Origin of the sequence: Flavobacterium piscis (genome assembly GCF_001686925.1) — a bacterium.
Lineage (GTDB): Bacteria > Bacteroidota > Bacteroidia > Flavobacteriales > Flavobacteriaceae > Flavobacterium > Flavobacterium piscis.
On the sequence record NZ_LVEN01000035.1, the window covers coordinates 346,027 to 441,114 of the forward strand.

The 95,088-nt window shown below is 35.1% G+C and carries 66 protein-coding genes (1 of these 66 only partly in view); 41 read left to right on the top strand and 25 right to left on the bottom strand.

Annotation, left to right across the window (positions count from 1 at the left end):
- On the bottom strand, nt 1-518 hold the beginning of the coding sequence (locus FLP_RS16320; RefSeq protein WP_065450586.1) for a hypothetical protein. The gene continues 2,500 nt to the left of window position 1, outside the view; 518 of the gene's 3,018 nt are visible here — the first part of the coding sequence; the start codon lies at nt 516-518; the stop codon falls past the left edge of the window.
- A gap of 504 nt (nt 519-1,022) precedes the next feature.
- On the opposite strand from FLP_RS16320, the gene FLP_RS16330 reads away from it, so the two are divergent.
- From FLP_RS16330 to FLP_RS16385, 13 genes are all read left to right on the top strand, one after another.
- Nucleotides 1,023-3,227, top strand: a complete 2,205-nt coding sequence (locus tag FLP_RS16330) for a hypothetical protein (RefSeq protein WP_065450588.1) — start codon at nt 1,023-1,025, stop codon at nt 3,225-3,227.
- A 2-nt stretch (nt 3,228-3,229) separates the two neighbouring features.
- Complete coding sequence (locus FLP_RS25550) at nt 3,230-3,400, top strand: hypothetical protein (protein WP_165606687.1); 171 nt, start codon at nt 3,230-3,232, stop codon at nt 3,398-3,400.
- 37 nt (nt 3,401-3,437) lie between these two features.
- Nucleotides 3,438-3,659 (top strand): hypothetical protein, encoded by a 222-nt coding sequence (locus tag FLP_RS16335; RefSeq protein ID WP_065450589.1) that lies wholly within the window; start codon nt 3,438-3,440, stop codon nt 3,657-3,659.
- A gap of 663 nt (nt 3,660-4,322) precedes the next feature.
- Nucleotides 4,323-7,508, top strand: a complete 3,186-nt coding sequence (locus tag FLP_RS16340) for a beta strand repeat-containing protein (protein ID WP_065450590.1) — start codon at nt 4,323-4,325, stop codon at nt 7,506-7,508.
- 21 nt (nt 7,509-7,529) lie between these two features.
- Nucleotides 7,530-7,721, top strand: coding sequence for a hypothetical protein (locus FLP_RS16345; RefSeq protein ID WP_065450591.1), 192 nt, complete (start codon nt 7,530-7,532; stop codon nt 7,719-7,721).
- A 108-nt stretch (nt 7,722-7,829) separates the two neighbouring features.
- Nucleotides 7,830-10,412 carry a beta strand repeat-containing protein gene (locus FLP_RS16350; protein WP_065450592.1) on the top strand — a complete coding sequence of 861 codons (2,583 nt, stop codon included), beginning with the start codon at nt 7,830-7,832 and terminating at the stop codon, nt 10,410-10,412.
- Nucleotides 10,412-12,382 carry a BspA family leucine-rich repeat surface protein gene (locus FLP_RS16355; RefSeq protein WP_065450593.1) on the top strand — a complete coding sequence of 657 codons (1,971 nt, stop codon included), beginning with the start codon at nt 10,412-10,414 and terminating at the stop codon, nt 12,380-12,382. The genes FLP_RS16350 and FLP_RS16355 overlap by 1 nt, the downstream gene beginning before the upstream one ends.
- A gap of 462 nt (nt 12,383-12,844) precedes the next feature.
- Nucleotides 12,845-12,991, top strand: a complete 147-nt coding sequence (locus tag FLP_RS16360) for a hypothetical protein (protein WP_243397549.1) — start codon at nt 12,845-12,847, stop codon at nt 12,989-12,991.
- Nucleotides 12,992-13,054: 63 nt separating this feature from the next.
- A complete protein-coding gene (locus tag FLP_RS16365) occupies nt 13,055-13,525 on the top strand; it encodes a hypothetical protein (RefSeq protein WP_065450595.1) in 471 nt (156 codons plus the stop codon).
- 20 nt (nt 13,526-13,545) lie between these two features.
- Nucleotides 13,546-14,103, top strand: coding sequence for a DUF6046 domain-containing protein (locus FLP_RS16370; protein WP_065450596.1), 558 nt, complete (start codon nt 13,546-13,548; stop codon nt 14,101-14,103).
- Complete coding sequence (locus FLP_RS16375) at nt 14,096-15,397, top strand: hypothetical protein (protein WP_065450597.1); 1,302 nt, start codon at nt 14,096-14,098, stop codon at nt 15,395-15,397. Before FLP_RS16370 ends, FLP_RS16375 begins: the two co-directional genes overlap by 8 nt.
- A gap of 9 nt (nt 15,398-15,406) precedes the next feature.
- Nucleotides 15,407-16,420: a hypothetical protein gene (locus FLP_RS25290; protein WP_243397550.1), complete on the top strand. Its 1,014-nt coding sequence runs from the start codon at nt 15,407-15,409 to the stop codon at nt 16,418-16,420.
- Between the two features lie 7 nt (nt 16,421-16,427).
- Complete coding sequence (locus FLP_RS16385; protein ID WP_065450598.1) at nt 16,428-16,643, top strand: hypothetical protein; 216 nt, start codon at nt 16,428-16,430, stop codon at nt 16,641-16,643.
- 82 nt (nt 16,644-16,725) lie between these two features.
- On the opposite strand, the gene FLP_RS16390 is transcribed toward FLP_RS16385, so the two are convergent.
- The gene (locus FLP_RS16390) at nt 16,726-17,526 is read right to left on the bottom strand and encodes an XRE family transcriptional regulator (protein ID WP_065450599.1); all 801 of its coding nucleotides are present in this window, start codon (nt 17,524-17,526) and stop codon (nt 16,726-16,728) included.
- A 281-nt stretch (nt 17,527-17,807) separates the two neighbouring features.
- Here FLP_RS16390 and FLP_RS16395 point away from each other — a divergent pair, with 281 nt between their 5' ends.
- From FLP_RS16395 to FLP_RS16465, 14 genes are all read left to right on the top strand, one after another.
- The gene (locus FLP_RS16395; protein WP_065450600.1) at nt 17,808-18,383 is read left to right on the top strand and encodes a hypothetical protein; all 576 of its coding nucleotides are present in this window, start codon (nt 17,808-17,810) and stop codon (nt 18,381-18,383) included.
- 620 nt (nt 18,384-19,003) lie between these two features.
- The gene (locus FLP_RS16405; RefSeq protein WP_065450602.1) at nt 19,004-20,320 is read left to right on the top strand and encodes a DUF2586 domain-containing protein; all 1,317 of its coding nucleotides are present in this window, start codon (nt 19,004-19,006) and stop codon (nt 20,318-20,320) included.
- A 138-nt stretch (nt 20,321-20,458) separates the two neighbouring features.
- Nucleotides 20,459-20,884, top strand: a complete 426-nt coding sequence (locus FLP_RS16410) for a hypothetical protein (RefSeq protein WP_035684757.1) — start codon at nt 20,459-20,461, stop codon at nt 20,882-20,884.
- Nucleotides 20,885-21,225: 341 nt separating this feature from the next.
- A complete protein-coding gene (locus FLP_RS16415; RefSeq protein WP_065450603.1) occupies nt 21,226-21,570 on the top strand; it encodes a hypothetical protein in 345 nt (114 codons plus the stop codon).
- 37 nt (nt 21,571-21,607) lie between these two features.
- Complete coding sequence (locus FLP_RS16420) at nt 21,608-22,489, top strand: hypothetical protein (protein ID WP_065450604.1); 882 nt, start codon at nt 21,608-21,610, stop codon at nt 22,487-22,489.
- Nucleotides 22,490-23,104: 615 nt separating this feature from the next.
- A complete protein-coding gene (locus FLP_RS16425; RefSeq protein ID WP_065450605.1) occupies nt 23,105-23,587 on the top strand; it encodes a M15 family metallopeptidase in 483 nt (160 codons plus the stop codon).
- A 4-nt stretch (nt 23,588-23,591) separates the two neighbouring features.
- Nucleotides 23,592-24,062, top strand: a complete 471-nt coding sequence (locus tag FLP_RS16430) for a hypothetical protein (protein WP_065450606.1) — start codon at nt 23,592-23,594, stop codon at nt 24,060-24,062.
- Between the two features lie 4 nt (nt 24,063-24,066).
- Entirely contained in the window at nt 24,067-24,399 is a 333-nt protein-coding gene (locus FLP_RS16435; protein ID WP_065450607.1) for a hypothetical protein, read from the top strand.
- 209 nt (nt 24,400-24,608) lie between these two features.
- Nucleotides 24,609-24,896: a hypothetical protein gene (locus FLP_RS16440; RefSeq protein WP_056252824.1), complete on the top strand. Its 288-nt coding sequence runs from the start codon at nt 24,609-24,611 to the stop codon at nt 24,894-24,896.
- Nucleotides 24,883-25,185 (top strand): hypothetical protein, encoded by a 303-nt coding sequence (locus tag FLP_RS16445; protein ID WP_065450608.1) that lies wholly within the window; start codon nt 24,883-24,885, stop codon nt 25,183-25,185. Before FLP_RS16440 ends, FLP_RS16445 begins: the two co-directional genes overlap by 14 nt.
- A gap of 167 nt (nt 25,186-25,352) precedes the next feature.
- On the top strand, nt 25,353-26,459 hold the full coding sequence (locus FLP_RS16450; RefSeq protein ID WP_065450609.1) for a hypothetical protein: 1,107 nt from the start codon (nt 25,353-25,355) through the stop codon (nt 26,457-26,459).
- Nucleotides 26,460-26,474: 15 nt separating this feature from the next.
- Entirely contained in the window at nt 26,475-27,137 is a 663-nt protein-coding gene (locus FLP_RS16455) for a hypothetical protein (protein WP_065450610.1), read from the top strand.
- A gap of 80 nt (nt 27,138-27,217) precedes the next feature.
- Nucleotides 27,218-28,942: a fibronectin type III domain-containing protein gene (locus FLP_RS16460; RefSeq protein ID WP_065450611.1), complete on the top strand. Its 1,725-nt coding sequence runs from the start codon at nt 27,218-27,220 to the stop codon at nt 28,940-28,942.
- 89 nt (nt 28,943-29,031) lie between these two features.
- Nucleotides 29,032-29,499: a phage holin family protein gene (locus FLP_RS16465; protein ID WP_065450612.1), complete on the top strand. Its 468-nt coding sequence runs from the start codon at nt 29,032-29,034 to the stop codon at nt 29,497-29,499.
- A gap of 162 nt (nt 29,500-29,661) precedes the next feature.
- On the opposite strand, the gene FLP_RS16470 is transcribed toward FLP_RS16465, so the two are convergent.
- The 9 genes from FLP_RS16470 to FLP_RS16510 all read right to left on the bottom strand — a co-directional run bounded on the left by FLP_RS16470 (nt 29,662) and on the right by FLP_RS16510 (nt 46,001).
- Nucleotides 29,662-30,810, bottom strand: a complete 1,149-nt coding sequence (locus FLP_RS16470; RefSeq protein ID WP_065450613.1) for an exo-beta-N-acetylmuramidase NamZ family protein — start codon at nt 30,808-30,810, stop codon at nt 29,662-29,664.
- Between the two features lie 248 nt (nt 30,811-31,058).
- Entirely contained in the window at nt 31,059-32,363 is a 1,305-nt protein-coding gene (locus FLP_RS16475; protein WP_065450614.1) for a serine hydrolase domain-containing protein, read from the bottom strand.
- Between the two features lie 5 nt (nt 32,364-32,368).
- The gene (locus FLP_RS16480; protein WP_065450615.1) at nt 32,369-34,873 is read right to left on the bottom strand and encodes a beta-N-acetylhexosaminidase; all 2,505 of its coding nucleotides are present in this window, start codon (nt 34,871-34,873) and stop codon (nt 32,369-32,371) included.
- 21 nt (nt 34,874-34,894) lie between these two features.
- Complete coding sequence (locus FLP_RS16485; protein WP_065450616.1) at nt 34,895-36,367, bottom strand: glycoside hydrolase family 10-like protein; 1,473 nt, start codon at nt 36,365-36,367, stop codon at nt 34,895-34,897.
- 412 nt (nt 36,368-36,779) lie between these two features.
- The gene (locus tag FLP_RS16490; protein ID WP_065450617.1) at nt 36,780-38,615 is read right to left on the bottom strand and encodes an outer membrane protein assembly factor BamB family protein; all 1,836 of its coding nucleotides are present in this window, start codon (nt 38,613-38,615) and stop codon (nt 36,780-36,782) included.
- Nucleotides 38,616-39,086: 471 nt separating this feature from the next.
- A complete protein-coding gene (locus FLP_RS16495) occupies nt 39,087-39,911 on the bottom strand; it encodes an alpha/beta hydrolase (RefSeq protein ID WP_065450618.1) in 825 nt (274 codons plus the stop codon).
- A 134-nt stretch (nt 39,912-40,045) separates the two neighbouring features.
- Nucleotides 40,046-42,961, bottom strand: a complete 2,916-nt coding sequence (locus tag FLP_RS16500) for an FAD-binding and (Fe-S)-binding domain-containing protein (protein ID WP_065450619.1) — start codon at nt 42,959-42,961, stop codon at nt 40,046-40,048.
- A 227-nt stretch (nt 42,962-43,188) separates the two neighbouring features.
- Complete coding sequence (gene nagB, locus FLP_RS16505; RefSeq protein WP_065450620.1) at nt 43,189-45,114, bottom strand: glucosamine-6-phosphate deaminase; 1,926 nt, start codon at nt 45,112-45,114, stop codon at nt 43,189-43,191.
- Nucleotides 45,115-45,251: 137 nt separating this feature from the next.
- Complete coding sequence (locus FLP_RS16510; protein WP_065450621.1) at nt 45,252-46,001, bottom strand: DeoR/GlpR family DNA-binding transcription regulator; 750 nt, start codon at nt 45,999-46,001, stop codon at nt 45,252-45,254.
- Nucleotides 46,002-46,247: 246 nt separating this feature from the next.
- Here FLP_RS16510 and FLP_RS16515 point away from each other — a divergent pair, with 246 nt between their 5' ends.
- From FLP_RS16515 to FLP_RS16555, 9 genes are all read left to right on the top strand, one after another.
- Nucleotides 46,248-49,535 carry a SusC/RagA family TonB-linked outer membrane protein gene (locus tag FLP_RS16515; RefSeq protein WP_065450622.1) on the top strand — a complete coding sequence of 1,096 codons (3,288 nt, stop codon included), beginning with the start codon at nt 46,248-46,250 and terminating at the stop codon, nt 49,533-49,535.
- 24 nt (nt 49,536-49,559) lie between these two features.
- Nucleotides 49,560-51,293 (top strand): RagB/SusD family nutrient uptake outer membrane protein, encoded by a 1,734-nt coding sequence (locus tag FLP_RS16520; protein ID WP_065450623.1) that lies wholly within the window; start codon nt 49,560-49,562, stop codon nt 51,291-51,293.
- Between the two features lie 254 nt (nt 51,294-51,547).
- Complete coding sequence (locus tag FLP_RS16525; protein ID WP_065450624.1) at nt 51,548-52,747, top strand: exo-beta-N-acetylmuramidase NamZ family protein; 1,200 nt, start codon at nt 51,548-51,550, stop codon at nt 52,745-52,747.
- 192 nt (nt 52,748-52,939) lie between these two features.
- Complete coding sequence (murQ, locus tag FLP_RS16530) at nt 52,940-53,767, top strand: N-acetylmuramic acid 6-phosphate etherase (RefSeq protein WP_065450625.1); 828 nt, start codon at nt 52,940-52,942, stop codon at nt 53,765-53,767.
- Nucleotides 53,768-53,893: 126 nt separating this feature from the next.
- Nucleotides 53,894-55,399 carry a sodium:solute symporter gene (locus FLP_RS16535; RefSeq protein ID WP_065450626.1) on the top strand — a complete coding sequence of 502 codons (1,506 nt, stop codon included), beginning with the start codon at nt 53,894-53,896 and terminating at the stop codon, nt 55,397-55,399.
- Between the two features lie 86 nt (nt 55,400-55,485).
- Nucleotides 55,486-58,485, top strand: coding sequence for a serine hydrolase domain-containing protein (locus FLP_RS16540; protein ID WP_065450627.1), 3,000 nt, complete (start codon nt 55,486-55,488; stop codon nt 58,483-58,485).
- A gap of 225 nt (nt 58,486-58,710) precedes the next feature.
- The gene (locus FLP_RS16545) at nt 58,711-59,919 is read left to right on the top strand and encodes an anhydro-N-acetylmuramic acid kinase (protein WP_065450628.1); all 1,209 of its coding nucleotides are present in this window, start codon (nt 58,711-58,713) and stop codon (nt 59,917-59,919) included.
- 63 nt (nt 59,920-59,982) lie between these two features.
- Complete coding sequence (locus FLP_RS16550) at nt 59,983-61,254, top strand: acyltransferase family protein (protein WP_065450629.1); 1,272 nt, start codon at nt 59,983-59,985, stop codon at nt 61,252-61,254.
- Nucleotides 61,255-61,426: 172 nt separating this feature from the next.
- On the top strand, nt 61,427-62,281 hold the full coding sequence (locus tag FLP_RS16555; protein WP_065450630.1) for a penicillin-binding transpeptidase domain-containing protein: 855 nt from the start codon (nt 61,427-61,429) through the stop codon (nt 62,279-62,281).
- Between the two features lie 572 nt (nt 62,282-62,853).
- Here FLP_RS16555 and FLP_RS16560 read toward each other — a convergent pair.
- Nucleotides 62,854-63,282: an SRPBCC family protein gene (locus FLP_RS16560; RefSeq protein ID WP_065450631.1), complete on the bottom strand. Its 429-nt coding sequence runs from the start codon at nt 63,280-63,282 to the stop codon at nt 62,854-62,856.
- A gap of 256 nt (nt 63,283-63,538) precedes the next feature.
- Between FLP_RS16560 and FLP_RS16565 the strand changes: the two genes are divergently transcribed.
- Entirely contained in the window at nt 63,539-64,933 is a 1,395-nt protein-coding gene (locus FLP_RS16565; RefSeq protein ID WP_207797822.1) for an aldehyde dehydrogenase family protein, read from the top strand.
- 68 nt (nt 64,934-65,001) lie between these two features.
- Nucleotides 65,002-66,411 (top strand): MFS transporter, encoded by a 1,410-nt coding sequence (locus tag FLP_RS16570; protein WP_065450632.1) that lies wholly within the window; start codon nt 65,002-65,004, stop codon nt 66,409-66,411.
- Nucleotides 66,412-66,474: 63 nt separating this feature from the next.
- Here FLP_RS16570 and FLP_RS16575 read toward each other — a convergent pair whose 3' ends face one another.
- The 4 genes from FLP_RS16575 to FLP_RS16590 all read right to left on the bottom strand — a co-directional run bounded on the left by FLP_RS16575 (nt 66,475) and on the right by FLP_RS16590 (nt 73,035).
- Complete coding sequence (locus FLP_RS16575; RefSeq protein WP_065450633.1) at nt 66,475-67,860, bottom strand: efflux transporter outer membrane subunit; 1,386 nt, start codon at nt 67,858-67,860, stop codon at nt 66,475-66,477.
- A gap of 400 nt (nt 67,861-68,260) precedes the next feature.
- Nucleotides 68,261-71,410, bottom strand: a complete 3,150-nt coding sequence (locus FLP_RS16580) for an efflux RND transporter permease subunit (protein WP_065450634.1) — start codon at nt 71,408-71,410, stop codon at nt 68,261-68,263.
- 6 nt (nt 71,411-71,416) lie between these two features.
- Nucleotides 71,417-72,538, bottom strand: coding sequence for an efflux RND transporter periplasmic adaptor subunit (locus FLP_RS16585; RefSeq protein WP_065450635.1), 1,122 nt, complete (start codon nt 72,536-72,538; stop codon nt 71,417-71,419).
- Nucleotides 72,538-73,035 carry a DUF2480 family protein gene (locus tag FLP_RS16590; RefSeq protein ID WP_065450636.1) on the bottom strand — a complete coding sequence of 166 codons (498 nt, stop codon included), beginning with the start codon at nt 73,033-73,035 and terminating at the stop codon, nt 72,538-72,540. Before FLP_RS16590 ends, FLP_RS16585 begins: the two co-directional genes overlap by 1 nt.
- Before the next feature lie 434 nt (nt 73,036-73,469).
- Here FLP_RS16590 and FLP_RS16595 point away from each other — a divergent pair, with 434 nt between their 5' ends.
- A complete protein-coding gene (locus FLP_RS16595) occupies nt 73,470-74,081 on the top strand; it encodes a helix-turn-helix transcriptional regulator (protein WP_065450637.1) in 612 nt (203 codons plus the stop codon).
- A gap of 92 nt (nt 74,082-74,173) precedes the next feature.
- Here FLP_RS16595 and FLP_RS16600 read toward each other — a convergent pair whose 3' ends face one another.
- The 9 genes from FLP_RS16600 to FLP_RS16640 all read right to left on the bottom strand — a co-directional run bounded on the left by FLP_RS16600 (nt 74,174) and on the right by FLP_RS16640 (nt 88,709).
- On the bottom strand, nt 74,174-75,592 hold the full coding sequence (locus FLP_RS16600) for a TolC family protein (protein WP_065450662.1): 1,419 nt from the start codon (nt 75,590-75,592) through the stop codon (nt 74,174-74,176).
- Nucleotides 75,573-76,928, bottom strand: a complete 1,356-nt coding sequence (locus FLP_RS16605; RefSeq protein WP_065450638.1) for an HlyD family secretion protein — start codon at nt 76,926-76,928, stop codon at nt 75,573-75,575. The genes FLP_RS16600 and FLP_RS16605 overlap by 20 nt, the downstream gene beginning before the upstream one ends.
- A 2-nt stretch (nt 76,929-76,930) precedes the next feature.
- Complete coding sequence (locus FLP_RS16610; RefSeq protein WP_065450639.1) at nt 76,931-78,586, bottom strand: peptidase domain-containing ABC transporter; 1,656 nt, start codon at nt 78,584-78,586, stop codon at nt 76,931-76,933.
- A 107-nt stretch (nt 78,587-78,693) separates the two neighbouring features.
- Nucleotides 78,694-79,029, bottom strand: a complete 336-nt coding sequence (locus FLP_RS16615) for a hypothetical protein (protein WP_243397551.1) — start codon at nt 79,027-79,029, stop codon at nt 78,694-78,696.
- Nucleotides 79,030-79,402: 373 nt separating this feature from the next.
- Nucleotides 79,403-81,226, bottom strand: a complete 1,824-nt coding sequence (locus tag FLP_RS16620) for an alkaline phosphatase (RefSeq protein ID WP_065450663.1) — start codon at nt 81,224-81,226, stop codon at nt 79,403-79,405.
- Between the two features lie 619 nt (nt 81,227-81,845).
- Nucleotides 81,846-83,381, bottom strand: a complete 1,536-nt coding sequence (locus tag FLP_RS16625) for a RagB/SusD family nutrient uptake outer membrane protein (RefSeq protein WP_065450664.1) — start codon at nt 83,379-83,381, stop codon at nt 81,846-81,848.
- A 19-nt stretch (nt 83,382-83,400) separates the two neighbouring features.
- A complete protein-coding gene (locus FLP_RS16630) occupies nt 83,401-86,790 on the bottom strand; it encodes a SusC/RagA family TonB-linked outer membrane protein (protein ID WP_065450641.1) in 3,390 nt (1,129 codons plus the stop codon).
- Nucleotides 86,791-87,116: 326 nt separating this feature from the next.
- Complete coding sequence (locus FLP_RS16635; RefSeq protein ID WP_065450642.1) at nt 87,117-88,037, bottom strand: FecR family protein; 921 nt, start codon at nt 88,035-88,037, stop codon at nt 87,117-87,119.
- Nucleotides 88,038-88,151: 114 nt separating this feature from the next.
- Nucleotides 88,152-88,709, bottom strand: a complete 558-nt coding sequence (locus FLP_RS16640) for an RNA polymerase sigma-70 factor (protein ID WP_065450643.1) — start codon at nt 88,707-88,709, stop codon at nt 88,152-88,154.
- A gap of 895 nt (nt 88,710-89,604) precedes the next feature.
- On the opposite strand from FLP_RS16640, the gene FLP_RS16645 reads away from it, so the two are divergent.
- Nucleotides 89,605-94,875, top strand: a complete 5,271-nt coding sequence (locus FLP_RS16645; RefSeq protein ID WP_065450644.1) for an HYR-like domain-containing protein — start codon at nt 89,605-89,607, stop codon at nt 94,873-94,875.
- Nucleotides 94,872-95,054: an HYR-like domain-containing protein gene (locus FLP_RS25295; RefSeq protein WP_123921678.1), complete on the top strand. Its 183-nt coding sequence runs from the start codon at nt 94,872-94,874 to the stop codon at nt 95,052-95,054. The genes FLP_RS16645 and FLP_RS25295 overlap by 4 nt, the downstream gene beginning before the upstream one ends.
- Nucleotides 95,055-95,088: the final 34 nt, after the last annotated feature.

Sequence of the window (95,088 nt, forward strand, 5' to 3'; positions counted from 1 at the left end):
GGCACTTTGAGAGTTTGTTGTGTTGCAACATTCGCATAGGTTTGGGTTGTTATGCCATTAGTCAGGTTTATAGTACTATTTTCTGCTCCTGCTGTTGGAGGAGTAGTGTTGTCTGATTTAGTAGAATTAATTATTGTTTTACTAATGTTATCAGCAACGCCTCCTCCGACTAGAGCGCTTGAAGTTGATGTGGTTAAACCTGTTGAAAGATTAAAGTTTGCCATTGTATCCCCAGAAACCGAAGAAGTATTGCTAATCGATTCCATCGGATTTTGCATTGTTACGGCAGTAGTATCGATCGCGCTTCCTTCGGCTGAGGCAATAGAATTATTTAAAATAGCAGTTGCATTTTGATTTTTTTGCTCCTGCCATAATTGTACGATATCTTTTTGCTGGCTCATTTCTTTTGAAACTTTAGCCAGCTCTTTTATTATGGTTTCGGTTAAATGTTCTGAACTTTTTATATCAGTACTATTTTGTATGGAAAGATTGAAATTATGCATTACATTTTTACTCATCGCTTGGTGTTTTTCTGGGTGTAAAAGTAGTATCATCGTTTTTGATTTCTAAATTTCAAACCACTTGTATTCAGTAGTTTCAGCAAGTTATCTTTCTACTGAAACTACTGAATAGAGCAAGCTGAATTTTATTAAAAACATATTCCTTTTCCTACTTTTGCTTTCTCCAAAACAAAAAATAATACCTATTGATTTTTAAACAATCATATTTGTATTCCGCTCTTATTTTTCAAAAAAAAAAAAAAAAATACCACTCGCCTTTATTATTAATCACTTTAAAATAGCCGTTATGGATTTTTTATTATCTGGAGGCATCCGAAAAATGCCCAAAATTCCCGACAAGAGTACTTTTTATTCTTTTCTGTCAAAGATAAATTCCGCTAAAGAAATTTGTCTCAACTCTAATAAATGGACATTTATTAAAACCTTCAATTGTATTGATCATCATCTCAATACTAAAAGAGTTGACTTTATCGCAATCTCTAATTATATAATTAAAAAAATATGGCAATTCAAACATTAAACACTATAAAAAATTGGTTTAAAACAGGTTCAAAACCTTCTCAGGATCAATTCTGGGATACTTGGGATTCTTTTCGACACAAATATGAAAAAGTACCTATAAAAGATATTGAAGAACTTGAAACTACGCTGGATACAAAAGCTGAAAAATCGCAGTTAGACGATCATAAAAACGATCAAATTGCCCATGCTGGTTTATTTTCAGGTAAAGAAGATAAATATCAAAAAGGTGTGGCGGGCGGTTATGTTCCGTTAGACGAGTTTTCAAAAATTGCTCATCAGTATCTAAATTTAGTCAACAACTTAACAGCGGGAGGTGAAAACTCAATACTATCAGCTGAACAAGGTGTTGTTTTGCAAAACCAAATAGACAATATTAATAGATTCTTAAAATGTGATAATGTTGATCTCGATACAGTTCAGAAAATTGTAGATGCTGTTACACAAATTCAAACGTCAATAGATACTATTTTAGTAAATGACCTTACTTTGGGAGGTGTTACAAAAGCTTTGACAGCAGAGATGGGGAAAATTTTAGACCTGAATAAAGAAGATAAATCGCAAAAAGGTTTGGCTAATGGTTATGCTCCTCTTGATTCATTAACCAAATTAGCGAGTCAATATTTATACATAGTAAACGATTTGATTACTGGAGGCGCAACATCTATTTTAAGCGCCGAACAGGGTAAGCTGTTACAAAATCAAATAAACGGAATCAATACATTATTGTCGTCTGATAATATTGATTTGGATACCATTCAGGAGATAGTTGATGCAATTGAAAACGTTGAATCTTACTTGTCAACTATCTTGGTCAACGACCTTAAAACAGGAGGAGTTGCTAAAGCATTGACAGCCGAAATGGGTAAGCAGTTGGATCAAATTAAATTGACAGCAACACTTGCAACGGATGCCGAAACGCAAACTACTGTATCTGTTGCAGAAGATAACAAAGTCGTTAGTCGATCTAAATTGTTCAATTGGTGGGAAAGTATGAAATCGCAAGCTCAAACAATTAAAGCAGTTTGGAATTTTTCTCAAGGTTTAAAGGTTAATAATAGTACAGGAAATTATGTCTACACAACTCAAATATTAGAAGATGTGTTTATTTCACAATTAGTGAGTGCTGGGTTAGGTACGTATAAAGTGCAATATAACTGGGAATCAATAAAATGGTTTTTGCCAAATGGCTTTTATACACAACTTATTCCTAATGCCAGTCCAACACAAAATAACCAAATTAAATTGCCTAATAAAGCAGGGACAGTTGCTTTGATAAATGATTTTGTTACTACTGCATCTGGTACAACAACAACTCCTGCTGTTATTGTGCCTAACGGATTATTAACAACAGTTCCTCAAAATGGAGCAATTGAACGTGATTCAAATGGTATCTTATGGGAAACACATGGAAATGTTAGAACTAAAATAACTTCTACCATTCAAAACAATCTAACAACGACCAATACAAATGATGTTCTTGATGCAAAACAAGGCAGTGTTATTATGGGGTATATTAGTGTTTTAGGGTCATTAATGGAGGGATTTAGAAATTCAACTCAAGGTCGTTCAGAATATAAGATTTTAAACTTATCGACAATTACAAGCGATTCAGCCGAGCAGAACATATTGCACCCTTATTTGCTAAAAACCATTGGAGCAATTAACTTGATAAATGCAACTTTTAGATTTTACAATCCGGGCAGTTTAGCACTATATAATAATCCTGCAAATAGAGATATTGATCCGAGTTCAGTGAATACAAATGATAAATTAATGTCAGATATGGATTTTATAATTCAAACAAAACCATTCTGTGGCGCAAATTTATTAAAACTTAAAATCAATTTGCAAGGATGGGGCAAAATGTTAATATTTAGAAGGTCTAATGCAAATACAGCGGCATATGCAAGGCCTTTTACCTTAATTGCGAGTATTGATTTTGGAAATTCTTCAGAGCCAGGTACTGGTGTGATAATAAATCAAGCAATTAAGACATCATTTTCAGATGGTATTCTAGGCTTTATACTCGTGCACGGAACTAATACTTATTATAACTCCTGCTACACAATAAATTATTTGAGTTTTGCTCCTGATATGGCCACTCTTAATGGAGGAAGTGTAACACCAGTTATAAACTCTGCTTTCGAAACTCAAACAACAGATATTTCAAATATAAATTTATAAAGATGCAAAATCAAGTGATTACACAAAAAATTTCAAACAGCAAAATTTTTCCAGATGTCCAAAGAACAATTGAAATTGCGGGTATTCAAATGAACTTAGATATTTCAACTTTTGATCTAAATTATAGAATAATCTATGAAAAAGATGGCCAAGATGTAACTTTCAATGTTTAATCAGCAAGTACCAGATTGACACGTTGATAATTCCATTATGATGATCGTTCGGGATGAAAATTTTAAACCAATCTTAAACCGAAATTTCATTGAAGAAAAAGATGGTGACGGTACAATTTTAAACGAAAGCGAGCGATATTTTACAATGCCAGCATTTGACTATTTGATAAAACTCATTTTAAAAACACCTGTCAAATTAGAAGACATCTTAAAAGGTTACATCATTTCTGAAGACGAGGATGGAAGATTTAATTTTTAAAAACAATCAGCCGTCGGCTACTGAATGAGTAATAAAAGAAACTTAACTCTTAAGACAAAAATTTAAAGCCACCTATTGTTCTAAAATAAACTCTTTTTTATTTTCAAATACACCCAAAATCATGAAGAACACTTGTTTCTAATGATCTTGGGTGTTTTTTGTTAGCAAATATCAGATGACAAAAATTAGCTTTATTCTTACACAAATCAACATCTATAAATCGAGACAAAAACATAAAATAATTATATAACTAAACTTTACCTCTACTTACATTCCACTGAAACTACCGAAAAACTGAGTTTAAATTTTTCATTTTTTGTATTCTTCTAAACTACTTTTACACCCACAAAATTTAAATAGTAACACTATTTATAACAATCAGAATTACTCCTGCTATTCTTCAAAGAACAATTATCTCATTAATATAAATCAATTAAACAAATACCACCATGAATTCTTTATCATCAGAAGGCAGAAGAAAAATGCCTAAAATTCCCAACAAAAATAATTTTCGCTTTTTCTTAATCGAATACTTAAAAAAAGATTTCAATCTGAGAATATAATTCTCCTGTAAATTGACAATCATAAAAAATATACAGGACGATTTTCTTTTGTCCTAACATCTTAAAAGTTCGATAATCAAATAAATTTAAAAGAAAAAACATGGCAATACAAACATTAAATACCATAAAAAATTGGTTTAAAACTGGTCTTAAACCATCGCAGGCACAATTCTGGGATACCTGGGATTCCTTCCGACATAAATTTGAAAAAGTTCCCATAAAAGATATCGATGGAATTGAAGAATTGCTTTTAAACAAAGCAGATAAAACAATTTTAGATAATCACTTAGCTGATAAAATTGCCCACGCCCCACAAGTAAATACGGACTGGAATAGCGAATCTGGTTTTAGTCAATTACTTAATAAACCTGAATTTAAAACAATTAATGGAGAAGCAATAGTTGGAGACGGAGATATTACTATTAGTTCAGCAATTCCTACATTGGATCAGGTATTAAATTCAGACAATAAATCCCTTACTCAACCAATTGTGTTTTTAGACGAAGAATATAGTGCTACAATAGATTCTAAAAACTTATCAATTGATGGTCCACTAGGAGAAGGAATTCAATACAATGGTGATAACATAAACTGGAGCAAAGGAGATAAAAATTTAAAATTACTTTTTGATGGAGAATCAGCAGGACAAAATACTTTTAGTTTTCCAGAAATGCCAGATAGCAGTACTCCTTATAAATTAGCTACAGATCAGGTAGTTTCAGCAACTCAATCAGGTATAGTCGATAATACTTCTTTGCAAGAATTGGGAGGAGTTGATAAGCTTATAAATGGGGTAAGAATAGGTAGAGGTGGTGGTAATGATCCAGAAAATAGTTCTTTAGGGTTATCAGCATTAAATGCTAATACCACCGGAACAGGAAATACAGCTATTGGATCTGAAGCATTATTAAGCAATATATCTGCGAATAACAATACTGGTATTGGAAATTGGGCATTAAGATTAAATGAAACATCTCCCGGCAATACAGCATTAGGAGTAAATACATTAACAAAGTTAGTAAGTGGGATAGGTTTTAATACTGCTGTAGGAACATCTGCTTTAACAACAGCTACTACAGCTAGTTATAGTACTGCTGTAGGAACATCTGCTTTAAGATTGTCAACAACAGGTACTCAAAACGTAGCTATTGGTGGATCAGCTTTAAGAAATTTAACCACAGGTAATTATAATTTAGGAATTGGAACTAATGCTTTATTGAATACTATAATTGGGAGTCGAAACACAGCAATTGGAGTAGCTACAGGACTAGGTATAACAGGTAATGATAATCTTGCTTTAGGATATCTTGCTATGGGTTTTAATGGAGTTACATCTACAGGGAATTTTAATATAGCAATAGGATCACAAGCTGGTGGAGAAATTACAGCGGGGTCAGGAAATATTTTAATTGAAAATCAACAGACAACTAATTCTGCAATTACAACAGGGTCTAATAATGTAATATTGAAGCAAGGACTAACAAGTATAGGAGTTAGAACTGGAAATAATAATACAATTATTGGAAATATTACAGGATTGCCTACAGATGCTTCAAACTTAGCTATATTATCTGATGGTAGTGGAAATATAGCAATAAGAAAAGAAACAGATAATAGATTATTAGCACCTGGTTTAACAAATGCCTTAATTGATTCAGGAGGAGCTAAATCTTTAGTGACTAAAGAGTATTTAGATGCACACTCAGGAGGTTCGTCGCAAAACTTACAACAAACTTTAGAAAATGGTGGTTCAGCTGAATTTAGCTATAATGGTGGAATCCAAGAATTGAGTATGTTTGATGGTAATGGTGCAATAGAGTTTTACACATCAGGAGAAGATGTAGAATCTGGCGAATCAAAAACATCTGATGGAGTTATTAATAAAAATAATATACTACTTAGACATACATACCAAAATACTGGAATCAGTAGAAATGCTTATTTAGATATTTCTTCTGGTAAGGTTAGACTACAAGAACAAAATAACGGAAGTGATGCCTTATTGGAGTTTGAAGATCAGACGGGATCAAGAAGTACATTTCAGATACCTAATAAAAACCCATCTGTAGATACTACTTATAAATTAGCAACCACAGACGATATACCTACAATTTTACCAGCATCAGCAACTCAATCAGGTATAGTTGATAATACTTCTTTACAAGAATTAGGAGGAACAGATAAATTAATCAATGGTATTAGGATTGGTAGAGGTAATAATTCTACTTCAAACAATAGCGTTGCTTTAGGATCTAATGCTTTAACATCTGCTACAACTGGTACTTTAAATACAGCAGTAGGAAGATCTTCTATGGCATTATTAACTACTGGAGCGGCAAATACAGCCGTTGGATCTACTACACTTGCAAATTTAACTACAGGTACTCAAAACGTAGCTGTTGGGGGTTCAGCTTTAAGGAATTTAACTACAGGAAATTATAATCTGGCAATTGGTACAAATACTTTATTTAATAATTTAATTGGTGAAAATAATACTTCTATAGGAACTGCATCAGGTATGGGAATTCTAGGTAGTCATAATACTTCATTAGGATGGAGGAGTTATGGGGGAAGTACTGGAGGAACTACTACTGGTTCAGGAGAATTTAATATTGTAGTGGGTGCTCAATCAGGGTATAATTTGACTAATGGAAATAGAAATGTATTAATAGAATCTCCTGCCAGCCCCTCTAGTTCATATACTACAGGTAGTGATAATATTGCAATTAATACCGGTACTAGAAATAATGGTATATCTACAGGAAGTGGTAACACTCTTGTAGGAGGTATTACAGGATTAAATGGCAATGATTCCAATTTAGCAATTTTTGCTAATGGTGTGGGAGATATTGCAATCAGAAAAGAAGCTGACAACAGATTATTAGCTCCGACATTAACAAATGCTCTAATTGATTCAGGGGGAGTTAAATCTTTAGTGACTAAAGAATATTTAAGTGCTTATGTGGATAATCTAAAACCAAAAATAAATGTCGCAAATGTAAATTTTACAATACCTGATGGAGGATATACTAGGTTTGTAACTGCTACAGGAGCCAACGCGGAAATTACTTTACCTGCTCTAGCTAACTCTATAGGCGCCATATATTACATAACCGCAGAAAATATTGGAGGTTTAACAATAAAATGTAATGCTGGGGATTTTGATATTTTGAACAGAGGCGTTACATATGATACTTTTACCATAGATGATGGTAGTGATGATGGTGCAGCGGTACAAATTATAAATAATGGTATTAATTATATACTTTTTCAATTAACGCCTTAATAACTAAAAACTTTAAAAAATATGAATAAATCAAAAATTGCAGTTATCGTTAGTATTTTAATCGTTCTAACAGGAATGATCGATACTAAATTTGAACTTTTACAAGAAGTGGGTTTTTCCTTGGTAAACATTAACAGAATCAAATTAATCGGTTTGGTTCTGTCGGCATTATTATCCAGTATTTCTCCGTTATTTTCTACTGAAAAAAATTAAAAATAAATTCCAAATAAAGGAAATAAAAAAAGTCTCAAAATCAGAAATAAATCTTTACCAACAATTAAAACAGTTGATTTTTTTAAAATCTATAACTAAATAAAAAACATGGCTATACAAACATTAAATACCATAAAAAATTGGTTTAAAACTGGTCTTAAACCATCGCAGGCACAATTCTGGGATACCTGGGATTCCTTCCGACATAAATTTGAAAAAGTTCCCGTAAAAGATATCGATGGAATTGACGAATTGCTTTTAACCAAAGCAGATAGAACAATTTTAGATAATCACTTAGCTGATAAAATTGCACATGCACCGCAAATAAATACGGACTGGAATAGTGAATCTGGTTTTAGTCAATTGATTAATAAACCAGAATTTAAAACTATTAATGGAGAAGCAATAGTTGGAGATGGAGATATTACTATTAGTTCGGCAATTCCTACATTAGATCAGGTATTAAATTCCGACAATAAATCCCTTACTCAGCCAATTGTATTTTTAGACGAAGAATATAGTGCTACAATAGATTCTAAAAACTTATCAATTGATGGTCCACTAGGAGAAAGAATTCAGTACAATGGTGATAACATAAACTGGAGCAAAGGAGATAAAAATTTAAAATTGCTTTTTGATAGAGAATCTACAGGACAAAATACTTTTAGCTTTCCTGAAATGCCAGATAGCAGTACTCCTTATAAATTAGCTACAGATCAGGTAGTTTCAGCAACTCAATCAGGTATAGTTGATACTACTTCTTTGCAAGAATTGGGAGGAGTTGATAAGCTTATAAATGGAATAAGGATAGGTAGAGGTAATAATACCACTAATAATGCTAATACAGCATTAGGATCAAATGCTTTAACGTCAGCCACTACATCTATTAGTAATACTGCTATAGGTAGATCTACATTAGCTCTTGCTACAACTGGAAGTTTTAATACCGCAGTAGGAGCTGTATCCCTTGCTAATTTAACTACAGGAACTCAAAATGTTACAGTAGGTGGGGCAGCTCTAAGACATTTAACCACCGGAAGTTATAATTTAGGTATAGGTACTAATGCTTTACTTAACACTATAACTGGAAGTAGAAATACAGCAATTGGAGTAGCATCAGGGGTATCTGTTACAAGTGATGATAATATTGCTATAGGTTATTTAGCAATGGGCAACACAGGTGTTTTAAATACAGGTACATATAATACTGTTATAGGAGTAACTTCGGGTGGAGCAATTACTTCAGGATCAGGAAATACATTAATTGAAAGTACTAATACCACTTCAGGATCAGTTACTACTGGGTCAAATAACATTATACTAAAACAAGGACTAACCCCTATAGGTATTACTACTGGAAATAATAATACAGTTATTGGTAATGTTACAGGATTACCTACAGATGCTTCAAACTTAGCCTTGTTATCAGATGGTAGTGGGAACATTGCAATTAGAAAAGAAGCTGACAACACATTACTAGCACCTACATTAACAAATGCCTTAATCGATTCAGGAGGAGCTAAATCTTTAGTGACTAAAGAATATTTAGAGGCTGTTATTTTACCAACCTCAGCAACTCAATCAGGTATAGTTAATAATACTTCTTTGCAAGAATTAGGAGGAGTTGATAAGCTTATAAATGGGGTAAGAGTTGGCGTAGGTAATCTTTTAACAACTTCAAATACCGTTTTTGGTTCAAATGCTTTGGGTTCAACAACAACAGGGGGTACAGGTAATACAGCAATTGGAAGAAATGTATTATCTGTAGCTACTACTGCTAATTTTAACACTGGAGTAGGAAATGGTGCTTTAAGATATACAACGACAGGAACACAAAATGTAGCTATTGGAGGTAACGCTTTAAATAAACTAACTACTGGTCAATTTAATTTAGGTATTGGTACAAATGCGTTAATGAATAATATATCAGGTGTTAGAAATACTGCTATTGGAGCAGCGGCAGGAGCAGGAATTACGGGTAATTATAATACCGCTCTAGGATGCATAAGTTTTGGGGGAGGTAGTAACAGCGACATCACTGGTACAGGTGAATTTAATATCACAATTGGATTCCAATCGGGTTCTTACTTAACAAACGGATCAAGAAATGTATTAATTGAAGCCCCTGCTACAGGGAATAGGTATACTACAGGAAATGATAATATTTCAATTAATACTGGAACAAGATCAAATGGCATATCTACAGGTAATGGAAATACTATTATTGGTGGTATATCAGGATTAAATCAAGATGATTCTAATTTAGCAATTTTTGCTAATGGTGTAGGAGATATTGCAATTAGAAAAGAAGCTGATAACAGATTATTAGCTCCGACATTAACAAATGCTTTAATTACGTCTGGTGGTGCAAAATCCTTAATTACAAAAGAATATGTTGATGATTCGAAACAAATAAAAGACAAACAAATCATTATAAATGGAGATATTGATGTCCAGGAAAATTGGAATGGCCAAACTATCATTTTTAAAAGTAGTGGTATCGTAAGAATGCCTATGATCACCACAGAAGAATTTTCATTTAATGCGATCACACTAGAAGGTGTAAATCTAACCTGGCAGTGGGCAAATCAGATTGAATGGGTATTTGGAGAACCTGAAATTACTCCAGAGAAAAAATATTTCAATCTGACAAAATTGGAAAATACCAACCAAATAATACTAAGTGTATAATGGGTATAAAAAAATATGTATTTGGGAAACGAGAAGCAGAAAAAGAATTTGTTTCAACTTGGAAAACGGATAATATTTCAACTGGATCAAGTGCAGAAAATCAGATAAAATTACCCCTTCAAAATGGAGGGGTATATAATTTCATTGTAGACTGGGGTGACGGAACAAAAGATACTATAACATCCTGGAATCAGGCACAAGTTACACATACTTATAGTTCAGTAGGAACTTATAAGATAACTATCGTAGGGATTTGTTATAATTGGACATTTTACGGAAGTGGAGACAAACTCAAAATTTTAAATGTATTGAGTTGGGGCAATCTTAAATTAGGTACAAATAGTGGTAGTTATTTCCTAGGGTGTTCAAACTTAGATTTATCAGATGTTAGTGATGTGCTGGATACAAAAGATGTGATTAATATGTCTAACGCTTTTTCTCAATGCAATGTCCTGACCACTGTAAATAAAATGAATGATTGGAATGTTTCAAATGTTATTAACATGGAGAGAATGTTTAATAATTCACCTGAATTTAATCAATCAATTGGAAATTGGAATGTTTCAAAAGTTACCAACATGTCTAATATGTTTTCAAATGCTGGAAAATTTAATCAACCTTTAAACAACTGGAATGTTTCAAATGTTACAAGTATGATTTCAATGTTTCAAGCAGCATGGATTTTTAATCAAAATATTGGCTCTTGGAATGTTTCAAAAGTTAACAATATGGCGGGAATGTTTTTTCAATCTGAATTCAATAACAATGATTCTAGTGAAATAAGCAGTTGGGATACATCTTCGGTAATAAATATGTCGAATATGTTTTTTGGTGCGAATGAATTTAATCAACCGATTGGAAATTGGGATGTCTCAAACGTTACCAACATGGTAGCAATGTTTCAATCTGCATCAAAATTCAATCAACCAATTGGAAAGTGGAACGTAGAAAAGGTTACAAGTTTTTCTCAAATGTTTCAAAGTGCATCTAATTTTAATAATGGAGAATCTCCTGATATTAATAATTGGAACACTTCAAACGTTAATGATTTGAATCAAATGTTTTTAAGTGCAGTAAATTTTAATCAACCAATTGGGAACTGGAATACATCAAATGTTACCAATATGGCAGGAATGTTTCAAAGTACTACAAACTTCAATCAACCGTTAAACAACTGGAACACTTCAAAGGTCACCACAATGTATGCAATGTTTGCAAGAACAGGGCCGGGCACAAATATGTTCAATCAAAACATCGGTTCTTGGGATGTTTCAAATGTTAATTCATTTACCTACATGTTTTATGGCAATGCAGGAGATTTAGTTTTCAATAATGGGGGAAGTCCTGATATTAATAATTGGGTTTTAAAAAACACAGGATCAATTACAATGGACGGAATGTTTATAAATGCAAGGAATTTCAATCAACCGATAGGAAATTGGAATACTATTGCAGTTACTACTATAGAAGATATGTTTCAACGAGCAAGCACTTTTAATCAAAATTTAGATTCTTGGAATATTTCCAATATAACCAGTTTAGGTAGAGTATTCGCATATGCCTCTGCTTTTAATCAACCTTTAAATAACTGGAATGTTTCAAATGTTATAAATATGCAAAATATGTTAGTCGGTGCGCTAGCATTCAACCAACCTTTAAATCACTGGAACACTTCAAAGGTCACAAATATGTCTAATATGTTTAATCAAGCTATGTCATTCAACCAAGATATTGGAAATTGGAATGTTTCAAATGTTACGAATATGGTGAACTTTATGGCAACAATAACAGCAACAACATTTTCAGCGACAAATCTCGACGCTATATACAATGGATGGAGTTCAAGACCAGTGCAACCTAATATTAGTATAAGTTTCGGAACAGCAAAACATACATCAGCAGGAACACACGGAAAAGCAATTCTACAAAACTCTTCTAATAATTGGACAATAACAGATGGAGGAAGCTAGAATAATAAACGTTAAAATAAATCCCCGAAAGCAGGGATAAAAAAACTTTTTCATTCAAAAATAAACATTCATATAGGCTGTAAAAAAAACATCCAGGATTATTAGGAAAAAATAAATTCCTCAATAATCCTGGATGTTTTTTACAATAAAAAAGTTAACACTAGAAAAACCTCAAACAAATAAACTACAAAACTTTAAACCAATTTACATTCCACTGAAACTACAGAATACCGACCGCAAATTATTCGTTTTTCACACCCTTCTACCCTACTTTTACATACTCTAATAACAACTATTAGCATCCCAAACAGATATAAAAATACCATTTATTTTCAGATTTTTTTTGAGAATAAATACCTCATCTGTACACACTACTTTCAACAATCATAGTAACAATTAAACATTCAACCAATCATGGATTATACACCAAAAGATCTAGGTGAAATACCTAAAACACCCGATATGAGCAAATTCAAAAATCCTTTGGGACAAACTACAGACGGAAACATTTTTATAGAGAGCTTTACGATAACACCTTTCACTACTTCCGAAAAAAACGAAAATCTGTCAGAAATTATTAAAAAAGAAAGTCGGGACAGTAGTATTTAAAAAGCATAAAACTTTCTAAAATCTATTTCAACATTCAAAGACAACATCTCTAAAACTATAAAAATGCCAGACGAAATAACGATACAAAAACTAAAAGAAAAATACGGTACAGTAATAAAATTTACATCAGAAGATCAACTGACAACTGTTTACTGCAAAAAACCATCATTCACCACATTCCTAAATTATCAAAATAAATACAAGGATAATCCGCATGAAGCAATTCTGTTTTTATTTAAAGAATGTGTTCTGGATAAGGAAATTTATGATGATGAATTCATGCTTTCGGCAGGAAATTCTCTTGTAGCAATGATCAAAAATGACAGCGAATTTACGATAGATGCAACTCCACAAAAAGATGAATTCAAAAAATCGGCTGCTCTTATTCGATATGCTTTTCAGGTGGATCCATATCAATTATCAATGGATGAGTTTTATAAGTTACTCGAAGAGGCCCTTTGGTTACAAAAACACAACGACAAAATACTCGAAAACACATTCATGACCGCTTTTGCACAAGCATTTTCAAATTAAAAATAAAAAAATAAATCATTATGAAATTCAATTTTAATGTAAACGAAATTTTAGACACCAAAGACTCTGAATATACCGGCATTAACTATAACGAGTCCGAATCGAAAGATTTTATTATAGATAAAACCGGAGGAGAATTTAATCTAAGGGTCTTCGCTCCTTTGGTTTTTGAACCTTTAACAAAAAAAGATCTCAATTTACCCAGTTTACGTGTAGATGCTGTTACTGTGAATCTTAATCGCTCAAAAACCATCAAAAAAGAAAGCATCGAAGGCAGAGATTCAACTATCAAAGAGCATATTACAAATGGAGATTTTAGTATTTCTATCGAAGGTTTAATCGCCAATGAAACCGGAGATGAATATCCAAAGGAAAAACTTTTTTTATTGAAACAATTCTTAAATGCGCCGTACGCTCTACGAGTAACGCACGCTATTTTAAACCGATTTGGTATTTACGAATTAGTGATCGACTCCTACTCGATTCCATCTATTTCGGGAACAAAAAATATTCAAAAATTTACGGTCAGCGCCACATCAGACGAAACTGTAGAACTAATAATCAGAGACAATGCTTAAACTAAATGCTAAAATTAGGGTTTACGAAACGATAAAACTTATCCCTATGCCTAAATTTTATGAATTTACCTATGTAAAAAATGTAGACATCAGCAGTTCGTACAAATCCCTCACAGATACGGCAACAATTGTGATGCCTCAAAAAGTGTTTACTGACACTAAGGGATTTGATCAAAACTTGTTTAAAAATGCAAATGGTGAAGAAAAAACAGTTCATGATTTTTTTAAACTAGAAAGTTTCATAGAAATATTTTTAGGATATGACGACGATTACAAACCCGCTTTTAGAGGTTATATTACAGGAGTACAATCAGATACAAATGCTACAATAACCTGCGAAGATGCTATGTATGCTTTTAAGAAAGTAAAAGCGGTAAAAGACGATGATGTTCAGGATAAAAGTGACGTTCTGAATGTTGTATCAACCAACCCGACCACAAATGTTGAAAGCTTTAATCCTAAAACTTTCTTCGAAAAAAGAATCAAAGAACTTAAATTACCTTTTAAAGTAAACGCTCTCGACGAAGAACTAGGCAATGTAATGATTAACAGAAATCAAAGTTTGGCCCAGGTTTTTGAGATGCTAAAAGACAAAGGAATCTATACCTATTTCAAAACCGAAGATTTAGCTCCGGTTCTTACTATTACGAATAATCCGCAGCAACATACTGCAGCAGAGTTAACCGGTTTTATCGATCGAAATTTCATTAAAAGCCCGTTAGCTGGAGCATTGGTCAAAAAATTGATCAATCAGGGACTTAGTCTTTTAAGTTCGACGTTGAATAAAATTGTACAATCTGTTTCAGGAGGTTTTCTGGGGAAAGTTCGCTTTAGATTTCGCTATAATATTATTGAAGATCGATTAAAAGTCGTTACTGAATCTACCAAAAATACGCGCACACGAGTCGAAAAATATTTTAAAAATTCAAATACCCCAATTTATATCGAATTAGGCGATCCAAACGGGCAATTGGTAAAAACACATGTATTGCATGACGATAAAGATGATTTGCCCAAAGACCCTGAAGCTTTTAAAAATGCTGCAACAAAAGTTGCTGCAGAATTGTATCAATATGCTGCTGTGAGAGCCATGGAATCTAAACCAAGCGGACTCGAAGGTTATTTCCTGACTTTTGGTGAGCCATTTGTACGACCTACAGACAAGGTAATTCTGGAAAATGCTAAGGATAAAGAAAAAAACGGCACTTTTCAGGTCGAAAAAGTAGAACGAAGCTATGGCGAAAACGGCTACAGACAAAAAATTTACGTAGGACGAAGAGTAGAAACAGTATAAAATTACAAAATGGGAAATATAACAGATCTAATAAAAGATGTCGCCAGTAAAAATCAAATTATTGAAACTTTTGCAGCAAAAGTCATCGAAATAAATAACGAAATAGAATCGCTCCATAATCCTGAAGATGCCTATACTGTAAATATCATGCGCGCCGATGGCGCAATTATCAAAAACGTACGATTGAAAGCTTCAATCCTCGATGTCGAACAAGGGATTATCACGATTCCTAAAAAAGACAGCTGGGTTTTGGCTACGATTATTGACGGAGTCGAAACGAGAGCTTTTGTTTCGCAGTTTTCAGAGGTCGAACGTACTTTTGTTCGCTTCAAAAATGACGAGAATCATTATCTGGAAATAAATACTGACGCCGATAAATTTCAAATGTTATTCAAAGAAAAAAAAACCAATGAAAACGGTGCTACATCAACTGCAAAACCTACTTACAAAAACATCGCGCAAATAGCATTTAGCGGCAAAAAAGATTCCAGGATTACTACCTCTTTTTATGATGAAAATGGCAAAGAAATCTCTAAAAATAACTTCAGCGGAAATCAACAACAGACTATTTTACATACTATTAATGGCGAGGATATTAAAGAACGAGTAAAATTTACGCTTTCTTCAGGAGAAAATCCCAGTGCTGAAATGCAATTTTTAGATAAAGATGGTGCTGAGAAACAAAAATTAACTTTTGATGAATTACATACCGAAATTAATCTTAATAAAGGAAATACAATTTTCAATTTAAAAGATAAAGAGGCAAAAGTCACCATTAAAGATGGTTTTGATGCTACAATTTCAGATGCCAAAACTTCATTTATAAAAGGCAATCTAACGCTGGAAATGGATGATAGATTTAAAATAGATGTAGGCGGAAAAAGTTTAAAATCTAAACTTGAAGAACTAATAGATGAAATAGGTAAAATTACAGTTACTACACCCATGGGACCATCAGGAACACCAATTAATTTACCTCAACTTACAATACTAAAAGGAAAATTAACAGAATTATTAAAATAAAACAATTATGGCTTTAAATAAATCAGGTTTAGAAGGATCAATAAAAGCGCTTTTGAGTGAAGAAAAAGGAAAAATAGACAACGCTTCGTCTATAGATAACATTGCAGCAAAATTAGCATCTGCTATAGAAGTTTTTGTAAAATCCGGAACTGTAAACACCACAGTAACTACAACTGGTAGTGCTTCAGCACAAACCGGAACCGGAGTAGGAAGTATCTCTTAATAACTTTAAACTAATATAAAAATACCTCTTACAGTAAAACCGTAAGAGGTATTTTTATATTTAAAACCTCTACTTTAAATATCTAGTTCAGCTTCTTTCTCAAAGTCTCTTCCATTTCATAGAATTTACTTTCGAGATCATGAATCTTTTCATAAATATTAATAGGATCCGGCATCTGTTTTGAGGCATACATACTTGCGTACCAAACTTCCAGAATATCCTCGGCATAAATAGAATACATTGGGTAATTTCCGTCTCTGTTATCAGATTTCAGGATTAATTTTCCGCTTTCCCTGATTCTGTTTAAAACCCTTTTTACCACTACTCCATCATTTTTACTGATAATAACATAAATTCTCCCGTCGAGAATATCATCAAAATTATCAACGTATTTTCCAAAAAGGTAATCGCCGTCGTGTATTGTTGTCGACATCGAATTTCCTTTAATTTCAAAACATCTGTAGGTTCCGTTTTTTAACATTGGCATACTGAATGACGGAAGACTCTCCATATATTCCGGATCAGAGTAACCGTCTAAATAACCTGCTCTTGCTTTAACGCCAACAAAATTGATATTCTCCTCCCCGTCTTCATTTACCGTTATAATCTTTGGCAGGTTCAAACCCACTTCGTTATTAGTTTTATTGGCAAAAATTTCATCGCTATTTCCAAAAAAGTAATCAGGATTTACATTACAATGCGTGATGATACTTTGAAGCAAATCAAATCCAGGTTTTGTCCTTTTTCTTTCTCCGTCAGATTGCAATCTTCCAACAGTGATACTATCTATTGTAGTACTGGTTACTCCTATTAACTTAGCAAATGAGTTATTGTTTAACTTCATCTCATCTATAATACGTTTTATCTTAGTATGTATTTCCATTGTGTTGCTTTTGTTTTTATTATGTAATATGTTTTAAACAGCATTACACATTCCACTATATGTTGCAAAACTAAAAAATATATAATAAATAATAGCATTCTTTTCTATCTTTTTTACGTAACACCTGAATTTAAAGCATTTTAAAGGCTTTTTCCTACTGTATTACTCTAATAGTCAACATAAAAAACTAAATCATATTACTGAAATTACTGCATTTTTCATCGTAATATGTTGCAATAATTAAAACATATGTTGTATATTTGTCAAAAATAATCCACCATATGATTCTAAAAGACTTTTATACTGAAAAAAAGAACGCAATAGAAACGGAGTTTACTTCGAATGTACCAACAGTGCAACTTTATAGTGATGCTATTTTTAAAGATTCTATCGAAACACCGGTAGTAATGTTTAAATACGATACTGTAGACTGGGAAACATCTTCTGAAAAAAACTACAAAGCCGATGTATCATTTTGCCTGTATATTGTATTACCTGTAGAAACGATTTCTTCAACAAGTTATGCAAATGCATTTGATATTGCGCAACGAATAGACAAAGCTGTATTGTCTAATAGCAACAGTAACGCTGCTATAGATACTAATTCAACATTTAAAATAAGAGAAAAACAATGTACCAACGAACACACGTACTGGAATAAAAATGATTATTTTATTTGGGAGATCACTTATAAAACCACCTTAATAGAAAATATCTTAAAAAAGAAATACATTCTTTTTAATAATGGTTTAAGTAATGAAGAACTGGAAGATTTAGGATATGACTTAAATTCCGGAATCATCGGAATAAACCACAACCAGGTTCAGGGAAATGTCGATTTAAATACTGCTCCTTAATTTGATTATAAGTCAGTCAAAAATATTCTCATTAAATAAAAAACAATCAAAAACTATTCAATGATATAAAACTATAAACACCATCAACGCCAATCTAAATAAAATAAAACATTACCCTATTTAAACCTTAAAACATGAAAAGAAGCAGAACACTATTAGACAAAAGGAGAGAGTATGTGATTAACTACCTTAATAGAAATCAAGCTAAACAAATGAAAGTTGTCGTATCTGAACTTTCGGATACTTTGTTCCTTACAGAGCGCACTATTTATACTATTATAAATGAAGGACTCGCTACAGAGGCCAGAGCTTAAACCGCTGAAACTACTGGTTTTGAATATCTAAATAATTGGAAAAAGCAACCTTGAGCCTTAAATTTGTACTTGATATCAAAAGCAAATTTATCCCTTGGCCAAGAGCAAAATTCAATTGAAAAGCCGGTTTTTATAACCCGTCCAAAAATACCAACTCTGCTTTTTGGATTCCTGATTACCAATACATATTAAAATAATAAATATCCTGATCATAGCAAGTTTGCCAACTTGTTACAGCCCTTCTTTTGCCCTTTTTTCAGGCAAAAAACAAAACAAAATCTTTAAACAATTAAAACTATTTATATTATGAGTACATTAAACGATGTAGTAATTACAAAACTATCAGGCGGATTAGGAAGAAGAAATCCGGAACAGGACATGGTTTCAGGGTTACTTTTTGATGGAGCTGCCACTACAAAATTAGCATTAAATAAAATTGAGCGCCTGGCTTCGTTAGAAGATGCTGAAGCGTTAGGAATTACAGCTGATTATGATGTAAACGGACAATCTGCTTTCTATCAAATTCAACAATTTTTCAGAATGAATCCTTCCGGAGATTTGTACATTATGGTCACTACAGGGACTTCTTACGAAGAAATTGCAGGAAAAGCAATGGACATGCAGGAAAAAGCAAACGGAAACATTCGCCAAATGGCCATTATCTATTCTGGAGCAACAACATTTTCACAAACTCAAGCCGCAGTTTTAAAAGCACAAACCGAGGCTGATCTTGCTTATAAAGATTACATGCCTTTTGAAATTATTTTAGAAGGAAAAGGTTTTACTGTTGATGCCCCATCATTAGACGGATCAAATGCTGAAAACGTATCTGTAGTTGTCGCAATGGATGTTGAAAAAGCGTTTGAAAAAAAGTTATTTCAAAAAGACAACTTAAAACTTTACATTTTAGCTCTTAATGAGGAAGTACTTCCTGTTGAAGGTTCTCTGGATGTGTATAATGTAAGAGATGCTGATGGCTTGAAAAAAGAAAATGGAGCTGTTCTTGAATTCGTTTTCAAAAATTCATACAAAAACACTGCAGCAGTTGGCTTGGCATTAGGAGCAATTTCTAAAGCAAAAGTATCTGAAAACATTGCCTGGATCGAAAAATTTAACCTAACCGGTGAAGGTTTTGCCAAAGCAGGTTTTGTTGGCGGAGAAGAAATTAAAACTCTTGGAACTCTAGGCGACTTAAACGAAAAAAGATTCATTTTCGCAAGAACGCATACTGGTTTACCTGGTGTTTATTTTAATGATAGTGCTACTTGTACTACCGGCACATCAGACTTTGCTTATGTAGAAAACAACCGTACGATTAATAAAGCAACTCGTTTGTTGCGTACTGCTTTGTTACCAAAATTGGCTTCTCCGGTTTTAGTAGATATCGATGGTAAATTACCTCAATCTGTTTCAAAAAGTTTCGAAGGATTATGCAGATCTGCTTTAGAAGGAATGGTTGCTAATCAGGAAGTTTCGGCTTTTGATGTTTATGTAGATCCAAAACAAAACATTTTGGCAACTTCAGAATTAAAAGTAAAAGCAGAAATTACTCCAATTGGAACTGCCCGTAAAATTATGGTTGATTTGGGATTCAAAAATCCTTTCGGAATCGACAAAGCATAATTTACTGAATTTAATACAATTCAAAAACCATAAAAATTCACCAATTATATCTTCCTGATTCATTTGCTGCAAATGCAAATGAATCGGGTGATAGTTACAGATCGTTAAAAAGATCATTAAAAACAAATAAAGCAACATATGAATAAATTACCATTAATAAACGGACAACAACACAGCTGGTCATCTATCGAAGTAAGCATTGCAGGTAATATCGTTACCGGAATTACAGCTGTAAACTATAGTGATTCAGTTTCTAAAGAAAACCATTACGGTGCCGGAGATATGCCGGTACACAGAGGCAGAGGGAAATACGAGGCAAAAGCTTCTATCACTTTATACAATTACGAAGTAGAAGCTATTTTGGCCGCTCTACCAAAAGGCCAAAGATTGCAGGATATTAATCCTTTCAGCATCATTGTTAGTTACTTAGACGATAGCAACGAAGTAATTACACACACGGTAAGAAACTGCGAATTCAACTCAAACAGCAGAGGAATTAGTCAGGGAGATACCAAAATCGCGGTTTCTTTCGACTTGATCTGTTCTCACGTTGAGTGGAACTAATCTCCATAAATTACTACTACTAAAACCATAATACCCCATCCCCTGTCTCTAAAACCGACTAAAAAGAGAAAACCATTATCTATTGCGTTATGCAAAAAAGGAGTTCAATGAACATGATTTTTGTCTGCAAACTTATTCTACAAGCTCTTTATTAGTCCGTTTTTAGACAGGGAATCTTCTTCAAGAGGCTGCCTCGAGAATATTCAACTCCAAAACAATACCTCAGGCAGCCTCTTTTTTTATCATTCGGTCAACGAAATAATTCTCATTTCAATGACTTATAAAAAATCATTACATCAGAATTCAACTCTTCAATCATAAAAAAATAAAACCGTTTTAAAATGGAAAAAACAATTTCAAAAACCGCAGATGTTCTTGACGGAAATATTACTCAGGCTCAGTTAAACCAATGGAAATACAAACACAAAAAAGTAGTCAAACTCACCATTGCAGACGATGACGAAACTACCCTGTTTGCTTATTTCAAAAAACCAGATATGAGTATTCGCTCTGCTGTATTGCAAGCTTCAAAAATGGACGAATTTAAAGCCCTCGAAGTATTATTCAAAAACTGCTATCTGGGCGGCGATGCCAAAATCGAACAAGAAGACGATTTACGTCTCAATATTACCACAGCATTCTCAGATCATATTCAGCCCAAACCTGTTAAAGTAGAAATACTATAATAAACACCTTTTTTGCCCTTTCATAAAAACTACCCTAATGATTATTCGAAAACATAATATAGAATTAAAAGACCTTAGTACTTCTGAAATGGCAAGGTTTAGACAAATTATGCTTGGCATTTGGCGTCAGCAAATTGAGGATGATAAAAATGCTCATGAAATGGCGAAATCAATACGAGAAAATTATGTCGATAAGAATAAGCTTGATGAGAGCATTTTTGAAAAATCTTATGAAAATGATATTTTTTATGTCAATGAAGATGGTGTTATTTTTAAAGTTGAAATTGATAAGTCAAATTATATTAATGTAGTTTTGCATAATGGAAAAAGAATGCTTTTTTCAGATTTAGATATTTCCGCAAGTACATTTAGTTGGAATAATACTAACAGACAAATTGCAGCAAATATAGTTGGTTACTATGGTAAGCAATTAAATATTAAAGAAATTGGAGTTAATTATGATATTAGCGACAAGAATTATGCCTACACAGATGTTACAAAGAAAATATGGCTGCACCCAACTTCAAGTGGTGGGATTGATCCTATTCTAAACAATAAATATAATTTAAAAAGTATACTTTTTCATGAACATAATCATCAAAAAGAATTTAAAAAACCAAAAGACTACACCTATTCTGATCACGCTAAAGTTTACTTAAAGCAATTTCAACATGATATCTTTAAAAAAACAAGCAAAAAATTTAAAGAAGGTCAAATTGCTAACTTTATTCAGTATATAGATTATGCAGCAGGGCATAAAGAAGCAGGTTGGCAAGATCTATTAAAAGAATTTAATAAATCAAAAATTTTAGACGGTTATTATATTAATTATCGAGAATCAGGAGGAACTCAACTTATTGATAACAAAGGAAATATTCTTGTAATTGAAATACCTTCACCATTAAACGGACCACATTAAAAAGGATCTGAAAAGTAAAATTTTATTATTAATTATAATTTTTTTATATATAAAATAGCTACTAATTAAGATCAACAAATTCTACAGATAAATGAGTTTATTTTGACTCCGATAAAACTAAAACAAAGACAATAACCGATTTCAGAACTATTTAAAATTTGATGATAATCGAAAACGTGTGATTTTATTCTTTAGCGGAAAGCAGTATGATGCATCTATGGATTGGAAGTTTATAAGAATGACAGTATAATTGCTAATTTCTCCATTAAAAATCCGTTTTTCTCAATCAGAAAAACGGATTTTTTTATAATACATCTCAATTCAAAACTAAAAAAAACACAAAATCTTCTACTGAAACTACTGACTTACAACTCCATATTATTTTTCAAACACACTATTTCGGCGTATTTTTACAGTGTTCTTAAAACATATATCACTTCTTAAATGTGATCATAACAAAGGAACATTTTCACTATTTATTTACCATTTTTTCTTAGCCGTAAATAAATCGTTAAACACAAAAAAATCTTATCGAATACTAAAAATCCCGATTGTCTTCAAACAATCAGAAAGGCTTTTTATTCTCAAAATTGAAAATCATTAATAAATATAAATATGGATCAAACAACAAAAAAACACATTGATTTGCTTCATCCTTCGGTTAGGGAAGAAGTTACTAAAATCATCGAGGAATGCGATCTTGCCTTAACCGGACGGGCTAAAGTTCGCATTACGCAAAGTCTCAGAACTTTTCAGGAACAAGAAGATCTTTATGCTTTTGGCAGAACAAAACCAGGAAAAAAAGTGACGAATGCCAAAGGCGGACAATCTATTCACAATTATGGTTTTGCGGTAGACATTTGTCTGATTATAGATGGCAAAATAGCTTCCTGGGATACCGCAAAAGACTGGGATGGTGACCAAATTTCGGACTGGCAGGAATGTGTCGAAATTTTCAAGAAACACAACTGGAACTGGGGTGGAGAATGGAAAACTTTTAAAGATCTTCCGCACTTTGACAAAAAAGGATACAGCGACTGGAAAGTACTCAGTAAACTAAAACGTGACAGAAAAAACTATGTAATCTTATACAAATAATCAGATGAAACACTTAAAATTAAAACACCTACTATTTTTTATTGCAATCAGTTTTGTTTTTTCTTCCTGCAACTCTACAAGAACTGCCCTATTCGATCAATATTCATACGAAAAAACGATCGAGCTAAAAGTAGAAGCTGATAAATTAATCAGCAAGGCCACGACTCCCTATTCTGCTAACCAGGAAGAAATTGAAAAATTATTTCTAAACGTTGAAAAATTGGTCGAATATGAAAAAAACAAACCCAACAACGAAATCACTTTTGAAATGTTGAAGATGCTGAATGATAAAGACAAAAATCTTTTAGCGGGTTTCTTTAAACATTGGCAGACAAAAGGAGTTGTCTCAAAATCATTTTTGGAGGAATCAAAAAAACAAATCCTATTAGCTTTTGATTTACTTATACAATATGAAATTAAAAAAGACAAACAATCAAAAGATGAACTTTTGGATTTAATAAACCTTAACAGCTAAAATTATGGACAAAGATAAAGTGATAGAAAACTTAAAAAAGGAACTAAAAGCAATTATAGCAAATAGTTATAAGGATATTAAACCTCAGCTAGAAAAAGACCTGGCTGCTTTTTTTCAAACTTCTACAGAAAAACTGGAACGCTGGATTCTTCTTTATTCATCCGGTGACTTAACCGAAGAAGAATTTGAATGGCTTTTAAAAAGTCAGTTAGACTTAACCGTACTACAAGCATTACAAACTGCCGGAATATCAAAAATAAAACTGAATACCATTAAAAATAATATTATAAAAATGATTATTCAAATTATTACCAGCCTGATTATTCCTGCGGTTTAAAATACTTTTTCAACCAAAAAAGCATCAAAAAACAAACTGTAAAAATGACTTTTACAACTTACTGAAACTACTGATTACTAAGCTTTAAAATCTTGATTAAGGCGTAAGCAAAGCTTATTTTTACAGTATCAAATAAAACATCTTCTTTTGGATATGGCGCGCAGATTCAAAAGAGATTTTAATTAATAAACAATAAATAATAACGACATATGAAAGATTTTATCATAGATGAAGACTTGTTAATTACAAATGGAGATTTTGCCATAAAAGAGGCAGATCAGCAAAACATAGAACATCTATTGTTAAGCCAGAAAGGAAGTTATAAAGAGTTTCCTATTCTTGGAGTAGGAATAAAAAAATACATCAACAGCCCGGATGCAACTTCCAGGCTAAGACTAGAAAACGAAATAGACAAACAATTATCGTATGACAATTTTTATGTAAAAACATTAGATGTCAACGATTTACAAAACATTAAAATCGATGGGAACTATTAAACCACAAGAAAACCAAAACATTTTTGACATCTCTTTACAGGAATACGGAAGTATCGAAAAAGTATTCGATATTTTAGAAGACAATGATCAATTTGACCTTACAGATGACATTTCTGTTTACGAAGATTTAAAAATTGGCCGCGAAGCCTTTAAAAAAGATATTGTAGAATATTACAATGCCCGAAATTTAAAACCTGCAACTGCGATTACAGACGAAGAACAATATTTACTGGATAACTTTTCCGGAATTGATTACATGATAATTGAAGATGATTTTATCATTTATTAGTATTTCGCTACAATTACCAAAAATACGGGTTATAACTGACACCTGTTTTTTTTTAGAAATCTTTAGAAAGAAAACTACGCTCCTGTAGTATTTACAAAAAACATAAACAATTATCTATAAGCATTTTATACATGTCTTACAGGCTAATCTATAGTAAAATTTAAAATATGGCACGTACAATTGCTGAAATACAGAACGAAATTCTGATTGAAAAGGGGAAACAAACCTCTCTAAACGGCTTAACAGAATCAAAAGCTGCGATTTGGAAACTTTGGATCAATATAGTCGCTACTGCGATTTGGATTCACGAAAAAATAGTCGAAAAAAATGCCCTGATTTCAAGGCCGCATACACTAAACTGGTATCGCGAACAGGCTTTGAATTTTCATTACGGAATGCCGATAGATACGGATTCAAGCAACGGAATGTCGATAGATCCAGATTCAAGCAATCGAATGTCGCTGATCTGGAAAGAAGGTTCGTATCAGTTTGATACCTCAAAACTTTCAGAAACACAAATTGAAGAAGCTAAAATAATCAAACATTGTGCGGTAAGCGAAATAGATTTAGAAACAGTGCTTGATCCCAACAAAAAACCGGAAGAAATATTCTCAGACTATTTTCATAATAAAGTTGGAGTTGTTTTTATAAAAGTAGCTACTGTAAAAGGTGATAAAATTTCGAGAATCGACGTTCCTAATGAACTCTTTGCTTTTAAGGAATATATTGCCAAAATAAAAGACGCAGGAAATCATGTATTTATCACATCAGATCAGGGTGATGTTCTAAAATTGCATTTGAATGTGTACATCGATCCTTTGACTATTTACATTGACCCAAAGGACATTGAATACTATCAGCTAAAAAGTTTAAATAGGCTTTTATCAGACAAGGAAAAAATAAAACTGGCAGAATACGAATTGGCATTAGCAACAGATCCTTTAAATGAAAAAAATGGCTCCTTAATAGTCGACGAAGAAGAATTTCCAGTAATAAATGCTGTTAGGGAACATTTGAAAAGCATTGAATTCAATGGTGCTTTTGTCAAAACATATCTTGTTGATGATATTCAAAAAGCAGAAGGAGTTAAAATTCCAATTCTGAGCAAGGTTCAGACTTCTGTGGCAAAAAATCCAAATGATGCTCAGAATCCTACAATTACTGATGCAACCAACATCGAATATTTTATTCCAAAAGCCGGTTATTTTGATATGGATACCCTTGAGTTTGAGGTAAACTATATTCCTTACACATTTTACAGAGATAAACAATAGCCTAATATAGATACAATGAACAAATACACTGTTTTAAAATGGGAAAAGCTCTTGTTATGGCTCGTCCCTCCTATTCTTAGAAAAAAAACTCATATTGACTGGCTCGATGTTTTACTGACTCCGCTTCATACAATTTACGAAGAGATTCTTTATAAAATGCAGCATACAGGTCAGGTCATTTATCTGGAAAAAGTATTGAACGAAACTTTTAATCCCGATAAAAATTACAATCCCAATGCAAGCACAAGACAAAAACGATCAGACGGATTAATTTATATAGACGAATCGGTTAAACCTACCATCCAATATGTGTACCTGCACAAAGAGTATTACGAACCAAAGATTACTTTATCAGATGGCACTATCGTGGATGGGCCTTTGATGATTCCTCAATTAGAAGTATATACTCATGAGGAATATAAAAAAAATAAAAACAATAAACCTGTTTATCTGGCCCATCGTACAGATTATACCAAAATAAATTATGCCAATTTCAGAGTATTTGTCCCTGAAAATCTAATAACCAATAGAACAATACTTAGTCAACCAAAGAAAGAAGGAACTGTATCAAACACAGAAGCTATTAATGTAACAGACAAGAAATACAACGATCTTCTTAACTTTTATAAACTCGCAGGAAAGAGTTATGAAACCTATTCTTATTCAGAAAAAGATTAAAATAAAACCTGAAATAAAAAATAGGATTATTCTAAACCCAAGAAAAAAAATAAAAACAACAGACATTTAAATACATCAAAATGAAACAAGTAAATTTTACTCATCCAGGAGGTTTTCCTCTCGAACAAGAAACTCTGGAAAAACTTCAAACCGCTTACAGACATGAGTTATTTGGAGCTTTAAAAAGTCATTTAGGAATCAATCCTGACAATGACTATATTATTGCACCGCCAATAAACGCAAAAGAAGGCTGGGCTATTATCCATCCTAAAGATAATACAGGCAAAAGAACAGTAGAAGGAATTTTATATCCTATTAAAAATGGTACTGTAACCCTATTTCTTAAAACTACCCGAACAGGCACAAATTTAACATACGGAAACGGAGAATCTCAAACCGCTTATTTTGATTATGAAGCGCAATACATCAGTGATACAGATTATGCAAATCGTCCCGTATCTCCTCCCATCACTGATGCATTAGCTGTACATTATTATGATTTGAGTGATCCTGCTTTTATAACCATTAAAGATATTCAGACAATTGAAGGAATTATTAAGACAATTGAAGCAAATATTACTACAATAAAATCAAACATCACTACAATTGAAGGAAATATTAATGCAGTAGAAAGTAATATTGATGTTGTTGAAGGAAATATTAATACAATCGAAGCCAATATTGTTGATATTAAGAAAAATTATTTACTAATCAAAGGTTCTGAACTAAATACCAGTCCTGAAGATTTTGAGAGTTCTGAGAGTTCTGAGAATTCTTTGTTATTGTTAGACAATGTTAATCAAGTCATTAAAAGCAATAACCTCCTCAATTCATTACTTAGCCGAATTACTAAGTTAGAAAAACAACCGGCAACAGCAGTACCAAAAGGAATGATTGCTATTTGGGGGAAACCAGCTCCATTTCCTGAAGGCTGGGAAGAATATGTGCCATTGCGAGGAAGAGTACCTGTTGGGTTAGATCTCTTAGATACTATTCTAAATAAGGTGGGTAATTCTGGAGGGAGTAAAGATGCTGTTGTTGTAGAACATAGCCATGACTGCAATGGATTTGACGAACCTAATACTGGTATAAATGCTCTTGAAGACGGATCATATAAATGGGGTCTAATTTCAAAAACAACAACTGTAGGAGAATCTGGAACTAATAAAAACTTGCAACCATATAGAGTTGTTCATTTCATAGAATATACAGGAAATACTATTGAACATGCTGATACAATCGCACCAACAAGTCCAACAAATTTAGAAACTTCAAAGATTGGAACTAAAAGTTTAACTTTAACTTGGACTGCATCTACGGATAATGTTGGTGTTACTAATTATCTGGTTTATAAAGACAATAGTAATACTCCTTTAGCCGAATTAGGAAAAGATGTTGTGACTTATAATGTTACGGGGCTATCTGTCAATACTCCCTACAGCTTCCAGGTCAGAGCAAAAGATGCTGCAGGAAATTTATCTGTGCCCGCTACAGTAACTACAGCAACACTTACAGCAGACTCGACTCCACCAACATTACCTTCTTTTTTTCATTGCGTTCATAATGGTCAAGGTTATATACTACTTGAATGGGCTCAATCACAAGACGACGATAGTCCAATAGATTACGAACTTTCGCGTAGTGCTTTTGGCTCTCTTTTTACGGTTTTGAAAAAAAACCCTAACACATATTATAGTGAACAAGTTTCATCGAATGGAACATATACTTACAGAGTTCGAGCAATAGATCCTAGCGGAAATGCATCTGCCTATAAGGAAGCTTCAGTAACAATAAGTTCTCTATAAGAGTAATTTGAAATTACCAGTAATCTTTTGGGGCGTAAAACCCCCAAAAGATTTCTTATAAAAACCTCAAACCTATAAAAAAACCGATCATGTATAAATTTTCAGAATATTTAAATGAATTAAAACTATTGCTGTATGCTATTTTTATTTATTTAGAAATAGATACCGGAATTGTAAAAGTGCTATTTTATTTAATGGTAATGGATACTTTTCTGGGCATTATAAAAACCATAGTTTTAAATAACAAATTTAGTTTTAAAAAACTAGCTGTAGGATTTGTTTCCAAGTTAGCCGTATTGGTAATACCAACAGCTTTGGCCTTAATGAGTAAGGGACTTGATTATGACTTTAACTGGTGTGTAACGATAGTTATGGATTTACTTATTGTAAGCGATGGTATTTCGATCATCAGTAATATTATTGCCATAAAGACAAAAAAAGAAGTAGAAAATTTCGATGCAATGACGTTGATTTTAAAGTCTATAAGAAATCGATTAATACAACTTTTAAAAAAGTTACTCATTACAATTGATCCAAAATATAATATGGAAAAATAGAACAAACCTCCCATTCGTTTTTATGAATCCACAAAAAAACTACAAACAGAACCGCATTTGTCTCTACAACAATAGAAGATTTGAATCATTTGATTTCAGCATACTAACCCAAAAGGGAATAGTACAATACTATTCCCTTTCTTTTAATACAGTTTCCAAACCCTATTTCTCTCTATAAATCAAATACTGCTTTCTCATTTTTTTAAATTCCTGCAAACCTTCTTTCCAGCTGTTTCTTATTTCCTGTTCCGAAATTCCTGCTTCGATTTGCTGTTGCAGTTTTTCATTTCCTGCTCTAATAGAAAATTTTCTTTTATCGAAAAATTTCGATTTATCTGTTGTTGTTTGATAGGCTTTGATCAGCCATTTAATTTCGAGTTTATTAATTCTCGGTATTGCCGATAAATCCTCTCCATTACATTCTACACCATTATACAAAGGATCTTTGTCTCCAAAATTGGGTTTTGGGGTAAATGCAAAATTGCTTTTTGGTAAATAAGGCGAACCGTAAATCTGAAATTGTTTTTCGGTTCCACGTCCCATACTTACGTTTGTTCCTTCAAAGAGACACAAACTCACATATAAATTAATCGATTGATCGTTAGGCAAATTTGGCGAAGGACGAACAGGTAAACTATACGCCATACTTCTGGTATAATTCAAGCACGGAATAACGGTCAAATTACATTGAATGCCGTCTTTCAGCCATTTTTGACCATTGATCATTTTTGCTTCTTCTCCCAAAGTCATTCCGTGAAGCAAAGGCGTTGGATGCATTCCTATTCCGCTTTTAAAAGCAATATCCAAAACCGGACCGTCTACAATCCCAATATTCGGATTTGGTCGGTCCAATACAATTAGCGGAATATTATTTTCAGCACAAGATTCCATAATTCTGTGCATCGTAGAAACGTAGGTATACAAACGCGTTCCTACATCCTGCAAATCAAAAACCATGATATCAATTCCTTTCAGTTGCTCTGGAGTTGGTTTATTGCTTTTACCGTAAAGAGAAGTAATAGACAAACCCGTTTTTGAATCGATTTCATCAGATACATGTTCGCCGGCATCGGCTGTACCACGAAAACCGTGTTCCGGTGCGAAAATCGTTTTGATTTTGATGTTTTTCTGAACCAAAAAATCAACCAAATGAGTTTTCGAATCGATAATACCGGTTTGGTTGGTGACAATACCAATTGTTTTTCCTTTTAATAAAGGCAGATAAGCGGTATAATTTTCTGCTCCCGTTTTTATTTTTTGCGCAAAAGATACTGCTGAAATTAGTACGCATAGTATAGTTAGTCTTTTCATAAAGTTTATGTTTTTTCGTTTGCCACAGATTATATTTTTTTTCGCCACGAATTCACGAATTATTGCGAATACATTAGCTTAATTCACGGTTGTTTTTTCGCTTTCATTCATAAACTAATTCGTGAATTCGTGGCAGAAAAAATCATTTTAATCCTATAATCCCGATAGCTACCGGGAGTGTCTAAATTTCGCCCACAGATTTTTAAAATTTAGTTTGTAAAAATTCGTGCAATTAGTGCCAAACCTTTTTACTTATTAATTTGCCTCCAAATTTTAGCAGTAAAATCATCCTTGTACATTAATCTGTTTGTTCTCGTTGGATTTACGCGATTCGTCAGAATGATTAAAAACCTGTTATTTTCAGGATTCATAAAGAAAAAAGTTCCTGTAAAACCAGTATGTCCAAAATCATTTTTCTTGTAAAATTCATCCGGTTTACGTTTATCAAAACCAAGTCCACGGTAAATTCCTTTTTTTACAAGAGGCGATTTTGTAAACTCTTTTACCACTTTTGACTTTAGAATTTGTTTTCCGTGATATTTACCATTGTTCAAAAGCATTTGGCAAATCACTGAGATCGATTGTGCATTGGCAAATAAACCAGCATTTCCTGAAACTCCTCCCAAAATAGCCGCTGCTTCATCGTGCACATAACCTTTGATGGTATCTTTTCTGAAAAAATGATCAATTTCGGTTGGCATTACATTTTCCTCCGAAGTCCATTTTAGCGGATTGTATCCAATTTTTGAAATCCCCAATTCACTATAAATTCCTTTAGCCAATTGATCGAGTTTCTGCCCTGTTTTTGTCTCTATGATTTGTTGTACCAAAAGCAAATTGAGATCGCTATACAAATATTTACCACGTTCATGTGTATTGGCAACAGCAATTTTCCCGTAAACTGTTCTGTAAAATTCAGGATTGATCCACATATTTTTATACACCTGAACATACTGATCCTTAGGTTCGAAAGAAAGGTAGTTTGAATCGTAAACAATATTTTTATTCACATACATTGTATCAAACAAATCCGGATAATTCTCAGATTGCTGATTGCTTAACAAAGGCGATGCGTCTGGCGTAGAAAGCAAACTTTGGTAAAACGTAATACTTGGCGTTAATCCTGATGTGTGCGTTAATAATTCAAAAACAGTTAAATCAGCAATAGCCGTGTTTTTATAAAAAGGAACAATTTCGCCCAATTTATCGTCTACATTTATTTTATCCTCGCCCACCAAACGCATGGTTACAAGTGTTGCGCCTAAAACCTTAGACATAGAAGCCAAATCGTACACATCATCGGTTTTTACTAATTCTTTTTTTGAGTAATCATGATAGCCATAATTCTTCAAAATAAAAACAGAATCTTTACTACCCACAATAATTTGTGCTCCCGGAAAAAATCCTTTTCCTAAGGCATTATTCATCATCGAGTCGATGAAAACTTCATTTTGTTTTGTATCAAAAGACTTATTTGATTTTTTAAGCGACTGGCAACTTATCCCTAAAAAAATCAAAAAGACAACTACGATTCTAACTCCTATTTTTTTCATATGTGTTATGGATTAATTCTTAAATCCTGAGCCGCCATCAAAGGTTCGTTGTTTGTGGCCGTTATCATAATCTTAACTGCTTTTACAGGCTGTTTTGGATAAATGGATGCATTTCCGTAATCAAAACTATCTCCTTTTTCAAAATCGACACCGTTGTATGAATATTCGACATGACCATCATTGACAATAAATCTCGGGTGATGCGGAATCCCTGTCAATACATCAATTTTTGAGGAAACAACAGGATTGGTAAAAGTGTATAAAATCCAGTCGCCATTTGCGCAGGCAACATCGGTACGTAAATACGTTTCTATATTATAATCTTCTAATTTCGAAATAGGGAATTTAGGATTCTCCGCCATCGATGAGGTGACTTTTACTTCTGGTTCTAAATAAGGAGAGCAATTAAAATTGACCTTCGCCGAAGATGCTGTAGCTTCTTTATTATCGACCACAAAATCTAAACGGTACGTATTTTTTTCGTTGTAATTTTCGATCACAAATCGCAAACGAGGTTTTGATTTCAGTGTTTTTTCTTCTGCATAAGTTTGTATCAATTGATCATTTTCAAAAAGTGAAACCGATCTGATACTTCCATTCGCACTTGCATCAGTTGTTGGTTCAAAAGTGAGGTACCAAATTCCTTTTTTGTCTACATTTTCAGAAATATTTTCCGAAATGTTTACCACTTCAATTTTAGAAGTATTCCAGTTGGCAACCGGCAGTTTTTCGACTTTTACAGCAGGACTCGCCACATCTTCATTAAAAAAAGTACGGAACATATATTGCTCGTATTCTTTGGTCTGAATTGGATTAGTATACAAAGGCGATTGTCTTGTAGGTTCATTTCCTTGCGCATCATAACGCACAACAGCTCCTTCATAAGGCGGAGTCACGGTAATAGTTCCGCTTTTGTAAATTGCTGTTGGCGGAAAATCCCTAAAAGCAATTCCCATATTGGCCAAACGCTGTAAATGACTGTGTGTTAATCTTCCGTAAAAATCATCCCAGTTTTTATCCTCTTTTTTAGTCCATCCTATTTCTGATAAAGCAGCAATTCTAGGGTAACTTTGGTACTCCATAATTCTTGCTGGACGATCCAGATATTCGCTCCACAAAGCGCCCTGAACACCTTTGATCAATTTTTGCTGTTCAGGTGTTAACTCATTCTCGGGAATTGGTTCAAACGAATACGCCCTTTTGGTATCTGTAATGGCTGCCCAGCGATGCCCGCGTTCATTTTCAGATTGTGCCATATCAAAATACGTATATTGTCCTGGCATCATAATGGTTTCATGTCCTTTTTTAGCCGATTCAATTCCGTAGCTTATTCCCTGCCACGCACTAATTAAAGTGTTTGGATTTATTTCTCCGCCTTTTAAAATTTCATTCCAGCCATTTGTTTTTTTATGATATTTATCCACAATGGTTTGAACTCTTCTAAAGAAATAATTCTGAAGCTGAAAACTATCTGTAAATCCTTCTTTTGCCATCAAAGCCTGGCATTTAGGACAATGTTCCCAGTTGGCACGATTGACTTCGTCTCCTGCAATATGAATATATTCAAAAGGAAAAATTCCCGAAACTTCTCTAATAATCGAATCTAAAATTTGGTAGTTTTCTTCACGTCCTACACACCAAACATTTTTTACTTCACCCTGAACACTTTTAAGTTCCTGCGTTATAGCACAACCAATCTCCGGATATGCTGCTGTTACCGCACGTGAATGTCCCGGAATTTCAATTTCGGGCATTACAGCAATACCTCGGGCAGATGCATACGCAACCACTTCTTTCATATCTTCCTGAGTGTAGAAACCTCCATAACGTTTGTTTCCAGAACCGTACGATGGCAATAATACTTCTCCCGGTCCTCTCCAGGCTCCTTTTGCGGTTAAATCCGGCATTGATTTTATTTCGGCTCTCCAGCCATTATCATCGGTAAGGTGCCAGTGAAAAACATTCATTTTATGTGCTGCCAGCCAATCGATATAATTTTCAACCGTTTGTTTATCAAAAAATTGTCTGGAACAATCCAGCATCATTCCGCGCCAGTCAAAACGAGGATAATCTTCGATTTTCACAAACGGAATTGTTCCTTTTTTTACATCTTTTGCAGAGCAAATTTGTAGCAAAGTCTGAAAACCATTCAGGACTCCATTTGGCGTTTTTCCTTTTACCAAAACTCCTTTTTTATTGACACTCAATTGATACCCATCATTTGGAAGACGCATCTTTTCATCTACCAAAAATGCTATTGTATTTTTTTCCTGTTTATTTCCATTAACAACCGATGCCTTAATTCCTGTAATTTTAAAAAAATCACTTGCAATATAAAGGGTACTTTTTTCTATTTTTTTGTCAATAATAATCTTCGGCGATGAAGGAATTATAAACGCTTTATCTTTCTGTTCTATTTTTACAGGCCTCGGGATTATATCCAGTTGCTGAGCCTGTATCGTATTCAGGGAACTCAGGAAAATGGCGATTAGTAAAATACTTTTTTTCATCTTTTTTAAACTTTTGTTTTATTAAAATTGTATCGGACTGCTCTCCGTTTGTGTATTACTCAAAGCGGTAATGGCGTAGGTATATTGCTGCAAATTAGCGTTCGGAACCTCTAATTTTGTTGCTGTTGTTACATAATAAATGTTCTCCGGATTAGAGAAATCGGTTATTTTTGATTTAGGAAATCTGTAAATCACATATTTTTGATTGTTTACCCCAGCTTTCCATGTCAGAACTGCAGTGCCGCCTTTTTGAGCAATCGAAGCATTTACCGGTGGTTGAGGTTTTACTCTTGTAATTCTGTTGGCTTCGGGCGTTAGGGCGATGTATTTATATTGTTTTTCCATAAGAGGTTTTCTCAGCGTATCTCCTTTTTTTAGAAAATTGGTTGCTGTAAAATGCATCGAACCATCAATCATAGGCATTGTACGAATCATTTCTATTTGTTTCACAATCTGATCCGGACTTCTCCACTCTACTTCTTTTGCCGTTTTCGAAAGCTTATAAACTCCATGACCTATATAAACATTGGCTCCGTATTTGTGCGCTGCCCACCATTTTGCCAAAACTTCAAAATTAGCTCTGTCAAAACCTATGTGCCAATACAATTGTGGCGTAACATAATCGATCCAGTTTTCTTTTTGCCATTTCAAAATGTTGGCATACAAATCATCATAATTGGTTGCTCCGGCCACGGTATTCGAACCTTGCGAATCTTTGGCAATATTTCGCCAGACTCCAAAAGGTGAAATTCCAAATTCGACATCTGGTTTATTCGAAATGATGGTATCGCGTATTTGCTTGATGATCAAATCGACATTATCTCTTCTCCAATCGTCTTTGTCTTTAAACTGGCGAGGCTCTTTGGCGAAAGCCGCCTGATCAGGAAATTCCTGTCCTGCAATTTTATAAGGATAAAAATAATCATCCATATGAATGGCCTGAATGTTATAATTACGAACTATTTCACCCACTACAGAAGCTACAAAATCTCTGGTTTCTTTATAACCAGGATTAAAATATCTTGTTTTTCCGTAAGTAAGAAACAGTTCAGGTTTCTTAAAAAACAAATGATTTTTTGAAAGCACTTCGTTCGTCGTATCTTTTTGTACACGATACGGATTAAGCCAAACGTGAACACTCATTCCGCGTTTTCCGGCTTCATCAATCATTAATTGCAACGGATCAAAACCCGGAGCAACTCCTTGTGTTCCTGTAATCCAGTGAGAAGCAGGTTCTTTGGTTGATTTGTAATAAGCATCTGCAGTAGGACGAATTTGAAAAACGACGGTATTCAGATTATAAGATCGTAAATTATCCAAAATCGTAATCATTTCGGTCTTCATTTCCTTGTCTGACAAGCCAGGTTTCGATGGCCAGTCGATATTGTCTACCGTAGATATCCACGCCGCACGCATTTCTCTTTTTGCTGGTTGCTGGCTAAAAATATTGGTTTGAAACAATACTACTAGAAATATTATTTTTAAACTTTTCATAAATATTATTTTTGGTTAGTTAATATGTTTTTATGTTTTTGGCAGAGAAATCAATCGTAATTCCGATACCTCTTCGAGCAAAGTTTTACTCAATATTGTCATTTCGACGAAGGAGAAATCATCGCAAGCAGCTCCATTCCTAAAAGCCGATCGTTGTCGAGTTTCTTGCGAGGATTTCTCCTTCGTCGAAATGACAAACTGGACGGACTAATTGTAAATAATCATCATTTATAAATAATTCATTTTATTCTTAGTAATTTCTGGAATCTTTTTTCTCTCGCAGAGTAAGCAGATTTGGCAGATTTAATTCGCGGAAATTCGTGAAATTTGTGGCGAAAAAAAAAACTTTTACTCTGTAGCGAAAAAATACCTAACAGGTTTTAAAAACCTGTTAGGACCACTAACAACATAACTACTCTAATAAATAAATACCGCCTTCTATAAGCGATGTCCAAACTTTTCCCTGATCGTCAATCGAAAAGCCGTTTACACTGGAACTTCCTAAATTGATTTGTTTTATAATTTCAAATTTCTTGGCATCCACAACAACAACTTCACCTTTTCGGCTGCCTGTATATATTTTATTTTTATTTTCTACTATTCCCGCAGGATTATGTTCGTATCCTAGTTTTAGATCTAAAACTTTGCTTTGGTTTACCAAATTTTCTTCCGTCAGTTCCAGATCATCATTAAGTGGTAATCTTAAAAGTTCACCTTCCATTGTTTTGGCATAAAACCATTTTCCGTCCTGACTTTTTCCCATCGATTCCCGTACTTTCCATTTTGAAGTTCTTAAAAGTGTTTTGCCGGTTTCTATATCTAAAATGGTCAGAAAACGTTCAGGAGTAACCAGATAAAGTCGGTTTTTTGATGCCACCATATTCACGTTTCCTGCTGAATATAAGACTTGTTTATTGTTACCGTTATTCCATTTCCAAATGAGTGTTCCCGTATTTTTATTCAAACAATAAACATTGGTATCCCATGCGCCAAAAATAATTTTATCGCCATGTATCAAAGGAGTTCCTTGTGAATAAGACTCAGGTAATTTATTTTGCCAGATCACTTTTCCGCTAACGGCATCGATACAAATAAATGCATTAGAACTTGCTGTATAAAGTTTATTATTTTCGACAACTGGCGAACCTACCAAAACACCACCAACGGGAATATTCCATTTTTGATTGCCGGATTGCGTATCAAATCCTAGTATATTTCCTTCGATTGTACCAATAATGAGGTTGTTTTTTACGACGGTTGGAGAAAAATAAATGGCATTTCCTGTTTCTTTTTTCCAGTTAAGTACTTTATTTTTCAAACTAACCGATTGTATCTCGCCAATAGAATTAGCGAAAAAAAGGCTCTTTTTATCAAAAGAAGGAACACTATAAATAGAAGCAATATCTTTTACAAAAGGAGAAATGTCTGTCCCTGAATCTTTTGGAATTTCAATTTTTGAAGGTGTCGACGGAACCGAAAATTTAAAAACACCCGGTTGATCAATTTGTTTCTGATAAATACGAATACTGTCTTTACTGATAATTACCTCATTGTAACTTTTGGTTTTACCATCGCGTGAGGTAATCGATGCGCCCATAATTCCGCTTAAACCTGAGAAATCATATTTTTTTAAGGTATGTCCGTGACCGCAAAAACTGGCAACAGTAGGATATTTTTTTAAAACCTGAAGCACTTCTTTATAATTACTTACGCTATTATCTAAAGGGTAATGTGCAAAATTCAGGACTTTTTTATTGTTGTTTTTAAGGCTGTCTTTTAGGGTTTTATCCAGCCAAAGCACATCTTCGTGTTTTACGAAACCATCTCCCATTTTCATATAAGGACCACACGGAAATCCTATGAAAAGATATTCTCCTTTCGAAAATACAAAGCGATCGTTGCCCCATATTTTTTTATAGGTTAAACCGGCACTTTCGCTCCAATTGGTTTCGTGATTTCCGGAAATAACATAATACGGAATTTTTAAATTCGAAAGAATAGCATGAACATTTTTAAGTTCATCATCGGCACCACGATTGGTTAAATCTCCGGTAACGACTACAAATTCATTATCAGATTTATTGATTTCTTTTATAATATTCTGCAACAAAAAGTCATTTTCATTTCCCGGAGAAACATGTAAATCTGTAAGTTGTACGAATTTTATAATTCCTGATTCTTCTATTTTTTGACTAAAGCCAGACGCAATTATAAAAATTAATAATATTTTGGATAATAGATATTTCATTGCGCTGTTTTTAAATTATTACACTATTGTTTAAGTTATTTTGTGGTTACGTTGTGTTAGACGCACTGCTGTGCGTCTCTACGATATATCTTATGTTCTTTTTTTTTTCACGCAGATTCAATTTGTGAAAATTTGTGAAATTTGCGGTAAAAAAATCATTTTAATCTTTTATCTCGATAGCTATCAGGAATGTTAGACGCACTGCTGTGCGTCTCTACAATATATCTTGTGTTCTTTTTTTCACGCAGATTCAATTTGTGAAAATTTGTGAAATTTGTGGCTAACTTTTTTCTCTCGCAGATTTGGCAGATTTGGCAGATTTAATTCGTGAAAATTTGTGCAATTTGTGGCGAAAAAATCATTTTAAATCTGTTACTGAAAAATACCTAACAGGTTTTAAAAACCTGTTAGGATAGGTAACCAAACCAATTTTTATGTATTGCTAATGTGTGAATTGCAAAACATAATTTCTTATTTCAATTTATTCTCTTTGAAAAAATTATCAAAAAATAACAATTGAAATTTTAAGGAATTCTCCCAATATTCAATATTGTGTTTTCCCGGACGTTCAATATAATCGTGATTTATTTTTAGAGCCAGCATTTTGTTATGAAGTTCACGGTTTACATCCATAAAAAAATCATCTACACCGCAATCTATAATCATTTTCAGCTTGTTGTCTTTTACCAGTTCAAGCATATTGGTAACCGTGTTTTTCTCCCAATTTTCAGGAAATTCTGTTAGTGTTCCAAGGCGTTTTTTGATATCCCAGTTTTCAGGAAACGGGCGAATATCGACTCCACCGCTCATACTTCCTGCTGCTCCAAATACATCCTGATGTTTAAATGACAAATACAAAGCGCCGTGTCCGCCCATGCTAAGACCTGATATTGCTCTGCCTTCGCGGCTGGCAATGGTTTTGTAATTTTTATCTACAAAAGGAACTAATTCCTTTATTACATAAGTTTCGTACTTAAAAGTTGGATCTATCGGACTATCAAAATACCAGCTTGAAAAATTTCCATCAACGCCAATTACTATAAAACCATATTGATCGACCTGTCTTGCAAGATCCTTAAAGTCTTTTGCCCAACTGCCATAATTGCCGCTGTAACCATGAAGTAAATAAACAACAGGGAATTTTTTATTGCTTTTTTTATAATCATCCGGCGTTATCACGCAGGTTTTTATGCTTTTATTCATTGAAGGACTAAAAACCTGAATTGTATCTGTTTTAGCTGCTTTCGCAGAAAAAAATACAAACATCAGAAATAGGGTGCAGATTGCTTTTTTCATAAAATCTTGTTTTAATTATTATGTCAAAATAAGTATCTTTTTTTTACCATTAAGATATTAATTTCATAAAGCCTTAAATTACTTAATCTCTTAATGGTAAAAAGAAAATTAAGCTTCATTTAAAATTCGTAAAATCATCTTAAACAATCTCTTAAAATAGTTACCGGATGCATTGCTTTTCTATTCGTTCCGTCAAAAATCTGATGACGGCAGCTTGTTCCTGCAGCGGCAATTGCTGTTGTGGCTTCGGTGGTACGAATTTTTGGAAACAATGTATCCTCGCCCATTTGCATACTGATTTCGTAATGCTCTTTTTCGTAACCAAATGAACCCGCCATACCACAACAACCTGAATTATAAATGGTAACCGAACTGTTCTTGGGCAAATTCAGCATTGCAAACGAAGCCTCAATAGTACTTAACGACTTTTGATGGCAATGTCCGTGAATTTTTATTGTTTTCTCCGTATCCGAAAATTGTCCCGAATGTATTTTTCCGTTTGTTATTTCTCTTTTAAAGAATTCTTCGATCGTAAAGGTGTTTTTCGATAACTTTTCGGCACCTTCTTTATCGTAGGCCAATCGAATATATTCGTCTCTAAAAGTTAATATTGCCGAAGGTTCTATTCCGATTAAAGGCGTATTTTCAGCAATTAAATCTTTGAAAATAGCCACATTTTTATTGGCAATATCCTGCGCTTCTTCCAGAAAACCTTTCGATATAAAAGCTCTTCCGCTTTCTTCGTGATCGATTATAAGTACTTCGTAACCTATTTTGGTTAGTAATTCATACGCATCAATCCCTACCGAAACATCATAATAATTGGTAAATTCATCACAAAAAAGATAAACTTTTCCGTTTTCGAAAGCACTATTTGCAGCTGATTTTTTATTTTTTTCGTACCATTTTCTAAAAGTTGTTGGCGCTAATAAAGGCACTTGTCTTTTTGGTGCGATTCCCATACTTTTTTTAACCAAAGGCAAATTGGCGACAAAATTGGTCATAGATGGCGCGATGCTTCCCAACTTATTGAGTTTTGAATTGAAAGCAAAGATTTTATTTCGAACGGAAAATCCGTTTGCTTTTTGGTATTGGTACAAAAACTCCGATTTTAAAGTCGCTACATCAACATTGCTTGGGCATTCGCTGGCACAGGCTTTACAGCTTACACACAACTCGAATACCTTGTATAATTCTTCATGATCGAATTTATTGTCTTTTTCAGAATGGGTCAGATATTCTCTCAGTGCGTTGGCTCTGGCGCGAGTGGTATCTTTCTCGTTTCGGGTGGCGCGGTAACTCGGACACAAAGTTCCTCCTGCCGATGGCAATTTCCTGCAATCGCCTGAACCATTGCATTTTTCGGCCGCACGCAAAATTCCCATACTGTCTGAGAAATCCTGAATTGTTTTTATATCCGGTTCTATTCTTCCTGCTTCAAAACGAAGATTTTCATCCATTTTAGAAGCATTTACAATTTTTCCAACGTTTAAAATCGTATCAGGATCAAATGCTTTTTTTATTCGTTTTAGCAGTTCATAATTTTTATCCCCAATCATAAAAGGCAGAAACTCGCCTCGCAAAATTCCGTCACCATGTTCACCGCTTAACGAACCTTTATATTTTTTCACCAAATGAGCCACTTCCGTGGAAATATTTCTAAACTGGTGTAATCCTTCTTTTGTTTTTAAATTGATCTTTGGACGTAAATGCAGCTCTCCGGCTCCCGCGTGTGCGTAATAAATGGCACTTTGACCGTGTCTTTCCATCATGGCAGCAAAATCGGCAATATAATTAGGGAGATCGCTTAATTCAACCGCTGTATCTTCAATTGAATCAGCTGCTTTATCATCGCCAACAATGCTTCCTAAAAGTCCTAAACCTGCTTTTCGAACATCATTTACTTTATCAATATCAGCTCCGTAAATTTTAGGCAAAGCATATCCAAAGTTATTATCTTCAAGATCTTTAATCAAAGCATCGGCTTGCAATTCGGCATCTTCCATGCTAATATGCGATCCTACTTCGAGCATTATAACCGCTTTGGGTTCTCCCACAATAAAAAATCGGTTTTTGGCTTGTTCCCTATTAGTTTTGGTACAATCTAAAATCGTATCATCCATCATTTCGCAAGTGTACAAATGATGTTTCATTGCTACAACTACCGCTTCTAAACTTTCCTGAATGGTATGAAAATGCGCCACAACCATAATATTATTGGTTGGAGGCAAATCGTCTACTTTCAAAGTAATCTCTGTAGTAAATGCCAGCGTTCCTTCGCTTCCGCAAAGTAATTTCCCTAAATTGATGGTATTTTCTGTTCCCGAAAATAATGCTGATTTTAATAATGCATCAATGGCATAACCTGTATTTCGTCTGTGAATTTCAGGTTTTGGAAACTCTCTATTAATTTCTTCCTGATTTTCTTTGTTCGAAAGTTCCTCGAAAATCGTTCTATAAATTTTACTTTCTAAAGAATCTCCTTTTGTCTTCTCGATAAATTCTTCAGAAGTCAAATCTTTAAATACCGCAAGACTTCCGTCACTCAAAACCGCTTTTATCTCCACAATTTTATCTCGGGTAACACCGTAACGTATTGATGTTGTTCCGGATGAATTATTCCCGACCATTCCGCCAATCATACATCGATTCGTCGTTGAGGTAGTTGGGCTAAAAAATAAACCATGTGGTTTGAGATACAAATTCAACTCATCGCGAATTACGCCGGGCTGCACTGTTATGGTTTTCTTTTCGGCATCAAAAGCAACAATTTTTGTAAAATGTTTAGAAACATCTACAATTATTCCGTTTCCTACCGTTTGTCCGGCCAAAGAAGTTCCGGCTGTTCTTGGTGTAATCGAAATATTGTTTTTTGCTGCAAAGCGAATAATTTTAGCAATATCTTCTTCTGTTTTTGGAATTGCGACTGCCTGAGGCATAATTCTATAAGCAGAAGCATCAGTAGCGTATAACTTTTTATGAAGCTCGTCATAAAAAATAGTTCCTTCTAATGAATCAGATAATAGCTGTAATTGGAGAAGACTAGACATTGAATTGGTTGTATTGCTTTTGGTTGGTAATTTGAAATAGGTAACCTTAATTTTATTATGCAAATATTTTTAAACACATAGGAACATAGCCCATGAAACTTATTAAAAGGCGTTTCACTAATTTAAATACACATAGTTTGTATGTGAAAAAATTATAATTTTCTTAAATACTCTTTTGTTTTTTGTTTAAATCTATGTTTCTATGTGTTTAAAAAAAATTAGATGTATTAATAATCAAAACGTTTGAATGCTTCGATTGCTTCGTATTCTGCCAATCCTAAATCATCGTAAAGAATTGCTGTGTTTTTGTTACGGTCTTCGGCTCTCACCCAGAATTCCCTTGAGTCGTTTCCTTGAAACATTACCCGGTCTTTTTGAGATTGATGGTATAAAATGGCACTGCGTTTTAGCAATACTTCTGATGGAGAAAGCGGAACGGCCATGTCAATTTCGTGAATGTCCCATTCGTGCCACGCCCCTCTGTACAACCATAACCAGCAATCATCCATGTATTTTTCTGGTTTTAGCTCTTTCATGGCAGCAAAAATCGCATTCAGACAAACTTCATGCGTTCCGTGCGGATCGGCTAAATCTCCTGCGGCAAATACCTGATGAGGTTTTATTTTGGCTATAATATCTTTTACAATGGCAATATCTTCAGGACCTAACGGATTTTTCTTTACCTGTCCTGTTTCGTAAAACGGAAGATCTAAAAAGTGTGTATTTTCATCTTTTAAACCAATATATCTTGTGGCTGCATAAGATTCTCTTCTTCGGATTAATCCTTTTAATTTTCGAACTTCAAGAGAATCAATTTGGTTTTCGGATTTACTATTTAAAAAATCAATCACCGATTTAAAGTTGATTTGTGATTCTGCATCACCTAAAAAATCTTTGGCAACCTCAGCAAATTTTAATGCTTCATCATCTGTAACCGCTATATTTCCGGAAGTTTGATATACAACATGTACATCGTGACCTTGTTTTATTAATTTTGAAAAAGTTCCTCCCATAGAAATCACATCATCATCAGGATGTGGACTAAAAAGAATTACTCGTTTTTTTGCAGGATTAGCTCTCTCCGGACGATGAGAATCGTCTGTATTTGGTTTTCCTCCCGGCCAGCCTGTGATGGTATGCTGCAATACGTTGAACATATTAATATTCAAATCATACGCAGAACCTTCCTGAGCCAAAAGATCCGACATTCCGTTGTTGTTGTAGTCTCTGTCGGTCAATTTTAATATTGATTGTTTCGTTTCTCTGCAAAGCCAAACAATAGCTTTGCTTTTTAATTCCTGCGTCCAGGTACATCCGCCCACTAACCACGGCGTTTCAAATCGGGTTAATTCAGATGCAGAAAATTGGTCTAATACAAAAGTAGCATTAGCATGGTTTTGCAAAAAAGTAGCAGGAACATCTGAGGTTATTTCGCCCTGAATCGTTCTTTTAATAATAGACGCTTTATTTTGTCCCCAAGCCATTAGTACAATTCTTTTAGATCTAAGAATTGTCGAAACTCCCATTGTGATGGCTCTTTTAGGAACATTGTCGATTCCGTTAAAATCTGATGAAGCATCGACTCTTGTAATATGATCCAGTGTAATAATTCGGGTTCCTGAATTGATGTGCGATCCCGGTTCGTTGAAACCTACGTGACCGGTACGCCCAATTCCTAAAAGCTGAAAATCAAGTCCTCCGGCTTCTTTTATTTTCAATTCGTAATCAACACAATATTGGTTCAGTTCTTCGATCGCAACGGTTCCGTCAGGAATATTGATGTTTTCCGGTTTAATATCGATGTGATTAAAAAGATATTGATGCATGAAATAATGGTAGCTCTGACGGTTCTCTTTGGTCATTGGATAATATTCATCCAGATTAAAAGAGATCACATTATAAAAACTAAGACCATCTTCTTTGTGCATGCGCACCAATTCCTCGTATACTTTTATAGGTGATGATCCTGTGGCAAGTCCTAAAACACAAGATTCATTGTTGGCTTGTTTTGAACGGATTAATTCGGCTATTTCCTGAGCAACCATTTTTGAACCCTGAACAGAATTTTCGAAAATCACGTTATGATTTTTTTCAAATCGGGTTTCTTCAAATTTCCCGGGAATGTCGTAAGCCAAAGAAGTATTCGTTTTCATAATATATCTAAGTTAAAAAATTAGTTTTAACAAATATATATACAAAAAAGAGAATAATTACATTATTTTGCGTTATTTAACAAAATAAAATTCAAATAACGCAAAATAACGCAAAAAAATTGTAAGAGAATTGGAATTTATAGGATAAAAACACCTGACTTTTTGTATTCTTCCAGTCTTGCATCTTCCGGATTTAATTCGGTTACAATGGTGTCCAACAGATTTAAATCGCACACCACATGCGGCATTTTAGTATTGAGTTTATCCGAAGAAAACATCGACACAACCCTGTCAGAAGCCTCTATCATGGCTTTTTTGACAATTGAGATCTCATATCCAATCTCAGTCAACCCTTGTTTTATATTAATACTGCTGGCGCCTATAAAACAAATATCAGCTTTAATTTTTGATACAACCTGAATCACATCCATACCAATGGTTACCATTGCATTTTTTTGCATTTTGCCACCAATAAATATTAAATCGATATTGGGATGCTGAGATAATTGCATGGCGATTGGTAAACTATATGTATATATTGTAGCTTTTAGATCGGAAGGAATCAACTTTGCAAAAACCAAATTAGTGCTTCCGCCGCTCATTATAATAACCTGTCCGTCATGCAATAAAGAGAGTGCTTTTGTCACAATCCTTTTCTTTTCTTCCTCGGCAGCTATATTAATATTAAAAACATCAACGGATTTTTCCGAAACCTGCACAGCTCCGCCATACACCTTTTCCAGTAGCTTTTTACTGTCTAATTCGTTTAAATCACGCCTAATTGTATCTTCAGATAAATCAAGAGCCAAAGCTAAATCTGTTGTGACAACTTTCTGCTCTTCAATAAGCTTCGTCATTATATATTGATGTCTTTCGGCTTTCAGCATTTTTTTAAAAAGTTAAAATTCAGGACAAATATATCAAATATTTCAATTGAATAGCAGTGCTTTTGTAGGAAACTGCAATAGTTTGCAGAATTGCATTCAATATTATAAAGCAGAAAGATTTTACATATTAAATATGCGTTATTTTGCGTTATTTGAATTAATTTTCGAAAAAAGATACAAAAAACTGCATTTATATGCAATAAATAAATATATTTGCTCAACAACCATTAAAAAAACCAAATAATCATGAAAAAATTATTCCTTATTTCATTGTTGGTTTTGTTCATTCAAGTAACATTTGGGCAAACAAAAACAATTACCGGAACTGTAAAAAACAAAGCGGATGGGTTTCCTATACCAGGGGTTAGTATCCTTATTCAGGGAACTAAAAATGGTACCACTACCGACTTTGACGGAAACTACAGTATCCCAGCCTCACCAGGGCAAAGCTTAGTTTTTAGCTACATGGGATCTGAGACACAAGTGGTAAAAATTGAAGGACAGCAAAAAATAAACGTTTCTCTTGCTGAGACCACTTCAAAACTAGACGAAGTTGTAATTGTGGGATTCTCTTCTCAGAAAAAAACCAACTTAACCGGAGCTGTTGCCTCAATCGATGTAGCCAAAACTATTGGAAGCAGACCTCTTACAGATGTAAGTAAAGCATTACAAGGTACTACGCCAGGTGTAAATGTTAGTTTTAACTCAGGGAATATCAATCGTACGGCGAATATTAACATACGTGGAGCCGGAACTATTAATGGCTCAGACGCTCCTTTAATATTAGTTGATGGAGTTCCTACAGATTTATCACTTATCAATCCAAATGATATTGCTACAATGACGGTACTTAAAGATGCCGCTTCGGCTTCTATTTACGGTGCACGTGCTGCTTTTGGGGTTGTATTGATTACTACCAAAGGAGGAAAAACCGGAGAAGGAAAAGTGAGATTTTCTTATTCTGCCAATACCGCTTTCGTGAATCCTATTTCTACCTTAAAATTCTTAGATCCAACAGAAGAAATTCCCGGACTAATTGCTGCAGGAACACGTACCGATGGTGCTGTACCGGAGATTTTTGGAGCAAACTACAATACTTTACTTGCCGGAATTAAAAACTGGAAAGAAAAATATGCAAACAATCGTACCAGTCATGAAATGGTTTATGGTGAAGACTGGGAGATTAAAAATGGTACACCTTATTTCTACAGAGTTTGGGATGCTAATAAAGAATTGTATGCAAACAATGCGCTTCAAACTACTCACAATCTTTCGGCACAAGGTAACTTAGGAGATAAAAGTTCTTTCTTTGCTTCGTTTGCCCTTACTAACCAAGAGGGTATGTTGAGAGTAAATCAGGAACAAAGACAAAGAACCAACATCAATTTAGGATTCACTACAAAATTGGCCGACTGGCTTACGGGTGATTTCAAAGTAATGACTATTAACAGTACATACGACCAGCCATTTAACTACTACGGCGGTTCTGGTACTGATGATACAAGTTATGGAGGTTATTTTGGATATGCACTTCGCTGGGGACAATATTTTCCTAATTTTGGAACCTACAGAGGCTATAATTTCCGTACTGCGGGAGGATATATCGCTAATGCATCAAGAAATGAAAACATACAACGCAACAACAGATTAAGCGCTAAGTTTACAGCAGATATTACCAAAGATTTTAACGTGATTGCTGAAGTAAGCAGCGTAACTAATTTTTACAACAGAAAACAAAATGGTGGTAAATTCTTAGCGTGGGACAGCTGGTCTGCAATGCCATACGATGCTACCACAATTCAAACTGCAATTCCTGCAACTCTTGAAGCCGGAAATGATTATGTAGCACAATCTAAATCAGAGTCTGTTACAAATGTTGTGAATATTTATGCCAACTATAAAAAACAAATCAACAAACATAGTTTCAAGGTTTTAGGAGGTTTTAACTCTGAGTGGCAGGATTTCTCCCGTAACTACGCCAGAAGAAATACACTTTTAGACAAATCAAAACCGGAGTTTAATCTTGCAGTAGGAGAACAATTTGTTTCAGGATCTGCTAATACCTCACTTAATCCGGCCGAAACAACGTATTCTATTGCAGGTTTCTTTGGCCGTATCAACTACGATTATAACGGAATTTATTTATTAGAATTGAATGCTCGTTACGATGGTTCTTCAAAATTCCCTACAAACGAACAATGGGGATTCTTCCCTTCTGCTTCTGTAGGATATAAAATTGTGAATGAAAAATTCATGGAAAGCACACGCGGTTGGTTAAACGACCTTAAAATACGTGGTTCTATTGGTGCAATTGGAAATCAAAACGTAGGAAACAATGCTTTCTTATCGATCCTGAACTCTGCTAATCCTTCATGGGTAAACAGCGGTTCTACATTGCCTCCTTCTACAGGTTTACCAACTAACGTTGATCCTTCATTAACCTGGGAAAAAGTATACACCAAAGATTTGGGTATCGATATTAAAATATTTAACATGCTTGGTGCTTCTTTCGACTGGTACCAACGTGATACAAAAGGAATGTTGGCTCCTGGTATAACACTTCCGGGTTCATTTGGTCAAAATGCTGCGCAAACCAACTCAGGAAACATGAGAACAAGAGGTTGGGAATTGTCTTTGAACTTTAATAAAAACTTAAGCGAAAATGCTTCGGTATTTGTTGATGTAGCTTTATCTGATTACCAATCTGTAATTACAAAATGGAACAATACTTCTAAATTATTAGGTTTGGTTACTCCTACTACTTATCCTTATTATGATGGTTACGAAATTGGTCAAATCTGGGGTTTAACCAGCGACAGACTTCTTCAGGCTGATGACGTAATTACCAACAACGGAAAAACAGTAAATGGTGTTGATTATTCTAAAACAATGGTAGGTAACTTTAAATACGGAGCAGGAGATGTTCATTACGTAGATCTTGACGGAGACGGAGCGATCACACGTGGTGCAGGAACTGCAGACGATCACGGAGATTTGAAAAAAATTGGTAATACAACGCCACGTTACAAATACGGTATTACATTAGGTGGAAAATACCGCGGATTTGATATTTCCGGTTTCTTCCAGGGAGTTGGAAAACGTGATTACTGGGCTGCTTCAGATGCTGTATTGCCTTTCTATCGTGCACCTCAGCAAATGTATGCGAATCAGGCTGATTACTGGACACCGGAAAATACTCAGGCTTACTGGCCAAATCCATATTATGGAAATGAAGCCAATACTCTTGGCGCAGGTACTTCAGGTTCAAACAACTTTGTCAGCTCCACAAGATATTTGTTAGACATGTCTTATTTCCGTCTAAAAAATGTTACTCTTGGATATTCATTGCCAAAAGACTTAGTAAAAAGAGCTTTTTTAGAGAAAGTAAGAATTTATGCTTCAGGCGAAAACTTAGTAACATGGGCAGACAAACGTCTTCCTGTTGACCCTGAAATTGATGAAACAGAAGTGTTCTGGGGAAGAGCGTATCCTTATACCAAAACCATATCTTTTGGTGTTGAGCTTGCTTTCTAATACTAACTATTCAAAACTTTTAAAATGAAAAAATCAATTATAAAATCAAGATTTCTGCTAATGCTTGCCGCAGCTACAGTAGCGATGAGTGCAGTTAGTTGTTCAGACTATCTTACAGATGACCCTGCAGATAAATTTACAAATGAAAACTTTTGGCAATCAGAAGATAACGTAAAAACATTTTCATGGCTTAACTATGATACTTTTTATGGTTACGGAAATGGTACGACAATCGGACTTTCTTTTTTCTATTACCACGGAAGTGATTACAAAGTAGATGATAACTTATCAGCCTTTACTTTTTATCAAATGCCGGTTACCGCAGCAACTACTAATGTTTATTCCTGGAATGAATATTATACGCTTATTCGCCGTTGTAACTTGATGTTGGAAAAAATACCAACAGTGAGTATGTCTGCTGAGAAAAAGAACCATTATATTGGGGTAGCTAAATTCTTTAGAGCTTACACCTACTTTCGTTTAGTGCAAAAAATGGGAGATGTTCCTTATACTGATAAATATTTAATTCAGGGAGATCCGGCAGTTTATGCTCCGGCAACACCAAGGGGTGAAGTTATGGACAAAGTAATTGCAGAATTAGAAGAAGCTGCAAACTTAATGCTTGTTTCTGACGATAAAAATGCTACTGTAAACAAATACACAGCTTATGCAGCATTAAGTAATGCCTGCTTATACGAAGGAACATACAGAAAATATCATTTAGGTCAGGATGGCAGCGCTTATCTTAACAAAGCAAAAGTAGCTTCATTAGCAATAATGAACAATCCGGCTTATAAATTAAATGCAGACTGGAAATCACTTTACAATTCAGTTGAATTACTTGGAAATACAGAAGTGATATTGGCAAAACGTTATTTAACAAACGTATTGATGCACTCTCTTCAAAACTACACCAATACATCAACTATTCAATACGGCTTAACAAAATGGGCTGCTGACAGTTACGTAACTACAAACGGATTACCAATTCAACAAGCCGGAAATGCACAATATACTGGTGATGATAACGTAACAAAAACTTTTGCAAACAGAGATCCGCGTTTTGGTAAAACTGTAAATCCTGCAAATTATGGTTACAAAGGAAAACCTTTTGGTACAACGGCTTTAGTTTCGATGTCAGGATATGTATTCGAATTGTACAACAATCCTGCTACTACTGGTCCTGATGTTACTACAGGAGGACGAAATTATACTGATGCTCCAATCTTTACCTTAAGCGAAGTATATTTAAATTATGCCGAAGCTTGTGCTGAATTGGGTACCGCTACCAATAACGATCTTGATATTTCGATCAATAAAGTACGTGCACGTGCCGGAATTGCTGCTTTGACTACTGACGGAAACAATGCTTCTGCCGGAAATGTAGCAATCAATGATCCAAGAAGAACCTCAGCTTTAGAGCAAATCTCTGGTGTTGTTAGTCCGCTAATCTGGGAAGTACGTCGTGAACGTCAGATAGAATTCATGAGCTGGACTACATTAAGACAAGCTGATATTTACCGTTGGAAAAAAGGAGATTATCTTGATACTTCAAAAAATCCTGACGTAAATCTTGGAGCCAGAATTGGTACTCCTGTTGGATCACAAACTGTAGTTGATGGTAACGGATATGTGAAAATTTATCCTGCAAGTACAAGAACCTTTGAACCAAAACATTATTTAATGAATATCCCAACTAATGATATTGATTTATATAAAGCCCAAGGTGTTACATTAAAACAAAACCCGGGCTGGTAATCCTCAATTACCAAACCCATAAATAATACACTACCTCTGGGAAGTAAAACCAGAGGTAGTATTTTAAAATTATTCTTTGTAAAAAGACATAGCAGCATCTTACAAAAACAAAATACCGGTCTAAAAATCATAGACTTTCCTTTCCAGAATACCACACTACATCATCAAATCAAAAAAACTTACACTACCAATCAAATAATAATATAATTTTATTGAGTCAATTTTGTCTTCTCACTACTAAACTGTAATTTAAAATGATAAAATTCATAGCAAAAAGTGTCTTTATAGTAACTTCTGTAATTTACACGCCGTCTTATTCTAATTCATTTCAAAAAGCTGCAAAAAATAATCCTCACGAAATTACAGCCTCTTCCATTAAAACCGGAGCTGATAATTACGAAAAATACCTGCCTTTACTGAAAGATAAAAAAGTTGGAATCGTTACGAATCAAACCGGAATTTTATCTGATAAAACACATGTGGTAGATTTCTTATTAGAAAAGAAAATTGCCGTACAAACCATTTTTGCACCCGAACACGGATTTAGAGGAACTGCAGATGCAGGCGAACATGTAGTAGACGGAAAAGACCCAAAAACAGGATTACCTATCATCTCTCTTTACGGAGACAATAAAAAACCAAAAGCGGCACAATTGGCCGGAATCGATGTTATGATATTCGATTTGCAGGATGTTGGCGCGCGTTTTTATACCTATATTTCTTCTTTGCATTATGTAATGGAAGCTTGCGCAGAAAACGGAATTCCGCTTATTGTTCTGGACAGACCAAATCCAAATGGCGGTATCGTAGACGGACCACTTTTAGAAAAAGAATTTACGAGTTTTGTGGGCATGCACCCTATTCCGTTACTTCACGGTCTGACAATTGGGGAATATTCGAAAATGATCAATGGCGAAAAATGGCTTAAAAACGAAGTTCAATGTAAACTAACCGTTATTCCTTGTGTCGATTATAAACGAACTATGGAATACAGTTTACTGGCAAAACCATCACCCAATTTACCTAATGACCAATCGATAAACCTATACGCCAGTTTGTGTCTTTTTGAAGGAACAAACGTAAGTATGGGACGCGGAACCGAGAAACAATTTCAAATTTACGGTTCTCCTTTTTTAAAGAAAACCAATTTTACTTTTACTCCAAAACCAAATTTTGGAGCCAAAGATCCGCTTTATAACGGAAAAGAATGTTTTGGAGAAGATTTAACTTCCTATCCTAAACTCACTCAATTAGAACTTAAATGGCTGATAAAAGCCTATCAAAATACTAGTGATAAAACAAAATTCTTCAATCCCTTTTTTACCAAACTTGCCGGAACTAAAAAGCTGCAACAGCAAATCGAAAGCGGAGTTTCTGAAAATGAAATAAGAAAGAGCTGGCAGAAAGATTTAGAAGCCTTCAAAAAAATGAGAAAAGCTTACCTAATCTATTAAAACAAGTGTTTTTTCTACGTAGTTCTTATGTGCATTTTAAATAAGTAAAACGCCTTTTTTAAAGTAATAAAAGCTATGTTTCTTGTGTTAAGAAAATCACACCCTGCTTATAAAGACAAACCAATTAATTGCAAAATATCGAAACCGAATTATTAAACCAACTTTGGTTTCAAAAATCAAAAAAAAAGAAAAATGAAAAATAAAAATCCTGAAACTGAACAAGAATCTTTGTACAAAGACTTGGATCAAATGAGCGTGAAAGAACTTCTTACGAATATCAATACAGAAGATAAAAAAGTGCCGCATATTATCGAAGAGCAGATTCCTAAAATTGAGAAACTGGTGAAAGCGATTGTGAAAAAAATGCAGTTGGGCGGCAGATTATTTTATATTGGAGCAGGAACTTCGGGACGAATTGGAATTTTGGATGCATCAGAATGTCCTCCAACTTTTGGCGTGCCGCATGATATGATTATCGGAATAATTGCCGGTGGAGATACTGCCATTAGAAAAGCAGTTGAAAACGCCGAAGACGACACTGAACAAGCATGGAAGGACTTAGCTAAATTTGAAATTTCAAGTCTGGATTTCATTATTGGGATTGCAGCTTCAGGAAACACGCCTTATGTTTTAGGTGCTTTGAAAAAAGCAAAAGAACACAACATCAAAACCGGAAGTATTTCGTGCATCAGCAACGGACTTATTGCGCAGGAAGCCGATTATCCTATCGAATTGATCGTAGGACCTGAGTTCTTAACGGGAAGCACGAGAATGAAAGCCGGAACAGCCCAAAAACTAACCTTAAACATGATCTCTACTTCGGTTATGATTAAGTTAGGAAAAGTAAAAGGCAACAAAATGGTAGACATGCAATTGTCAAACGAAAAACTGGTAAAACGCGGCATCAAGATGATTATGGAAGAACTTGGAATTGAATATGATTTAGCCGAAGAATTACTGCAAAAACACAAAAGCGTAAGAGCCGTTTTATTGTCTCAAAGCAAAAATCAGGAAAACTAGAACCAAACATGACAGGTTTTTATCCCGAAAATTCGGGACTGTTAGGTTTAATCAACCGTTTTATTCATCTTTGATTCACTTTTGATTCACCAAAATTCATTAAGAACCAACTACCAAAACTATACAATGACACCAAGTACCATCCTTCTTCTTATCATCATTTATTTCGGAACTTTATTCTACATCTCGCATCGGGTGAGTAGAAAAGACGGCGGAAATGATGCTTTTTTTACCGCCAATAAAAACTCAAAATGGTATCTGGTTGCTTTTGGGATGATAGGAACGGCACTTTCAGGAGTAACCTTTATATCTGTTCCGGGAGAAGTTGGCGCACCAAGTGGCGAGCAATTCAAGTATTTTCAGTTTGTTTTGGGTAATGCAATAGGTTTTATAGTAATCACAAAATTATTATTGCCGTTGTATTATCGAATGAATTTAACTTCGATTTATGGCTATATCGAGCAACGAATGGGCTTTTATAGCTATAAAACCGCAGCGTCTATTTTCCTGATCAGCAGAACGGTAAGCTCGGCGTTCCGACTTTATTTGGTTGTGATTGTACTACAGCGTTTTGTATTCGATTTTTATCATATTCCGTTTGCCGTTACAGTTTTGATTTCATTGTTGCTAATTTTTTCTTATACATACAGAGGCGGCTTAAAAACGATTATTATAACCGATACTTTACAGACTTTTTTTCTGGTAACCTCTGTTTTTCTTACCATTTATTTCATCTGCGACCGTATGGATTTAAGTGCGATTGGCGCTTTCGAAGAAGTAAAAAACAGTAATTATTCTAAAATATTTTTCTTTGATGATTTTCTGGGAAGTAAATTCCATTTTGTCAAACAAATATTAGGCGGAATGTTTGTAACCATTGCCATGACAGGATTGGATCAGGATTTAATGCAAAAAAACCTGAGCTGTAAAAACATTGGCGAAGCACAAAAAAACATGTTCACTTTTACAGGAATCTTTGTTGTAATCAACATTTTCTTTTTGAGTGTTGGTGCTTTACTTTATATCTATGCCAACAAAAACGGCATCGCAATCCCTACTGATTTAGTAACCGGCAAACCAAGAACCGATTTACTTTTCCCGGAAATCGCACTGAATCATTTGGCTACAATTCCGGCAATTGTATTTTTATTAGGAATCATTGCAGCGACATTTGCTACGACAGATTCTGCCTTAACAGCTTTAACTACTTCTTTTTGCGTTGATTTTTTAGGTATGGATAAAGCCGAAAACAGCAAGAAAAATACCGTTAGAACAAGACATTTAGTTCACATTAGTTTCTCTGCATTGATTTTCTTTGTCATCCTAATTTTCAATTCGATCAACGATAGTTCAGTGGTTGGAATGATCTTCAAAGTGGCGTCTTATACTTATGGTCCATTATTAGGATTATACGCTTTTGGATTGTTCCAGAAATCAAGACATGTAAAAGATAAATTTGTTCCGGTAATTTGTTTATTATCGCCTTTCTTCACGTATTTAATCAATGAAAATTCAGCAATGTTATTTTCAGGATATGTTTTTGATAATGAATTAATTGTACTAAACGGACTCATAACGTATTTAGGATTATACCTGACAAGTTCCCGCAGCACTGAAAAAATAAGTTTTTAAAACCACCTTAAAAACACAACTCTATTGAATAATCAATTGAAACTTTTTGAAAAAATAAGATTTCAATTGCCCAAAAAATAATAAACATGAAAGATTACATCATAAAAATCAGCCTTTGCGCTTCATTTTTATTTTTAATCACCAATTGTGGCGTTTCAAAAAAAAACAATACAATTAAAGATTTAAAAACAGATCCCGTTACTACAGATACAGTCGTTTATACGGCTCCAAAAACATCTGAGAAAAAGACTTTTTTCAAAGATTCAGATAAAGAGACTGCCTGGGTCGACAGTATTTACAACAAAATGTCACTTCGTGAAAAAGTAGGTCAATTGTTTATGATTTCGGCTTATTCGAATAAAGATTCTGTTCACGTAAACGAAGTCAATAAACTGGTTCAGGATTATAAAGTAGGCGGAGTAATCTTTTTTCAGGGCGGGCCGGTTCGTCAGGCGAAATTGACCAATCTGTACCAATCGAAAGCAAAAGTGCCTTTGTTCGTAGGAATTGATGCCGAATGGGGATTGGCAATGCGATTGGATTCTACTTACCGATATCCGTGGAATATGACTTTGGGCGCGATTCAGGATTTGAATTTAATTGAGAAAGTGGGTCGAAATATGGCCAACGAAAACAAACGAATCGGAATTCATTTTAATTTTGCTCCGGTTTTAGATATCAATACCAACCCTAAAAATCCAATAATTGGAAACCGTTCTTTTGGCGAAGACAAAGTTAATGTAAGCGAAAAAGCGATTGCTTTAATGAAAGGCGTACAAAGTCAGGGCGTTTTTAGTACCGGAAAACATTTCCCCGGACATGGCGATACCGCAACAGATTCTCATCAAGCTTTGCCTTTGGTTACTTTTTCGAAAGAAAGACTGGAGCAAATCGAATTATATCCGTACAAAAGAATATTTGATGAAGGTTTAGTTTCGGTGATGGTTGGGCATCTTAATATTCCAAGTTTAGAAACAACTCCAAATATGCCTTCTTCGGCTTCTTATAATGTAGTGACCAACCTGCTTCAAAAAGAGTTAGGTTTTGAAGGTTTAATTTTTACAGATGGTTTGGCCATGAAAGGCGCCAGTAATTTTAAAGGTCCCGGAGATTTAGAAATCGCGGTAATTCTTGCCGGAAATGATATTTTACTTTGTCCTGAAAATATTCCCGTAGCGGTGCAAAAACTGGAAGCAGCCTATAATGAAAATGTGATTACTGAGGAACGCCTGGCACATTCGGTAAAAAAAATACTGCATTATAAATTCAAAGCAGGATTAAATCATTACAAGCCAATTGATATGGCTAATATTTATACGGATCTTAATCCGTCGCAAAATGATGCGCTGCATTATCAATTGTATGAAAACGCCATTACTGTTTTAAAAAATGAAAAGGAAATATTGCCTATAAAAGAACTCGATCAAAAAATTGCCTACGTAAAATTAGGCGATGATACGAACAGTACTTTTGTTTCTACATTAAAAAAATATACCGAAATAACAGAAGTTAAAGACACCAATCTTGACAGCCTGAATAAGGAATTGAGAAAATTTGACAAGGTAATTATCAGCTTTCATAAAGTAAATAAACCTTGGGAAAAACAAGAATTTACTTTAACCGAAATGCTTTGGCTGAAAGAAATTGCGAAACACAACGACGTAATTCTCGACATTTTTGCGAAGCCTTATTCATTATTGTCCATTTCTGATTTTGATGATATTGAAGGCTTGGTGGTTTCGTACCAAAATTCAGATATCAGTCAGGTCGTTTCTGCCGAATTACTTTTTGGTGCTATTGCAGCCAAAGGAAAACTGCCGGTATCCATCAATACTTCATTCAAAGTAAATGACGGATTAACGACCGAAAAATTGAATCGTCTCGCTTTTACCGCTCCGGAAAATGTGAATATGAATCCCGCCATTCTATCAAAAATCGATGCGGTGGCGCAAAAAGCAATTGACGGCAAAATGGCGCCGGGAATGCAGGTTTTGGTGGCCAGAAAAGGAAGTGTAATTTTTCAGAAATCATACGGAAATCAAACTTATGAGAACGGGAAAAAAGTAACCAACACCGATTTATATGATGTTGCTTCTATTTCGAAAATGATTTCGACATTGCCCAACGTGATGCAATTGTACGATAAAGAAAAAGTAAATCTCGATACCAAATTGAAAGATATGGTGCCGTTTTTTGCCAAAACAAACAAAGAAAACATCATTTTCAAGGATTTACTAACGCATTATGCCGGACTTCAGGCTTGGATTCCTTTTTATAAAGCCACTTTAGACAATCAGGGAAAACCTTCTGAAAAATACTATCGTAAAATTGCCGGACCTGACTTTACCACAAAAGTGGCAGACAACCTTTACATTCGAAATGATTATCACGATACGATCATGAAAATCATTGCCGATAGTCCGGTATCGCTTAAAAAAGAATACAAATACAGCGACTTTACTTTTATCATTTTAAAAGAATATCTGGAAAGAAAAACGCATAAAAAACTGGAAGATCTGAGCCAACAGAATTTTTACAGCACACTGGGGATGAACAATACGCTTTACAATCCGTTAGATAAATTCGATAAAAGCAACATTGCCCCTACCGAAGTTGATACGTATTTCAGGCATCAGGTTATTCAGGGTTATGTGCACGATATGGCAGCAGCAATGGAAGGCGGAGTTGCCGGTCATGCCGGAATTTTTTCTAACGCTATGGATGTTGCCAAAATGATGCAAATGTATTTGCAAAAAGGAAATTACGGTAATAAAGAATATTTCTCTCCACAAACATTTGATGCCTTTAATACTTGTTATTATGCCAATCAAGGCGTTCAGAGAGGTTTAGGTTTTGATAAACGAATTGGTAAAGACGGACCAACCTGTGCTTGTGTATCGCCATCAAGTTTTGGTCATACCGGATTTACAGGAAACATCGCCTGGGTAGATCCTGAAACAGAAATTGTTTATGTATTTTTATCCAACAGAACCTATCCGGGAACAAATGGCGATGAGAATAAATTAGCAAAAGGAAAAATTAGAGAAGAAATTCAGCAAATTATTCAGGAAGCTATTATAAAATAAAAAAATACGAGTTGGCTTATAAGTGGGCATTTTTTTTAAACACATAGAAACATAGTTTTCTGTTTTTAAAAAGAATTCAAAAAAGAAATACATTTCTTTCGCATAGCTGGATATGTGTATTTTAAACAATTGAAACGCCTATTTTGAGTTGTAAAATCTATGTTTCTATCTGTTTAAAATAATTATACACAACGAAGAATAATTTTCTTAAAAAAAAACAATGTTATGAATGCAAATCTGGAATCACTCTATAAAATTGCCCAAAAACCATCACGAACTATTATCGGATTAATGTCTGGTACTTCATTGGATGGTTTGGATGTGGCTTTATGCGAAATTTCAGGTTCAGGCGACACTACGGAAGTGCGATTAATTCAATTTGACACCGTTGATTATTCTGAAGAAGCAAAAACCGAAATCAGAAACGTATTTGCCAAACCCACTATCGATTTTCAGAATTTGGTTTTATTGAATGAATGGATCGGAATTCTTCATGCCAATATTATTCTGGATCGTTTGAACCATTGGAAAATTCCGGCTGAAAAAATAGATTTGGTGGCTTCCCACGGACAAACTGTTTTTCATGCTCCGAAAATTTTGCATCAGCAGGAAAAATTTCCAAACGGTACTTTGCAAATTGGCGACGGAGATCATATTGCTGTAAAAACCGGCATTATAACCATTTCTGACTTCAGGCAAAAACACCTTGCTGCCGGCGGCGAAGGAGCACCATTGGCCGTTTACGGAGATTACTTTTTGTTTGGAAAAAAAGACGAAAACCGCATTATGCTCAATATGGGCGGTATTGCTAATTTTACTTATTTGCCCTCAAGTAATAATCCCGAAGAAGTTTTTGTTACCGATACAGGAACAGGAAATACGCTAATTGATGCTTTGACCCGACTTCATTTTCCTGAAAAATCGTATGACAAAGATGCCGAAATTGCGAAACAAGGCCATGTCAATTCTGCTCTTCTAAAAGCTTTAAAAGAAGATGAATTCTTTGTTAAGCCTTTCCCTAAAACTACAGGTCCGGAACTTTTTAGTATTGACTATGTTCGAAAAGCGCAAACCCAAAGCAATACCCAAAATATTACTATCGAAGACTTATTAGCAACATTAACCCGATTTAGCGCAGAAACAATTGCAGAAGCTATACATTCGGCCATAAACAATACCAAGTATTCTCCTGAAACTTTCACCATTTATATGTCAGGCGGAGGCGCGCACAACCCATTATTAGTGGGTTGGCTAAAAGAATTATTGCCTTGTACTTTTGAAAATACCGATGTTTTAGGCATTTCAGGCGATGCAAAAGAAGCCATATTATTTGCCATTTTAGCCAATGAAACCGTTTCCGGAGGTACTTCTGATTTTGGCCCACGAAAAAGAATTCCATCCGTATCGATGGGAAAAATTTCTTTTCCGAATTAAAAAAACAATCCCAATTTTCTCTTTTTTTAGATAATTAACGAAACCAAAAAAATAACCGAACCAATGACAAAAGAACGTTTAATATCACTGGATGTATTTAGAGGATTTACCATTTTATTGATGACCATTGTCAACAATCCGGGAAGCTGGGCCTCTATTTATCCGCCTTTAGAACACGCCGAATGGCACGGATGTACTCCTACCGATTTAGTATTTCCTTTTTTCGTTTTTATAATGGGAACCGCGATTCCGTTTGCAATGCCAACGAAACATTTTGATTTGGCGGTTTTTAATAAAATTATGGTTCGTTCGTTACGAATCTTCTGTTTGGGATTTTTTCTCGCTTTTTTCAGCCGATTCGAATTATTTGGTTTAGAAGGAATTCCGTTATTAATCGTGAGATTACTAATCACTTTTGCAGTAGCTTATGCCCTTTTAGGCAACTTTACTTTAAAAGTCAAAACCTATCTCGCAGTAGGGATTTTTGCCATACTAATATCCTTAGCCTACAGCGGAATCGAAGCTTTTGAAGACGTAAGAATTCCTGGCGTTCTGCAACGAATAGGAATTGTATATTTCTTTACTTCTATTTTATATTTAAAAACAAACCTGAAAACGCAACTTATCGTTGCTGCTTCGATTTTATTGATTTACTGGATTTTGATGGCTTTTGTTCCGGTTCCGGGATTCGGCCCCGCCAATTTCGACAAAGGAACTAATCTGGCTGCGTGGTTAGACAATTTACTTTTAAACGGACATTTATGGGCTTCTAGTAAAACCTGGGATCCTGAAGGAATTTTGAGCACTTTACCAGCCATTGGTACAGGAATCATGGGAATGTTTATTGGTCAAATACTAAACATGCAAATCACCAAAATCGAAATTGTAAAAAAACTAGCTATTACAGGAATTGTTTTGGTCGCTTTGGGTTTACTCTGGAACACCTTTTTCCCAATCAACAAATCGCTTTGGACAAGTTCGTATGTTTTATACACGGCCGGAATTGCTACAATCTGTTTAACTCTTTTATATTATATAATAGATGTTGCAAACTATACAAAATGGACAAAACTATTTTTAATCTGGGGCGTAAATCCTATGATTGTGTTTTTCTTTTCAGGAATTATTCCGAGAGCTTTAAGTGCAATTAAGGTACAAAGTCCGGAAATAGCTTCAGAAGAAATTAGTCTTCAAACGTCGATTTACAAATACGGAATTGCAACCTGGTTCGAAAATCCGTTGAATGCGTCGTTGGCTTATGCTATTTTATATGCTATATTTTGGTCTTGCATCTTATGGGTTTTTTATAAAAAGAAATTGATTTTTAAAGTTTAAAAAAGACTTTACAAGTTTTTTTTCCCCACGAATTCCACGAATGAGCACGAATTTTTTATGTTAATTGCGCATAATAATTAATATCCATTTGAATATTTTAATTAGTGAAAATTCGTGAAATTCGTGGCGAAAAACTTTTTCTAAAATCCGACTAATATTTTAAAGCATCAATATGAAATCGACACAATTTGTTTTTGGAATCCTTTTTATCGCAATTCTTTTTTCCTGTTCAACAAAAAGAAAAGACAATCATTTTACATCAAAAAATGATGAGGTTTTGGTGCGTCAGGATTTTAAAAAATATTTTGATGAATGTAATGTCGAAGGCGCTATTGCGATTTATGACAATAAAAATCACACCTGGATTTTGTCTGACACTGTTGCTACAAGAAAAGAAACATTGCCTGCTTCAACATTCAAAATTATCAACTTACTGATTGCCCTTGAAACAAAAACCATTGCAAGCGAGAATGACATCGTAAAATGGCCGGGAAGTACCGATACTCTAAAATACGATTATCGCCCCAATATCTATCACGACATAACCGTAAAAGAAGCTTTTGAAGTTTCGGCAGGATGGGCTTTTATTGAATTGGCAAAGAAAATTGGAAAGGACAATTACAAAAAATATTTAACGCTTTGTCATTACGGAAACATAAACCTTTCGCAAACTGATCCCGATTTTTGGAATTTTGGAGCCTTCGGAATTTCACCTATCAATCAGGTGGAGTTCCTTAAAAAACTCTACGAAGAAAAATTGCCTTTCTCTAAGCGTAACATACATATCGTAAAAAAAGTAATGATAACCGAACAAAACGATGATTATACCATTCACTCCAAAACTGGCTGGACCAGAGAAAACGACATCAATACCGGCTGGTGGGTGGGTTACATCGAAAATAAAAACGGAGCTTACTTTTTTGCCACACGCCTTTTGCAAGACAGAAAACTAAACGCTTCTAATTTTGGCAATTGCCGAAAAGAAATTACGAAATCTGTGTTTAAAAATTTGAATGTAATACAATAAAAAGAAGCTCATTAGGAATAGCATGTCATTAATCAGAAGGAAATTATATATCGCTCCGATGGAGCTATAGTGTCAGGGACTTATATATTACTATAAATATGACGCTCCGATGGAGCTTGATTCACTGAAGGAATAGTGCCAGCGGACAATTTGATTAAGTTAAGAAAAAATCAAATGGGACAATTTGTTAAGGACAATATTATATCAATTTGTTTTTGTTCCATCGGAACATTTCATTGGTAGCCCAATAAATACGGCATTTTTTCACGTTCCCTAGGAACGTTTGATTTTATAGATAATAATTGGTAAAAACATATACAATTTCTCAAACGTTCCAATGGGACGATGTTTCTCACGATGCATTTTTTTTCTACCGATGAGGTGTTCCGATGGAACACAATCTAATTTAATAACATTGCCCAGTAGGACGGGATATTTATAGAATCTATTTTGCCGTGTGGAGAGAAACCCCAGCGGGGTGATATATATTTAATCAGAAAAAAATGTCCCTATTTTACTGATGAAGCTTTAATAATATAATCAATATTGCATTTTCTTCTTACTGAATGACACTAAAATTTTCGCTTTTGATATGGCGTTCCTTCCCCATCTTCGCAATAACTTTTTAGACTTAACAAAAACATGGCCCAATTATAATTGCACCACTGGTAAAACTCGGTCAGTTCGCGCCAGTCCAAATGCTTGAGAACAACAGAGGTAACTCCGTTTTTTTCTGTCAGGTCAAATGAAATTTTGGTACCAATCCATTCCGGATCAGAGGCCACGCATTCCCATAGGATTCTTTTATTGGGAGACAATTCGACCACTTTCATTTTTGTATCATAATTATCATCGAAATCAAACTCATTGATAAAACCCACTTCCGGCTTTACAATCAATTCTGTTGTCCACACTCCAGCCAGGCCTTTTTGTGTGGTTAGTACTTTATACACTTCTGCAATGGGAGATTTGATGTAATTGATGTGCTCTATTTTTTCCATCCTTATAATTGGTTGTAGTTAGAAACTCAAAGTTAATAAATTTGTATCATCCAGATACAGAGCTCTTTTTTCATCAGCAAGAACTATTATCATCTTTATATTCTAAATAAAAGGGCTCATCTAAAACGAAATTAGGAGATCTATTTTAAGCATTTTGCCTGTTATGAGGATTAATTTAATTAACTTTAGATTAAATACAATAGCAAAAAAGATATCAGGAATTACTTTTTTACCCTGATTTAAAATAAAAGACATTATGAAAATGACTGCAAAAATCACATCTCCATACGATCAAAGTTTTATTAAAGAATTACCCCTTATAAATAAAAATGACATTGAGAGTATACTTACTACCGCCCAAAATTTATTTACAGATCAATCGAATTGGATTCCCGCTTATAAGAGAATCGAAATACTGGAAAAAACAGCTTCGATAATGAATGACAAAATTGAGGAATTATTGGTTACTGCTATAAATGAAGGCGGAAAACCGTATCAGGATTCCAAAGCTGAAGTACTTCGAGCCATCAAAAGCGTAAAATTAGCCGCAGAACACATTTCTCAAATAAAAGGAGAACAAATTCCAATGGGTCTTACCGAATCTTCTTTAAACAGGATTGCTTTTACCTCAAAAGAACCTATCGGGATTGTGGTCGCTGTTAGTGCCTTTAATCATCCGTTAAATTTAGCGGTTCACCAAATCGTGACGGCCATTGCTGCCGGTTGTCCCGTAATTTTTAAACCCGCAACTGCCACACCGTTATCGAGTTTGGCTCTTGCCGATATTTTGAAAGAAGCAGGATTACCAGACGGCTGGCTTCAGATTATTTTATGCGATAATGAAGTTGCCGAATTACTGGTGACAGACCCGAGAGTTAATTTTTTCTCTTTTATCGGTTCAGCCAAAGTAGGCTGGTACTTAAAAAGTAAACTATCGCCAGGTACAAGATGTGCTTTGGAACATGGTGGCGCCGCGCCTGTCATTGTTGAAAGTGATGCTGATTTTAAGGAAATGATTCCTGATCTCGTAAAAGGTGGTTTTTATCATGCGGGACAAGTTTGTGTTTCGGTTCAGAGAGTTTACGTAAATGAAGGTATTTGTGATCATTTTATTGAAGAGTTTGCAGCAGCAACCAATAAACTGGTTACAGGAAATCCGTTAGATCAAAAAACAGATGTTGGTCCGCTTATCACGCCCAAAGAAGTCGATCGCGTAGAGGAATGGGTGAATGAAGCCGTTAAAAAAGGTGCTAAATTAATCACAGGCGGAAAAAGGATTTCTGACACTTTCTTTCAGCCTACCGTTTTGTTTGATCCGTCAGAGGATTCGAAAGTTTCTACTACCGAAATCTTTGGTCCTGTTGTTTGCATTTATTCCTTTACAGACCGTGATGAAGCCATAAAAAGAGCCAATGCACTTGATGTTCATTTTCAGGCGGCTGTTTTTACAAAAAATTTAGATATTGCTTTGGATACCGTTAAAAAACTAAATGCTACTGCTGTTATGGTCAACGATCATACTGCTTTTAGAGTCGATTGGATGCCATTTGGAGGAAGGGATTCTTCAGGAATTGGTATGGGCGGAATTTCATATGCCATAAACGAAATGACGAGAGAAAAGTTAATGGTTTTTAAAAGCAAATTTCTATAATTACAGTCAATGAGCTCATAATTTATGGTAAATGAAATTAATTTTAAATAAAGAAAAAGTTTTAAAATATGAACGCAAACCCTGCAGAACTAAACATTGAAACCACCAAAAAAGTATTACCCATTATTTTGGCGACTTCGATCTTTATGCAAATGCTCGATTCTACCATTCTAAATACCTCGATAACGGCTATTGCCAAAGATTTACACGAGTCGCCGCTTGATATGCAAAATGCTATTATTAGTTATGTATTAACTCTTGCGCTTTTCATGCCGGTTAGCGGTTTTTTATCGGATAAATTTGGAACTAAGAAAGTCTTTATTTTTGCTTTATTATTATTTAGCATTGGATCTTTATTTTGTTCGCTTTCGCAGAATTTAAATTATCTTATTTTTTCCCGTGTCATTCAGGGTATCGGAGGCAGTTTAATGACTCCTGTTGGCAAGCTGGCCCTTATTAGAACATTTCCTAAAAAAGAATTATTGAAAGCAATGAATTTTGCCATTATCCCTGCCCTGATTGGTCCCGTGTTAGGTCCATTGGTGGGCGGATATATGGTTGATTATCTGTCCTGGCACTGGATTTTCCTGATCAATATTCCGTTTGGTATTATTGGTATTCTTTTAAGTTTAAAATACATGCCTGATTACAAATCTCCTATAATCGATTTTGATTTAAAAGGCTTTTTAATTTTTGCAGCGGCTTCACTCCTATTGTCTGTTTCTTTAGAATTATTTGGCAATACTGTTCGTCTGACACCGGTTTTAATGGTGTTACTGTCCGGATTTTTAATGTTGTATTGGTATTATAGACATGCTGTGACAGACAACAATCCTCTTTTTCCTTTGAATTTATTTAAGGTAAGAACTTTTCGGGTAGGTATAGTGGGCAATCTGGCAACTCGTCTGGGTTTTAGTTCGATTCCTTTATTATTGCCAATGATGATTCAGATTGCTTACGGACAGTCGGCGGTGACCTCAGGATGGATTGTGGCGCCAATGGCCCTTACTGCAATGTTTGGAAAATCGGCTGTTATTAAAATTCTAAATACTTACGGTTATAGAAAAACATTAATGGTGAATACTTTTATTATTGGTGTTTTAATTTGTGCATTGGCTATTCCGTCAATTCATACTTCTTTTTATTGGTATGTTCCTATTATTTCGGTTTTGGGTTTCTTCAACTCCATACAGTTTACTTCTATGAATTCTATTTCTATTGCCGATTTAAGGGTTTATCATACAAGTAGTGGCAACTCGCTGGTTTCTGTCAATCAGCAATTGGCCATTGGTTTTGGAATTGCCTTTGGACTTTTAGTCCTTAAAATTTTTCAGGGTGATATAAAGCTTATTCATAATGAAATTCACAATGCATTTCGATATACATTTTTAGTTGTCGGTTTTCTGACTATTCTTTCCGGATTAGTTTTCAGAAGGCTTCACGATAAAGATGGTGACAATTTAAAATCAACTAATTAATAAAAAAACTAAAGCCCAATCGTAATTGATCGAGCTTTATTATTTCCATAAATGCTGAACTTTTTAGTTCCAGCCTCCGCCAAGTGCTCGGTATAAGTTTACAACCGCATTCAATTTTTGACTTTGGTCATCAATTCCTCTTAATTGTGCGTTTAATAGATTTTGTTCGGCTGTAAGTACATCCGTATAATTGGTTGTCGAATTGTTCAGTAATTCTTTGTTGAACTCAACTGCTTTCAATAAAGCTTCTAACTGTTTTTTTCTTTTTTCTTCTTTTAATGCAGCATTATCATATTTAGACAATGCGTTCGAAACTTCTTCGCTTGCTTTTAACATTGAAAATTCAAAGTTATAAAGCGCTTCTTTTTGTAATGATAATGCCGTCGCTAATCTTCCCTTATTGATTCCTTTATTAAAAATAGGCTGGGTAAGTCCTCCGGCAATATTACCAAAAAGTCCTCCGTTTGTGAACCAGTCTTTCAGTCCGAAACTTGAAAATCCAGCCGCTCCGCTAATGGTCAAAGCAGGATAAAAATAAGCTCTTGCCACATTCGTTTCTTCAAATGCCGCTCTAAAATTATATTCGGCTTGCTGTACATCCGGACGATTGGAAAGAAGCTGCATCGGCACCCCAATTTTAAGATCGTAATTTAGCTTTTGCTTTTCAAGAGAGCCACGTATAACCTTAGTCGGAGATTTTGCCAGAAGTATACATAAAGCATTTTCGGTTTCGGTTATTTTTTGTTCGATATCCGGAATGGCTAATTCTGCTTCATAAAAATTGGCTTCACTTTGCACCACGGCAACTCCATTAATAATAGAATTTTCGAAAAGAACCTTGATTGTTTCGGCATCAGTTTCTCTATTTTTGGCTGTCTTTTTAAGTACTTTTAATTGTTCATCCAAAATTAGCAACTGATAATATGAATTCGCAATATTAGCGATCAATTGGGTTTGAACAGCACGTTTGGCAGCATCTGTAGCCAGTAGATTTGCTAATGCACTTTTTTTAGCACTTTTTAATTTACCCCAAACATCGATTTCCCATCCGGCAGTAATTCCTAAATCATATTGTGTGGATTGGTCGAAAAGTCCAAACCCTTGCGGGAAGGCCAATCTGGATTCTTTAACCGACAGATTTCCGTTTACCGAAGGTAAAAAAGCGGCTTTACTCAGTTTGAGATTTACTCCCGCCTGATTGATTCTTTCCACCGCAATCTTCAAATCCAGATTGGCTGCTAATCCGTCCGTAATAAGTTGCTGCAAAGCTGGATCTGTAAATAATTCCGACCATTTCATGGTTGCGATATTTGTTGTGTCCTTATTTTCAGGATCACGATACGTTACAACTGTTTCGGGTTTTGTATACGGTTTCGTGATCTTGCACGAGCTCCATATACTGGCCACAATCAGTAAAATGATGATTAATTTATAATTGTATATTTTCATTATAATATGTTTTATTTCTTTAAAATTTAACTGCAATCCCGATAGTTATTAGGAGCAGAGGTTTACGCAAAGTCCGCTAAGTTATTTTAAGCTGAAAGTTTCAGGCAAAGCTCGCAAAGCTGAAATCTTTATAATCTGTGGCAAAAAATTAACCATCGAGAACACAAAGTTTTTCACAAAGCCCGCTAAGTTTATAAGCGATATTGTATTGACTACTGTATTTCAAATATAGCCCGAGGCTTCAGCCTCGGGAAACGCATTGTGATGATTTGCATTGAAACAATTCATTACGTCCCAATCGTTGAACCATTGGCTATGTTTTTTTTAAAGCTTTGCTCCCGATTGCGTAGACCTCTGCTCGTGATAAAATAACTAAAAAGCTATTCCCTTTGTCCCTTTACTAATCAATTACTCGAGGCTCATGAACAGGAACTTTTACTCCTCCTACTTTTTCCTGCAGCGACTGAAAAATGATAAACAGCACCGGAATTACAAAAACCCCGAATAAAGTACCAATCAACATCCCGCCAACCGCAGCTGTACCAATCGACCGGTTACTTAAAGCTCCTGCTCCTGTCGCAATCATCAGCGGAATTAAACCGAAGATAAAAGCAAACGATGTCATTAAAATTGGTCGTAATCTGGCTTTAGCACCAAATAGAGCCGACTGCACCAAACTTCTTCCGCTCAAACGATGCAATAAGGCAAACTCTACAATAAGAATGGCATTTTTAGCCAAAAGACCAATTAGCATAATCAAACTAATCTGAAGGAAAATATTATTATCAACCCCAAACAAATTCGCAAATATAAAAGCTCCTGCAAGTCCAATTGGTAAGGATAACAATACGGAAAATGGCAAAATATAACTCTTGTATTGCGCACTCAATAAGAAATAAATAAATATCAAACAAAGTCCGAAGATTAATGTGGTCTGGCTGCCGCTTGAAAGTTCTTCTTTGGTTAAACCGGAAAATTCATAAGCATATCCTCTGTCTAAAGTTTGTGCTGCAACTTCTTCGATTGCTTTGATGGCATCGCCTGAACTGTATCCGGCATTGGGTGCGCCAGTAACCGCGGTTGAGGTAAAAAGATTAAAACGGTTTATAAATTCCGGACCATATGTTTTCTTTAAGGTTACAAATTCCGAAATTGGTGCCATTGCTCCTTTGTCTGTTCGCACAAAAACTTTATTGATGTCGCTTTCTTTCGCTCTGTAATCCGGACGCGACTGCAGCATTACTCTGTATTGTTTTCCCAATTTATTAATATCCGAAGCATAGATTCCGCCAAAATATCCCTGAAGTGTATTTAATATTGTATTTACAGAAACTCCTGCATCTTTACATTTCGCTACATTTACATTGACTTCCATTTCCGGAAAGCCAATATTAAACGGATTTGTGGCATACATAATCTCTGGTCGCTGATTGATTGCGGTCATAAACTTGCCAATATTCTTCTCGAAATCCTGATAACTGCCTCCGGTTCTATCCTGCAATTGCACTTCGAATCCGTTGTTATTTCCAAATCCCTGCAAAGTGGGCGCGGCAAAGAAAATGACACTTGCCCCTTTTATATGGGCCGTCTTTTCGAACAATTTAGCTACAACCGAATTGACATCCTGATTTTTTCCCTTCCTGTCTTTCCAAGATTTTAATCTAATGAATAAAGCACCGTAAGAACCTCCATTTCCATGAATTAAATCCATTCCTGATAATGTAGACGATAGTTCTATTTCCGGAATACTTCTCGCAATACTGTCGATTTCTTTTGTAATTTCTTCAGTGCGTTCAAGTGTGGAAGACGCTGGTAAAACTACATTTCCGTAAATTGCGCCACCGTCTTCATTGGGTACAAAACCTGTAGGTGTAGTTTTTATTAAAGCATAAAATACCATCCCAAATACTGCTATAGCGACTAAGGATATCCATTTTCTGCGAATCAGGAATCGAACTGCTCCTACATATTTATTGGTTACGGCATCAAAAGCTACATTAAAACTGGCATAGAATTTTGGTAAAAACCCTTTTTTGTGATCTGATTTTTCAGGATCGTGTTGTTTTAATAAAATAGCACAAAGCGCAGGACTTAAAGTCAATGCATTAACAGCCGAAATTAAGATGGCTACAGCCAGTGTTAATCCAAATTGTTTATAAAATACTCCTGCCGAACCTGTAATAAAAGTTACGGGAACAAACACCGCCGACATAATTAAGGTAATCGATATAATCGCTCCGCTGATCTCACTCATGGCGTGAATAGTCGCTTTCCTGGCCGATTTTGCCCCCTGATCGAGTTTGGCGTGAACGGCCTCGACTACTACAATTGCGTCATCGACGACAATACCAATGGCTAAAACCAAGGCAAAAAGAGTCAGTAAATTGATCGTAAAACCAAATAACTTCAGGAAAAAGAAAGTACCAATAATCGATACCGGAACGGCAATTGCCGGTATTAATGTTGATCTAAAATCCTGCAAGAAGATAAATACCACAATAAAAACAAGGATAAAGGCTTCGATAATGGTATAAATTACCTTTTCGATAGACGCGTCCAGAAAATCATTAGCATTTAAGAATGTATGGTATTCTATTCCCGGAGGAAAATCTTTGGATGCCTTTTTTAAAATATCCTCACAAGCAATGATTAACTCTCTGGCATTCGATCCTGAAATCTGACTGATTGCTCCTCCTGAAGAAACTTTTCCCTGAGTAATCAATGATGTGGTGTAATCTAAAGCTCCAAATTCAATATCGGCCACATCTTTCAATCGCAATACACTTCCTTGTTGACCACTTCTTAATACAATGTTTTCAAATTCCGCCGGATTTTCAAGTCGGCCTGTAAATTTTAAGGCATATTGAACAGATTCTTTACTATTTTCTCCAATTTTTCCCGGAGCTGCTTCGATATTTTGCTCCTGCAATGCTTTAATAATATCGTCCGGAACCAGACCTTGATTTGCCATTGCATCGGGTTTTAACCAAATACGCATCGAATATTCCTGATCACTATAAATTTGGGTTCCTCCCACACCTTCAACACGTTTCATTTCGGGAATAATATTGATCCTTAAATAATTATCAAGGAATTTTTCGTCATATTTCCCGTCTGTGCTGTATAACAAAAAACTAAAAGCAGTACTACTCAACTGTTTACTGGTTGTAATACCTGCTTTAATAACTTCATTTGGCAATAAACTCGTCGCTTTCGTAACCCTGTTCTGAACATTTACGGCAGCCATATCAGCATTGGTTCCCTGTTTAAAAAATATGGTTATCGCCGCACTACCATTACTGCTGGCAGTAGATGTCATATAAGTCATATTCTCGACTCCGTTTATTTGTTCTTCCAGAGGTATAATTACACTTTTCATCACCACATTGGCACTTGCTCCCTGATACGAAGTGTTTACTACAACTGTTGGCGGGGCAATTTCAGGATATTGTGATATGGGTAATGATACTAATCCCAGCAACCCTAAAATCACTATTATGATCGATATTACCGTGGATAATACCGGATTCTCTATAAATTTTCTAAACATGATTTTTTATTTTTTTGAAGAAGAAATCGGTGCGATTTTTACTCCATCTCTTAAATTTCCAATTCCTTCTGTAACTATACTATCTCCTGATTTTACACCTTCGGTTACTACATATTCTTTTTCGGTGGCTTCATTTCTTATTTTTATTTCGGTGTTGTGCACTACGTTTTTTGCATCTACAGTAAATACAAAAAAGCGTCCCTGCAATTCGAATACTGCTTTTTTAGGTACCAGAATTGCTGCTGTAAATTGTGTTGGAATCACTATTGTGGCACTTGCCCCGCTCCAAAGTTTTCCTTCTGGATTTGGAAAAACAGCTTTGAAATTAGCTGATCCTGTGCCTGCATTTAAAACGCCGCTTAAGGTTTGAATTTTTCCTTTTGATGAATAGGTTTCTCCATCGGCAGTAACCAGAGAAACTTCGGGCATATTCCTGAATTTATCCTTTAATTGATTGCCTGAAAATTGTTCTAAAAAAGAGTTTAATTGTTGCTGACTTAAAGAGAAATAAGCGTAAATATTTTTAGTATTGGCAACGGTAGTCAAAGGATCGGCTGCCGAACTGCTGACCAAACTTCCTATCTTAAAAGGTAAACTTCCCACAACTCCGTTAATTGGGCTTACAATAATGGTGAACGCCAATTTTGATTTTGCCGAAGATAAATCAGCATTGGCCTGACTTAATTCGGCTCTTTTTACGCGTTCTATATTTTTGGCTGAGGTTAATTCGTAATTGTTTATAATTTTCTTTTCAGCCAAAGCCGATGTTCTTTTGGTTTGAATAACGGCTGTTTCCAGACTGGCTTCGGCGGCGAGAACTGCTGCTTTCTTATTGTTTACTTCCTGCAAATAACTATTGGCATCGATTTTAAACAACGCTTGTCCTTTGGCTACAGCCGAACCTTCTTCTACATAAACCTGCTCTATATATCCATCTACTTTTGAGCGTATTTCGACGGTTTGTTCCCCTTCTAAAGTAGTGGGATATTCTACCGAAACATCGGCTTTTTGAGCTTTTAGCGTAAGCGTTGGATATGATACCGGACTTTCTGTTTGTTCTGTTTTTTTGGTTTCGCATGAAACTATCGAAAGGGTTCCTATAAACAAGATTGCTGCTATTTTTTTCATTATTTTCTTTTATAAATCATTAAAGGAGAACCTGCTTCTCCCCACATTAGGGTTTTTACATATTTAATTAACTGGCTTGTGGCCAAAACGAGAATTTCTTCGGGTAGGGATGAATTGGCTTTAAGCACTACTTTTTGATTGATAAAAGCCGAAAATTCTATTTTTCGTACTCTTTCGATCCATAAAAGATTGATGTGGTTTTCTGTTACAGTGTACACTACTATTGAGGCATTAGGCGCTAGCAACGAACTGATTAATACATAAGCCCAAAGCGGAACAATCGCATCATTTGAACAAGTGATTACGACATCTTTTCCTTTAAACTGAGTCCAGTTGATATTGGCCATTTCAGATCGAAAGGCCTTTTCCTGCAATAGAAAATCTTCTATTAGAAAAGGCACAATGTCAAATATGATAAAATCATTTTCACTGGGTTTGTACGCCCGCAAATCAAGTGTTTGTATGCCTGAAGCATTTATTTTATTTATTATTTCCATATCTGGATGATTAAAAAATTGAAATATTATTGCGTTTTAAGTTTTTGAATTTGGCTGATTTTTAGGCATAGCTATCCCCTGCCCAATCTGAATACTATTTTTTGCATTAGACTGAGTAAGTTTTAAAAAGAAGCTTTCATTCTTTAACTAAAGTTTTTGGAGATTTTTAAAATCTGAAGAATATTTTATTTACAGATTTTCATCAACACGTTCCAATACGGAACGATATAAACAGGCAAAGCAATCCTATCATATGAACTAAGGGGAGGTGATTCTAATTCTAGTACCATAATCTACAGTTTGTATTAATAAATGCTGTAACTCACAAGTTGGATTGCTTTTAGGATAATAATATCTCGCAATGCGCTTTGATAAGTAAGGCAAAATTAATAATTTTGCATAATAAAACAACTAAATACTTGTTTTATTAATTTATGACTACAAATAAGATTTTAATGTTGCTCAAAATGCGGGGTTCTCTTACGGCTCTCGAGATTGCGCATGAGCTTAAAATAACCAAGGAAGGAGTTCGACAACAGTTAGTTAAACTTGTCGAAGAAGAACTTATTCATCCGCAAGAAGAATCTAAAGGTGTGGGCAGGCCACAAAAAACTTTTAGCCTTACAGCAAATGGAAATGCTAAATTCCCGGATACTCATGCTGAATTGACCTTAAAACTAATTAATATTATGAGCTTGATGGGAAACAATATGCTCGATGATGTTATTAATGTTTATGAAGAAGTAGGGAAAAAGAAGTATCACGAAGAAATTGATACTATAGATAATTTGGAACAAAAAATAGAAAAACTGGTTGAAATAAGAACCAGAGAAGGTTATATGGCCGAATACTCTAAGAATGACGAAGGATATCTTTTAGTAGAAAACCATTGCCCTATTTGCGCTGCTGCTACCATTTGTCAGGGCTTTTGTTCCTCTGAATTAAATACTTTCAGGTCTGTACTGGGCAACGACGTTATGATCAATCGCATTAGCCATATCATTGCAGGTGAAAGAAGATGCGCGTATCAAATTATCCTGAATTAATTTGATCTAAAATAGAAAACACCTGCAAAATATAAATTTCACAGGTTTTTTCAGTCAACAATTAAATATAACTAAATTCTTAAGCATTACAATCAATCGGGATTTGCCAGTATTTTATACAACTCAGCATTCGAAATATAAAACTGATTTTCGATACTAATTTGAGATAGTTTTGCACTTACCAGATTATTTTCACGCGAATTGATCAGAAAGATCGAGCTTTCGCCAAAGGAAAACAGTTTCTCTTCTGAGTTGAGCATGGTCACGTAATCTTTGACCAGATTGTCAATAACGTTTTTTTGCCTTTTTAAAGAAGCAATTTCGGTTTGCTGCGCTTTTATTTTATTCTTTAATTCTAATCTTTGCTGATCGATATCAAACTTTAAATCCTGAATTTTAAGTTTCGCAAGTTTAAGTCCTCCGCGTTCTTTTCGCAGAAAAATTGGAATACTAAAATCGATATTAAACTTATAATCATCAGCATTAAAAGAATTAAAATAAGAAGGTTCAGAAATATAATTGTAACCCACATTCAGTTTTGGCAATAATGAATTTGCTTTGAGCTGTCTGTTGATTTCGAGCATCGACATTTTAGTTTGCAGAGCCTGAATTTTAGGATGCGCTTCAAAGGTTTCTGAATTTACCATCATTGCTGAGGTATTCAAGGTGCCCTCAAGCGTCTGAATTAAATTTTGTTCCGGTTTTACATTATCTTCTAACTCGACAGGAACACTTTCGATCCATAAATAATTAGACAGATTCAGCTTGGCTTTGGCCAGTTTCAGATTTCCGTTTTCAACATTCAGTTCTCTGTTTCGTACCGTAATTCCTGCTTCGACACTGTCTATTGCGGGAGAATCTCCCAGTTCAATCAGCTTTTTTACACCATTAAAACGAGTACTGGCAAAACCCAGATAACTTTTATAAAGTTCGGCTTCGTTATAACTTTTTCTCCATTCAAAATACGCTTCACTGGCTTTGTATAAAACCTCGATTGCCCTAAGTTTTCTCTGTGCATCGCTTAGTTTTAACTGCAATTTTCCTTCGCGAACATCTGCCATTCGCTGGTTGATAAACATTCCCTGACCTAAAGCTACGCTAATTCCTAATGAAGTTAATCCGGCTTCGGGCGTACGGTTTTGCGGATTATAATATTGCCCGTCTGTATCATCAAAACCAGCTTTGATTTCGACACCGTACCAGGTCGGGATTTTAAAACTGCTGTTGAGTAACGAATAATATTCGGTTCCTTTAAATTCTTTTTTATTGTAATCTACTTCAATTTTCGGATCAAATCCGCCGCGCGCCACCATAAGCATTGCCTGGGCGGTGCTTACTTCAAGATTGGCTTGTTTGACCAGCGGATGGTATTTTTTTACGTATCCTAAAAACTCACTATAACTTAATTCTTCTTTATTAAAATCCTGACTGTAACCTGTAACAATGCCCAATAAGAATAAAAAAGAAAACAATTTTACAGCGGTTCTCCTCTTATTTCTTTTCCTTTCCATTTGCTGCTTTTTCATCTGACTTATAATAATTTGGCGGAAAACCATTTAGGTTACGCCATATTTCATACCATACCGAAACGGTTTCTAACAAAGCTATACTTTGTGCTCCGGCACCTATACTAAGTTCTTTTGGCCATTTCTCTTCTTTATTACCATCTGGAGCAATTAATACTCTGTATTTTCCGTTGGCACTTATAAAGTTTTCTATGGCCACAATTTTGCCTCCAAAGGTTCCGTAAGACAATCCCGGCCATCCTGAGAATACAATTCTAGGCCATCCGTCAAACCAAACGCGTACATCTGCACCACGATGTACCAACGGAAGATCGATAGGATCTACATACGTTTCGACCGCTATATCATAAGTTGCAGGCATTATACTGACGATTGGGGTTCCCTCTTTTATGGTTTCTCCAAGACCGGTTAATAATGCACGGTTTACATAACCGCTCTGAGGAGCCGTAATGTAGTACATTCCGTTTCTTATGCTATAATTTGCATATTGATTCTCCAGCTTATTTACCTGAGCTTCTGTATCATATTGTGTACTTAAAGCGGTAAACTTATCACTTCTTGATTTCGAAATTTTTTCAGCATATTCAGCTCCAATTCTATTAATCTCGACTCTGGCATTTATAAGCTCATTTTTACTGCTTAACAATTTATTTTGCTGTGTAATAATATACGCTTCAGATTCCTGTAGCTTCAGTCGTTTTTGCTCTACATCGGTCATTGGTTTTAAACCTTCTTTATTAAGGGCAGTAGAACGATTAAACTGTGTCTGAGCAATTCTTAACTGTGTTTTTACTGCTTCAAGATCCATACTGTCACTTTTTATTTTCAGCAGGGATTGTTTTATTTTATTTTGTGCCTGTTGCAGTTTTAATTCTCTTTCGGTATTAAGTGATTTTGCCTGATCGTTCAGCGAAGTCACTTTATCGCCATAAGATTCTACCGCCATTTTTTTAGCATCGACCTGATCTTTGGTATTTCCTACCAAATTTGGATCTAAGTAATCTTCTTTGGTTTCTGAAATAAAAAGAATGGTATCACCTTTTTTTACAAAATCGCCTTCTTTTACAAACCACTTCTCTACTCTTCCGGCAATGGCATTGTGAACGGTTTGAGGTCTTTGGTCCGGTTTTAATGTCGTGACTGATCCGCTTCCTGAAATGTTTTGTGTCCAGGGAAGGAATAAACAACCTAATGCGAACAATAAAAAACCTACGATGACTCTGTTTAAAATTTTATAATGGGGTCTGCGGGCAACGCTGGTTATCGAAACGTATTTTCCGGGAGTAATAAGTACGTTATTATCTTTAGATAAATTGAGCATGATTAAAGCTTTATGTCGTTAATAATTTTTCCATCATCAATCGTGATCATACGGTCGCATTTATTCTTCCAAATATCATTTTTAGAAGTTAAAATTACCGTCCAGTTATTTTCTTCAGAAAGTAAAAAATCAACTATTTTACCCGAAGTCAATTCGTCCATTTTATCAACGGGATCTTCGAGGAATAATATATTAGGTTTGTTTACAATACTTCGCGCCAAAAGAATTTTTTGAACATCTGAAGCCGAAAGTTCACGTCCGCCCGGATGAATCTGATTCTCAAGCCCATTAGGAAAAGTTTTAATGTAAGGTGTAAGACAAACATTGTCCAGCGCCCATTTTAGCTCATCATTATTAATGGTTTCGTTACCAAAAAGAATATTCTCTCTAATGGTTCCGGCAAAAAGCGTATCGCCCTGCAAAAATGTACCCGCCTGAGCTCTATAAGTATTTTCGTCAAGTCGGTTCATGTAATTATCTGTGATGTACATTGTACCGCTTTCGGGTTCCAGTAAACCGGAGAGCAAGCGTAATAAAGTACTTTTTCCTGCACCATTTGTTCCTCTTAAAATGATCTTTTCTCCCTGAGATATCTTCAGGTTGATATTTTTAAGGGATTTTTTGTTGTGATCCGGATAGTTATAAGCAACACTTTCGGTTTCGATATTGATGCCGGTATCGCTTACAGCTGAGGTTTGCGGAACGCCCGAAATCTCCATATCAGTAACCTGACCAATTTTTTCGACAGAAGTCAGTACATCATAAAAAGATTCCAGCCCAAAGATTATTTTTTCTACAGAATTGATCAGCAATACAATCACAATTTCAGCTGCCACAAACTGCCCGATATTCATTTGATGGTGAATTACCAGAAAACCACCAATCGACAAAAGGGCAGCCGTAACAATCACTTTAAAAATAGTAAGCTGAATGTATTGTTTTTTCATAACCTGAAAATGCTTTTCGCGGTAATTGATATACTCGCTCACATAACCGTCGTTTCTGTTTAATGCATATTCGAAACCGCCTTTTCTTCTAAAACTTTCACGATTGCGCGCAATTTCCTGAATCCAGGCTGCTACTTTATATTTAAACTTAGATTCATTCAGGCTGGTTTCTAAACCATCTTTATACGAAAATTTAAAAATGACATATAAAATAACGATAAACAAAAGACCAATTACGGTAAAAAAGGAATGGTACAAAACCAATAATATAATACCAAAACCTACCTGCAGAAAAGCGGCACAAAAATCAAGTAAAAGTTTTGCCGTTCCTTTTTGCACCATCAGCGTATCAAAAAAACGGTTGGCTTTTTCGGGTGCATATTCAGAATACATTTCTTTGAATTTAATTAAAGGCATTCTGTAAGCAAATTCAAATGAAGATCGCACAAAAATTCTTTGCTGAAGATTTTCGACAATTCGCAGCTGCAAAATGATCAAAACTCCGCCAAAACCAACTCCAACGGTGACCAAAAAAACAAGCACAACCCACGAAACACTTAACTGCCCGCTTTGAATAAAATTGATAATGGCCTGAATTCCTAAAGGCAGGGAAAGGTTTACGAGACCGGCAAAAGCGGCGTAAAATATAATTTGATAAACGTCGCGCTTATCAAGTGCGAGTAAATTATAAAAACGTTTTAATGGTGTCATGAATTTATATATAAATACAAGATTAATAGATAGACATTTATATACGGTAAATACCGTATTAAGGATGAGAGATTTTCATTTAAATCTACAAAAAAAAAGTGAAATATTTACACAATTCTCTGGGGTGGAGGTAAATAGATCTTGCCGTGAAAAGCGAATAAAAAGAGGGGATTGTCTATGTAATTTTTTCTTTTAGGTCTATTTTGGAAATACAAACCCGCCAGAGATGCATCAAGCGGAATCAGATATTCTAATAAAACAATGCCTTTTGCAAGCTTAGTGGTTTTAGCCTCTTTAGTTTTATAGTCATCTACTTCTTCAGGAATTCCGTCGCATTTGAATATTTTTTTCAGGAAATTGCAAGTCATTCCTTTTACCGAATTTACCTCGGCATTATCATTTATAATTTGGCTGAAATTAGTAGACAAATTGATACTGCTCATTAAAAAATAGCCGATTAGCAACGCCTGAAGGCATTTACAGAAAAGACTATTTTTAATTTTGTTCAGCATTTATTTTAATATTAGTATAAAAAAGAACTCTTGATTCAGCTTATTTTCTCCTGAAAACAAACTCAGACTCAAGGTTCTTTCTCTAAAAAAAACAATAATCGCGCAATTTAAATCTAAATTTTCGCTGCCACATTAAAGGAACATTAGAATTTCAGACCTCGAACATAAAACACTGACTACAAAACATTTAAAAAACAATAGCTTTCTTTATTTCTTTACTTTTTTTGAAGATTCATTTATTTATAAAAAAAAAGAGACAGTTTTATTATAAACCGTCTCTTGAATTTTTAAAACAAAACGAATACTATTTTTTAGATAAAACCTCCATAATCTTAGTATAAATTTCAGTATTTTGGTAAACGCCCGTAAAATTTTGAGCACCCGGACCGTAAGCAAAAACCGGAACCGGAACTGCCGTATGATCATTGGTACTAAAACTTCCGTGTACATATCCTTTTTCGATACTTCCGTCAATTAAGGAAAGTCCGCCCGTTTCGTGATCTGCCGTAACGATTAATAATGTTTCCGAATTTTTGTCTACAAATTCCATTGCCTGTCCTATGACTTTATCAAAATCGAGCATTTCACGAACTACATATTCTACATTATTCTGGTGTCCGCCGTAATCGATTTGTGCGCCTTCGGCCATGATAAAAAACGGATTTTTTGTTTTGGCAAAAGTTGAGGTTGCTTTGGCTAAAGATTTAGATAAAAAATCTCCTCTTCCGTTTTTCATAGAAACTACCGAAGCGTCATCCAAAACAATAAATTTGAAATTTTTGATGGTATCCAAAGAGCTGAATTTATCCGAAAAAGTATAGCCTTTTTGTATCAATAGCTTCGAAAGATCTTTACCATCTTTTCTCGATGTAAATTCTTTTGGCCCTCCTCCTATCAAAATATCGGACGGATTCGATAAAAAATCTTCGGCGATTGGCTGGCTGTAACTTCTCTCTGGTTGATGTGCATAAAAACATGCGGGCGTAGCATCAGTAATATTTCCGGCTGAAATAATAGCCGTTTTATAGTTTTTCTTTGCCAATTGTTGAGTGATTAATTCTAATGGTTTTCCGTTTTCATCGACGCTTATAAAACGATTATTGGTTTTATGTCCCGTTGCCATTGCCGTTGCTCCCGCAGCCGAATCGGTAATATAACTGTCTGAAGATTTGGTGATCGAAAATCCCTGAGTTGGAATATTAAACAAACTCAACTGCCCTTTATTCGCCGTGTAACCTGAATAAATCTGCGTTAGCCCCATTCCGTCACCAATTAAAAGAATAACATTTTTGGGTTTCTTTTTGGCGAAAGCCGAAGCGTTTTTAGGAACATACGCCTGATGAAATTCGGTATTTTGATAAAATGTCGATTTGATATTATTAATGAAATGTGTCAGTTCCGGAACATTATCGGTACCAATAAAATCAACTTTTAGGTTCATCAAAGTCATCCAGGTATTTACATTATCCTGCGTGGCCCAGAATCTGATTTTTTTGTTCTGATCGTGCACTTTTTTAATGATGGCTTGCACTTTTTCAGTATCGGCCTGAGTCATTACACCTTTCCCGTTCCAGATGGTGATTTCTTTTAAATCTTCGCTGATCATTTCGACGCGCGACAATTGTTCCGGAGAATAATTCTCGTTGAGTCTTCCGTCAAAATAAATAAAATCAGGATATTCTTTCCAGTTTGCTGGAGAAGGTCGGTTTCCTGAAATTACCACTTTTAGATTTTTGTTCGAAATTAAATCAGGATAGGTTTTGATTTGTTGGGCGATTAATTTTAAAGTTGCATCGGCTTCTGTTTTGATGTCAATCATTAAAATCAAAGGTTTATTATCTGGATAAGCTTTTCCGCCCAGACTTTTTAATTTTACCGAAAGCGGATCCAGATATTGACTTTTAAGTGTATTCTGTGGTGTAATTTCTTTAGAGGTATGCGCCACAAAAAGTTCATTATTTACAATAAAAACATCGGCTTCGATAACACCGGTTTCATTAGAATAGGCTTCGTAAAAAGGAAGTTTACCCGCATAATCATTATGAGAATGAATGTTGGATGAACTGTATTCCTGCGCTTGTGCAAACAGGAAAAACTGAAGGCAAAAAAAGGTGATTATTTTTTTCATTGCAAAAATTGGGTTTGTTTTTTTTTTAAAGTTTTTGGAGATTTTTTTTATTCTGGTTGAGGTTAATTTAAACACATAGGAACATAGTTTTTTGGGGCGTGTAATAAAGGCGTTTCACTTGTTTCAAGCACATAGCTCGTTTAGTTTGTCATTTCGACCGGAGGGAGAAATCTTCGCAAGTAACTCCGCAATGAGAATTGCTACCCTTTGTGAGTTTTAATCGCGCAAAGACGCAAAGGCGCAAAGTTTTTTTCTCATTTTATGTTATTTGATTTTTAAAGCTCCATTGGAGCGTAATATTTATAGCAATTATTGATTCCCCCTTTAGAGCTTCTGAGGAGCGGTATATATGTCACCCCGATGGGGTTCTGATTCTTTGTATCAGATTAAATTTCTATAAATATGGCGTCCCGCTGGGACTTTTTTTATTAATAACTCACAATTAAAATCATTTTTAATCCTTTAATCTGTGGCAAAAAATCAAACAAACCAGCCTTTTCCAAAAAAAAAGACTGGCCTGTTTTTATATTTAAAAATTCATTTGTTTTTTTCTTACGACTGCAAGCTCCGACAAGCTTGCAGCGTAGAAAAAACAAAACAAATAAACTGAAACTACAAATTACCAGCCTTTATTTTGCGTAAGCGCTCCTTTGCTCACTGCAATTTCGTCTGGTGGTATTGGCCAAACATGGTGAATGGCCGGGTTGAAATTACGGGCAGGATAAATCACGGTTCCGTTATAATGGTGCAAAGGTTTTGCGTATGTTGCCTGAGCATCGCCCCAACGTACTAAATCGAAATGACGGTCTGTCCATTCTCCTGCCAGTTCGCAACGTCTTTCTCTTTTTAAATCGGTTAGTGTTGCTCCGGCAAGATCGCCCAGACCTGCACGGTGACGAATCATATTGATTTCGGTATCGGCGTTTAGGCCTTTCATTAGTTTGGCTTCGGCCAACATCAAAATCACATCGGCATAACGCAAAAGAGGTACGTTTAAAGCGGTTGAAGGCTTGTCTCCGTTGGCGTTTACATAACGAATGTCGATTCCGCCAGAAGTTGTTTTTGGATAACCAAACGGCTCCATATATTTATTGAACTGATATCCGGTTCTGTTACTGGAACTTACTATATATTTTCCTTCATTAAAAGTCACTAATTCACCAAAATACAGGAATTTATCTCCTTTTTGCAAAATAGTCGCGCTGCGTCTTTTATCTGTTGGATCGTAGGTATCAAACAATTCTTTGGTAGGATAAAAATTTCCCCAACCGTTGTACGCTCCCCAACCTTTATCTTCCAGACAAACTCCAGGAAAAATTGAACCTAAAGAAGTATTTTCGGCACTAGAAGTTACAGACCAGATATATTCTGAAGACCAGTTATTTTTGATTTTAAATACATCTTCAAAATTGTCCAGCAATTTGTGTTTTCCGCTGGCAACAATCATGTTGGCATACTTAATCGCATTATCCCAATCTTTGGCATACAAATACGTACGAACCAAATATCCCCAGGCTGCTGTTTTATGAGCACGACCATAATTGTCAGGAGTTAGTTCATTAAAATAAGGCAATAAATCAGCTGCTTTTACTAAATCTGCTGCGATATAGGCATAGTTTTCAGCTACATTTTTAGCTCTTGGAACATACACATTGGTAGGGTTTTCGCGATCCTGAATTGGGATTCCGGAGCGATCGTCTCCATAATGATAAGCCAATTCTAAATGCATTACAGCATGGTTGAAATAAGCTTCGCCCAACATGGTGTTTTTAGTTTTTTCATCTAAATTAATCTTCGGAATGTTACGAATCACATCGTTGCAGCGTTTCATGATTTCGTAGTGAATTCTCCAAATATCTTTGGTATCAGATTCTGCACCATCAACAATAAAATTTTTGATACGTTCTGCGTTCTGTCTTGGTTTTGTACCAATATCATCACTTGCATTGTTCAGCCAGAAAAATCCGCGACCGTACATATTATCATCCGAATATAAAGCATAAATCGCGTTTACTCCTGCTTTTGCATCTGCAGGCGTTTTCCAGAAATTTCCGCTTGAAGGTGCTCCTTGCGGAACCAGATCAAGTTCGCTTTCGCAAGCTGTAACGCCCAGTAAAAGCACAAAACTCAATACTAAAAGACTTAAATTTTTCATTTTATTTGTTTTATGTTTTTTAAAAAGTTGCATTTACACCCGTCATATAAATACGGGAAAGTGGATATTTTCCTAAGTCCATACCAAAGTTGTTTAAGCCAACCTCAGGATCCATTCCTGAATATTTAGTGATCGTGAAAAGGTTTTGTCCTGAGATAAAAAATCTCAATTTTGCTTTTCCGTTTAGCCATTGGTCTTTAACCGTATATCCAATCGAAAGGTTTCTTAATCTTACGAAAGATGCATCTTCGATATAAAAATCAGAGATTCGACCAAAGTTATTGTTGTTATCTGTTGATGAAAGTACCGGAATACTAGTGTTCGTATTGGTTGGCGACCAGGCATTTTTAGACTCGGCCAATAAATTATATCCCGGGAAAGAACCGTTTAAACCAGTATGTTTTACCGCATTAAAAACGCTATTTCCTGCTGCTCCGCTAAAAAACACATTCATATCAAAACCTTTGTACTTAAAGTTCATGTTTAAACTAAAAGTGGTTTTAGGGAAAGGGCTTCCCAACACAACTCTATCGCTGTTGTTGATAACGCCGTCTCCGTTTACATCTTTAAATTTTATATCTCCCGCAACAGCGTTTGGCTGATACACTTCGCCTTTGGTATTTACATAGGCTTTTGCCTCGGCATTACTTTGGAACAATCCGTCTGTAGAATAGCCGTAAAAAGCACCAACCGGACTTCCTACCTGATATATATTGGCCAAAGGCAAGCTACGAACTCGGCTTAAATTCAATGGTTCAAGTGAGGTTAAATCGTCTTTGATCGAAACAATTTTATTGCTTAAAAAGGCTGCGTTTGCTGTTACATCAAATTTAAAATCGCCACGAGTTTTTTGGTACGTCAAACTTGCTTCAATTCCTTTGTTTTCTACATTTCCTGAGTTTACAATTCTCCCCAGCGGAGTTCCCGAAACACCCGGAAGCTGATCACGAACCAACATGTCTTTGTTTGTTTTTACATAAGCATCAAGAGATCCTGACAAAGCGCTATTGAACATCGTGAAATCTAATCCTACGTTGGTTTGTTCAGAGCTTTCCCATCTTAAATTAGGGTTTGATAATTCGCTTTCTGCGTATCCGTAATTGATTACCGGAGTTGACCCGATTAAACCTTGGGTTTGAGTTAATGGTACACTAAACTGGTATGGTCCAAGGTTTCCTAAGTTTCCTATTTGTCCCCAGCTTCCACGTAATTTTAATGTACTGATTATCGGATTAATGCCTTTCATGAATCCTTCTTCAGAGATTAACCAACCTGCAGAAACAGAAGGATAAACTTTCCAACGGTTTGCAGATGTTAGTTTTGAAGTTCCGTCACGACGCACAATTCCTGAAATTAAATATTTTTGATTAAAGTCGTAATTCAATCTTCCAACATAAGAAGAAATAATTTCTTCAGACAATCCGGCAGCTGTTTGCTGTACCAATTTAGCATTCAATAAATAACGCTGAGAGGCATCTTCGTTATCGAAACCTGTTCCCTGCACTGTATAAAAATCTCTTTTGGTTTGTTGGTACGTATATCCGGCCAAAGCTTTGAAATTATGTTTGCCTAATGATTTTTCGTAAGAAAGAGTCTGCTCACTTAACAAATCGGTTGTTGTTGAATTTGTCAATGTTAATCTGTTAAAATCAAACACTTTACCCGGTTCTGTAATTTTAACTGCAAAATCTGTTGAGTTGTTTTGAATTCTGGTATAACCCCAGTTTGATTTTACTTTTAATCCTGAAATAATTTCCCATTCGGCATAAGGATTGATCAAAATAGTCGAAACAGGATTTCTGTTGTCCAGTCTTTTTAAATACGCCACCGGATTAATCACGTCGCCGTACGAACCAATGTATTTTTCAGGAACTCCTCCAAATTGTCCTGAACCGTCTTCTCTGTAAATGGTTGCATTTGGCGGATAAAAAATCGCTGCTAAAATTGCACCTGTATAACCACTATTTGTATTTGCCGCCTGACCATCTGTTAAGGAATACGACATGTTTTCACCTAATGTAAAATTGGGCGCCAGTTTAAAAGAAGAGTTGGCTCTTGCTGTATATCTTGTCCCGAAAGTATTCAATAAAATTCCTTCGTTTTTTCTATAACTTCCTGACAAAAAGAAATTCGATTTCTCCGTTTTTCCGTTTACCGAAATAGACAAATCCTGAATCTCGCCTGTACGGAAAATTTCATCCATCCAGTTGGTTTTCGTTGTTCTTGCTGTTGGCTCAAATGCAGGATCAAAAGCAGGAATTCTAGGCATACCGGCATTATCTCTGGCTGTGTTCATAGCATCAGCATATCCGGCAGCATCCAACACATCTAATTTTTTGGCTACACTCTGAAAACCTCCCTGATAATTTACATTGACATTAATATGATCAGAAGTTCCTTTTTTGGACGTAATTAAAATTACACCACCGGAAGCCCTTGCTCCATAAATTGCTGCCGAAGCCGCATCTTTAAGCACACTTATAGATGCAATATCATTTGGGTTTAATGTGTTTAAAGATCCGCTGTAGATAATTCCGTCCAACACGATCAAAGGCGTTTCGGCATTCAGGGAACCAATACCACGAATGTTGATTGTTGGTTCAGCCGTAGGATCTCCACCGTTATTAATTACCGTAACACCAGCAACTGTACCTTGCAATAATTCGGCTGCACTGTTGTACGTTCTGCTTGAAGTTTCTTTCATAGAAACCGTTCCAACAGCTCCCAAAACTTCATTCTTTTTTACCGAACCATATCCCATAACCACAACTTCCTGAAGCTGTTTCATGTCGGCTAATAGTTTAACGCTTATGTTTTTATCCGAACTTGTTACTTTTACTTCCTGCGTAATATAACCTACGTACGAAAAAACAAGTACAGCTTCTGATGAATTGATTTCCATCTTGAAAGTTCCGTCAAAATCTGTCGTTGCAGTTGCATCCGAACTCTTGTCTTTTATACCCACGCCCGGCAATGGCATTCCGTCATCTCCTCCAAAAACAGTTCCTGAAATGCTTATTTTACCTTGTCCTGCATCTGCTAATTTTTGATTTTTTTTGATGACGATATTGTTACTTACAATTTCGTATTTCAGGAAAAAATTGCTGCATATTTTATCTAATGCCTGTTCTAAGGTTACGTTACTCAGTTTCAGGCTAATTTTCTGATTGGTATTGACCTGATTGGTTTCGTACATAAAATGTACATCAGCTTGTTTTTCTATTTTCTGAAAAACATTCTTTATCGTTTCATTTTCAACTTTTAAGGTTACCCTTTTACTGCTGTTAACGCTGGCTGCTTTCATTGTTGATCCTATAAAAAATAAAGCGACAAAAAAGAGTGCTTTAATCAAAATGGATTTTTTAATGCTCTGACAGTTTACAACATACCGCATTTGTTTTTGATTCATGTTTTTGGAATTTTAATTTGTGTTTGGATTATTGCTTGGTTTCTACGTAGATGATTGATTAACTTAATTTTAAAATACTTGTAATTGCGTAATTGTTTTAACACATAGGGACATAGCTTTTCTTTGTCGATAAAGGCGTTTCACTTGGAATAAATCACATTAGCTATGTGAAAAAATCATGATTTTCTAAAAGCATCTTAATTCTTAATTTTAAATCTATGTTTCTATGTGTTTAATTTTTTTGCTCGCAGATTTAGCAGATCGAGCAGATTTTTAATTTTTAATTCTCAATTTTTAATTCTTTTTATTCTCTTTTAAAGGTTTTCTTATTGTATGATATAAGTTCCTGCTTCAATTTTATAATTGGCATTGATGATATTGCAAACTAAAGCCACAACCTGATTAACAGGTAATTCTTTGAAATAAGCACTGATTTTTAGATTGTTGAGGTTTTTGTTTTCGATCTGGATCGCTACATTATAATTGCGATTGATTGTTGCAATAACTTCCGGCAATGGCGCATCTTCAAAAACAATAATATTTTTTCGCCATAGCGAAATAGAATTCACGGGAATATCTGTAAAGGCCTGTATCTTATTATTCTGAGATTTAAAAACTACTTTTTGTCCCGGAGTTACATACACATTCTCTTCGGTTACAGTTGATTTTACATTTACTCTTCCGGTTAAAACTGAAACTTCCTGTTTTTCGTGATCCGGATAAGCCTGAACATTAAAACTGGTTCCTAATACTTTGGTATCCATTTTATCGGTATGAATGATAAAAGGATGTTCTTTGTCTTTGGCGACATCAAAAAAAGCTTCTCCGGTAAGATATACTTCGCGTGTTCCGCCTTTAAATTCACTTGGATATTTTAAAAGACTTCCTGCATTCAGCCAAATTTGAGTTCCGTCGCTTAATGTTATTTTAGCGTGTTCGCCTAATTTGGTGGCATATTCTTTAGAAATTGTCTTTACAAATGAGAGGTAAAAAAAGCAGGACAGTCCCATTAAAAAAATTAGAGAAGCTGCCATAGTCCAGTTTTTACGATGAAGAAAAATAACCAGATTTGATTTTTTAATTTGTCTGATTTCTTTTTTAAGTTTTGAATGATCAGATGGTATTATAATAGCAGGATCTAAAATTTCCTGAGGATGATCGTACCAGTTATTCCATAATTCTTCTCCTTTTTCAGAAGGCTTTCCTTCTAAAAAAAGATGTATATCTTGATGTAATTTGTCAGGCATTATAATTTGTTTATCTCTTTAATAGTATGTCTTGGGATTGTTACTTTTGGGTAGGCGCTGAAGGTTACGCTTTTGTTAAGAAAAAGCGTTCAGCTTAATTTTCAATAACAATGATCAATTGAATTCGCCCAAATAATTGCGCATAAATTTTAACGCGTATGCAATATGATACTTAACCGTTTCGTGAGATACATTGAGTTCTTCGGCTATTTCTTTGTTGGTGTAATGTTTGATGCGGCTGAGAATAAAAACTTCTTTGGATTTTTTGGGCAATAGTAAAGTGGCTTTGTCTACCGCTTCCTGAAGTTCTTCGTAAAAGATAGCATCTTCGGTTGCATTGGTACTATTGTGGTCATTTGTATTTCTGTCGCTAACTTCTTTTATATATTGATCTGTAATAGTGTGCGATTTGATATAATCTAAAGTCACATAACGAACCGAAGTATAGATATAAGCCGCGAATTTCTTTTGAATGACCAAAGTCTTTCGACGTTCCCAAATAGTGGTAAAAACTTCCTGAACGATTTCTTCAGCAACCGGAACCGACTTCATTCGCATATAAACAAAGCGAACCAATACATCCCGATACCGAAAATACAATTCATCAAACGCTTTGTCTTTGCCTTGTTTCAATAATTCAACAAGCTGCTCATCCGTAAATCCTTTATACATGATGCAGTATTTTTGTATTATTTGGCAAATGAACGGCGCTTGCTAAAACACCAATTCTTATTATTTTTTTGCGATGTATTCTTAATTTAAAAAATGACATATACTACAAGTGTGTTGTTTATAATATGTCTCCAAAATTAGAACCGAGGGTAGGTCTGCAAGGTTACGTTTACATTAATAAAAATGTGTGCTTATAAAACATTGTATTAACATTTCGTGTCTTAGATGTTATGTAACAGATATTTGTATGATATCGATTATTAACTGCATAAAAAAGGGAACAGTTAAAAAACTATTCCCTTGAAAATTTACCTGCACAAATAAAATTATACTATTGTCAATGGTTAATAAAAAAAGCAGCGAGAGTATTAAAAAGAAAAAACGTTTCCGGAGTGGGTTAGCCACTTAGATTCACAATTGGAGTATTTTATCACACATCTTTTGAGCTGCATATTGGTAGAAATCAAAACAATATTTGCTGCATTAGATTTGCGTAATCATTTAAAAAACAAAAAAACCACCATTTATTTTTGTTTCCTTTTACTGTCCAAAAAAAAAATGCTAAAGCTCCTCTAAAAAGTAAGAAAATATTTTATTACTTTTATATAAAATTCTAACAACCAAAGCATTACGATTTATTTATAAGCCATTATACGCCTATATCTTTTTTACAACTCCATTTTTTGACAGCGTAATAAAGCAAAAAAGGTCTTAATCTGTCATTCTTTAAACTTTTATAGGTAATTACAAAGGTCTGTTTTGATAGACTTTTGCCGATTCACATATTAAAAGACTTTAACAACAGTAAGACACATGTATTTAATTTACAGCCTGATACTTGATATGTAATTAAGCATTGCAATTACTGTCAAAGGTTTCAGTTAATTTAAAAATCATGAAATCAAAAATTACTTTATTTTTACTTTTGTTTTCCATAATAAATCTGTTAGGCAACAAAACTTTTGCTCAAACCATTACGGCAACGGCAACGCCGTCAACTTGTGCCAATAATGGAACAATCACACTAATAGCTACTGATGTACCCGCTCCCATTACTTACGGTATTGCTAAATCTCCTTTTAACGAACAGGATATAATAAGTAGTTCTTCTGCCCAATTTACAATGCTGCAGCCGGGTGACTATTTTTACGGATACTTTAACGGAACAACTTTTGTAAAGTCTGCAACTACGGTAAATGTTGCTAATAATTATACTACCACCTCTCCAACGTTTTCTACTTACTATTCCATTTTTTACGCGTATTGCGGTTCTACAGATCCCCTGGGCTTCATATATGCGAACTTAACAGGAGGAAACAAGCCTTACAATGTAGAATTAAGAGATTCGAACAATAATCTTGTCCAGCAACAACAAACCCAATCTTCAGTTTCTTTTACGGGCGTGGCTGCAGGAAATTATACTTTAAAAGCTACCGATAACTGTGGTACCGTAGTATTGGCACCTAATACAGTGACAGTAAGACCTAATGTTCCTTATACTACTTTTACTTTAGATACTCCTAGTACGCAGCCTTATACAACTTATTTTAATGTTGTTTTTAGTACTCCTGGTGATGTATGTACGCCAATTACAAGTGCAAGTATTATCCATTTTAATGCTTTACTAAGTTTAACTATTAATGATATTACTACAAGCGGCTCAGGACCGACTGTACCTCAATATTACGGGTCAAAAAATGCTGTTTACAAATTAGAGGTACAAAATGCTGCCGGAGGTTTTGACGTTTATGATAATTTAACAGTAGAGCAAGCGTATGCTCTCGTAGCACCTCTGCCAAATGATCGCTCGAAATGGGGAATAATACGTGGCTCAGTAACCATTTGTGGTATTACAAAAACAAATCAGATAGATTTGGCTCAATACAAAGAATTTAAACAATTACCATTATCCTCTGTTGGAATTTCAATCTATGATGACCCAACTCCAGCGCCATGTGCACCACCAACACAAGTACAATTTACAACCAGTACCTATCAATCAGGAGGATGTCAGCCTATAACCTTAGATATAACAGAAAAAGGAACCTCTAACACACAGCATTTTGTAATTCCTCAGAATTTTTCAGTTAAATTGGACATCGGAAAAACGTATGTTGTTGTAATAAAAGATGCAACCGGGCAAGTTTTACCAACTTATAATTTTAAAAATTTAACCACTTCTACATCCGCAAAACCAACGCAGACAGATCCGAATAATCTTTTTATTGATCCTGCTACTTTCACACCCTTGGCTATCAAAGACAAAATTGTCTTTACAGATGGAATTAGTTCAAAATATATCGGAAAATCAGCTTTAGTCATAAGTAATCTAACAACAGCTTTAGGTCTAGTTGCACCTATTCGGATTCAGTCATTAAGCGGACCCTCTACAATAAATAAAACATTTACTCCAACCAGTACTAGTTCTAATTTTGGTTTAGGCAATGACCTAATTCCGGGAACATATAAAATAAGGATCACAGACAACCAGTGTTTTTCAGCAGATTATGACATCGTATTGGGTAGCTATATTATAAGCGTTGCACTCCAAAACGTGAGTTATGACCCAAGCCCTACTACTTGTGACCGTTATATTAAAAAAGGACAAATCAGAGTTACTGCAGTAGGAAAGAGTCTCCCAACAACTGGTGTGGACGTTATAACAACTGTGTATGGATCTAATAGTGCTTATCCGAGATTATTAAAAATGCCGGCAGGTGCAACATATACGAACAGTACTAGTTCGAATGTTACTCTTAGAGGAGATGCCACCATCTCTTTTACTTTTACTGCTGATATATCAGGAAGCTATGAAATGGCTTTAAGCCGTCAAAATGACGGCCGACTGGTATTTGCTTCAGAAATTTTTGAAAATACAACTTCTGTGCCTTTAGAGGTAGTGCCTAATTTCCCTTCTTTCGATTTAGCACAATCAGGTGGTGTCATTTGTCCGGGAAATACGACAGGAAGCCTTACTGTTAAAGTGAATAATACAATTGGCACTGTCAATTATTTTATAAAAAAAGATACTGATCCCGATTTTCCTGCAACAGGACAAACGAGTGCAACTTTTACAGCATTAACAGCAGGAAATTATGTTATTAAAGCAAAAACGTCATGCTTTGAAGTTATACAGCCTTTTACTTTAAAACCGGCAAATGAAATAGGCGACATTATTGTTGGAGATAATGCTTATTGTACAGGAGCTACTCTAAATTTATCTACCATTGCCTTAGGGCCAGTTACAAGTATTGTATGGACATTACCGGACAATTCAATAGTAAATAGCCCTGCTTTAAACATAAATAATGTTACAACGGCAAATACTGGAGACTACAGTGTACAGGTAGTTACTACATCGGGCTGCACTTTTAATGCAACAATTACGGTGACCATAAACCCAAATGCTGAGGTTGCACTTCCTGTCTTTAATGCTAGTAGTGTGCCTTTAATTTGTCAGTCGAGTTCGGTCCAGTCAATCGATTATTCAGCAACAGCGACAAATGCTACAGGCATTACTTATAGTATTAATCCGCCAGAAGCAGGAACAATTGGAGCTGGTTCACAACCGGGAATGGTTGACTGGAATTCTTCCTTTAACGGAACAGCCACTATTACTGCTACTGCCAGCGGTTGCGGAGCATCAAAATCAACTAATTTTACTGTAATTGTCAGCCCAAGATCAAATGCTGCTGACATAATTGCGGAGGGAAGAACAATCTGTCCCAACGAAACGGGTATAATTTTAACCGCGTTCGCTCCCACGATGTCCGATCCAATTTTTACTTGGTTTGATAGTAATCTTTCTTCGGCAACAATATTAGGAACTGGAGAAAATTTAGTAGTAAGTCCCCTCGTAACAACCACTTATTATGTGGACGTAGAAGGGGATAATTTTTGTAGTAATGAAGCAGGAAACAGGAAAGAGGTTACAGTAACCGTTAATCCTATAGCAACAGTTTCGGACATTACAGTAGCAGACCAAAGCATTTGCCAAGGAGAAACAGCTACCTTAACAGCTACAAGTGCTCTGATAAATCCTGTTTTTACATGGTATACTGATGCGGGACTTGTAAATTCGATTAGCAATGTAGAAACAATAAGTGTAAGCCCACAATTTACAACTACTTATTATGTAACAGTCGAAGCTGATGGTATTTGTGCTATTCCTCCTCCTGCTAAACCCGTTACAGTTACTGTAAATCCCCTGCCAACAGCACATATTGCATACTCAGACCCATTTACTTGTAACAGAGGTACTGCGACCATAACTCAAACTGGTCAATCAGGAGGAACTTACATTGGCGACGCAGGTTTAAGTATTAATGCTACAAGCGGAGAAATAAATTTAGCCCTTTCGACTCCTGGTCAGCATACAGTAACTTATGAATTTACTGACGGATTATGTTCAAATACTACAACAGCAAATATTGAAATAAGTGCTACGGTTTTGCCTGCCCCTTTACCAGATATAACAGCAGAATGCGAGGCTACTCCAACTAATCCAACCATTGAAGACCCCTGCGCTGGTATAATCGAAGGAACTACTACAACTCTTTTCCCAATAACACTACAAGGGACAACTCTTATCACATGGAATTTCGATTATGGAAATGGTTATACACAAACCATAACTCAAAATGTAATTATAAAAGATACGACTGCGCCTGTTGCCCCCCTTTTAGATACTATTACAGGAGAATGTTCAGTAACTCCAATTGCCCCAACAACCACAGATAATTGCACTGGTATTGTAACCGGTACTACTACAACTTTATTTCCTGTAACTGTTGTAGGAACAACCCCGGTAACCTGGTTGTTCGAAGATGGAAACGGAAATAGTGTAACAGCAATTCAGAATATAATTATTAGTGAAGTAACTTTAGCAGGAACAGCATCTACCACTTGCGCCAGCGATGGTTCAGGATATGTACTAACATTTAGTGTAACGGGAGAAGCTCCTTATACAGCAACAGGCACAGGCGCACCCGGTACATGGTCAGGCAGCACCTGGACATCACAACCTATACTGGCAGGAACCGATTATAATGTAAGCATTCAGGATGTTAATGCCTGCAATACTTTAACAATCGCGGATGTCGCACCAATTTGTTGTGTGTTTGAAGTAGTTTGCCCAACTTTCCCGTTAACAACCATTAGCTGTTACGATCAATTACCAACTGCTACCACTTTGACCGAAGCCGAATTTGAAGCTCTGGGAAATGGAGATGGAATCATCGGAGACATTCCTTGTGGAGCAATAGATATTACAGCTTCTAATGGAGTTGATCCCGGTTGTAACGGAAATATAATACGAACTTATACCGTAACAGAATATGCCGATCCCAACAATAATAAAGTACGGGATGTAGGTGAAAATACCATTTTAAACACTAGTCTTTGTACTCAAACAATTATACTAGGCAGAGCTGATTTTCTTGTACCAACAAATCAAGGATCTACAGTTGCGTGCGCTGCATCGATTATAACCCCAATAGTTCCCGTAGTAACGGATAATTGCGGTAATATACTAACACCATCTGCACCAGTGATATCTGCAACACCTGCATGTAATGGAGATGTAACTTACACCTATACTTTTACGGATTGTGCGGGAAATACACATGATTGGATATATACCTATACCATTGAAAGAGCAGATTTTACAATGCCGGCCAATCAGGGATCTACAGTTGCCTGCACGGCATCGATTGTGACACCAACGGTTCCCGTAGTAACGGATAATTGCGGTACTATACTAACACCATCTGCGCCTTTGATATCCGCAACACCTGCTTGTAACGGAGATGTAACTTACACCTATACCTTCACCGATTGTACCGGAAATACACACGATTGGGTATATACCTATACCATCGAAAGAGCAGATTTTACAATGCCGGCCAATCAGGGATCTACAGTTACGTGCTCAGCATTGATTGTAACCCCGACAGTGCCTGTAGTAACAGATAATTGCGGTAATACATTAACCCCATCTGCGCCTTTGATATCCACAACACCTGCTTGTAACGGAGATGTAACTTACACTTATACCTTCACCGACTGTACAGGAAACACACACGATTGGGTATATACCTATACCATTGAAGGAGCAGATTTTACAATGCCGGCCAATCAGGGATCTACAGTTACTGCGCAGCATTGATTGTAACCCCGACAGTGCCTGTAGTAACAGATAATTGCGGTAATACATTAACCCCATCTGCGCCTTTGATATCCACAACACCTGCTTGTAACGGAGATGTAACTTACACTTATACCTTCACCGACTGTACCGGAAACACACACGATTGGGAATATACTTATACCCTCCAACGGACCTAATATAACATCTGCTTCCATTCTGTATACTCCATTA

Bases quoted from the DNA above. Each gene is read 5' to 3' on its own strand.
- FLP_RS16330 (WP_065450588.1), top strand. From the start codon at position 1,023: ATGGCAATTCAAACATTAAACACTATAAAAAATTGGTTTAAAACAGGT.
- FLP_RS25550 (WP_165606687.1), top strand. From the start codon at position 3,230: ATGCAAAATCAAGTGATTACACAAAAAATTTCAAACAGCAAAATTTTT.
- FLP_RS16335 (WP_065450589.1), top strand. From the start codon at position 3,438: ATGATGATCGTTCGGGATGAAAATTTTAAACCAATCTTAAACCGAAAT.
- FLP_RS16340 (WP_065450590.1), top strand. From the start codon at position 4,323: ATGGCAATACAAACATTAAATACCATAAAAAATTGGTTTAAAACTGGT.
- FLP_RS16345 (WP_065450591.1), top strand. From the start codon at position 7,530: ATGAATAAATCAAAAATTGCAGTTATCGTTAGTATTTTAATCGTTCTA.
- FLP_RS16350 (WP_065450592.1), top strand. From the start codon at position 7,830: ATGGCTATACAAACATTAAATACCATAAAAAATTGGTTTAAAACTGGT.
- FLP_RS16355 (WP_065450593.1), top strand. From the start codon at position 10,412: ATGGGTATAAAAAAATATGTATTTGGGAAACGAGAAGCAGAAAAAGAA.
- FLP_RS16360 (WP_243397549.1), top strand. From the start codon at position 12,845: ATGAGCAAATTCAAAAATCCTTTGGGACAAACTACAGACGGAAACATT.
- FLP_RS16365 (WP_065450595.1), top strand. From the start codon at position 13,055: ATGCCAGACGAAATAACGATACAAAAACTAAAAGAAAAATACGGTACA.
- FLP_RS16370 (WP_065450596.1), top strand. From the start codon at position 13,546: ATGAAATTCAATTTTAATGTAAACGAAATTTTAGACACCAAAGACTCT.
- FLP_RS16375 (WP_065450597.1), top strand. From the start codon at position 14,096: ATGCTTAAACTAAATGCTAAAATTAGGGTTTACGAAACGATAAAACTT.
- FLP_RS25290 (WP_243397550.1), top strand. From the start codon at position 15,407: ATGGGAAATATAACAGATCTAATAAAAGATGTCGCCAGTAAAAATCAA.
- FLP_RS16385 (WP_065450598.1), top strand. From the start codon at position 16,428: ATGGCTTTAAATAAATCAGGTTTAGAAGGATCAATAAAAGCGCTTTTG.
- FLP_RS16390 (WP_065450599.1), bottom strand. From the start codon at position 17,526: ATGGAAATACATACTAAGATAAAACGTATTATAGATGAGATGAAGTTA.
- FLP_RS16395 (WP_065450600.1), top strand. From the start codon at position 17,808: ATGATTCTAAAAGACTTTTATACTGAAAAAAAGAACGCAATAGAAACG.
- FLP_RS16405 (WP_065450602.1), top strand. From the start codon at position 19,004: ATGAGTACATTAAACGATGTAGTAATTACAAAACTATCAGGCGGATTA.
- FLP_RS16410 (WP_035684757.1), top strand. From the start codon at position 20,459: ATGAATAAATTACCATTAATAAACGGACAACAACACAGCTGGTCATCT.
- FLP_RS16415 (WP_065450603.1), top strand. From the start codon at position 21,226: ATGGAAAAAACAATTTCAAAAACCGCAGATGTTCTTGACGGAAATATT.
- FLP_RS16420 (WP_065450604.1), top strand. From the start codon at position 21,608: ATGATTATTCGAAAACATAATATAGAATTAAAAGACCTTAGTACTTCT.
- FLP_RS16425 (WP_065450605.1), top strand. From the start codon at position 23,105: ATGGATCAAACAACAAAAAAACACATTGATTTGCTTCATCCTTCGGTT.
- FLP_RS16430 (WP_065450606.1), top strand. From the start codon at position 23,592: ATGAAACACTTAAAATTAAAACACCTACTATTTTTTATTGCAATCAGT.
- FLP_RS16435 (WP_065450607.1), top strand. From the start codon at position 24,067: ATGGACAAAGATAAAGTGATAGAAAACTTAAAAAAGGAACTAAAAGCA.
- FLP_RS16440 (WP_056252824.1), top strand. From the start codon at position 24,609: ATGAAAGATTTTATCATAGATGAAGACTTGTTAATTACAAATGGAGAT.
- FLP_RS16445 (WP_065450608.1), top strand. From the start codon at position 24,883: ATGGGAACTATTAAACCACAAGAAAACCAAAACATTTTTGACATCTCT.
- FLP_RS16450 (WP_065450609.1), top strand. From the start codon at position 25,353: ATGGCACGTACAATTGCTGAAATACAGAACGAAATTCTGATTGAAAAG.
- FLP_RS16455 (WP_065450610.1), top strand. From the start codon at position 26,475: ATGAACAAATACACTGTTTTAAAATGGGAAAAGCTCTTGTTATGGCTC.
- FLP_RS16460 (WP_065450611.1), top strand. From the start codon at position 27,218: ATGAAACAAGTAAATTTTACTCATCCAGGAGGTTTTCCTCTCGAACAA.
- FLP_RS16465 (WP_065450612.1), top strand. From the start codon at position 29,032: ATGTATAAATTTTCAGAATATTTAAATGAATTAAAACTATTGCTGTAT.
- FLP_RS16470 (WP_065450613.1), bottom strand. From the start codon at position 30,810: ATGAAAAGACTAACTATACTATGCGTACTAATTTCAGCAGTATCTTTT.
- FLP_RS16475 (WP_065450614.1), bottom strand. From the start codon at position 32,363: ATGAAAAAAATAGGAGTTAGAATCGTAGTTGTCTTTTTGATTTTTTTA.
- FLP_RS16480 (WP_065450615.1), bottom strand. From the start codon at position 34,873: ATGAAAAAAAGTATTTTACTAATCGCCATTTTCCTGAGTTCCCTGAAT.
- FLP_RS16485 (WP_065450616.1), bottom strand. From the start codon at position 36,367: ATGAAAAGTTTAAAAATAATATTTCTAGTAGTATTGTTTCAAACCAAT.
- FLP_RS16490 (WP_065450617.1), bottom strand. From the start codon at position 38,615: ATGAAATATCTATTATCCAAAATATTATTAATTTTTATAATTGCGTCT.
- FLP_RS16495 (WP_065450618.1), bottom strand. From the start codon at position 39,911: ATGAAAAAAGCAATCTGCACCCTATTTCTGATGTTTGTATTTTTTTCT.
- FLP_RS16500 (WP_065450619.1), bottom strand. From the start codon at position 42,961: ATGTCTAGTCTTCTCCAATTACAGCTATTATCTGATTCATTAGAAGGA.
- nagB (WP_065450620.1), bottom strand. From the start codon at position 45,114: ATGAAAACGAATACTTCTTTGGCTTACGACATTCCCGGGAAATTTGAA.
- FLP_RS16510 (WP_065450621.1), bottom strand. From the start codon at position 46,001: ATGCTGAAAGCCGAAAGACATCAATATATAATGACGAAGCTTATTGAA.
- FLP_RS16515 (WP_065450622.1), top strand. From the start codon at position 46,248: ATGAAAAAATTATTCCTTATTTCATTGTTGGTTTTGTTCATTCAAGTA.
- FLP_RS16520 (WP_065450623.1), top strand. From the start codon at position 49,560: ATGAAAAAATCAATTATAAAATCAAGATTTCTGCTAATGCTTGCCGCA.
- FLP_RS16525 (WP_065450624.1), top strand. From the start codon at position 51,548: ATGATAAAATTCATAGCAAAAAGTGTCTTTATAGTAACTTCTGTAATT.
- murQ (WP_065450625.1), top strand. From the start codon at position 52,940: ATGAAAAATAAAAATCCTGAAACTGAACAAGAATCTTTGTACAAAGAC.
- FLP_RS16535 (WP_065450626.1), top strand. From the start codon at position 53,894: ATGACACCAAGTACCATCCTTCTTCTTATCATCATTTATTTCGGAACT.
- FLP_RS16540 (WP_065450627.1), top strand. From the start codon at position 55,486: ATGAAAGATTACATCATAAAAATCAGCCTTTGCGCTTCATTTTTATTT.
- FLP_RS16545 (WP_065450628.1), top strand. From the start codon at position 58,711: ATGAATGCAAATCTGGAATCACTCTATAAAATTGCCCAAAAACCATCA.
- FLP_RS16550 (WP_065450629.1), top strand. From the start codon at position 59,983: ATGACAAAAGAACGTTTAATATCACTGGATGTATTTAGAGGATTTACC.
- FLP_RS16555 (WP_065450630.1), top strand. From the start codon at position 61,427: ATGAAATCGACACAATTTGTTTTTGGAATCCTTTTTATCGCAATTCTT.
- FLP_RS16560 (WP_065450631.1), bottom strand. From the start codon at position 63,282: ATGGAAAAAATAGAGCACATCAATTACATCAAATCTCCCATTGCAGAA.
- FLP_RS16565 (WP_207797822.1), top strand. From the start codon at position 63,539: ATGAAAATGACTGCAAAAATCACATCTCCATACGATCAAAGTTTTATT.
- FLP_RS16570 (WP_065450632.1), top strand. From the start codon at position 65,002: ATGAACGCAAACCCTGCAGAACTAAACATTGAAACCACCAAAAAAGTA.
- FLP_RS16575 (WP_065450633.1), bottom strand. From the start codon at position 67,860: ATGAAAATATACAATTATAAATTAATCATCATTTTACTGATTGTGGCC.
- FLP_RS16580 (WP_065450634.1), bottom strand. From the start codon at position 71,410: ATGTTTAGAAAATTTATAGAGAATCCGGTATTATCCACGGTAATATCG.
- FLP_RS16585 (WP_065450635.1), bottom strand. From the start codon at position 72,538: ATGAAAAAAATAGCAGCAATCTTGTTTATAGGAACCCTTTCGATAGTT.
- FLP_RS16590 (WP_065450636.1), bottom strand. From the start codon at position 73,035: ATGGAAATAATAAATAAAATAAATGCTTCAGGCATACAAACACTTGAT.
- FLP_RS16595 (WP_065450637.1), top strand. From the start codon at position 73,470: ATGACTACAAATAAGATTTTAATGTTGCTCAAAATGCGGGGTTCTCTT.
- FLP_RS16600 (WP_065450662.1), bottom strand. From the start codon at position 75,592: ATGGAAAGGAAAAGAAATAAGAGGAGAACCGCTGTAAAATTGTTTTCT.
- FLP_RS16605 (WP_065450638.1), bottom strand. From the start codon at position 76,928: ATGCTCAATTTATCTAAAGATAATAACGTACTTATTACTCCCGGAAAA.
- FLP_RS16610 (WP_065450639.1), bottom strand. From the start codon at position 78,586: ATGACACCATTAAAACGTTTTTATAATTTACTCGCACTTGATAAGCGC.
- FLP_RS16615 (WP_243397551.1), bottom strand. From the start codon at position 79,029: ATGAGCAGTATCAATTTGTCTACTAATTTCAGCCAAATTATAAATGAT.
- FLP_RS16620 (WP_065450663.1), bottom strand. From the start codon at position 81,226: ATGAAAAAAATAATCACCTTTTTTTGCCTTCAGTTTTTCCTGTTTGCA.
- FLP_RS16625 (WP_065450664.1), bottom strand. From the start codon at position 83,381: ATGAAAAATTTAAGTCTTTTAGTATTGAGTTTTGTGCTTTTACTGGGC.
- FLP_RS16630 (WP_065450641.1), bottom strand. From the start codon at position 86,790: ATGAATCAAAAACAAATGCGGTATGTTGTAAACTGTCAGAGCATTAAA.
- FLP_RS16635 (WP_065450642.1), bottom strand. From the start codon at position 88,037: ATGCCTGACAAATTACATCAAGATATACATCTTTTTTTAGAAGGAAAG.
- FLP_RS16640 (WP_065450643.1), bottom strand. From the start codon at position 88,709: ATGTATAAAGGATTTACGGATGAGCAGCTTGTTGAATTATTGAAACAA.
- FLP_RS16645 (WP_065450644.1), top strand. From the start codon at position 89,605: ATGAAATCAAAAATTACTTTATTTTTACTTTTGTTTTCCATAATAAAT.